An 82,910-nucleotide genomic window follows, 5' to 3' on the forward strand; every position below is an offset into this window, starting at 1 on the left:
ATCGGACGATTTACATCGGCGGCGATTCTACCGTCTGCAATTACTATCCACTGGATAGCAGCGTGCAGGCGGGATGGGGTCAGCTATTGCCGCAATTCGTAAACACCAGTACATTCCAGATTCGTAACATGGCATCAGGGGGGCAAATTGCAAGGGGCTTCCATCAGGACGGTCAGCTAGAGGCTATCGTCAAATACATTAAGCCGGGGGATTATTTCATTCTCCAGTTGGGCATTAATGACACCAACCCGAAGCATAACGAAAGCGAAGCGGAGTTTAAGGACTGGATGCGGGATATGATCCGGCAGGTCAAGGCCAAGGGGGCAATCGTAATCCTTTCAACACCGCAGGGGCGAGCCACTGATTTTAACGCGAATAATGTACACACCGCTGAAAATAGATGGTATAGAGGCTCTATTTTAACGCTGGCTCAAGAGGAACAAACGCCTTTGGTCGATCTGAACGTGCTTAGCTCAGCTTATTTTACCTCCATTGGCCCGCAAGCCACACTTGCCCTGTATATGAACGGTGACACGCTGCATCCGAATGTTGCGGGAGCAAAGGAACTGGCACGTCTAGTAGCAAAGGATTTAAAAAGGCAGGGTCTAAGCGGATTCTAGCCTTCGCCAACTGAAGACTGTGGGTGCTATAATGATAGAAAAACTGCACGAGAGCCGGAATGGTTTTGTTGTCTGGTGTCAGCATTGTATTGAGACGTGAAGACCACAGTTTACGCTAGGGGAAGGAGATCCAACGATAACATGCAGCCTTTTACAGCTCGTGTATTAAAAATAATCCAGCTCATCCCTGAGGGAAAAATCATGACCTACGGACAAATTGCAGGGGAAGCAGGGAGTCCGAGAGGGGCGCGTCAGGTGGTGCGTATTTTGCATACGCTTAGCAGCAAGCATCGCTTGCCCTGGCACAGGGTTGTAAATCGATTGGGGGAAATCGCGCTACAGGACGATGAAGGAGCTTCTTTACAAAGGCTGCTTTTGGAAGCGGAAGGTATACAGTTTATGGAGAACGGACGAATTTCACTGGAAAAATACCTGCATGATTCTCAAGCAATGATAGAAGACGAATAGATAGAAACAACCTAAAAATGCCGATCACGTACGCATGTAAGCGACGTTGATCGGCATTTTTAGGTTAGAAGTGAGATACATCTCTATTAAAATCATACCTAGCTGATCAAATGTTGCTGATTCCGTTGGGCAAGGTGGAAAGAAATACTGTTTATAAGCGGTATATCGTTATTTTTCCGGGCTTCCCGGATCAGTTGCTTCTTTTGCTGTTCGGATTCACGTAAAAAGCGGGTCATCCACAAATCAGACGGTTCGTTCGTAGTTGTCATGCGAGATTCTTTTATCATCTATTAACCCTCCCAGTGAGCGGCTGTTATTCTTTCTCTAGTATATGCTCCTAACCTTAATAGATACTGTTAGTTTCCTTAAAATTAGCTGAAATTTAGGTAAAGTTCAGGTAAAAACAGATTCGTTTTATATCTGATTTGCAAGAGAACAGCTTGTATTGACAGTGTTGAAATAAAGGTTACAAAAATGTATTGGTTTAACACCTTGTACCAACATTAACCTGAAAGTACAATTAGGTGGCGGATAGACTGTGGAAATTTATGTCGAAATCTATGGAAATAATTCGAAAGATTTCACCGAAAGGGGAGAGATTCATCTTATGAAGCAAAAAGTGGCTGCCACGCTGCTCGTTTTGACGATGTCGTCAGGCTTGATTTCCACCGTTCAGGCTGATAGTGCAGCAGGGAGTTCAACAGGAAATACGTCAGCAAGTATATCAGGAACTTCGTCTGCTGCGGTTATATCGAAGACCGCCTCTGTAACGGGTCAGGCTTTACCTCCATTAACGCTCAAGCAGGCAACGGAATGGGCACAGACGAATAGCTACAACACGCGTACCGCCGAGCGGGACGTGGAGCGTCGAAGAATTGAGTTTAAGAATGCAGAGAAGGACCTGGGAAATGCATTCGTCGATTTTATAGATGGTGAATATGTTGGTGATGACTCATCTTGGAGAAATTATAACTCTTCGACGTTATCCTATCTAGCCAGCAAAAAGCAGGCGCAGTTCGCCAAGGATCAGATTTATTTTAATGTGATGAAAAGCTACCAAAGCGTATTCGTAGCAGAGAATCAGGTGAAAAATGATCTGGAAGCGCTTGAAATTGCTCATGCGGAGGAAAAGATTGCACTCGCCAAATTTGCGCGCGGCAAGCTGTCTGAGTATGCGAAAAACGAGAGTACACAGGCCAGAAGCCAGGCGGAGCAGACGGTCGAGCAGGGAAAAATTGCGCTGCAAAAATCGCGTGACGCTCTGAATTTTCTGATGGGCCAGCCTAACGGAACAGCCTATGAAATGGTGGATCGACCAGTGTACAAGGAACCGAAGAAGCTGGATATCGAAATACATATACAACAGCTGATGGATATGAATCCGAACTTGTGGAAGCTGGAGGATAGCATCAAGACTTCGGAACTCAATGTGAGATATTTCGATTTTAACAGCGGTGCAGGTGCTTACGATCTAGCCAAAATGGACGTGGATACAGCCAAGGAGGAGCTGGACAAGGGACAAAAGGATTTTGCCGAATCGCTCCGCAATTTATATGCCACGGTCAAGGAAAACCAAAAAAAATACGTTCAGCTGGAAGAAAGTCTGCGCACGGCAAAAGAGGGGCTGGAGCTGTCCCGCAAAAAGTGGGCCAGAGGCTTAATTATCGAGCTGGAGCTGAAAAATAGCCAGTTGAAGGTGGACCAGATTGAACGGCAAATGGAAGAGCTGGCGATTGAGCTGAGTCAGAATGAATACACGTTGAGCAAGCCATGGAGCACATAGGGAGGAAACGAAGTTGGCAGAAACGGTTTTAAACGATGCCTTATTAAAGTTACGAAGAAAACGGAGAAAAAAGTGGATCTGGACCATGGTTGTGCTGCTGGTTATAGGCGGGGGCGGAACAGCAGTGTATTTGAAGCTGCCCAAAGAGCAGGCTGTACCATTGGTTCAGGACGAGACGCTTAAAGTGGAACGCGGGGATGTGAGCGAGAAGCTGGATACGTCTGGTACCGTGCAGGCTTCCAAGGAAGTAAAACTGAATTTCACAAGTGCAGGCGAAAATAAGCTGGCGGCGGTAAACGTGAAGGCCGGAGACAAGGTGAAAAAAGGACAAGTCCTGGCTCTTCTGGACAGTTCTGAAATTAAGATGCAAATCCAGAGCGCATCCGATAATTTGGAAATATCCAAATCCAAGCTGGCTGAATTGGAGAAGGGGCCGAAGGCGGAGGATATTGAAATTCAGAAGACGAACGTGCTTCGGGCTAAAATGGCTGTCGATACAGCGCAGGAATCATTTGAGCTGGAAGAAGCGGAAAGTCAGAAGAAGGCTTCCAAAAAGCAGTTGGAGCAGGCGCGAAAGGCATATGAAGATCAAAAGTTTTTACATGATGCCGGAGCAGTGTCCAACAGTGAAATGGAGCAGGCAGAGCAAGCACTGGATAAGGCGCAGACAGATTATGACGGTCTGGATTTACAATTCCGCAAAATCATGTCGCAAAAGCGTCATGCTATCGCAGAGGCTGAAATCGGCTATCGATCGGCTAGGGCTGAGCTTCGCAAAACGGAGGTTCCAGCCGATGCCTCCAATATCCAATCCGCACGGATTGAGGTTAGAAGACTGGCCACTGAGCTGGAGCAGAAGAAAAATGACCTGAACAAGCTTCAGGTCACGGCACCATGGGATGGAGTCATTTTAAAGGTGAACGGGGATGTCGGAACCAGTCCGACGGCTCCTTTTATCGTCATGAACAACTCGGACTCCAACAATCTCAAAATTGTTGCGAAAATTAGTCAGAACGATATTGTAAAGGTGAAAAAAGGACTTTCAGCGGTGTTATCCACCAATGCTTACCCGGGTGAGTCGTTCCCGGGCAAGGTGCAATTCGTCTCACCGGAAGCATCCACAGATGAAGGCATGACGACCTATCTGATGGAGCTGTCCGTTCATGATCCGAAAGGCAAGCTGAAAACCGGTATGATTATGAATGTGTCTGTTATTTTGGGAGTACACAAAAATGTGCTGTTTGTGCCAGCGATTGCGCTGAGATCCGAAGGCGGACAAGACGGCGTCTATCTTGCTTCCAATCCGGCAAATCCAGGGGCACGCACGTTCAAGCCCGTAGAGCTCGGATTTTACACGCCAGATCGGGTTGAACTCAAGTCAGGTGTGAAGGAGGGCGATACGATTGTTATGCCTGCTCCTGAAGCACCGCCAGACCCTTCCAATATGGGTGGCATGCAAGGAGGCTTTTAAACGGGGATGAGACATGTCATTCAAATTGAGGATATGAAAAAGGTGTACCAGGTTGGGGATCAGGAAATTCATGCCCTGCGTGATGTGCAACTCAACATTGCTGATGGTGATTTTGTGGCAATCATGGGCCCGTCTGGATCAGGCAAGTCCACGATGATGAATGTCATCGGCTGTCTGGATCTTCCTACCTCGGGACAATTTTATTTGGACGGTTATTCCATACTGGATGCTCGTGAGGATGAGCTGGCTATTATCCGTAATCAGAAAATCGGATTTGTATTTCAAAAATTTCATTTGCTTCCGCGGGCCACAGCTTTGGAGAACGTAGAGCTGCCGATGATTTATGCAGGCGTACCAGCCAAGGAGCGGCGCTTGCGTGCCATTGAGGCGCTGACCAGTGTGGGGCTGGGCGATCGGATGAACAACAAGCCGAATGAGCTGTCAGGCGGTCAGCAGCAACGGGTATCCATAGCACGCGCACTTGTGAACAATCCGGTCATTCTCTTGGCGGATGAGCCGACAGGCGCACTGGACTCCAAAACGAGCGTTGAAATTATGGAGATTTTCCAACGCCTGAACGATCAGGGTAAAACGGTTGTACTCGTTACGCATGATCAGGAAATTGCGGAATACGCCAAGCGTCTGATTCATTTTCGCGATGGACGGATTGAAAAGGATCAGCCTGTTGGGAACCGAAGAATGGCGGCAGAGGAAGTGAAGGCATGAAATTTCGGGAAATTATCCGGGTATCGCTCAACAGTTTGCGAACCAATATGCTGCGATCCTTGCTGACCATGCTGGGTATTATTATTGGGGTGGCTGCTGTAATCGCGATTGTTGCCATTGGTAAAGGCTCTACAGCCACGATTACGTCGCAGATTAACAGTATGGGGAATAATTTGCTCATGATTTATCCTTATGCCCCATATGATGGGTCCAGCTCCATGTCGTTCAGTCAGACGAAAGGAATATCTCTGGAGGATATCGCTGCGCTAGAGCAGCAAAAAGCTGTAGCCGAGGTAGCTCCAAGTGCCATGACCAATGCTGATATTACGTGGAGCCGCAATAAGGTCAGCGGGCAGATTGAGGGGACTTCGCTGGCTTTCATCCATGTGAGAAAGCTGTCGCTCGCTCAGGGCAGGTCTTTTACCCACTATGAAGTGGAAAAGAGACTGAATGTCGTGGTGCTAGGGAGCGATGCAGCCCGTAATATTTTTGGTCCGGATGCCTCCAAGGCGGTGGGGGAAACGATCATGATCAAGCAGCTTCCTTTTAAGGTGGTCGGGGTACTGACGAATTCCAATTCCAATATGGGTAACAGCGGGCAGCAGGTATATGTGCCGATTACAACAGGGATGGAACGGCTGGGGAATATGAGCATTCAGCAGGTGAATGCTTCTGCAACAACGGAGGAGAAGATTGACCAGGCGAGTGCTGAAATCCGACAGGTGCTGCGTGCCCGGCATGAGCTGAAGCCATCAGAGGGCGATGATTTCCAAATCACGACCCAGACGGAGATTCTAAAAACGGTCTCAGGTGTAGACAAGGTTATGAATATGTTGTTGCTCGGCGTTGCTGCGATTGCGCTCGGTGTTGGGGGCATTGGCATCATGAATATTATGCTGGTGTCCGTCACGGAAAGGACGAGGGAGATCGGGATTCGCAAGGCGATTGGTGCGCAGCGCAGTGATATTATGCTGCAATTTCTGGCCGAGGCTGTTTTTCTTAGTCTGATGGGCGGACTGGTTGGCGTTATGGCGGGTCTTGGGGGCGCGAAGCTGCTGGAGAAATTTGTCCATATGCCGATAGTGTATACGATGGAACCGGTGCTGTACTCTTTTCTGTGCTGCATGGGGGTTGGTGTACTGTTTGGAGTGTACCCGGCGCGGAAGGCGTCCAAGCTGCGTCCGATCGATGCTTTAAGATACGAATAAAGGAGCGGATACTTCGTCTTACTCGAAAGAGCAGGGTGTGAAGTATCCGCTTTTTTGGTGTGGTATAAGTGCTTTAAACGATAAAAAACCATCAATAACCGCTTTAATTTTATATATGTGATGTTTTATATGCTTTTAAAGGTTGATTTATAATTATATATGACGTATTATATTTAATATCAGATAGCAAGGAAAAAAAAGGAGGGGCGTTCATCATCGACCTTACGGCAAGACAAGTGGAAATTTTAAACATCGTACAAAAGCATGCCCCGATTACCGGTGATCAGATTGCGGAAATGCTCAATCTCAGCAAGGCGACCATTCGGACCGACCTATCCAAGCTGGGCATTCTGAATTATATAGATGCGAAGCCCAAGGTTGGTTATTTTGTCGGAAAACGGGGCACGCCGAACCGGGAGGAGAAATTCCGGCTCATGCAAATGAAGGTCGGCGATCTTCACGGGGTTCCAGTCATCGTACGTGAAACAACAACGATTCAGGAAGCTGTGGTTGCTCTTTTTCTGGAGAACGTGAGTAACCTGATCGTTACCGATGAAGAGGGGAATCTGGCAGGAGTAGCTTCCCGCAAGGATCTGCTCAAGGTTACGCTAGGCAATCCGAATGCGGCGACCATCCCTGTTAGTCTCGTCATGACTCGTCAGGCAAATGTCGTCACCGTTTCCCCGGAAGACACTGTATTGGAGGCAGCGCGCAAAATCATTGCCCGTCAAATCGACAGTCTGCCTGTCGTCGTCCCTTCCAACTCCGACAAACCAGGGGAACACTGGAAAGTCGTGGGACGCATTACGAAAACGAATATTATCAAAATGTTGCTCGATATGGTAGCAGAGGATTAATGGGAGGAATCGAATGGTTCAGGCGCGTAGTCATTTTATAGCGATCTGTTCAGACTCGATTGGCGAGACGGCGGAAGCCGTCGTTCAGGCGACCATGCGCCAATTTGAGCTACCGGACACAGAGATCAAGAGATTTATGAATGTAAGAGATGAAGACGAACTGAGCCGGGTGATGGAAGAGGTGGCCGAGCGTAAAGGCTTTGTAGCCTATACGCTGGTACAGCCGGAGTTGAGAGAAGCAATGAAAGAGGAGGCTGTCCGGCTGAATGTGCGGGCTGTCGATATCATGGGCCCGATGATGCAGGCGTTTGCTGACACGTTCCATGATGATCCCAAGGAAAAACCCGGTTTGCTGCATCGGATGGACGATAATTATTTCCGTCGTGTGGAAGCGATGGATTTTGCGGTTCAATATGATGATGGCAAAGATGTGAGCGCCATTCTCAAAGCAGATATTGTACTGCTAGGCGTATCTCGTATTTCCAAAACTCCTTTGTCGATGTTTCTGGCGCATAAAGGTTATAAAACGGTCAACATTCCCATTGTACCGGAGCTGACACCGCCTGCACAGTTGCAGGATGTACAGCATGGTCGGGTGTTTGGGTTAACGATCCAGCCGGAGCTGCTGCTAAAAATACGTAGTGAGCGACTCAAGGTGATGGGGCTGCCTAACAATGTGCAATATGCTACATCGACGCGGGTGGAGGAAGAGATTGCGTATGCGCAATCTTTGTTTACGAAATTAGGCTGCCCGATCATTGATGTCACCGATAAAGCGATTGAAGAAACAGCGGGTTTGATTATCAGGATGTTATAGAAGCATAGCTGCTCAATAGATAATAGTTGCTGTAGGATACAGGAGTGCTATAGATAAATAGATAAAAAAGGCAGCAAAGCTGCCCTATAGATAATGATTGGCAGTAGGATATAGGAGATTAATAGATAAATAAAAAGGCAGCAAAGATGCCCTATAAATAATGATTTGCCATAGGATAACAATTATATATAGGAGAGGTGGAGGGAAGGTATGGAAAGTCAACTGGCATTGGAATTCGTTCGGGTTACAGAGGCGGCAGCGCTGCAATCAGCGCAATGGACAGGACGTGGAGATAAGAACAGCGCGGACGAGGCGGCTACGGTAGCCATCCGCACTCATTTTAACGCGGTATCTATGGACGGTACGGTCGTCATTGGCGAAGGAGAAATGGATGAGGCTCCCATGCTGTATATCGGGGAAAGAGTAGGCAATCGCAGAGGGCCGGCCATAGACATCGCCGTCGACCCGCTGGAGGGAACCGAAACGGTGGCGAACGGATTGAACAACGCCCTATCGGTCATTGCTGCTGCCCCCCGCGGAGGTCTGCTCCATGCTCCAGATATGTATATGCAAAAAATGGCCGTAGGCCCGGCACTGGCTGGAAAGCTATCGCTGGATGATCCGATTCCGGCTACCCTGTCAAAGGCCGCACGGATACTGGGTAAATCCTTGTCCGAACTTACCGTGTCCATTCTGGATCGTACACGTCACGCCGGAATTATCAAGCTTCTGCGGGAGAGCGGCGTTCGGATCAAGCTGCTTGGGCATGGAGACGTAATGGGTGCAATTGAAACATGCCTCGATAGCGGTGTTGATCTGCATATCGGCTCCGGTGGAGCGCCTGAAGGTGTGTTGGCTGCGGCGGCGCTGAAATGCATGGGTGGAGAGATTCAAGGTCGCCTGTTGCCTCATGGTGAAGAAGAGATCGAACGGTGCAAACGTATGGGCATTGCTGATCCGGGGGCTTTATTGTCCATGGACGATATGGTCGGACGCCAAGGCGTGATGTTTGTGGCTACTGGTGTGACACCTGGCGAGTGGTTGCAGGGGGTTCGTTCTCTCCCTGGTCATAGAGCGGAAACCCATTCGGTCGTGATGCACTCGGAAACAAAAACGATTCGCTTCGTGCGCAGTATTCACCACACAACAGACGCTTCCGGTACGCTCGCTGCAGCCGCATCCTCTTAAGTCTACACAGCTACATCAAAGACCAAGTCATAATAAGCTTGAAAACAGCAAGTCTCTTACCACATAGAGACTTGCTATTTGGTATTTCAGGTTCGTTTGTCGATTGCAGAAGGGCCAGAACCAAAGATATAAATTCCTGAAAATTGACACTTGTGAAGGAAGATAAAAACGTTTCTATAAAGGTTTGAAAAGAAAATTCTTAGCTTTAGGGGAGAAAAATTCAATCTGAACTAAAATTTTTAGACAGAGAGTCGAAAAAAAATCTGCGAAAATTAGTTCTATAGAACTACAAAATGGCATGATCTATTAAAAAATTAAAGAGTTATTAATTTTGGTTGATGTGAGCTTGATGAAATTTGATTCCATAAAATAGGAGGCCGAAGGCTGTTGCGGAAAAAGGCGGAATTTGTCGGATGATATCAGGCTGAATTTGTTACATTTATGTTAATGGCATGTAAAGGTAAAATTGTTGTAGCACAAAGCTTTCTAGCTTTATTGCAAATCATAATCATTTTGATTTTACAAAATTCCTGAAAATCTGAAAACTCGTTTTGAATCTAATTAACAGATCATGATCAGAAGGCAATTAATGCATAAAGTGAAATTGTTGCTTTTAAAGACTGGGAATAAATAGAATAATATGGATTTTGTTTTATTTTTATGAGCTCTATCAATTTAGATCTTTTGTCCCATGTCAAGCGGTTTTAAAGTTTGTATATTTAAAAATAGTTAGAAAGTGTTGGAAGAAAAAAAGAGATATAAGGATTTAATGTAAAAATCTGAACTGTGTAGAGGATGGAGGAATTCATATGACGACTCGGTCACAAGCTTGGTTTGCGAAAACCGCGGTTCATCCGGCTGAGAAGCTCCAGCTATTTTGCTTCCCTTATGCCGGTGGCGGTGCTTCCATATTCAGTTCCTGGAAGTCTAGACTTGCGCCTGACATTACTGTGTTGCCTGTACAGCTTCCAGGACGTGAAAGCCGTTCCACAGAAGCCCCAATGGATACCATTCAGGACATCGTGTACTCGCTGCTTCCTGCTATGGCTCCATACGTACATAAGCCGTTTGCTTTCTTTGGACACAGTATGGGAGCATTGATTGCTTTTGAAACAGCACGGCAATTGTATAGCAAAACCGGAAAACTGCCTGTCCATATCATCGTATCCGGTAAATCCGCACCACATCGTCCGTATTCAAAAAAACAACTCCATGATTTAGCAGATCAACCTTTCACCGAAGAGCTTCGTTTGATGCAGGGAACACCCGAAGAAGTACTGCAAAATGCAGATTTAATGCAAATTATTATGCCCCGTCTGCGCGCGGATTTTAAGGTGTGCGAAACGTATGTTTATCAGCAGGGAGGACCCTTGGCCTGTCCGATGACCATTTTGGGCGGCATGAAGGATCATGAGGTGAGCACTGATTCACTTCATGCCTGGCAGCAGCACACCACATCGCCCATAGATGTGCGAATGTTCGAAGGCAATCACTTTTTCATTCATGAACAAGAGCAAGAAGTTATAAGCATAGTCGTGAATATTTTGTCCGCATCTTCAGCCCTGAACCACGTTACCGCAGCTCATACATCTTACAGCACCAATACCCTACAACCACGATTCAGACAGAGTTAAAAGTCCCACACATCATGATACACCACGATACACAACATGATTAACATCTCGGCAACCACTCACAATCAACCTACCACCATGATGCAATGCCCAGCATAATTCAAGAATGATTTCATTCCATGTAAATACTCATACATCCAGAGCCAGAGTTTATCTCACCATGTCCATTGCAACTTCAGGATTTTGCAAAATCCTCACTAAAAAAGTTCGCACTGCGAAAGTGTGAGCAACGAAAAAGAGGGATGTCCTTGTTTCGATCAAATTCTGCTTTTCGAAGACTCGCGCGTTATGTAAGACCGTACAATCTATGGGTTTTCATAACGGTGATCGCCTCCTTATGTTTGGCAGCCATAGACATTATTTTGGGTAAGGCCATCGAGCAAATGGTAGAGGGGACCTTCTCCTCCACCCAGAACATGATCTATCTAGTTGTTGGTATGACGCTAATTGGAATGCCCTGTAAGTTTGTGATGAGGTACGCTTCGGCGCGATTTAGCGTTAGCGCACTACGCGATTTGAGAGGCGACCTCGTACATAAGTTTTGCGATTTACCAGTTTCCAAAGTGGAGAGGAAGTTCACTGGAGATTTGGTATCCCGGCTTACGAATAATACGGCGATGTTACAGAATTTTTTTATCGAGCAGTTTGCCAATCTGTTTTATTTACCGCTTGTGTTTACGGCATCACTAACGTTGCTTTTAATGACAAGCTGGAAGCTGATCTTGGCCAGTCTTGCGCTTATGCCTGTAGGAATGATCATAACAACACTGATGAGCAGGCGGATTGAAAAATATTCCGAGCAGCTTCAGGAGAAAATGGCTCATTTGAACGCGGTCGGACAGGATGCAATTGGAGGAATTCCTATCGTCAAGGCATTCAATATGCAGGCTGTGCTATTGAAGAAGTATATGGTGATTATGGAGGAGGTCGTCAGGCGCGGCCTGGGGTTGGAAAAGCGCTATGCTTCTATTACTCCGGTAGGTGTGATGATGCTGGCAACACCGATTATTTTGGTCATTGCGTACGGAGGATACCTGATTCAACAAGGAGAGCTGAATGTTGGAGGCATTGTCCTATTTTTATATCTGATTTCGTTCATATTGCAGCCTGTTTCCATGCTGCCGACGATCATCACGCAAATGAAGGAAGCGGGGGGAGCGGCGAAGCATTTGTTTGAGGTATTGGATTGGCCGGATGAACGTCAAGGTGGTGAAATCACCTCACTCAGTGATGACCGAGAAGATGAGGGCCTACGTTTTGAGGACGATGCAGAAAGGAAGGCCAACCAAGCTAGTCAAGCAAGTAAAAGCGAGCCAGACGGAGCAGAAGGCGACGATGACGCTGCTGTGGTCAGGCTTGACCATTTGACCTTTGGATACGACGAAGGGAATACGGTACTCAAGGATATCAGCTTCCAGGTAGGACAAGGAGAAACGGTAGCGATTGTCGGCGGTAGCGGTGGCGGCAAAAGCACGATTTTTAAGCTGCTTTGCGGATTTAATGAACTGGGAGAGCATGCTGGAACCGTTCAACTATTTGGAAAGAATTTGACAGATTGGAATTTAACAAGCCTGCGCAGCCATATTTCGATAGTATCTCAGGAGCCGTCGCTTTTTCCAGCCACGATTGCAGAAAATATCGGATATGGACGTCTGGAGGCGACCCGTGAAGAAATTGTCGAGGCGGCGAAAGCGGCGCATGCGCATGATTTTATTGTTCAGCTTCCCGAGGGCTATGAAACCCTTTTGAGCGAGCGGGGAGGAGGATTGTCCGGTGGACAAAAGCAGCGTATTTCCATAGCAAGAGCATTGTTGAAAAATGCTCCGCTGCTTCTACTGGATGAGCCAACTTCAGCGCTTGATAGCCAGTCGGAGGCTCAGGTGCAGATCGCGATGAGTGCAGCAATGCATAATCGGACGGTACTGGTGATTGCTCATCGACTGTCAACCGTGCGTCAGGCGAACCGGATTATTGTACTTGATCAGGGGAGCATTGTGGAATCGGGCACGCATGAGGAATTACTGGGTCGCGACGGTGAATATCGAAAGCTGTATTTGCAAAATTTCGAAGAAGAACCGCATACGATGGAAAACGGCAATTCGATGCCAGAGGAAAGGAGTGAGAAACGTGACCTTCAAGCAGGGGTTTTATGAGTTTAAGCAGTTGCTGTCCCTGATGAAGCCGTACCGAAAATGGTATTTTATCGGGTTGGTTGGCAACAGTCTGACCAATGCGAGCATCACGATTTTACTTTCCTTTGTGGTGCATTATTTGCTGAATTTTGCGGTTGATGGGGAAGTGCAGGGGCTTTACCAGGCAATTTATTTGGTCAGCGGTACATTTTTGGCACTAAGTCTTATTTCTCCGCTGTGCAGCTACATGTATAAGCGGTGTGTGAGGCTGGCGATTGCCAATGTACGGGTGAGACTATTCGGGCATATCGTCAACTTATCATATGAAAAGGTCGAAAAACGCCATTCGGGTGATCTTGTATCCCGCATGACAAACGATGTAAAGACGTTGGAGCAGGCTTACACCGTTCATATTCGCTCGATTATACTGGAAGTTTCGCTTTTCTTTGGTTCGCTGGTCATTATGCTGGCGCTGGATTGGCGATTTGGGGTTATGGCGGTTTTACTTGGGCTGGCTTCAGCTTGGGTAAATTCTCATTTCGCGAAGAAGATGCGACAGACGAGTGAAGAGTTACAGGGACGGATGAGCGGATTCACAGAACGATTGAGTGATCTGCTTTCCGGTTTGCAGACGGTGAAGCTGTTTGGATTGCGGACAAAGGTAGGCGGACTTTGTAACGATGCAAGCGAGGACATAAACCGCATCAGCATCCAGCAGGGACGTCATATGGGCTTGCAGGATATGTATAATTTTGTCATTGAATTCATTACGCTGGGTGGTGTGCTTGTTGCCGGACTGATTCTGGTTTCACAGAAGCAGATGGAGCTGGGAGTACTGGGACAGATTGTGCAACTGCAAGGCGGCATTTCCGCGGTGTTTTTGCAGTTGGGGGCGGCTGTATCGCTGTTGCAAAACTCCTTGGCGGGCTTGGCGCGTATCCGCGAAATTCTGGATGAGTCGAAGGAAGAGGAGCATTTTCCAGCGTTGAAACAGAAGGGACCGCAGGCTGGGCTGATCGGTCCGGAGGCGGCAGCTTTATCAGCTCGTGAACCTAAGGGATCTCATAGTGATGTCGAAACTGTGAGCTCAGGCCATGCCATTGAACAAGTTTCGGCTGCGCTGGAGCTGCACGACATCACCTTTGGTTATCAACCGGACCGTCCAACGCTGCAAAGGCTGAATCTGATCGTGCCGGAAGGGCAGGTCACCGCGCTCGTCGGCCCAAGTGGTGGTGGCAAAAGCACAGTCATGAAGCTATTGCTAGGCTTTTATCCACCGGATGAGGGTGTGCTGCGGGTCCGGGGTCGCTCGGCAGGAGAGCTTCGGTTAGATGAGGTCAGGGATTTGATGGCCTATGTACCACAGGAGGCTACGTTGTTCCACGGTACAGTGGCGGATAATATCCGCTTTGGCTCACCGGATGCCACGGATGAGGAAGTAGAGGCTGCGGCCAAAACAGCCTATGCGAGTGATTTCATAGCCGAGCTGCCAGAGGGTTACGACACGATTGTCGGTGAACGCGGAGCCAACTTGTCCGGTGGTCAAAGACAGCGGCTCGCTATTGCTCGCGCTTTGCTCAAAAATGCACCGATTTTGCTGCTGGATGAAGCGACCTCGGCGCTGGATTCAGAATCGGAATATGAAGTCCAGCAGGGCTTAAATGAGCTGATGAAGGATCGTACAACATTAGTCATTGCCCATCGATTGTCTACGATTGAGCGAGCGGATACGATCTGTGTTCTTGCCGATGGCGAGCTGAAAGAACAGGGTACCCATGACCAGCTCCTTGCCAAGGACGGTCATTATGCGAAGCTGTATGAGCTTCAGTTTCGAAAGCATCCCGAGGAACAAACCGCATAAATATGCGAGGTTTCTTTTTAACAATATCTATTTTGCGAGGAGAGATATATATGACTCAGCACGATATTCAATTGTTTGCATTAAGCCAACCACAGCAACGTATTTGGTATACGGAGCTTTTGTATCCCAATCGCAACACGTCCACGCTTATTACAACTGTTAAAATCAAGGGAACTGTTCGTATAGATGCATTGCAACAGGCGATGAATCAGGTGATTGCACAAAACGATTCTTTTCGTATTAAAATCACTGCTGAGGATGGTATTCCGTATCAATATGTAGAGCCATTTGTTGCACAAAGCATAGAAACGCTCCAGGTTACCCCGGAGGAAGCCGAACTATTAGTAAACCGTCTTAATTCACAGCCCTTTTTATTGCTGGATTCTCAGCTGTACCAATTGGTTATTTTACAGCTGGGGGCAGAAGAAACCTGGTACAATTTCACAATGCACCATATTATTTCAGATGGTGTATCCATGAATCAGGCCATTAATGAAATTACCACGCATTACATGGATATTGTCCATGGTACAGGTCAAGCTACATCGACCAAAGCGAATCCATACCTGGATTTCATTCAGGTGGAGCAAAGCTATGAGCAATCTGACCGTTACCAGAAGGACAAGACATATTGGACGGAAAAGTTTGCCGATTTGCCAGAGACGACAGGTTTAAAACCATACAATCCGCTAACGCTGAGCACAGTTGCACGCCGGGAGAGCTATAAACTGGAGCCTGAACTGTATCGTGGTGTCACGGTTTTTTGCGAGGAGCATAAAATCAGTATTTTTACGTTCTTCCTGGCCGCCCTGTATATTTATTTACATAAAGTGACGGGGGAACAGGATTTAACAGTAGGTACCCTGTACGCTAACCGTACGTCGAAGAAGGAGAAGGATACGATTGGCATGTTCGTCAGCACCGTGGCTACGCGTCTGCTGGTTGAGCCGGAATCCGAGCTGCTGACCTTCCTGCAAGGTGTGGGCAAGGAGCAGTCGTCCATTTTGCGGCATCAGCGTTACCCGTACAACAAAATTATTCAGGATTTGCGTGAACAGCAAAGCAGTCTGGATATTCAGCGCCTCTTTGGCGTTTCAATTCAGTATCGTACGCTGAGCTTCTCTCGCTTTGATGAAGCCGTTCAGCAGGTGGATACCGATTTCTGTGGAGATACGGTGAATGACTTTGATATTCATATGGTAGAAATGCTGGATGACGATCAGCTTATACTGCATCTGGATTATCGTACCGATCTGTTCAGCGAACAGGAGATTGCCCGAATTATCCGACAATTCTTGAGTGTGGCTGAGCATATGGTGAAAGGTCCGCAGAAGCGTATACAGGAGTTGTCACTGATTAGTGACGAGGAGCGGACGCAAATTGTGGATGTATTCAATGCTACAGCAGTGCCATATCCACATGATGCAGGGATTCATGAACTGTTCGAGCAACAGGCAGAGCGTATGCCGGATCAGACTGCGGTTGTGTTTGGAAACCGTCGTCTGACCTATGGGCATCTGAATGAACAGGCCAACAGACTGGCTCACACGCTGCGCGGTTACGGTGTTACTGTTGAACGGACGGTTGGCATCGTCGCTGAGCGTTCCACAGATATGATCGTCGGCATGTTGGCAATCCTCAAGGCGGGCGGCGCATATGTGCCGATTGACCCGGATTATCCGGCAGAGCGTGTACGCTACCTGCTGGAGGATTCAGGTGCGAAGCTGCTGCTGGTGCAGCATGCGGAGCAGCAGCCAGAAGACTACAGTGGGATTGTGCTGGATCTGAGCGATGCTACTGTATACGGGGCAGAGGATGACAAAGGCTTAAATACTGTACAATCGGAGCAAAACGAGGCTAATCATGCGGATTATACCCATTATACAAATCTGAAAAATGAGATTTCACAAGCGGGTAAATTCGGGGATCGACTCGCCTATTTGATGTACACTTCGGGAACTACTGGGCAACCCAAAGGGGTTATGGTAGAGCACCGTAACGTCGTACGTCTGGTGAAAAATACAAACTATGCGCAACTGGATGCTGACACACGCATTTTGCAGACCGGGGCTGTTGTCTTTGACGCGTCCACCTTCGAAATTTGGGGTGCGCTATTGAACGGTGGACAGCTGGTGCTGGTGAGTCAGGATGTCATTTTGGATGCGCCGAAGCTCAAGGAAGCTGTTCGCAGCCATGGCATTACCACGATGTGGTTGACAGCGCCGCTCTTTAATCAGCTGTCCCAGCAGGACCTGGAACTGTTTGAGGGGGTACGGGAGCTGCTGGTCGGCGGTGATGTGCTGTCCGTCCCGCATATTAACCGGGTGCTGGAGGCCCATCCTTCCCTGCGGATCATAAATGGTTACGGCCCGACGGAAAATACAACCTTCTCCACGACGCATGCCATTACCAGCGTGCAGTCAGAATCTGTACCGATTGGTCGTCCGATTCACAACTCCACAGCCTATGTCGTAGACCGTTCGATGCAGCTTCAGCCCGTTGGGGCATGGGGAGAGCTGATCGTCGGCGGTGACGGGGTGGCACGTGGATACCGGAATCGCCCGGACCTGACGGCAGAAAAGTTCATCGACAGCCCGTACCGCAGCGGAGAACGCTGCTATCGCACAGGCGACCTGGTGCGCTGGAATGCGAACGGGACGCTGGAATACAAGGGACGGATCGACGCCCAGGTGAAAATCCGGGGCTATCGGATCGAGCTGGGCGAGGTGGAAGCGCAGCTGTTAAAGCTGGAGTCGGTGCGAGAAGCGGTGGTGATTGCACGTGAGGATGAGCAGGGGCAAAAGCAGCTCTGCGCTTATGTGGTGACCCATGAGGATGTAACGGCAAGTGAGTTGCGCAGCGCTTTGAGCCAGGAACTGCCGGGCTACATGGTGCCGTCGTATTTTGTGCAGCTGGAGCAATTGCCACTGACGCCCAACGGCAAGGTGGATCGCCGGGCGTTGCCACAGCCGGAGGGAAGTGTGGATTCTGGCGAGGATTATGTAGCAGCGCGAACCGATGTGGAGCGGACGTTGGTATCGGTATGGCAATCTGTACTAGGCATCGAGCATATCGGTGTACTGGATAACTTTTTCCATCTGGGAGGCGACTCGATCAAGGCCATTCAGGTGTCTTCAAGATTACTGCAAAACGGCTATAAACTGGAAATGAGGGAACTGTTCCAATATCCGACCATTGCTGAGCTGAATGGACGGGTGCAGCAGGTGAGCCGCGTCTCAGACCAAGGGGAAGTCACGGGTGCGGTAGCGTTGACGCCGATTCAGCATTGGTTTATTGAGCAGCAGCCAGCCAAGCCAGAACACTATAATCAGGCGTTGATGCTGCACCGTGAGGATCGTATGGACGAAACGGCGCTTCGTCAGGCACTGCAACGCATGGTTGAGCATCATGATGCTCTGCGTATCGTATTCCGCCAGAATGCAGATGGCGAGTACGAAGCATGGAACCGTGGCGTACAAGAAGGTGAGCTCTTCAGCCTCGAAGTGGTTGATTTTACGAACGAACCTGATTTTGCACATGAGCTGGAAGCAAAAGCCAGCGAAATTCAAGCCAGCATCCGCCTGGATGAAGGCCCTCTGGTAAAGCTGGGTCTGTTCCGTTGCCCTGATGGAGATCATTTGCTAGTGGCGATCCACCATTTTGTGGTGGATGGTGTGTCTTGGCGTATTTTGCTAGAGGATTTGGCAACTGGATATGAGCAGGCTTTACAGGGCGAGTCTGTCCGCTTGCCGAATAAGACGGATTCCTTCCGCCTGTGGGCTGATCAGCTGTCAGCTTATGCGAACAGCACAGCATTGCAGAAGGAACGTGCGTACTGGCAAGAGCTGGAGCAAGCTGGGGCTACTCAAGCAGCTTTGCCCAGGGATTACACTCGCAAATCCGAGGCCAAGCCTCATCTCCGCGATGACCGCACACTCACGGTAGCGTGGACAGTCGAAGAAACAGAGCAATTTTTGAAGCAGGCACATCGTGCCTATAATACGGAAGCGAATGATCTATTGCTGACGGCTCTGGGAACCGCGGTTCACGAGTGGGCAGGCATCAGTCAGGTGCTTGTGAATCTGGAGGGTCACGGACGGGAAGCTATATTGCCAGACGTGGATATTACACGTACGGTCGGTTGGTTTACCAGCCAATTCCCAGTTATTCTGGATATGGGCGAGGATCGGAATGTGGGACGACGTGTCAAGGATGTCAAGGAAGGGCTGCGCCGTTTGCCGCATAAAGGAATTGGATACGGTATTTTGAGATATCTTTCTGCTACTGAAAAAGGGGAATCAGCTTTTGTCGTTGAGCCGGAAATTAGCTTTAACTATCTCGGACAATTCGATCAGGATTTGAAAAATAATGCATTCCGTATGTCTCCTTATTCCCTTGGGGCTTCCATTAGTGACACGTTGACCAAGCGGTATTCTCTTGATATCAACGGCATGATCACGGATGGTGCGCTGGAGCTGACGATCAGCTACAGCAGCAAAACGTTCATGAAAAAATCAATCAAAAGGCTAGCTGATTTGCTTCAGGAAAGCTTGCGCCAGGTATTAGCTCATTGCGTGGACAAAGAGCTGCCAGAGCTGACACCAAGCGATCTGTCCTTCCAAGGACTAACGGCTGGAGAACTGGAGCACATTGTAGAGCAAACCGCTGCTGCGGGAGAGCTGGAAAATGTTTATTCGCTAACGCCGATGCAAAAGGGAATCCTGTTCCACGGCTTGATGGAGCCGCAATCCGGGGCGTATTTTGAGCAGGCAACATTTGATCTGCAGGGCAGCTTTCAAGTGGATGCTTTTTCCGAAAGCCTGAATCTGCTGGTGAATCGCCATCAAATTTTCAGAACGAATTTTTATAGCGGCTGGAATGAGCAGCCTTTACAGGTGGTGTATCGTCATAAAGCTGCCGGATTCCGTTTTGAAGACGTGCGTTCGATGGAGCAAGGAGAACTGGACGCGTACATTGCTGATTTTGCTGAGCGAGACAAAGCGGAAGGGTTTCATTTCAGCTCAGGCGAGCTGATGAGAGTTTCTATATTACGTACGGGCGAGGAGTCGTACCGTTTTGTGTGGAGCTTCCACCATATTTTGATGGACGGCTGGTGCTTGTTCCTGGTTGTCGGGGAAGCCTTCAAAACGTATTTTGCATTGCTCGAAAACCGAAAGCCAGAGCTTGCCCCGGTAACGCCATATAGCGAATATATTGAATGGCTGGAACGGCAGGACAACGCGGAAGCAGAACGGTTCTGGAGTGACTATTTTGCCGGCTTTGAACAACAGACGGTGTTGCCGCAAGCGAAGCAGCTGGACGGTCGCGCCAAGGGATATGAGGCTGATAAGCTTTCGTTTACACTGAGCCGTGAAGTGACGGAGCGGATGAACAAGCTGGTCAAGCAGCAGCAGGTGACGGTCAATACGCTGCTGCAAGCGGCATGGGGTGTTGTGCTGCAACGATATAACAATAGTCGGGATGTTGTATTTGGTAGTGTTGTATCCGGTAGATCAGCGGATATTCCGGGCATCGATAAAATGATCGGTTTGTTCATTAATACGGTTCCTGTACGGATTCACAGCGGGAAAGATGTTACGTTCGCTGGGCTGATGAAGCAGACACAGGAGCAGGCGCTTGCTTCCCGTGCCTATGAAACCTATCCGTTGTATGAAATTCAGGCCCTGACAGAGCAGAAGCAGGATTTGGTAAACCATATTATGGTGTTTGAAAACTATCCGGTGGAACAGAGCATGGAGCAAATGGGTAGCCATGACACGAACGGCTTTACCATTGCGAATGCTTCCGTGTCGGAGCAAACGAACTATGATTTCAACATTACCATTGTGCCGGGTGATGAAATCGGTGTTCATTTGGAATACAACGCTCTGGTGTTTGAACGCGCAGCTATGGAGCAAATCCGCGAGCATTTGCTGCATATCGTAGAGGAAGCGATTAACAGACCGAATGCGCTGGTAGATGAGCTTCAGCTGGTGACTGCTGAGGAAAAAGCGAAGATCATCGACGGTTTTGGTTCAGTTGGCGTGTATGCGTGGAGTGATGCGAAGGAAGTCGAATGGTTGTTCCACGCCTATGTGGAGGAACAGGCGCAGCTTGTGCCGGATCACGTGGCGGTTGTGTACGAGGAGAATCAGCTTACGTACCGCGAGCTGAACGAGCGTGCGAACCAGCTGGCTCGTAGACTGCGGAATGAAGGCATTGGACGCGAGTCGATTGTCGGCATCTTGAGCGAACGCTCGGTAGACATGCTGGTCGGCGTACTGGCAGTGTGGAAGGCTGGAGGCGCATATGTGCCGCTGGATGCAGACTATCCGTCAGAACGTATTCGTTTCATGCTGGAGGACAGCGGTGCGACGGTACTGTTGACCCAAACAGGCTTGCAGGAGCGTGCCCAGGTATGGCTGGATGAAAACAAAGCAACATCCGAACCAGCAACAGAACTGCGTCTGCAAACTGTACTGGCGTTGGACGATGAGTCGCTGTACACCGGGGAATCCACAGATGTCGAGCATATCAACGAGCCGCAGGACCTGGCGTATGTGATCTACACCTCCGGTACAACGGGACGTCCGAAGGGAGTCATGATCGAGCATCGCAGCCTGGTGAATACGGCTGCTGCGTATCGCCGGGATTACCGTCTGAACCAGTTCCCGGTACGGCTGCTGCAACTGGCGAGCTTCTCCTTCGACGTATTCGTCGGGGATATCGCACGGGCGCTCTATAACGGCGGAACGATGGTCATCTGCCCGAAAGATGACCGGATTGATCCAAGCCGTCTGTATAGCTGGATTCGCAATTATCAGGTTACGGTGTTCGAATCGACACCGGCCCTGATCGTACCGTTCATGCAGCATGTGCATGAACAGGGACTGGACATGAGCAGTCTGGAACTGCTGATCACGAGCTCGGATAGCTGCAGCGTGACGGATTACCGGGTGCTGCAAGAACGATTTGGCGCAGATACTCGGATTATTAACAGCTACGGCGTAACGGAAGCAGCGATTGACTCCAGCTTCTATGACGAAGAGCTATCGAAGCTGCCGAGCAGCGGCAGTGTGCCGATTGGTCAGGCGTGGCTGAATGCCCGTTTTTATATCGTGGACAGCCAGCTGAATCCGGTACCTATCGGCGTACTGGGCGAGCTATGCATTGGCGGAGCCGGGGTAGCACGTGGGTACCTGAACCGTGCCGACCTGACGGCCGAGAAATTCGTGGCGAATCCGTACGTGCCGGGTGAACGATTGTATCGCACCGGAGACCTGGCGCGGTGGATGCCGGACGGGAATGTGGACTTTATCGGCCGGATGGACTATCAGGTCAAAATCCGGGGCTACCGGATCGAGTTGGGCGAGATCGAAACGGCGATTCAACGGGTGCAGGGTGTGCGTCAAGCAGTAGTGATCGACCGGACAGACGAGCGTGGGCACAAGTATTTGTGCGGTTATATCACAGGAGAAACGGTGCGGATCGAGGAGGTACAGGCCCAGCTGGAAGCAGGGCTACCGGCGCACATGGTGCCAGCACGCTTGATGCGTCTGGAGACGATACCGCTGACGAGCAACGGCAAAATCGACCGCAAGGCCTTACCAGAGCCGGAAGGCAGCATCCATACAGGTGCAGCCTATGTAGCACCGCGTACAACGGTAGAGCAGGTATTGGCTTCGGTATGGGCCGGGGTGCTGGGCGTGGAAACGGTAGGCACGCAGGATAACTTCTTCGAGCTGGGCGGCGATTCGATCAAGGCCTTGCAGGTATCGTCCCGATTGCTGCAAGCAGGCTATCGACTGGACATGAAAGACCTGTTCAGTAATCCGACGGTAGCGTCCCTTAGTCCTTTGCTTCGCACAGATGGCAAAATCGCCAGTCAGGAAGAGGTAGTCGGTGAGGTAGAGTTGACACCAATTCAACGGTGGTTCTTTGAGCAGCAGCCGGTTGACCTGCACCACAGCAACCAGGCGATGATGCTGTATCGAGCTGGGCGCTTTGATGTAGATGCGCTGCGCCATACAATGGAACGCATGGTCCAGCATCATGACGCATTGCGTACTGTATTCCGCGAGACAGAGCATGGTTACGTAGCTTGGAACTGCAGTGTGGAGGAAGGCGAGCTATATACACTGGAAATTGTAGATTTCAGTGGGATTGAAGACGAATCCACAGCTGTGGAAGCCAAGGCGAATGAAATTCAAGCCGGCATTCATTTGAGCGAGGGACCGCTTGTGAAGCTTGGTTTGTTCCAATGCGCAGAGGGCGATCATTTATTAATCGTCATTCACCATTTGGTCGTAGACGGTGTATCGTGGCGCATTTTGCTGGAGGATTTGGCAGCCGCTTATGAGCAGGCTGTTGCAGGTAAAACGGGCAAAGCTATTCGATTGCCGCTTAAAACAGATTCATTCCAGACATGGGCCGAGCATCAGTTGGCCTATGCGAACAGTGCGACGATGGAGCGGGAGCTTGCTTACTGGCAGCATATTGAACAAGCAGAAGCAAGTCTGGCGAAGCCGTTGCCAAAGGATTATGACAACGATCATGCCTTGCTTGGAGACAGTGAGGTTGTCACCGTCCGCTGGACGAAGCAGGAAACCGATTTGTTGCTCAAGCAAGCTCACCGCGCGTATAGCACGGAAATGAATGACCTGTTGCTGGCTGCACTCGGCAAAGCCGTATATGACTGGTCCGGTTCTGAACGAGTGTTGGTCAACCTGGAGGGTCATGGACGGGAATCCATTTTATCTGATGTGGATATTACGCGCACGGTTGGCTGGTTTACGAGCCAATTCCCGGTTGTACTGGATGGAAGCCTGGGACAAGGCGGAAATATCGCCCGTTTGATCAAACGGGTGAAGGAAGGGCTGCACCATATTCCTCAAAAAGGCATTGGCTATGGTATTTTGCGATACCTGTCAAATACTGAGGCTTTCGCGCGAGCAGGCGTACAGCTTCAGTTGACCCCAGAAATCAACTTTAACTATCTGGGCCAGTTTGATCAGGATTATAAAGGCAACGATCTGGAGCCTTCCTCCTATTCTATGGGTGTGCCTGTCAGCACAAACGCGGCTATGGATTTTGCGCTGGATATCAATGGAGTGATCGAGGACGGCGAGCTGATCTTTACTATTCGCTACGGCACAACGCAATTCCGTCATGAGACGATTGCCCGGCTTGGAGAGCTGCTGGCTTCGGGCTTGCGTGAGGTGATCAGCCATTGCGTCGCCCAGGAGAGAACGGTATTGACACCAAGCGATGTCCTGCTAAATAACGTAACGTTGGACGAGCTGGAGCAGCTGGTGGAAGATACGCGAGATCTAGGTGAGCTGGAAAATGTGTATGCCTTAACGCCAATGCAAAAGGGTATGCTCTTCTACAGCATGATGGACGAGGATTCGGCGGCTTATTTTGAGCAGGCCACCTTTGAGTTGAACGGACGTTTTGATGTGGTCACTTTCGGCAAAAGCCTGGATCTGCTTGTACAACGTCATGAGGCCCTACGGACGAACTTTATCAATTCTTGGAAGGATGAGCCTGTACAGGTCGTCTTCGGCAACCGCAGCGGAGCATTGTACTACGAAGACTTGCGCGGACTAGACAAAGAAGAACGTGAAGCTCGGGTTGAGGCTTTTGTCCTTGCAGATAAAGCCAAAGGATTCCGTCTGGCAGAGGATGCACTCAATCGTATCTCCATTTTGCAAACGGGAGATGAAACATACCACTTTGTTTGGAGCTTCCATCACATTTTGATGGATGGCTGGTGCTTGTCCTTTATGATACAGGAGGTATTTGGCAGCTATCAGGCACTTCGTGCGGGTCAGGAGCCGGTGCTTGAGCAGGTCACGCCATTCAGTCGTTTTATTGAATGGCTGGAGCGTCAGGATCGTGAAGCGGCCCTGCAATACTGGAGCGGGTATCTGGCAGACTATGAGCAGCAAATTATGCTTCCGCAGCAAAAAACACAGCCTAAATCCGCACAAGTCGGGGAATATGTCGCCGGAGAACTGGAATGCGAATTCCAGCCGGAACTGGTCGCTCAGATCGAACGGGTGGCGAAGCAAAATCAGGTGACGATCAACACACTGATTCAGACGGTATGGGGCGTGCTGTTGCAGAAATATAACAACAGTCCGGATGTTGTATTCGGTAGTGTTGTATCCGGTCGTCCAGCCGATATTATGGGTGTGGAGCGCATGATTGGGTTGTTCATAAACACGATTCCAGTGCGCATTCTGTCTGAAAAGGGTGAGGCCTTTGTCGAACTGATGAAACGAACACAGCGGCAGGCGCTGGCCTCTAATAGCTACGACGCATTCCCGTTGTATGAAATTCAGGCGCTAACCGAACAGAAGCAGGATTTGATCAACCATATAATGATATTTGAAAATTATCCGGTGGAGCAGCAGGTAGAGCAGCTGGGAAGCGATGGACACGATAAATTTACGATTTCGAACGTAGTGACTACAGAGGAAACCAACTACGATCTGAACGTAGCCGTTATGCCGGGAGAAGGTATAAAGATTCGTTTTATGTATAACGCGCTCTGCTTTGATCAAATAGGCATTGAGCGTCTGCATGGACATTTTGTCCGTCTGCTGGAGCAAATTTCACTCCATCCGAACGTTCGCGTTGAAGAGCTGGAATTGGTCACAGCGGTGGAAAAACAACAGATTACAGAAGCATTTAATGACACCACTGCGGTATATCCGCGCAATCAGACGATCCATCAGCTGTTTGAGGAGCAGGTGGAGCGTACGCCGGATCAAGTGGCATTGGTGTTTGGAAATCAGAGTCTGACTTATCGGGAGCTGAATGAACGGGCCAACTCATTGGCACGAATGCTTCAAGCGCAGGGAGTAGGACCCGACAAGCTGGTCGGCCTGATGGTACAGCGCTCAGTGGAAATGATCGCAGGTCTCCTTGCTGTTCTAAAAGCAGGCGGTGCTTATGTGCCGATTGATCCCGAATTTCCGTCATCTCGTATTGAATACATGCTGGGAGACAGTAAGGCCGCAGTGCTTCTGACCAGTCGTGATCTGGTGGAAGAGCACCATTGCAACGCCAATACAATGTTTCTTGAGGATACAGAATTGTATCAGGGAGAGCGCGGCAACCTGGAGACGATCGTCCGCCCAGAGCATTTGGCTTACGTCATCTATACCTCTGGATCGACTGGAAATCCGAAAGGAGTTATGCTCCAGCATGGCTCGGTACTCAACTTTATTACAGGGATGCGCGAAATAATCGACTTTGAAGCGGGCAAAACCATTTTGTCACTCACGACAATTTCATTCGATATTTTCGTATTGGAAACCATCCTGCCACTGTTGGGTGGAATGACTGTTGTGCTTGGCGACAGCCAGCATCAGGTTGATCCTCAGGCGCTGGGTGAGTTGATCGTTCATCATCATATTGATATGTTGCAAATGACACCATCTCGGGTGCAAATGCTGCTGGGTCATGAAACAGGTTCCCGTGCGCTGCGAAGCGTGAAGGAAATTATGGTCGGGGGTGAAGCACTTCCGCCCAAGCTGCTGGCAGCACTGCAAGAAATGAACGGTCTCCGCATTTATAACATGTACGGACCTACAGAAACGACGGTTTGGTCGACGGTACAAGAACTGACCCATGCCAATCAAATTAATATCGGACATCCTATCGCTAATACGGAAATGTATATCCTGAATGCGAATGATGGATTGCAGCCAATCGGTGTACCAGGCGAGTTATGTATTGCAGGAGAAGGCTTGGCACGTGGGTATTGGAATCGCGAAGAACTGACGGCCGAGAAATTTGTGAACAATCCGTTTGCAGGCGGGAAAGCAGGCTATGAGCGGATGTATCGCACGGGCGACTTGGCGAGATGGATGCCAGACGGCAACATCGAATATTTGGGCCGGATCGACCATCAGGTGAAAATCCGGGGGTACCGGATTGAGCTGGGCGAGGTCGAATCGCAATTGCTGAAGGTGGAGTCGGTACGAGAAGCCATAGTCATGGCTCGTGCGGACGAAACAGGCCAATACCAACTGGTGGCATACTATATTGCGGAGCAAGAACTCGGAGTCGGTGAACTGAGAAATGAACTGAGAAGCGAACTGGGACGGGAGCTGCCAAGTTATATGGTGCCTTCATACTTCGTTCAGTTGGAGCAGATGCCACTGACACCGAACGGTAAAATCGACCGCAAGGCACTGCCAGCACCTGAAGGCAGCCTGCAAAGCGGAGCGGATTATGTAGAGCCGCGCACCGCACCGGAACGGGTACTTGTAGCAGTCTGGCAGTCCGTCCTGGGCGTGCAAACCGTCGGTATTTTGGACAATTTCTTTGATCTGGGCGGCGATTCGATCAAGGCGATTCAAATCGTATCCCGTGCGTTCCAGGCAGGCTATAAGCTGAACATGAAGGACTTGTTCAAATATCCAAGCGTGAAGGAGCTGGCTCCGCATCTGCGTTTAGCGGGCAAGAGAACGGCCGAGCAAGGCGAAGTCACAGGGAAAGTGGTGCTGACGCCGATTCAATACTGGTTTGCGGAACAGGAGCAGGTGGACGCACATCACTTTAATCAGGCGGTTATGCTGCACCGGAAGCAGGGCTTTGACGAATCCGCTCTGCGTCAGGCGCTCATCAAGCTGGCGGAGCACCACGATGCACTACGGATGGTGTTCAGCAAGACAGAGCAAGGCTATGAAGCATGGAACCGCGGATTGCAGGAAGGCGAGCTGTACCATCTGAACGTGCTGGACTTTAGGGACTTGACGGATGAAGCCGTGCTCAGCGCAGCGATTGAGGCGAAAGCCAGTGAAATTCAAAGCAGTATTCATCTGCATAAAGGGCCGCTGTTTAAAGCTGGTTTGTTCCACTGTGCAGATGGGGATCATCTGCTAATGGCGATTCACCATTTGGTGGTGGACGGGGTATCGTGGCGCATTTTGTTTGAGGATTTGGCTACAGCCTATGAACAAGCCGTCCATCAAGAAGTGCTTCAGCTGCCAGACAAAACGGATTCCTTCCGTTCCTGGTCTGAGCGACTTTCCACCTATGCGGATAGCGCGGTAATGGAAAGTGAACGCGCCTACTGGGAGCAACTGAACGCATCTGCTTTGGTGGATCAAGTACGGTTGCCTGAGGATCAAGCGCAGGCTGGTCAATTTACGTTGGCTGATACGGATACAGTGGTCATCAAGCTTACGGAAGAAGAGACAGAACGACTATTGAAGCAGGCACACCGCGCATATAACACGGAAGTGAACGATCTGCTTCTGGCTGCATTGGGCATGATGCTGTACACATGGACGGGTCATGAACGCAGCCTGATCAATTTGGAGGGGCACGGACGTGAGGACATTTTGCCGGATACGGACATTTCACGTACTGTAGGCTGGTTTACGAGTCAATATTCGGTATTGCTGGACATCGGTCGTGATCATGATTTGTCGGGACGCATCAAACAGGTCAAAGAGAGCCTGCGTCAGATTCCGAATAAAGGAATTGGCTATGGTATTTGGAGACATCTGAGTGAAGCTGGCCAGGCAGCTGGTCATAAAGAAGACGCTTTGCATACGGGTCAAACAGATGGAGGCTACGCCGAGCCGCAAGTGAGCTTTAACTATCTCGGACAATTTGATCAGGATTTGCAAAACAGCGATATTCGGATGTCTCCTTACCCGATTGGTTTGGCTGTTAGTGACCGGACGAAGATGAAATACGCGCTCGATGTGGGCGGGATCGTCACGAACGGCATACTGGAGCTGGATATTCGGTATAACGGCAAGGCCTTCCGCAAGGACACCATCCAAATGCTGGCTGGCCTGCTGAAAGCCAACTTGCTTGAAATGATCGAGCATTGTGTCATACGGGAGCGGTCAGAATTGACTCCAAGCGATGTACTGTTAAAGGGTCTGACGCTGGAGCAATTAGACACGATTGTTGAGCAGACACAGACGGTTGGGGAATTGGAGAATGTGTATCCGTTAACGCCGATGCAGAAGGGTATGCTGTTCCATAGTCTGATGAATGCAGAATCAGGAGTGTATTTTGAACAGGCTACCTTTGATCTTGAGGGCCATTTTGAGCCGACCGTATTCGAGGAAAGCCTGAAGCTGCTGGTTAGCCGACATGCTATATTCCGGACGAATTTCTACAGCGGCTGGCATGGTCAACCGTTACAGGTCGTCTATCGTTATAAAAATCCGGGCTTCCGCTATGAGGATGTCAGAGGTCGTGAAGACGCTGTAGCTCAATTTGTGGCCCTGGATAAAGAGCAAAACTTTGATTTAGGCAAGGACGCGCTTATGCGCGTAACCGTCTTCCGCACGGGGGATAGCTCATACCGTTTTGTATGGAGCTTCCATCATATGGTGATGGACGGCTGGTGCCTGTCACTGGTGACGGACGAAGTGTTTGGTGCATATTTTGCCCTGCTGGAGCACAAACAGCCAGAGCTCGCACCTATCAAGCCGTATAGTGAGTATATTGAATGGCTAGAACGGCAGGATACGCAGGAAGCGACCCGCTACTGGAGCGACTATTTGGCTGGCTTCGAGCAGCAGACCTTGCTGCCTGGCGAGCACGCACAGGCTTCCCTAATGGCACGGGTTGAAGATAAAGAAGGAAGCGGTACGGCTTCAAATTCCGGTTATGTTTCGGAAAAACTGTCATTTGTACTGGGTAAAGAACGGAGCGCGGCGTTAAACCGCATTGCCAAGCAGCAGCAGGTAACGATTAATACATTGCTGCAAAGCGTTTGGGGCGTTATTTTACAAAAATACAATAATAATCAGGATGTCGTGTTTGGTAGTGTTGTATCCGGACGTCCGGCAGAAATTCCGGGTGTGGAGGACATGATCGGTCTGTTCATCAATACGATTCCGGTTCGCATTAGCAGTGAGCAGAATGCTACGTTTGCTGAAATATTGCAACGGACACAGGAGCAGGCTTTGGCCTCCAGTGCGTATGACACCTTCCCGTTGTATGACATGCAGGCGCTGACTGAACAAAAGCAAGACCTGATTAATCATATTATGATCTTTGAAAACTATCCGATCGGGCAGCAAATGAAGCAGGTGGGCAGTTCCAGCGAGACAGGCGCACAGACTGGCTTCTCTATTGCCAATGTGGCACTTGCAGAGCAAACCAACTACGATTTTAACCTGATTGTCGTGCCTGACGAGGATATCTCCATCCTGTTTGAATACAATGCTCTTGTGTATAACCGGTTTGCTATGGAGCGTATCCAAGGCCATATCGACCATGTCATCGGGCAAATTGTAGACAATCCGCATATCCGTGTGAATGAGCTGGAATTGGTAACACCGGAAGAACAAGCGCAGATTGTTCAGGTTTGGGGAGCTACGGCGGCAGCTTATCCGCAGGATCAGACGTTAAGTGCGCTGTTCGAGGAACAGGCGGCACGAACACCGGATCAGGTGGCGGTGCTGTTTGGAGCAGAGACGTTGACCTACGGTGAACTGAACGAGCGGGCGAACCGTCTTGCACGCACCCTGCGTGCAGAAGGCGTTGAACCGGATCAGCCGGTGGGCATTCTGGTACACCGCTCGCTGGAAATGATCGTGGGCATCTATGCGATCCTCAAGGCAGGCGGCGCATATGTACCAATTGACCCGGAATATCCGGCGGACCGCATTCGCTTTATGCTGGAGGACTCGGGAGCGAAGCTGGTGCTGACGCAATCGCATTTGGAAGAACAAGCGACCCTGAGCTTCGACGGCAAGGTGCTGGTGCTGGATCGTCCGGTGCTGAATGGCAAGGATATGTACCACGAAGATGGCACGAATCTGGAGCCACTGGCCGGGCCGCGTCATGTAGCCTATGTCATCTACACCTCCGGCTCCACTGGAAAACCGAAGGGCGTCATGGTTGAGCACCATTCCGTGCTGAACCGGATTTTGTGGATGCATGACCGTTACGGCTTGAGTGCAGAGGATACGATCCTGCAAAAGACTGCCTTCACATTCGACGTGTCGGTGTGGGAGCTGTTCTGGTGGTCGATGGTTGGCTCGAAGGTGAGTCTGTTGTCGGTTGGCGGGGAAAAGAATCCGGAGGACATCGTCGAAACGATTGCCCGCGATAGCGTAAGCACGATGCACTTTGTGCCTGCGATGCTGCATGCATTCCTGGAGTATGTGGAGCAGCAGCCACAGGAAGTGATACAAGCGAAGCTGGGAACGCTGCGTCATGTATTTGCCAGTGGGGAAGCGTTGCCGCCGCAGCATGTAGCGCGGTTCCAACGGCTCGTGTCAGGTATCGCTGGAGCGAAGCTGATCAACCTGTATGGCCCAACCGAAGCGACGGTGGACGTATCGTATTTCGATTGCGAGCCGACGGAGGAATATGCCGTTATTCCAATCGGAAAACCGATTCAGAACATCCGTCTGTACATCGTGAAGGAAGGCACGGAGCAATTGCAGCCGATTGGGGTTGCAGGGGAGCTGTGCATCGGCGGTGTAGGTGTAGCGCGAGGCTATCTGAACCGTCCAGAGCTGACGGCAGAGAAATTCGTTGCCGATCCGTTTGCGGATGGCGAAGCAGGCTATGAGCGGATGTACCGCACGGGCGATTTGGCGAGATGGATGCCGGACGGCAACATCGAATATTTGGGTCGGATTGACCATCAGGTGAAAATCCGGGGGTACCGGATCGAGCTGGGCGAGGTCGAATCGCAGCTGCTGAAGGTGGAGTCGGTACGCGAAGCCGTAGTCATGGCTCGTGCGGACGAAACAGGCCAAAAACAAATGGTGGCGTACTATGTCGCCGGACAAGAGCTCGGAGCCAGCGAGCTGAGAAGTGAGCTGGGCCGGGAGCTGCCAAGCTATATGGTGCCATCGTACTTTGTACAGCTGGAGCAGATGCCGCTGAGTCCGAATGGCAAAATCGACCGCAAGGCACTGCCAGCACCGGAAGGCAGCCTGCAAAGCGGGGCGGATTATGAAGAGCCGCGCACCGCACCGGAACGGGCACTCGTGGCAGTTTGGCAGTCAGTACTGGGCGTGCAAACCGTCGGTATTCTGGACAATTTCTTTGATCTGGGCGGCGATTCAATCAAGGCAATTCAAATCGCATCCCGTGCGTTCCAGGCAGGCTACAAGCTGGACATGAAGTATTTGTTCCAGTATCCAACAGTCGCAACACTGGCACCGCATATGCAAGAGGTGAGCCGTATTGCAGATCAAGGAGAAGTGAGCGGGGAAACCGCTTTGCTTCCGATCCAGCACTGGTTCTTTGCACAGGAGCGCGAGCGTCCGCAGCACTTTAATCAGGCGGTCATGCTCTATAGCGCCGAGGGCTTTGATGAGACGGCGGTTCGCCGGGCGATGGATCATATCGTGAAGCATCATGATGCATTGCGTACGGTTTTCCGTCAGGTTTCATCCGGTTACACGGCTTGGACACGCGGTGTAGATGAAGGCGCATTGTATACGCTGGAAACGGTGGATTACCGTGAACAGGCAACCTATGCGGAAGCGCTGGAAGCGAAGGCAACTGAAATTCAAAGCAGCATTTATCTGTCCGAAGGACCTCTCGTGCAACTGGGATTGTTCCGCACAGCAGAGGGCGATCATTTGCTCATAGCCATTCACCATTTGGTGATGGACGGGGTGTCGTGGCGGATTCTGTTTGAAGATTTCTCTACAGGCTACGAGCAAGCGTTAAAAGGTGAGTCTGTACGTTTGCCATATAAAACGGATTCCTTCCAAACATGGGCACGGGAGTTGTCGTCTTACGCCAACCGTCCTGAGGCTGCATCGGATGAAGTCTACTGGCAGCAGCTGGAGCAGGCCAAAGTTGATGCTGCGCCGCTGCCTAAGGATTTTGCCTATGAGGGCTCCTTGAATGCAGACAGCGAAGTGCTGACGGTGGAGTGGACCGAAGCTGAAACCCAGCAGCTGTTGAAGCAGGCACATCGCGCCTACAACACGGAGGTCAATGATTTGCTGCTGACCGCGTTAGGATTGGCGATGCATAACTGGACAGGTGCAGGACATGTGCTGGTGAATCTGGAGGGACATGGTCGGGAAGCGATCCTGCCAGAGGTGGATATTACACGTACGGTAGGCTGGTTTACGAGCTTGTATCCGGTGCTGCTGGACACGGGTGCAAATCTGACGCTGGCAGAGCGGATTAAAGACACGAAGGAAGGCCTGCGCCGGATTCCGCATAAAGGGCTGACGTATGGAACGTGGCGCTACTTGTCCCATGCGTCCGCATCGGATGAAGCACGTGCAATTGCAGCAGAACCGGAAATCAGCTTTAACTATTTGGGTCACTTCGATCAGGATCTGGAAAACAGCGGAATCACGTTGTCGTCCTACGGTGCAGGGGAGACGGATGATACACATTCACCGTTACTGTACACGCTGGATTTGAACGCGATGATCTCGGAAGGCATGCTGCGATTGACGATCGCTTACAGCCGTAAGCAGTATCGCAAAGAAACGCTGGAACGTGTGGCGGGACTGCTGCAATCCGCTTTGCAAGAGGTGATTACGCATTGCGTCGCTCAGGAACAGCCGGAGTTGACTCCGAGTGATGTGTCCTTCAAAGGTCTGACGACTGGAGAGCTGGAACAAATTGCGGAGCAGGCTGCACGTACAGGTGAGCTGGAAAATGTATACGCACTGACGCCGATGCAGAAGGGTATGCTCTTTTACAATCTTATGGATTCGCAATCGGGAGCTTATTTTGAGCAGGCATCCTTTGATCTGCAAGGACATTTTAATATCGCTGCTTTTGCGGCAAGCCTGGATGTATTGGTGCAGCGGCATACGGCACTGCGCACGAACTTCTACAGTGGCTGGAAGGATGAACCGCTTCAGGTTGTGTACCGCAATAAGCGCAGTGAACTATATGTAGAGGACCTGCGCGATGTGGAGGAAGAGAAGCAAAACGAGTACATCCTCGAATATACGCGTAAAGACAAGCAGAGGGGCTTTGATCTGGCGCAAGATGCCTTGATGCGTGTCGCTGTTTTGCGCACAGGTGAGGATTCGTACCGTTTTGTATGGAGTTTCCATCATATCGTGATGGACGGCTGGTGCCTGTCGCTGGTGACAAACGAAGTATTTGCGAGCTATTTTGCGATACTGGCCCATAAGCAGCCTGAGCTGGCACCAATAACGCCGTACAGTCAATATATTGAATGGCTGGAGCAGCAGGATCGTCAGGCCGCATCAGGTTACTGGAGCAAGGTTCTGGAAGGGTATGAGGAACAGTCCCGATTGCCACAGGCTAAAATCCAGGGTAAAACGGGATATCAGGCGGAGCGTCTGGATTTTGACTTGGGCGCAGATCTAACGGCAAGCATTCAGCGAATAGCCAATCGTTATCAGGTAACCATCAATACGTTGATGCAGACCGTTTGGGGCATTTTGCTGCAAAAATATAATGGCACAGATGATGTGGTATTTGGCAGCGTGGTATCTGGACGTCCGGCAGAAATTCCAAATGTGGAGCACATCATTGGTTTGTTTATCAATACGATTCCTGTACGCATCAGCAGTCATGTGGATAGCTTATTCTCAGACGTGATGAAGCAAACACAGGAGCAATCGATTGCTTCCCATGCCTATGATACGTACCCGTTGTATGAAATTCAGGGGTTGTCGGAGCTTAAGCAGGATTTGATTAATCATATTCTTATTTTTGAGAACTATCCGGTAGAGGAACAAATTGAGCAATTAGGTAACGGTGATGGGTCCAGCTTCAGCATCACAGGCGTTGAGTCTGTCGAGCAGACCAACTATGACTTTAACCTGGTGGTGCTGCCGGGGAACACTATTCATATGAGCTTTGGCTATAATGCACTGGCATTTGAACGTGAAAGTGTAGAACAAATTCGAGGTCATCTGGTGCAGCTGCTGGAGCAAGTGACGGAGAAGCCGGACATTCGGGTGCAAGAGCTGGATATGTTAAGTGAGCAGGAGCGAGAGCAAATTCTGGGCGTATGGGGAGATACTGCCGCCGAGTATCCAAGCGAGCAGACAATCCATGGCTTGTTCGAGACACAAACAGCGCAGACACCGGAGCAGGCAGCGTTGTTCTTCGAAGGAGAGCAGTTGACCTATCGCGAGCTGAATGAACGTGCGAATCGTCTGGCTCGTACCTTGCGCAGTCAAGGCGTGACGAAGGATCGTCTAGTAGGTCTGATGACCGAGCGTTCGGTAGACATGATTGTGGGCATCTTCGGGATTTTGAAAGCCGGGGGCGCATATGTGCCAATTGATCCAACGTATCCAGAGGAGCGTATCCGCTACATGCTGGACGACTCAGGGGCAGAGCTGTTGTTGACGCAAAGCCATCTGGTGAACAAAGTAACCTTTGACGGCAACGTGCTGGTGCTGGATGGGGCACAGGGTATGTATCACGAGGATGGTTCCAATCTGGAGCCGTTGTCCGGTCCAAACGATTTGGCGTATGTGATTTATACGTCGGGTACGACGGGGCAGCCGAAGGGCGTTATGCTGGAGCATCACGGGCTGTGCAATCTGAAAACGTATTTTGATCAGACACTTCGGATCAGCACGTCGGATCATGCGTTGTTGTTCGCCAGCTATTCGTTTGACGCGGCTTGCTGGGAAATCTTCCAGGCGCTGTTCTGTGGAGCCACGTTGTACGTGCCAACGTCAGAGACGATTTTGAACTATGAGAGATTCGAGCAATATATGGCGGATCATCAAATCACCGTGGCAGCCTTACCGCCGACCTATGCGGTGTATCTGGAGCCGGAACGGATGCCAAACCTGCGTATTCTGTTCACTGCTGGTTCAGCATCATCAACAGAGCTGATATACAAGTGGAAGGACCAGGTGGCGTACTACAACGGCTACGGTCCGACAGAAAACTCGGTAGCGACGTCGGTTTGGTCGGTATCCGAAGACGAGAGAGCAGGCCAACTGATTTCCATCGGACGTCCTATTCCGAATCATCGGGTATACATGGTGGATGTGCATGGACATTTGGCTCCGGTAGGCGTAGCGGGTGAGCTGTGTGTATCTGGTCCGGGTCTGGCCCGTGGTTATCTGGATCGTCCAGAGCTGACGGCTGAGAAATTTGTACCGAATCCATTTGCGGCTGGCGAAGCAGGCTATGAACGGATGTATCGCACGGGTGACTTGGCGAGATGGATGCCGGATGGCAACATCGAATATTTGGGCCGGATCGACCATCAGGTAAAAATCCGGGGCTACCGGATCGAGCTGGGCGAGGTCGAGGCACAAATTTTGAAAGTGGAAGATGTGCAAGAGGTCATCGTACTGGCCCAGGCGGACGAGCAGGGGCAAAATCAACTGGTGGCGTACTATGTTGCCGAACGGGACGTGAACGCAGGAGAGCTTCGCAGCTTACTGGGCGAGGAGCTGCCAAATTACATGGTGCCTTCGTATTTCATCCAGTTGGAACAGATGCCATTGACACCGAACGGTAAGATCGACCGCAAGGCACTGCCGGCACCGGAAGGCAGCCTGCAAAGCGGAGCGGATTATGTAGAGCCGCGTACAGCACTGGAGCAGACTTTGGTTTCCATTTGGCAGGCTGTGTTAGGGGCGAAGAGAGTCGGGATTTTGGATAATTTCTTTGATCTGGGTGGAGATTCGATCAAGGCGATCCAGGTATCCTCCCGTTTGCTGCAAGCTGGCTACAAGCTGGAAATGAAGGATTTGTTCCAATATCCTTCCGTATCGCTGCTGAGTGGTCATGTCCACAAGGTCAGCCGTACAGCCGATCAGCGTGCGGTTTCGGGAGGGGTCAAGCTGACCCCGATTCAGCAATGGTTCTTTGGACAATTCTTAGCAGAGCCGCATTATTTCAACCAGTCGGTGATGCTGTATAGAGAGCAAGGCTTCGATGAAGCCGCATTGCATCAAACGGTGACCAAGGTGACCGAGCATCATGATGCGCTGCGCATGGTCTTCCGTCAGACCGAACAGGGCTATGAAGCGTGGAATCGTGGCTTGAACGAAGGCAAGCTGTATAGTCTGGACGTTGTTGATTTGACGGGCGTCGAAGACGCTGCGGACGTGGTGAAGGCCATTGAAGAGAAAGCGAATGCTATTCAAAGTTCCATTCGTCTGGACGAGGGACCACTGGTCAAGCTGGGGCTGTTCCATTGCACGGACGGAGATCATTTACTGATTGCGATCCACCATGTGGTCGTAGATGGCATTTCATGGCGGATTGTGTTTGAGGATTTTGCCACCGGATATGAGCAGGCGGTTCGGGGAGAAGCGATTCGTCTGCCATATAAAACGGACTCTTTCTCCGTTTGGGCAGAGCGCTTGTCTCAATATGCGAATAGTCCGGCCATCGAAAACGAACGCGAATATTGGCAGCATCTCGCCCAAATGGAATTCGCATCGTTGCCTAAGGATCAAGAGAGCGCGGAAGGACAGCATTCTCTGATAAGAGACAGTGAGACTGTGACCGTGGCTTGGAGCGAGCAGGAAACACGACTACTGCTTCAGGAAGCACACCGTGCGTATAACACAGAGGTCAATGATCTGCTGTTAACCGCACTGGGTACAGCGTTATACAACTGGAGCGGTCAGGAGCGTGTGCTGGTCAACCTGGAAGGACATGGCCGGGAAGCCATTATTCCAGATATCGACATCACACGTACAGTGGGCTGGTTTACGAGCCAATATCCGCTGCTGCTCGATGTTGACGGTAAGGCAGAAGTTGGTCAGCGAATCAAACGGGTGAAGGAAGATCTGCGTCATGTGCCACATAAGGGCATTGGCTACGGTATTTTGAAATATATGTCTCAGCATGCTGCCAATCCTTCCTTGACCTTGCAGCCTGAAATTAGCTTTAACTATTTGGGACAATTTGATCAGGATTTGGAAAATGGTGATATCACGCTGTCTTCACATACAGGTGGAGAGCCGATGAGTGACAATACCGCTCTGGAGCATCCACTGAATGTGAACGGGATGATTACAGCAGGCGTGCTCACGTTGGAAATTCGCTATGACAGCAAGGTATATCATCAACAAAACGTGGAAAAATTTGCACAATTGCTGCAGGAGAGCTTGCAGGAAGTGATCGTTCATTGTGCCTCCAAAGAGCGGAGTGAGCTAACACCAAGCGATGTATTGTTCAAGGGCTTGACGTTGGAGAAGTTGGAACAATTGACGGAGCAAATGGCTGCTGTGGGTGAGCTGGAAAATGTTTATGCTCTCTCGCCTATGCAGAAGGGGATGCTTTTCCATAGCTTGATGGAGCCGGAATCAGGCGCATACTTCCAGCAAGCGTCGTTTGATCAAAAAGGCAGCTTTGATGTTGCTGTTTTCCGGAAGAGTCTTGATCTACTGACACAGCGTCATGAGGCGCTGCGGACGAATTTCCATATGTTTGAGACAGGGCACAATCAGGAGCCGTTGCAGATCGTGTTCCGTCACAAAGATAGCGACCTTTCCTTCAAGGATTTACGCGGAATGCAGGAAGCGGAGCAAAAGGCATATATTCAGGCGTTCAAGCTGGAGGATCAGGCTCGGGGCTTTAATCTCGGTACCGATGCGCTCATGCGCGTACAGGTGTTGCAGACAAATGAAGAAACGTATCATTTGGTGTGGAGCTTCCATCACATTGTCATGGACGGCTGGTGCTTGTCGCTGGTTACAGGTGAAGTGTTCGGTACGTACTTTGCGCTGCTGGAGCAGAAGCAGCCGGAGCTTGCTGCGATCACACCGTATGGCCAATATATCGAATGGCTGGAGCGTCAGGATGAACGTGAGGCAAAAGATTATTGGAGCAGCTATTTGGCAGGCTTTGAACAGCAGACTTTGTTACCTGGCTCGGATGCTTCATTAAAAGATCAAGCCGTGGACAGCAGGGAAAATGCTCCATCCACTACAGCTAGTGAAACCAGCGAATATATTTCTGAAAAAATAACGGTGGAGCTGGATCAAACGTGGAGCGAAGCCATGTACCGAATTGCGAAGCAGCAGCAGGTGACGATTAATACGCTGATGCAAAGCGTGTGGGGCCTTATTTTGCAGAAATATAACAACAATGAGGATGTTATTTTCGGTAGTGTCGTATCTGGACGTCCGACTGATATTGCTGGTGTAGAGAATATGATCGGTTTGTTCATTAATACGATACCGGTTCGGATTCAAAGTGAACGGAATGCCACTTTTGTGGAGGTTATGCGGAAAACGCAGGAGCAGGCACTGGCCTCGGGAGTATACGACAGTTTCCCTCTGTATGAGATTCAGGCACTGACTGAGCAGAAGCAAAATCTGATTAACCACATTATGGTATTTGAGAATTACCCGGTAGAGCAGCAGGTGGAGCAGCTTGGCGAAGTTCGTCCGTCCGCTTTTGAAATTACGAATGTAGAGGTTGTCGAGCAAACGAATTATGATCTGGACTTGATTGTGATGCCTGATGAAGTCTTCAGCATCATGTTCAGATATAACGCCAATGTGTACGATCGAGCTACGATAGAGCGTATGCAAGGACATGTATTGCATGTAATTGAGCAAATCGTGAACAATCCGCATATCCGTGTGAATGAGCTGGAATTGGTGACAGCGGAAGAACAAGCGCAGATTGTTCAGGTTTGGGGAGCTACGGCGGCAGCTTATCCGCAGGATCAGACGTTAAGTGCGCTGTTCGAGGAACAGGCGGCACGAACACCGGATCAGGTGGCAGTGCTGTTTGGAGCAGAGACGTTGACCTACGGTGAACTGAACGAGCGGGCCAATCGTCTTGCACGTACCCTGCGTGCGGAAGGCGTTGAACCGGATCAGCCAGTGGGCATTCTGGTACACCGCTCGCTGGAAATGATCGTGGGCATCTATGCGATCCTCAAGGCAGGCGGAGCCTACGTGCCGATTGACCCGGAATATCCGACGGACCGCATCCGCTTCATGCTGGAGGACTCGGGAGCGAAGCTGGTGCTGACGCAATCGCATTTGGAAGAACAAGCGTCGCTGAGCTTCGACGGCAAGGTGCTGGTGCTGGATCGTCCGGTGCTGGATGGCAAGGACATGTACCACGAAGACGGCTCGAATCTGGAGCCACTGGCTGGTCCGCGTCATGTAGCCTACGTTATCTACACTTCCGGCTCGACTGGAAAACCGAAGGGAGTTATGGTCGAACACCATTCCGTGCTGAACCGGATTTTGTGGATGCATGACCGTTACGGCTTGAGTGCAGAGGATACGATCCTGCAAAAGACTGCCTTCACATTCGACGTGTCGGTGTGGGAGCTGTTCTGGTGGTCGATGGTGGGCTCGAAGGTGAGTCTGTTGTCGGTTGGCGGGGAAAAGAATCCGGAGGACATCGTCGAAACGATTGCCCGCGATGGCGTAAGCACGATGCACTTTGTGCCTGCGATGCTGCATGCATTCCTGGAGTATGTGGAGCAGCAGCCGTTGGAAGTGGTGAAAGCGAAGCTGGGAACGCTGCGCCATGTATTTGCCAGTGGGGAAGCGTTGCCTCCGCAGCATGTAGCGCGGTTCCAACGGCTCGTGTCAGATATCGCTGGAGCGAAGCTGATCAACCTGTATGGCCCAACCGAAGCGACGGTGGACGTATCGTACTTTGATTGCGAGCCGACGGAGGAATATGCCGTTATTCCAATCGGAAAACCGATTCAGAACATCCGTCTGTACATCGTGAAGGAAGGCACGGAGCAATTGCAGCCGATTGGGGTTGCAGGGGAGCTGTGCATCGGCGGTGTAGGTGTAGCACGTGGCTATCTGAACCGTCCGGAGCTGACGGCAGAGAAATTCGTTGCCGATTCGTTTGCCGGTGGCGAAGCAGGATATGAGCGGATGTACCGCACGGGCGATTTGGCGAGATGGATGCCGGACGGCAACATCGAATATTTGGGCCGGATCGACCATCAGGTGAAAATCCGGGGGTACCGGATCGAGCTGGGCGAGGTCGAATCGCAGCTGCTGAAGGTGGAGTCGGTACGAGAAGCGGTCGTCATGGCTCGTGCAGATGAAACAGGCCAAAAACAAATGGTGGCGTACTACGTCGCCGGACAAGAGCTCGGAGCTAGCGAGCTGAGAAGTGAGCTGGGGCGGGAGCTGCCAAGCTATATGGTGCCATCGTACTTTGTACAGCTGGAGCACATGCCGCTGAGTCCGAATGGCAAAATCGACCGCAAGGCACTGCCAGCACCGGAAGGCAGCCTGCAAAGCGGAGCGGATTATGTCGCACCGCGGACGTGGGTGGAAGTGAAGCTGGCGCAAATTTGGCAGGATGTGCTGGGCCTGGCGCAGGTTGGCGTGAAGGAAAACTTCTTCGAGATTGGCGGACATTCACTGCGTGCGACGACACTGGCCTCGAAGATTCACAAGGAGCTGAACAAGCCGCTTCCATTGCGCAGTATTTTTGAAGCACCAACGATTGAACAACTGGCAGCGGTTCTGGAAAGTCTGGATCAAGTGGCGTATGCATCCATTCCGGTAACGGAAGCCCGTGGCTTCTACCCGTTATCCTCGGCGCAAAAACGACTGTATGTGCTGCATCAGTTCGACCCGAATGATGTGAACTACAACATGCCATCGGTGCTGCAAGTGAGCGGTCCGCTGGATGTGAAACGAGTAGAAGACGTGTTCCGTCAACTGATCGCTCGCCATGCGACCTTGCGTACCCGCTTTGAACTGGTGGACAGTGAGCCGATGCAATGGATTGAGGACATTGTGCCGTTCGAAGTGGAATATGCAAAGGTTCAGGCAGTGGATACGACTACTACGGATACAGACACGATGGTCAGCAAGGAAGCGCAAGAGCGGGTGCGGCGCTTTGTACGTCCGTTCGATCTGCAAGCTGCGCCGCTGCTGCGGGTAGGCTTGGTGGACCTGGGCGTACAAGGAGTGGAGCAAGAATCGCAGCATTTGCTCATGCTCGACATGCATCATATCGTTTCGGACGGTGTGTCTATGGAGGTACTGACCGATGAATTTGTCCGCTTGTATGACGGTGAAGAGCTGTCGCCATTGCGGATTCAGTACAAGGATTATGCGGTATGGCAGCAAAGCGAAGCCCATCAGGAGTGGATGCAGCGTCAGGAAGCGTACTGGCTCAACACCTTCCGAGGCGAACTGCCTGTGCTGGATCTGGCAACCGACTTTGCCCGCCCGGCGATGCAGAGTACAGCAGGGAATACGATCGAATTCGGACTGGAGCGTGAAGTTAGCGAACGCTTGAAAGAACTGGCGGCGCAAACAGGCTCCACGCTGTATATGGTGCTGCTGGCGGCGTACACCGCGCTCTTGCATAAATACACGGGCCAAGAGGATATCGTGGTTGGAACGCCGATTGCCGGAAGACCGCATGCGGAACTGGAGAGCCTGGTAGGTGTATTCATCAACACGTTGGCGATCCGTAATTATCCGTCTGGCGACAAATCATTCCTTGATTATCTGCAAGAGGTCAAGGAGCATGCGCTCAGTGCTTATGAGCATCAAGACTATCCTTTTGAAGAGCTGGTTGAGAAGCTGAATTTAACGCGGGATACAAGTCGAAATGCGCTGTTTGACACGATGTTTGAGTTGAAAACATTGGAGCAGCAGGAGTTGCAGCTGGAAGGTCTTACTCTAAATTCGTATCCGATGGAAAATAATACTGCCAAATTTGATCTGACCCTGGATGCAGTGGAGCAGCCGGAAGGTATTCTGTGCAGTCTGGAATACAGCACGGCGCTGTACAAGCCTGAAACCATCGCGCGATTGGCCAAGCATTTTACCGAACTCGTTCGTGCTATTACACTTGATCCGCAGCAGCCACTGGCAGCTTTGGATATGGTAACCGTTGAGGAAAAAGCACAAATCATCTACGGCTTTGGAGATGTGGGGGTATCAGATGTTACTGCTGTTAAAGCAGGAGCCCTGTTCCATGCCTTTGTGGAAGAACAGGCGCAGCTTATACCGGATCACGTGGCGGTTGTGTACGAGGATCAACAACTTACGTACCGTAAACTGAACGAGCGTGCGAACCAATTGGCTCGTAGATTGCGGAATGAAGGCATTGGACGCGAGTCGATTGTCGGCATCTTGAGCGAACGCTCGGTAGACATGCTGGTCGGCGTACTGGCAGTGTGGAAGGCTGGAGGCGCATATGTTCCGCTGGATGCAGACTATCCGTCAGAACGTATTCGTTTCATGCTGGAGGACAGCGGTGCTACGGTGCTGTTGACCCAAACAGGCTTGCAGGAGCGTGCCCAGGTATGGCTGGAGGAAAGCCGAGGGGTCTTGGCCGGAGGGAAGTCTGAGGGCCAACTGGAAACGGCGGTTAGTGCTGAAACGGTGGAATTAGATACCCTCCATGGAGACCTGAGTTTAACATTAGACTCGCCATCTGACAGTGAAGCAACATCCGAACCAGCAACAGGACTGCGTTTGCAGACTGTACTGGCGTTGGACAATGAGTCGCTGTACACCGGGGATATTGCGGATGTCGAACCTGTCAATGAGCCGCAGGATCTGGCGTATGTGATCTATACCTCCGGTACAACAGGACGTCCGAAAGGGGTCATGATTGAGCATCACAGCTTGGTGAATACGGCTGCGGCGTATCGCCGGGGTTACCGTCTGAACCAGTTCCCGGTACGGTTGTTGCAATTGGCGAGCTTCTCCTTCGACGTATTCGTCGGGGATATCGCACGGGCGCTCTATAACGGTGGAACGATGGTCATTTGTCCGAAAGACGATCGGATTGATCTCAGCCGTCTGTATGGCTGGATTCACGATTATCAGATTACGGTGTTTGAATCGACCCCAGCCCTGATCGTACCGTTCATGCAGCATGTGCATGAACAGGGACTGGACATGAGCAGTCTGGAACTGCTCATCACCAGCTCGGATAGCTGCAACGTGGCGGATTACCGAGTGCTGCAAGAGCGGTTTGGTGCAGATACTCGGATTATTAACAGCTATGGTGTAACGGAAGCGGCGATTGACTCCAGCTTCTACGACGAAGAGCTGTCGAAGCTGCCAAGCAGCGGCAGTGTGCCGATTGGCAAAGCGTGGCTGAACGCACGTTTTTATATCGTGGACAGCCAACTGAATCCGGTGCCTATCGGTGTGCTGGGTGAGCTGTGTATTGGCGGAGCCGGGGTAGCACGCGGGTATCTGAACCGTGCCGACCTGACGGCTGAGAAATTCGTGGCAAATCCGTACGTGCCGGGTGAACGATTGTACCGCACAGGCGATTTGGCGCGGTGGATGCCGGACGGAAATGTGGACTTTATCGGGCGGATGGACTATCAAGTCAAAATCCGGGGCTATCGGATTGAACTGGGCGAGGTGGAAGCGCAGCTGCTGACCGTGGATGGGATTCAGAAAGCCATGGTCACTGCCTGGGAAAACGAAGACGGAAACAAGGACCTGTGTGCGTATCTCGTAGCCTCAGAGGCGCTGAGTTTGCCGGATCTGCGCAAAGCGCTGCAGCCAAAGCTGCCGGGCTATATGATCCCGACGTATGTCGTACAACTGGATCGTTTCCCGCTGACACCAAACGGAAAAATCGACCGCAAAGCGTTGCCTGCGCCAGAAGCGCGCTTGGGAGGCACGGAGTACGTTGCGCCGCGGACATTGCTGGAAGAGCAGCTAGTACGTATCTGGCAAGGTGTACTGAATCATTCGCAGATAGGCATTAAGGATAACTTCTTTGAAGTGGGAGGACATTCTCTGCGCGCCACAACACTGGTGGCGAAAATTCATCAGGAGCTGCATCACAAGCTGGCGCTGCGAGATATTTTCCAATATCCGACGATTGAGCAATTGGTACAGGTGATGGGTGAACATCAGACACAGCAAACGTATGTATCCATACCTGTTGTGGAGGAGCGCGCATATTATCCAGTTTCCTCGGCGCAAAAACGGATGTATGTTTTGAGTCACCTGGAAGGTGGAGAGGTTAGCTACAACATGCCGGAAGCTTTGATTATTGAAGGTTTCCTGGATAAAATGCGACTGGAGCAAGCCTTCCGCCAGCTGATTGCCCGTCATGAAACCCTGCGAACCAGATTCGATATGGTGGATGGCGAGGTTGTTCAACGTATTGATCCAAATGTCGAATTCAATGTGGAGTATGTGCAGGCAAGCGAAGAAGAGACACAGCAGTACGCACTGGACTTTGTACGTGCATTTGATCTCGCGCAAGCACCGTTGCTGCGGGTTCAGTTGGTGGAAAACGGACCGCAACGTCACGTTATGCTCTATGACATGCACCATATTATTTCGGATGGCGTTACTGAGGGAATTATCGTGCAGGAGCTCTCTCAATTGTATGCAGGCAAGGAGCTGCCGCCACTTCGCATCCAGTACAAGGACTATGCCGTTTGGCAGCATGCAGATATGCAAAGTGAACGTCTTCGTGAGCAAGAAGGCTATTGGCTGAAAACCATGGCTGGTGAAATTCCGGCGCTGGATATGCCAACAGATTTTGCAAGACCAGCCGTACAGCGTCTGGAAGGAGCTCGATTGGATTTTGCGATCAGCATGGAGGACAGCGAGCAGTTGAAACAGCTGGCCGCTCAAACCGGATCAACCTTGTACATGGTGTTGCTTGCAGCGTATAGCACGCTTTTGCATAAATATTCGGGGCAGGAGGACATTATCGTCGGAACGCCGATTGCCGGAAGACCACATGCGGAGTTGGGTGGCCTGATAGGCGTATTTCTCAACACGTTGGCGATCCGCAATTATCCGTCTGGCGATAAAGCATTCCTTGATTACCTGCAGGAGGTCAAAGAGCATGCGCTCAGTGCTTATGAGCATCAAGACTATCCTTTTGAAGAGCTGGTTGAAAAGCTGAATTTGATACGGGATACGAGCCGAAATGCACTGTTTGACACGATGTTTGAGTTGAAAACATTTGAGCAGCAGGAGTTGCAGCTGGAAGGTCTGGCCTTAAAGCCGTATCCGACGGAAAATAATACTGCCAAATTTGATTTGACTCTGGATGCAGTGGAGCAGCCGGAAGGTATTCTGTGCAGTCTGGAATACAGCACGGCGCTGTACAAGCCTGAAACCATCGCGCGATTGGCCAAGCATTTTACCGAACTCGTTCGTGCCATTACACTTCATCCACAGCAGCCACTGGCAACTTTGGATATGGTAACCGTCGAGGAGAAAGCACAAATCATCTACGGTTTTGGAGATGTGGGGGTATCAGATGTTACTGCTGTTGAAGCAGGAGCCCTGTTCCATACCTTTGTGGAAGAACAGGCGCAGCTTGTATCGGATCACGTGGCGGTTGTGTACGAGGAGCAACAACTTACGTACCGCAAACTGAACGAGCGTGCGAACCAATTGGCTCGCAGACTGCGAAATGAAGGCATTGGACGTGAGTCGATTGTCGGCATCTTGAGCGAACGCTCGGTAGACATGCTGGTCGGCGTACTGGCAGTGTGGAAGGCTGGAGGCGCATATGTGCCGCTGGATGCAGACTATCCGTCAGAACGTATTCGTTTCATGCTGGAGGACAGCGGTGCTACGGTGCTGTTGACTCAAACAGGCTTGCAGGAGCGTGCCCAGGTATGGCTGGATGAAAACAAAGCAACATCCGAACCAGCAACAGGACTGCGTCTGCAAACTGTACTGGCGTTGGACGATGAGTCGCTGTACACCGGGGATACCGCGGATATCGAGCATATCAACGAGCCGCAGGACCTGGCGTATGTGATCTACACCTCCGGTACAACGGGACGTCCGAAGGGAGTCATGATCGAGCATCGCAGCTTGGTGAATACGGCTGCGGCGTATCGCCGGGATTACCGTCTGAACCAGTTCCCGGTACGGCTGCTGCAGCTGGCGAGCTTCTCCTTCGACGTATTCGTCGGGGATATCGCACGGGCGCTCTATAACGGCGGAACGATGGTCATCTGCCCGAAAGATGACCGGATTGATCCAAGCCGTCTGTATAGCTGGATTCGCAATTATCAGGTTACGGTGTTCGAATCGACACCGGCCCTGATCGTACCGTTCATGCAGCATGTGCATGAACAGGGACTGGACATGAGCAGTCTGGAACTGCTGATCACGAGCTCAGATAGCTGCAGCGTGACGGATTATCGGGTGCTGCAAGAACGGTTTGGTGCAGACATTCGCATCATTAACAGCTACGGCGTAACGGAAGCGGCGATTGACTCCAGCTTCTATGACGAAGAGCTATCGAAGCTGCCGAGCAGCGGCAGTGTGCCGATTGGTCAGGCGTGGCTGAATGCACGTTTTTATATCGTGGACAGCCAGCTGAATCCGGTACCTGTCGGCGTACTGGGCGAGCTATGCATTGGCGGAGCCGGGGTAGCACGGGGATACCTGAACCGTGCCGACCTGACGGCTGAGAAATTCGTGGCGAATCCGTACGTGCCGGGTGAACGATTGTATCGCACCGGAGACCTGGCGCGGTGGATGCCGGACGGGAATGTGGACTTTATCGGCCGGATGGACTATCAAGTCAAAATCCGGGGCTACCGGATCGAGCTGGGCGAGATCGAAACCGTGATCCAGCGGGTGCCGGGTGTGCGTCAAGCGGTCGTGATCGACCGGACAGACGAGCGTGGACACAAGTATTTGTGCGGCTATATCACGGGAGAAGCGGAGCTGCGGATCGAGGAGGTACAGGCCGAGCTGGAAGCAGGGCTGCCAGCGCACATGGTGCCAGCACGCTTGATGCGTCTGGAGACAATTCCGCTGACGAGCAACGGCAAAATCGACCGCAAGGCCTTGCCAGAGCCGGAAGGCAGCATCCATACAGGTGCAGCCTATGTAGCACCGCGTACAACGGTAGAGCAGGTATTGGCTTCGGTATGGGCCGGGGTGCTCGGCGTGGAAACGGTAGGCACGCAGGATAACTTCTTCGAGCTGGGCGGCGATTCGATCAAGGCCTTGCAAGTATCGTCCCGATTGCTGCAAGCAGGCTACCGACTGAACATGAAGGATCTGTTCAGTAATCCAACGGTGTCTGCATTGGCGCTGAAAGTCCAATCTGTGACAAGATTGGCAGATCAGAGCGAAGTGGTGGGCGCTGTGAAGCTGACACCAGTTCAACAATGGTTCTTTGAGCAAAACCTGACGGATGCTCATCATCATAACCAGTCCATCATGCTGCATAGCAAGGATGGTTTTGATGAAAAGGCACTGCGTACAGCGATGGATCAAATTGTTAGCCATCACGACGCGCTGCGTACCATTTTCCGTCCTACCGATCACGGATACGAAGCATGGAACCGTGCGATTGGTGAGGGTAAGCTGTACACGCTGGAACAGACGGACTTCAGCAATGAGACTGAGGTGTCTGCGGCCATCGAGGCCAAAGCGAATGAAATTCAAGCTGGAATTGATTTGAGTGAAGGACCGCTGGTGAAGCTGGGGCTGTTCCATTGCCCAGATGGAGATCATTTGCTGATTGCGATTCATCACTTAGTGGTGGACACCGTATCCTGGCGCATTTTGTTCGAGGATATTACGACAGCCTATGAGCAGGCATTGAACGGACAAGCGACTCGTCTTCCGTACAAAACGGATTCGTTCTGCACCTGGGCTGATGGACAATCTCAATATGCGAACGGTCCGGAAATTGCAGCGGAACTCGCATTCTGGCAAGAAATTGAACAGGGAATGTATGAGCCGCTTCCAAAAGACCAGCCACAGTCCTATTCCTTAAATAGGGACAGCGAGATCGTTACTGCCACGTGGACAGCTCAGGAAACGGAGCAGCTGTTAAAACAGGCGCATCGTGCCTACAACACGGATATGAATGATTTGCTGCTTACAGCATTGGGAATGACGATTCATCGCTGGGCTGGCATTGGACGAGTGCTCGTCAACCTGGAAGGTCATGGACGGGAGTCCATTTTGCCAGAGCTGGATATTACTCGCACCGTTGGCTGGTTCACGACTCAATTCCCGGTTGTGCTGGATATGAGCGTGGGGCAAGACCTTTCACAGTGCATCAAAAATGTGAAAGAAGGGCTGCGTCGCATTCCGCAAAAGGGCATTGGCTACGGAATTTTGAGATACCTGTCCGCAGCACGTGAGCAAGAGCGTTTTGTAACCGAACCTGAAATCAGCTTTAACTATTTGGGACAATTTGATCAAGATATGCAAAATCAATCCATTGACGTATCTCCTTACTCCAGCGGTGAAGAGCTTAGCGCACATGCAGCCAGATCGTATACGCTAGACATTAATGGAATGATTTCCGAAGGCGAACTGCAATTGACGATCAGCTACAGCAATCAGGAATATCGCCGTGAAACGATGGAGCAGCTAGCCGAGGAGTTCAGAACCAGCTTGCGGGAAATCATTGCGCATTGCGCAGGCCGCAAACAGCAGGAGCTGACTCCAAGCGATGTAATGCTTAAAAATGTAACCATGGCTGAGCTGGATCAATTGGTAGAGCGGACTCGTGACATTGGCGAACTGGAAAATGTATATGCGTTAACGCCGATGCAAAAAGGTATGTTGTTCCATAGTCTGATGGATGCAGAGTCAGGTGCTTATTTTGAACAAACGACATTTGATTTGCGCGGACGCTTCCAAGCGAATATTTTCCAAGATAGCTTGAATCATTTGGCGCAGCGGCATGAGATTTTTAGAGCTAATTTCTACAGTGGTTGGCAGGATGAGCCTGTGCAGGTCATTTTCCGCCGCAAGGATATTGGTTTCAAATATGAAGATCTGCGTCATTTGGATGAGCAGGAGCGTGACGCGTATGTGAAGGAATTTATTCGTAAAGACAAGGCAGCCGGATTCGATTTGTCCCGTGATGCATTGATGCGCGTGGCGATTTTACGAACAGGTGATGAGGATTATTATTTTGTGTGGAGCTCTCATCACATCTTGATGGATGGCTGGTGTGTGGCGTTGGTAACGGATGAGGTGTTTGAGGCTTATTTTGCAGCCGTTGAGCATAGAGAACCGAAGCTTGCCCCAGTTACTCCATACAGTCAGTATATTGAGTGGCTTGAAGCACAGGATGTAGAGGCTGCATCTTCATACTGGAATGATTATTTGCTCGACTATGATCAGCAAACTTCGATTCCGACCGGAAAAGTAGGAGTAAAGGCGGACGGTGCACAATTTGAGCATGTGCTGTGCGATCTGGGCAAGGATTTGACAGGCCGCATTGAAATGGTTGCCAAGCAGCACCACGTGACCACGAATACATTATTGCAAACGGCATGGGGCTTGCTGCTTCAAAAGTACAACGGTAGTGATGACGCTGTTTTTGGCGGCGTAGTGTCTGGTCGTCCGGCTGATATTTCGGGTATCGAAAATATGGTGGGCTTGTTCATTAACACCATTCCAGTACGTATCCGCAGTGGAGCTGAGGAAACATTTGCCGACATGATCAGAGCGAATCAGAAGCAGGCGCTGGCTTCTCAAGCTTATGAAACGTATCCGCTATATGAAATTCAAGCCTTAAGCGAGCAAAAGCAAGACTTGATCAACCACATTATCGTGTTCGAAAACTATCCGGTGGAGGAGCAGGTCGAGCAACTTGGCGAAGGTGCAGAATCGGATTTTGAAATTAGCAATGCAGGCATGATTGAACAAACCAACTATGATTTCAATCTGCTCGTCATTCCGCAGGAAGCGATGAAAATCCGATTTGAATACAATGCAAAGCTCTATGATCGTGAAGCCGTTGAACGGACTCAGGGCCATCTGATGCAGCTGCTGGAGCAGGTGGTAGCGAATCCAGACATTCGGGTACATGAGCTGGATATGTTAAGCGAGCAGGAGCGAGAGCAAATTCTGGGTGTATGGGGAGATACAGCCGCCGAGTATCCAAGCGAGCAGACGATCCATGGCTTGTTCGAGACACAAACAGCGCAGACACCGGAGCAGGCAGCGTTGTTCTTCGAAGGAGAGCAGTTGACCTATCGCGAGCTGAATGAACGTGCGAATCGTCTGGCTCGTACCTTGCGCAGTCAAGGCGTGACGAAGGATCGTCTAGTAGGTCTGATGACCGAGCGTTCGGTAGACATGATTGTGGGCATCTTCGGGATTTTGAAAGCCGGGGGTGCATATGTACCAATCGATCCGACGTATCCAGAGGAGCGTATCCGCTACATGCTGGACGACTCAGAGGCAGAGCTGTTGTTGACGCAAAGCCATCTGGTGGACAAAGTAGCTTTTGACGGCAACATGCTGGTGCTGGATGGGGCACAGGGTGTGTATCACGAGGATGGTTCCAATCTGGAGCCGTTGTCCGGTCCAAACGATCTGGCGTATGTGATTTATACGTCGGGTACGACGGGTCAACCGAAGGGCGTTATGTTGGAGCATCACGGGCTGTGCAATCTGAAAACGTATTTTGATCAGACACTTCGGATCAGCACGTCGGATCATGCGTTGTTGTTCGCCAGCTATTCGTTTGATGCGGCTTGCTGGGAAATCTTCCAGGCGCTGTTCTGCGGAGCCACGTTGTACGTGCCAACGTCAGAGACGATTTTGGACTATGAGAGATTCGAGCATTATATGACAGAACATCAGATTACGGTGGCGACGTTACCACCGACCTATGCTGTATATCTGGAACCGGAGCATATGCCGAACCTGCGTACTCTGTTCACTGCCGGATCAGCATCGTCGACAGAGCTGGTGCACAAGTGGAAGGATCAGGTTGCGTACTACAACGGTTACGGTCCGACAGAAAACTCGGTAGCGACGTCGGTTTGGTCGGTATCCGAAGACGAGAGAGCAGGCCAACTGATTTCCATCGGACGTCCTATTCCGAATCATCGGGTATACATGGTGGATGTGCATGGACATTTGGCTCCAATAGGTGTAGCGGGTGAGCTGTGTGTATCTGGTCCGGGTCTGGCCCGTGGCTATCTGGATCGTCCAGAAATGACAGCAGAGAAATTCGTACCGAACCCATTTGCGGCTGGCGAAGCAGGTTATGAACGGATGTACCGTACAGGTGACTTGGCAAGATGGATGCCGGATGGCAACATCGAATATTTGGGCCGGATCGACCATCAGGTGAAAATCCGGGGCTACCGGATTGAACTGGGCGAGGTTGAGGCCCAAATGCTGAAAGTGGAAGATGTGCAAGAGGTTATTGTGCTGGCCCAGGCGGACGAGCAGGGGCAAAATCAACTGGTGGCGTACTATGTTGCTGAACGGGAAGTGAACGCAGGAGAGCTGCGCAGCTTACTGGGCGCGGAGCTGCCAAACTACATGGTGCCTTCGTATTTGGTACAGCTGGAGCACATGCCACTGACATCGAACGGCAAAATCGACCGCAAGGCACTGCCGGCACCGGAAGACAGCCAGCAAAGCGGAGCCGACTATGTCGCACCTCGGACGTGGGTGGAAGTGAAGCTGGCGCAAATTTGGCAGGATGTGCTGGGCTTGGCGCAGGTCGGCGTGAAGGAAAACTTCTTCGAGATTGGCGGACATTCGCTGCGGGCGACAACCCTGGCCTCGAAGATTCACAAGGAGCTGAACAAGCCGCTTCCATTGCGCAGTATTTTTGAAGCGCCAACGATTGAACAACTGGCAGCGGTTCTGGAAAGTCTGGATCAAGTGGCGTATGCGTCCATTCCGGTGACCGAAGCCCGTGATTTCTACCCGTTGTCCTCGGCGCAAAAACGACTGTATGTGCTGCATCAGTTCGACCCGAATGATGTGAACTACAACATGCCGTCGGTGCTGCAAGTGAGCGGTCCGCTGGATGTACAACGAGTAGAAGACGTATTCCGTCAATTAATCGCTCGCCATGCGACCTTGCGTACCCGCTTTGAACTGGTGGACAGTGAGCCGATGCAATGGATTGAGGACATCGTGCCGTTCGAGGTGGAATATACGAAGGTACAGGCAGTGGATACGACTACTACGGATACGGACACGATGGTCAGCAAGGAAGCGCAAGAGCAGGTGCGGCGCTTTGTACGTCCGTTCGATCTGCAAGACGCCCCGCTGCTGCGGGTAGGCTTGGTGGACCTGGGCGTACAAGGAGTGGAGCAAGAACCGCAGCATTTGCTCATGCTCGACATGCATCATATCGTTTCGGATGGTGTGTCCATGGGCGTACTGACCGATGAATTTGTCCGCTTGTATGAGGGTGAAGAGCTATCGCCATTGCGGATTCAGTACAAGGATTATGCGGTATGGCAGCAAAGCGAAGCCCATCAGGAGTGGATGCAGCGTCAGGAAGCGTACTGGCTCGACACCTTCCGGGGTGAGTTGCCAGTGCTGGATTTACCTACAGACTTTGCCCGTCCGGCGGTACGAAGTACGGCAGGGGATACGGTCGTGTTCGGACTAGAGCATGAAGTTAGCGAACGCCTGAAAGAACTGGCGGCGCAAACAGGCTCTACGCTGTATATGGTGCTGCTGGCGGCATACACTGCGCTCTTGCATCAATACAGCGGCCAAGAGGATATTGTGGTCGGCACGCCGATTGCAGGACGACCACATGCGGATCTGGAGCCGATCCTCGGGATGTTCGTCGGAACGTTGGCATTACGGAACTATCCGACGGCGGAACAAACCTTCCGCAGCTACGTGGAAGAAGTGAAAGTTCATGCTCTGCAAGCCTACGAACATCAGGACTATCCATTTGAGGAACTGGTGGAAAAGCTGAATGTGAAGCGGGATATGAGCCGCAATCCGTTGTTCGATACGATGTTTACGTTGCAAACCACTGAGGAAGGCGAACTGCAGCTGGCAGACCTTAGCTTCCGTCCATACGGCTTGGAACAAACGCCAGCCAAGTTTGATTTGACGCTGGAAGCCAGAGAGGAAGAAGCAGGCATTCAGTTCGGATTGCAGTATGCAACCGCGTTGTATCAACGGGAAACCGTAGAACGGATGACACGTCACTTCATTCGTTTGGCCGAAGCCGTGGCAGCGAACCCGGATGCGAAGCTGGGTGATATGGAGCTGATAACGGCGGAAGAAACTGAGCGGATTCTGAAGGTGTTCAACGATCCGAACGCGCATAGCGTGCGTGGAGGAGCACAGGGTCGTGCGCTCAGCGAACGGTTTGAAGAGCAAGCGAAGCACAGCCCTGAGCGGGTAGCAGTCGTGTCTGGGAACACGACGCTGACCTACGCTGAGCTGAACGAGCAAGCGAACCGATTGGCCCGTGTGTTACGGGCGAAAGGGGTCGAAGCAGATCAACCGGTAGGCGTATTGCTGGAACGTTCTGCGGATATCCTGGTGTGCATTATGGGGGTACTTAAGGCCGGAGGCGCGTATGTGCCGATGGATAGCATGTATCCGCAGGAACGCATCGACTACATGCTCCAAGACAGCGGGGCAACGGTCGTGATTACAAGCAGAGTCGCGTATCTCTCGCTCAGTCTGCCATCCACAGTACAGGCTGTAGTCCTTGATGACGAGGACGTTCAGGCTCAGCTGAACGTACAGGATGCGAGCAACCTGATCCCTGTCGTCGGCCCGCACAACCTGGCCTATATGATTTACACGTCAGGTACAACCGGTCAGCCGAAAGGGGTCATGATCGAGCAGGGCAGCGTCAGCAATCTGGTAGATGCTTTATCTGAGCGGGTATACAGCCGCTATGAACAGCCGCTTCACGTCGCATGGCTGTCGGCGTTTGTATTTGACGCTTCGGTGAAGCAAATCTTTGCCAGCTTGTTGCTAGGCCACACCTTGCATGTCGTATCCCGTGACGTAAGCCTGAACGGGGAGCAATTGGTCGCCTACTACCGCACGCACCGGATCGACCTGTCGGATGGTACACCTGCGCATCTGCATATTTTGAACGAGAACGTCAACGTGACGGAAGCGCCGGGAGTGAAGCACTATCTGATCGGCGGTGAAGCGTTATCTGTGCAGTTGGTCAACGGGTTCCTGCACAAGTGGTCCGGGTACCGCCCGGTGATTACCAACGTGTACGGTCCGACCGAAACGACGGTAGATGCGACCGCTTATACGCTTGAAGATGTGGAAGCCCTGAACGTACTGCTGGAAAAAGGTGAACACACCGTATCCATCGGAACGCCGATAGCGAACCAGTCCGTATACATCCTGAACACCCAGCAACAGCTGGTACCGATTGGTATCGTAGGCGAGCTCTACATCGGGGGTGCAGGTGTAGGACGAGGATACCTGAACCTGCCGCAACTGACGGCAGAGAAGTTCCTCCCGAATCCGTTCGCCCTGTCGGAAGCCGGAGAAGCTCCAGATGCCTACATCCACCGGATGTACCGGACGGGCGACCTGGCCCGATGGCTGCCGGATGGAAGCATCGAGTATTTAGGCCGGATCGACCACCAGGTGAAAATCCGGGGGTACCGGATTGAACTGGGCGAGGTGGAAGCACAGCTGCTGACCGTGGACGGCATTCAGAAAGCCGTGGTCACTGCATGGGAAAACGAAGACGGACACAAGGATCTGTGTGCCTACATTGTAGCCACAGCACCGCTGAGTCTACCGGAGCTGCGAAACGCGCTGCAGCCGAAGCTGCCGGATTACATGATCCCGACGTATGTTGTACAACTGGATCGTTTCCAGCTGACCCCAAGCGGAAAAATTGACCGCAAGGCGTTGCCTGCACCGGAAACGCGCCTCGAAGGTGGCATGGAGTACGTTGCGCCGCGGACGCCGCTGGAAGCCAAGCTTGCTCAAATCTGGCAGGATGTATTGAAGCTGTCCAGCGTAGGAGTCACCGACTCATTCTTCGACATGGGTGGACACTCCCTGCGGGCAACGACGCTGGTGGCCAAAATCCATCAGGAACTGAACAGCCGGATTACACTGCGTGAGGTGTTCCAACACATTACAATTGAGCAGCAAGCCCAGCTCATAGCTACGCACGGAACAGACACCTATACGGTGATCCCTGCGGCGGCGAAACAGGCCTACTACCCGGTTTCCTCGGCTCAAAAACGTCTGTACATTTTGAGCCATCTGGAAGGTGGGGATGTCAGCTACAACATGCCGGGTGTGTTAACGGTGGAAGGTCCGCTCCAGGCAGATCGACTGGAGGCTGCGTTCTGTCAGTTAATTGAGCGTCATGAAACGTTGCGGACTTCCTTTGAAATGGTGGAAGGTGAGGTCGTTCAGCGGGTTTACGATCAGGTTGAATTTGCTGTAGAACGTCTGCAGGCCAGTGAAGCCGAAGCCCAAGCGTATATCGAGTCATTTGTACGCAGCTTTGATCTACGGCAGGCACCGCTGCTGCGTGTCCGTTTCATTCAAACGGGACCAGAGCGCCACCTTTTGATGTACGACATGCACCATATTATTTCGGATGGTGTATCGTCTGACAATATCGTGCAGGAGCTGGTACAGCTGTACGAGGGGCAGGAATTGGAGCCGTTGCAAATTCAGTACAAGGACTTTGCCGTGTGGCAGCAGCAGGAAATGCAGCGTGAGTCATACCAACGCCGGGAACACTTCTGGCTGGAGCATTTAGCCGGAGAATTACCAGTACTGGATCTGCCGATTGCTTATCCAAGACCTGCTGTTCGCAGCTTCGAGGGCGCACTGTATGAATTTACAGTTGACCCGAATGTATCCGAGCAGCTGCACCGAATTGTGGCTCAGACCGGAAGTACGCTGTACATGGTACTTTTGAGTGCCTACACCGTTCTGTTGTCCAAATACAGTGGTCAGGACGATTTGATCATCGGTACTCCAGTAGCAGGCCGCCTGCTGCCTGAGCTGGAGCCACTTATCGGAATGTTCGTCAATACGCTAGCCATCCGGCATCAGCCGAAGGGCAACCAAACATTCCACAGCTACTTGCTGGAAGCCAGAGATCGTACGCTGCAAGCCTTCGAGCATCAGGATTATCCACTTGAAGAGTTGGTGGAAAAGCTGGATGTAGTGCGGGATGCAAGCCGTAATCCGTTGTTTGACACTATGTTTGTACTGCAAAATACGGAGTCGCGGGAAGCGAAGCTTGAGACCCTGTCCTTCAATCCGTATGTTCAGGAGCATAACATCTCCAAATTCGATCTGACCTTGTCCATGAGTGATGAAGACGGGGTGATCAAGGGTTCCTTCGAATATTGCACGAAGCTGTTTGGGGCAGACGCTATTGAACGATTAACGGGAGATTTGATAGCGATCCTGTCACAGGTAGGGGCAAACCCGGATTTGCTGTTAAGCGATATTCAGGTGACCTCCACCGACGAGAAGCCGGAAGGCTTTTCACCGGATTCCATCGACTTTGTTTTCTAAAATGCAATGATTTCACTTTGCGTGTGCAGAGGGCGGCGGCTTGTCCGACTGCCCTTGCCTGCAAAGTATTATTTTTCCAACACAACGCTCATCTACGTAACAACGCACCATTCCAACCGGGGTACAGACCCCATGAAGCAGGAGGGATGTCATTGAAAGCCTTATTTGAGAAGGAAAAAAATTACTGGAGTCATAAGCTGGAATCTGAGGATCATATCATCTGCCTTCCATACACCAACAACGTGTCCAAGGATGCAACTTCAACGAATTTAAATTCCCATACGTATACGCTCACATTTCCATCTGAAATTTCCGGGCGAATATTGTCTATAACAGGTGGCGCTCCATGGGCAGTGTTTATGGTGCTGCTTGCTGGAGTAGAAAGCCTGTTACATAAATACACAGGTGAGGAACGTGTGCTGCTGGGCATTCCGGTAGCCAAGTCTGGCAACGGTGCTATAAAGCCGATCAATCATCTGCTTATACTGAAAAACACGCTGGATTCCACAACGACCTTCAAAGCCTTGCTGTCTCAAATCAAAACCTCTGTCAGCGAAGCGATTGAGCACCAAAATATACCTTTTTGGAACTATACCGAGGGGCTTGAAATTCCACGTAACGAGGATGAACAGCCTATTATTCACACCACGGTGTCCCTGCGAAATATCCATATTTCCGATTTTTCGAATCATGTACAGTCTGAGCTTGATTTTCAATTTCAATGGGAAAACGCAGCGGTTTCCCTGAATCTGAATTACAGTAGCCACCGTTATAATGAGGCGACGATTGAACGCTTTGTTGAGCAGTTGTTGCGGTTGTACAGCGTTGTTCTGCATCAGCCAGAGCTGGCAATTTCCACAGCACAAGTGCTGTCAGAGCAAGAAATGGAGCAACTGGTTTATACCTTCAACGATACAGCTGTGGATTATCCGCGGCATGCGTCCATTCATGAGTTGTTTGAGAAACAGGCGAAGCAGGCACCGCAGCAGGTGGCGGTAGTGTTCGGAAAAGACAGCCTGACCTATGGAGAATTGAATGAAAAAGCCAACCGTCTGGCTCGTACATTACGTAAGCAGGAAATCTGCACCGAGCAGACTGTCGGTATTGTGGCTGAACGCTCGATCGAGATGATCGTCGGTATGCTCGCGATTCTCAAAGCAGGCGGGGCCTATGTGCCGATTGACACTGATTACCCGGATGAACGCGTGCGCTATTTGCTGGAGGATTCCGGTGCAAACCTACTGCTAGTGCAGCGAATGGAGCATCGGCCCGCTGATTTCCAGGGAATTGTGCTTGACCTGAGCGATTCCGCAATCTATGGAACGAATGATGCTGATCGTTTCGATCCGGTTTTGCCGAACGATAACGAGACGTATGCTGACATAGCTGGCATCGGATATGTAGATTGCTTAAACCCGCTCTATTCCATTTCCGCTAGTCCTGAGCTTGCTTCTACTACATCCACACAACCAGAAGCCATGCAACCAGAAGCTACGCAATCAGAACAAGCAGAACAGGTACGTCAGACCTACGCAGCAGAAGAACAAGCGAAGGCAACTGCTGCTGATCGCTTGGCATACATCATGTACACCTCAGGGACGACAGGCCAGCCGAAAGGGGTTATGGTAGAGCACCGTAACGTCGTACGTCTGGTGAAAAATACAAACTATGCGCAACTGGATGCTGAGACGCGCATTTTGCAGACCGGGGCCGTTGTCTTTGACGCGTCCACCTTCGAAATTTGGGGTGCGCTATTGAATGGTGGACAGCTGGTGCTGGTGAGTCAGGATGTCATTTTGGACGCGCCGAAGCTCAAGGAAGCTGTTCGCAGCCATGGCATTACCACGATGTGGCTGACAGCGCCGCTCTTTAACCAGCTGTCCCAGCAGGACCTGGAACTGTTTGAGGGGGTACGGGAGCTACTGGTCGGCGGTGATGTGCTGTCCGTCCCGCATATTAACCGGGTGCTGGAGGCTCATCCTTCCCTGCGGATCATAAATGGTTACGGCCCGACGGAAAATACAACCTTCTCCACGACGCATGCGATTACTGGCGTGCAATCAGAATCGGTGCCGATCGGCAGCCCGATCCATAACTCGACGGCGTATGTCGTAGACCGTTCGATGCAGCTTCAGCCTGTCGGGGCATGGGGAGAGCTGATCGTCGGCGGTGACGGGGTGGCACGTGGATACCGGAATCGCCCGGACCTGACGGCAGAAAAGTTCATCGACAGCCCGTACCGCAGCGGAGAACGCTGCTATCGCACAGGCGACCTGGTGCGCTGGAATGCGAACGGGACGCTGGAATACAAGGGACGGATCGACGCCCAGGTGAAAATCCGGGGCTATCGGATCGAGCTGGGCGAGGTGGAAGCGCAGCTGTTACAGCTGGAGTCGGTGCGAGAAGCGGTGGTGATTGCACGTGAGGATGAGCAGGGGCAAAAGCAACTCTGCGCTTATGTGGTGACCCATGAGGATGTAACGGCAAGTGAGCTGCGTAGCGCTTTGAGCCAGGAGCTGCCGGGCTACATGGTGCCGTCGTATTTTGTGCAGCTGGAGCAATTGCCACTGACACCCAACGGCAAGGTGGATCGCCGGGCGTTGCCACAGCCGGAGGGAAGTGTAAGCTCAGGCGCAAAATATGTACCTCCTCAAAATCAATTACAAGTACAACTGGTGAGTATCTGGAAAGATGTGCTGGAGCTTGACCGCATCGGGATTAAGGATAACTTTTTTGAAGCAGGAGGGCACTCCCTGCGGGCGACACATGTTATATCACTTATTCATAAGGAATTGCATAAAAATGTGCAGCTAAAGGACCTGTTTCAGCACCCGACGATTGAACAGCTTGCGCAGGTGATTGAAGCGCTGGAGCAAACCGCCTATGAATCCATACCTGTTACGGAGAATAAGCCATTTTATGCGGTATCCTCGGCACAAAAACGGATGTATATCCTCAATCAGCTTGATGGAGCGGGAATTAGCTATAACATCCCTGGTGCTCTGGCACTGACAGGTTCACTTGATCATAAGGCACTGGATAATGCGTTCCGCCAGCTTATTGACCGCCATGAAACATTGCGTACAAGCTTTGAGACCATGAACGGTGAACCTGTCCAGCGAGTACATGACGAGGTTCCTTTTCGTATGGAGTTGATTCATGCCCACGGAGCTGACCCTAAGGAGACGGATGAGCTGGTACGCGACTTTGTCCAGCCGTTCGATCTTGGACAGGCTCCGCTATTCCGAGTCGGTTTGATTGAAACAGATCCAGAGCATTATATTTTACTGCTGGATATGCATCACATCATTTCGGACGGTACCTCTATAAATGTGCTGATTCAGGACTTCATCCGTTTATATGCAGGTGACACGCTGCCACCGCTGCGCATTCAGTATAAGGACTACGCCGCCTGGCAACAGGAGCAGCAGCAAAGTGAACGTTACCAGCAGCAGGAAAGCTACTGGCTGAATACCTTCGCGGGAGAGCTACCCGTGCTGGATATACCGACCGATTATCCGCGCCCGGCGGTGAGAAGCTTTGAAGGAGATGTGCTGGAATTTACGCTCGATCAACGACAGAGCGAAGGTTTAAAAAGCATTGCGGTGCAGACGGAATCAACATTGTATATGGTGCTATTGGCTGCTTATACGTCTTTGCTTAGCCACTACAGCGGGCAGGAGGATATTATCGTCGGTTCGCCGATTGCGGGGCGGCCCCATGCTGATCTTGGTAGCCTGATCGGGATGTTTGTGAATACACTGGCAATCCGCAATTATCCGGAAGGTGGTAAGACATTCCGCGATTATGTATTGGAGGTCAAGGAAAACGCGCTGAAGGCATTTGAACATCAGGATTATCCGTTTGAAGTGCTGGTGGACAAGCTGGGCGTGGATCGAGATTTAAGCCGTAATCCGTTATTTGATACCATGTTTGCTCTGCAAAACTTGGAGCAAAAGGAGCAGCAGCTGGAAGGCTTGCAATTGACACTCTATCCGAGTGAACAAAATACCGCGAAATTTGATTTGAGTCTGTTCGCGATGGAGGATGGGGAGCAAATTGCCTGCGGTCTTCAATACGGAACCCGGCTGTACAAACGGGAAACCATCGAACGACTGGCTGTACATTTGCAGCAGCTTATCCATGCGGTGATAGAACAGCCGGATATCGCTCTTTCGGCTATTGAAATGGTTTCGTCCCAAGAAAAAGAGCAGATTGTAATGCAATTCAACGATACAGTAGCAGACTATCCGTATCCACGTGATCAAGTGCTGCATGTGCTGTTCGAGGAACAGGCCGCACAATCACCGGATCGGCTGGCCGTCACCTTTGCGGACACACAGCTCACCTACCGCGAACTGAAAGAACGCTCCGACCGTCTGGCACGTATACTCGCTTCCCATGGTATACGGCGCGGCTCCGAGCCAGAGATACAGCGAGTAGGGATTATGGCGGAGCGCTCCATTGAAATGATCGTGGGTATGCTGGCGATTTTGAAGGCCGGGGGGGCTTACGTTCCCATTGATCCCGAATATCCTGAGGAGCGTATTCGTTATTTATTGGAGGATTCCAGTGCTAGGCTGTTACTTTCACAGCGACGTGAGCAGGTTCCTTTTGAACCAGGCATTCCGATCATAGATTTGAGTGATGAACAACGATGGAGTAGCGAATCTGAACTTTACGCTCATGTGGATGAATCAGCTGCGATTTCAACGGGGGGATCTTCCTCGGATCTTGCGTATGTGATCTACACCTCGGGTACGACAGGCAAGCCGAAGGGCGTGATGATCGATCACCGCAATGTCGTGCGTTTGGTGAAAAACAAAAGCTATGCCTCGCTTGACGAAAATACGCGTATGCTGCAAATGGGTGCAGTTGTGTTCGATGCCTCCACGTTTGAAATCTGGGGAACGCTGCTGAACGGAGGTCAACTGTATGTGGTAAGTCATGACACTATTTTGGACGCCGCCAAGCTCAAACAGGCGATTGACAAGTATCGTATTAACACCATGTTCATGACCACGGCTTTATTCAATCAGCATTCACAGCAAGCTATTGGAGTGTTTTCCTCCCTGAAGGAATTGCTTGTGGGTGGTGATGTGTTGTCCATACCACACGTCAATCGTGTGCTGAAGGAGCACCCGCAGCTTCGTTTGGCCAATATTTATGGGCCGACGGAGAACACCACCTTTTCCACCATCTATGACATTACAGAACCGCAAACCCAAGCTATTCCCATTGGGCGTCCGATTGATCATTCAACCACATATGTGGTCAATCGTTCGTTGAAGCTGCAGCCGATTGGAGCCTGGGGGGAGCTGATCGTCGGTGGTGATGGTGTGGGACGTGGATATCTGAATCGGCCGGAGCTCACGGCGGAAAAGTTTATAGAAAGTCCGTTCCGGCCCGGGGAGCACTGCTATCGAACAGGCGATTTAGTGCGTTGGCGTGCAGATGGCGTGCTGGAGTACAAGGGAAGAATGGATGAGCAGGTCAAAATTCGCGGCTACCGCATTGAGCTGGGTGAAATAGAAACCCGTTTGTCCACGATTGCAGGAGTGAAGGAATCGATTGTTACCGTACGGCAGGACGATAACGGGCAAAAACAGCTGTGTGCCTATTTTGTAACAGACAGCGACTTGAGCGCCAGCGACTTACGTAACGTTTTGTCGCAGGATCTGCCTGGCTATATGGTGCCTTCCTACTTTGTGCAGCTTTCCAGACTGCCTTTGACGCTGAATGGTAAAGTAGACCGCAGGGCTCTGCCTGCACCGGAGCATAAAGTTGATACAGGCATGGATTATGTGGCACCCGAGACGGATGTTCAGCAAGCACTGGCTACCGCCTGGGGGGCAATTCTTGGAATTCAGCGAGTGGGCATACAGGATAACTTTTTCCATCTGGGTGGCGACTCCATCAAGGCCATTCAAGTATCGTCCCGATTGTTTCAGGCTGGATACAAGCTGGAAATGAAGGACTTGTTCAAATACCCGACGATTGCGGGACTAAGCAAATTCATTCAGCCTGTTAACCGAATAGCAGAGCAGGGAGAGGTTACAGGTTCTGTTTTGCTTACACCGATTCAGCGCTGGTTTTTTGAACAGCCCACAGCAGAGCCGCACTATTTTAACCAATCTGTCATGCTTTATCGACAAGAAGGCTACGATGAACAGGCACTTCGGCAGGCGCTCAACCAGATTACATCGCACCATGATGCATTGCGTATGGTTTTTCGTTCGTCGGAGAACGGGTATACGGCATGGAATCGTGGTATAGAGGAAGGCGAACCATACCATCTGGAAATCTTTGATTATAGGGACAGCGAAGTAAACGAGGGCGATTTGGCGAAGATGGTTGAAGCCAATTGCAATGAAATTCAATCCGGCATTTCCCTAAGCGAAGGGCCGCTCATGAGGCTGGGGCTGTTCCGTTGCCCGGATGGAGATCATCTGCTGGTCGTGATTCACCATTTGGCGGTGGACGGGGTATCCTGGCGCATTTTATTCGAGGATTTGGCGACTGCTTATGATCAAGCCTCCAAGGGAGAACAGGTAATTCAGTTGCCTCATAAAACGGATTCGTTCCAAACGTGGGCCCAGCAGCTGTACGCTTATGCCAATAGCCCAGCCATGGAACGTGAGCGCTCGTACTGGGAGGAGCTTGCACAAGCCGAGCTGGCTCCCTTGCCGCAGGATTACGGGTATCATGAGCACGAAAAGCCGTTGATTGGTGTCAGTGAGTCGGTTACCGCTGTATGGACAAGTGCGGAGACAGAGCAGCTGCTCAAGCAGGCCAATCGTGCCTACCACACCGAGGTTAACGATCTGTTGCTGACAGCGGTAGGGATGGCATTGCAAGCGTGGAGCGGATATGAGCGTTTCCTGATCCATCTGGAGGGGCATGGACGCGAAGCTATTTTACCTGAGGTAGACATTACCCGAACAATAGGGTGGTTTACAAGCCAATATCCTGTTTTGCTTAATATGCCGGAAGAAATTGCTCTTTCGCAACGGATTAAGCATGTGAAGGAAGGACTGCGCGGCATCCCGCAAAAAGGGATCGGCTACGGTGTACTGAAATATTTAGCCGACCGCCAGACACAGGCACCGGAGGCATCTTCAGCCCTATTTACGACAGATCCCGAAATCAGCTTTAACTATTTGGGACAATTTGATCAGGATATGAAGGGAAATGATCTGGAGTCATCCCCTTATAGTGGGGGCATGCCGCTGAGCCCGACCATGGCTCGGACGTATACGCTGGATTTTGGCGGCATCATTTCGGGAGGTCAGCTGGGTCTGACGATTAGCTATAGCCGTACCAGCTATCGACCAGAGACGATAGAGCGGTTGGCGAAATTACTGGAATCGAGTCTACGTGAAATTTTGACGCATTGCATCCATAAAGAACACCCGGAGCTGACCCCAAGTGATATTTCCTATAAAGGAATGAGTGTGGAGGGCTTGGACAGCCTGTTATCTGAAATGGGTGCTGCGGGTAAGGTCGACAATGTATATGCACTGACCCCGATGCAAAAAGGGATGCTGTTTCACAGCCAGCTGGATAGTCAAGCAGCCGCGAATGACGCGTATTTTGAGCAGGTTTCTTATGATATGCGAGGTCGGATGGACATTCAGGCTTTTGCAGAAAGCCTGAATATTCTGGTTCGGCGACATGAGGCGCTGCGTACACATTTTTATTTTGGTCGGGATACGGAACCGTTGCAGGTAGTGTATCGAAGTCGGGATTGCGGCTTTCAATATGAAGATTTACACAAGCTGGATGCGGATACAAGGGATACCTGGGTGAAAAACTTCGAGTTGGAAGATAAAACACGGGGCTTTGATCTGCGTCGGGATGTCCTGCTGCGTGTAGCGATTTTACGTACCGGAGAAGACAGCTATCATTTTGTATGGAGCTTCCATCATATCGTCATGGACGGCTGGTGTCTGTCCCTTATAAATAAAGAAGTGTTTGAAAGCTATGCAGCACTTCAGGAGGGCAGAGTGCCAGAGCTGGCACCGGCAGTGCCGTACAGCAGCTTTATTGAATGGCTGGAAGCACAGGATGGCAAGGCGGCAGCCGACTACTGGAGCAGCTATTTATCTGGGTATGAGCAGCAAACAGCACTACCAGCTGTAAAATCCGGTCGCAAGAGTGAAGGCTACACGGCCAGCGATTGGGCGACGGATTTGGAGCGTGAGCTGACCCTCCGGGTGGAGGAGACGGCTAAGCGGTATCAGGTGACCATGAATACGTTATTACAAACCGCATGGGGGATTGTGCTGCAAAAATATAACAACCACAGTGATGTCGTATTTGGCAGTGTTGTCTCAGGTCGTCCATCGGATATTATCGGGGTCGAGGATATTATCGGCTTGTTCATTAATACCATTCCCGTTCGCATTCGCTGCGAGGCAGGGGAATCTTTTGCAGAAGTTATGAAGAAAATGCAGGAGCAGGCGCTGGCTTCTCATGCGTATGATACGTATCCACTGTTTGAAATTCAGGCATTGACCGACCAGAAGCAGGATTTAATTAACCATATTATGGTGTTTGAAAATTATCCGGTGGAGGAGCAGGTCGAGGAGCTGGGAAGTGACGGGCAGGATGCATTCCCGATTTCCAACGTGGTGGCTGCAGAGCAGACCAACTACGATCTGAACCTCGTCGTTATGCCGGGAGAATGCATAAAGATTCGTTTTATGTATAACGCGTTAAGCTTTGATCAAACAGACATTGAGCGTCTGCATGGACATTTTGTGAATCTGCTGGAGCAAATTTTGCTTAACCCGAATGTTTGTGTAGAAGAGCTGGAACTGGTTACAGCGGCGGAAAAACAACAGATTACAGGAGAGTTTAATGACACTGCCTCTGCATATCCACGGAATCAGACGATCCAAAAACTGTTTGAGGAGCAGGCTGAGCGCACGCCGGATCATATTGCCGTAGCTTTGGGTCATCAATCATTGACCTATCGGGAGCTTAATGAGACAGCCAACCGATTAGCGCATACGCTGCGGGATGCAGGGGTGAAGCCCGATGAACCGGTTGGCATTCTGACGGAGCGCTCGCTGGATATGATTACTGGAACACTCGCTATTTTGAAGGCTGGAGGCGCGTATGTGCCGGTAGACCCTCAATATCCGGAGGACCGTATCCGTTATATGCTGGAGGACTCGGGAGCCAAGCTGCTGCTGGCTCAGCAGGATTTACTGGATCGTTGCTATTTTGACGGACAGATTGTCAATCTGGATGATGATACGTCCTACAGTACGGATCATTCCAATCTGGGGATGGATGGAGCTGGTCATCATGCTGCTTATGTCATTTATACCTCAGGTTCGACAGGCAAGCCTAAGGGCGTCGTTGTTGAGCATCAAAGTGTCGTGCGCCTGGTCCGCAATACGGATTATGTGCCATTTGATGAATCGACCCGCATGCTGCAGACTTGCGCGTTTGTATTCGATGTATCTACGTTTGAAATTTGGGGTGCGCTGCTGAACGGCGGTCAGCTTGTTCTCGTGCATAAGGATGATCTTTTGGACGCGGCCAAGCTTAAAGAGACGATACGGGATCATCGCGTCACCATGATGTGGCTGACTACACCGTTATTTAATCAGCTTTCGCAGCAGGACAGTAAGCTTTTCGGCGATGTGAAGTATTTGCTGGTTGGTGGTGATGTTTTGTCTGCGCCCCATATTAACCGGGTCCTGCGTGATAATCCGGACATGAACATCATTAACGGCTATGGGCCAACGGAAAATACAACCTTTTCGACGACGTACCACATTACGGAAGAACAGCTGGATTCTGTGCCGATCGGACGTCCCATCCGCAATTCGACGGCGTATGTTGTGGATTCGTCATTTAACCTGCAGCCGGTCGGAGCCTGGGGCGAGCTGGTTGTCGGCGGAGACGGAGTTGCACGCGGTTATCTGAACCGTCCTGAGCTGACGGCTGAGAGATTTCTTGCTAACCCGTGGGTGGACGGAGATCGCCTGTACTGTACGGGAGACCTTGTTCGCTGGCGTGAAGACGGCATGCTGGAATACGCTGGACGGATTGATCAACAGGTTAAAATTCGCGGTTACCGGATTGAGCTAGGCGAGGTGGAGGCGCGGCTGGCAAGTGTACCGTCCGTGCGGGATAGCGTTGTTATCGCTTTGCGGGATGGAGCAGGCCAGCAGCAATTATGTGCTTATTTTACTGCCGATGAACAGCTGACCATCCGTGAGATTCGAGCTGTGATGTCGGCCAGTCTGCCGAGCTATATGATTCCATCCGCATTTGTACAGCTGGATCGGTTTCCGCTGACGACAAACGGCAAAATCGACCGCAAAGCTTTACCTGTACCGGACAAAGCGCTGCACACGGGTATAGAATATGTCGCACCGCGAACCGATGTGGAGCAGTTGCTGGCAGCCATTTGGCAGGAAGTGCTCGAAATCCCGCAAGTGGGTATCCACGATGACTTTTTCACGCTGGGGGGACATTCCTTGAAAGTGCTGGAGCTTGTACGCAAAATTCACCTTGCCACAGACATCGAGCTTCCAATCCGCAGTGTTCTGGAGTTCCCGACCATAGAAGAGCAGGCGCTCGCATTATTGAAATCGGATTTGCAATCCAAGGCAGATAGTCCAATCATTCGGTTGAATGAACACGGTCCTGTCTCCATCTTCTGCTTTCCGCCTATGCTTGGATACGGGCTGTCGTTCGCGGAGCTTGCGAAACAACTGGATCAGGACGCAGTTGTGTATGGATTGGAGTTTGTAGATGATGCTGCGGATGAGCAGGAAATGTTGGCACGGTATGTTGATTTGATCATCAGCACACAAGCGCAAGGTCCGTATGTGCTGCTTGGTTATTCCATAGGCGGTAATCTGGCGCATAAGGTTGCCGACACACTGGAGCGTCAAGGTCATGCTGTATCTGACATTTTGATGCTCGATTCGGTCAAAAGGACGGAAGCCCTATCCTTCACAGTCGAAGAAACAGAGCACGAAATTCATGCCATGCTGGAACAGGTTCCCGAATCCTACCGTGAGCTGTTGAATGAAACGTACCAGCGTAAAATGATCGCTTACGCGGTGTATGGTAACCAGCTCCTGAATACAGAGACGGTTCGGGCGAATATTCACGGCTTTGTTGCTGTCGGATCGGAAACAGTTAGGGGAACCGGAGACAATCGACTTTTATGGAAAGACGCTACACAAGGAAGCTATGAAGAGCATAGCTTGATTGGGAATCATTATGAACTGCTTGAACCCGGATTTATCGAGGAAAATGTAAAAAGTATCCGTGCTGCAATACAAAACATAACCCGGAACATGGACAAAGACATGGCACAAGATTTGGCACATCATAATTCTTGAGAATCTACGGTCGTTGATTTGACTGGAGTTCACTAATTTTTAATCTGTAACCCATGAATCCTGATCGAACATGTAAGAAGTCTACTGCTTACGCGATTCGATCAGGATTCGCTCTATCATCTGCACTCCCCCTATGGGAAGTGCGATGATTCCATAGCGCCATGCTGATGGCTCCGAATCCGAGTAAAAAAATCTGCTCCGCTATGCAATCACCGCACCGTTCAATCAAGAAGCCAACTTCATACGTAAGGATGGTACTTCACATGAAGAATAAAGGCATTTGTTGCCTATCCGCATTCATAGCATCGTTGTTTCTCTGGAATCTGCTCATTGCTCCGGCAGGGGCAGCAGGCAGCATAACGCCAAATTCATTGGAAAAAGCAGTGGATCACATCATGAACACAAAATTGGAAAAATTGCATATTCCGGGGACTGCCGTCGTCGTGACCCAAGAAGACCAAATACTTTTTAGTAAAGGGTATGGATATGCAGACCTGGAGCGGAAAATGGCATTCGACCCGGGGAAGACCATTGTTCGTGTCGGCTCTCTAACCAAATCATTTAGTGCAAGCGCAACGATGCAACTGGTCGAGCAAAACAAGCTTGATTTGAATGAAGACGTGAACAGCTATCTCCACAGCTATAAAGCTTCGCAATACCAAAATCAGTCTTTTAATCTGCATCAGCTTTTGACACATACCTCGGGATTGGACGAAGCGCTGTACGGCATTAACAGCTCGACCAAGGCAGGCTCTTTGCCTACAGAGCAGTATCTCAGCACTTATTTTCAAAATCAGCCGCCCATTCGCGAGCCCGGAATTCAGTTTGATTACAGTAATGTCGCCTACGGTCTGGTCGGTAATATAGTGGAGCAAGTAAGCGGTCAGGGACTGAATGATTACCTCCGTACACATCTGTTCCAGCCGATGAATATGCCTGGCGCGACACTGGATTTGCCGCTAAATAATCCGGCACTGGCTCAATCGTATCGGTGGAAACATGGAGCTTATTTGAAACAGCCTTTTTCGTATATTAATCTGCCGGGAGCAGGAGCGTTGAGCATCACACCCAACGAATTTTCACATTATCTGATTACTCATTTAAACGAAGGCAAGTATGAAGGAAAAGCGGTACTCCAGCCCCAATCGGTAAAAGCCATGCATACACAGCAATTTGCAGCAGATCCACGTCTGGATGGTGTGGGCTACGGATTTTTCCGTGGCCAACTGGAGACGGGTGTACCCATACTGTGGGCTACCGGGGAAATTGATGATTTTATTTCCGAAATGGTACTGATTCCGTCTCAAAAGATTGGTATTTTTGTGACCATCAATACGGCTGACACGGACACTCTGCTTCATGGAGAAGTCATAAATGCGATAGCCCAAATGCTGCCCGCAGAGCCGCAGGCCGATTCTCAGTCACTGGCTCCTTCTGCTACCCAAGTGAAGCTTCCGCCAGAGATCGAGGGCGTATATCAGGTGAATGTGAACCCCGTTCATGGGTGGGGGAAATGGATTCGGATGCTGGGAAGCATTAAATACACCGTTCAGATTCAAGATGATCATACGTTAATTGTTAACGGTGTGTACCCGAATGAAAATGAAGCAACGAACAAAGTTTTTCAAGCAGCAGGCGATGGGCTGTTTGTGGAAAAGGGGGGCCAGCTTAAAATTTTGCTGTATCCGCAAAACGGTACATGGATGATGGTCGCCCCGGATAGCAAGACCATGAAGCAGACGACACTTTGGCACCGTACCTGGACGCTGCTTGTCAACTACGCTGCTGCCTCCTTGTTTTTTATCACAACCCTGCTGATTTGGGTCGTAAGGTATGCAATAAGATCTATCCGCAAAGATAAAACCCACATTTCTTCAACCCTTGCATTCATCACGTTACTGAATACGATTTTTCTCGGCGTACAGTTTATTTATGGAAATAGTCAGATTGTATATGGCTATCCGGCCTGGTATATCTGGGGGATTTGTACGCTCCCACTGATTTCAGCGCTCATTGCTGTATGGGTATTGATCGTGAATGGTGCAAAGCTGATTACGAGGGAAAGGAGAGGTAGAGCCACAGGCAAAATCCTGTTTGCGGTGCTCACATTGCTGCATACCGTATATCTTTTTTATTGGAATTTTCTCCCTGTTCATTATTCATAAACATTCAAAGCATTTTGCATGAATCCAAGAGCCATTTTCCATATAGAGATGGAAACTAATTTACAAAACTTTGCATGTCCGAACATAAATGAATGCTAAAATTTATACTTGGTTCCCCATCAACCGGGGACGCAAACTAACAAACAGGAGGAATAAGAATTGGGAATCATTCGTCTTTTTGCATCCCGCAGCTTCAAATACGCAACTGCTATGGTGTTCACTTTGTCGTTGTACGCTGGTGCTGTGAGCAGCATACAACCGGCATCGGCAGAAGGTCCGGCTGATCCGGCCCCTTTTATCGCCGCCAAGGTGGTTAATGAAAACGCTGGCAAAAAAGTGTTGTTCGATAATACACACGGACAGACAGCCGGTGCGGCAGACTGGGTGATTGATGGCGGATTTTCAGACTTTGGCCAAGCCCTTGCAAGCAACGGCTATGATGTGCATGAGCTTCGCAAATCTACGCCCATTACTTACAATGATCTGAAGGATTATGATGTATTTGTGACGGCAGAGCCGAATATTCCTTTCAAACAAAGCGAACAGGCTGCGATGGAGCAGTATGCCAAAGCAGGCAACAGTATTTTCTTCATTGGAGATCATTATAATGCGGACCGCAACAAGAACCGTTGGGACGGATCAGAGAGTATTAACGGCTACCGTCGCGGAGCATGGGAAGATCCTGCCAAGGGAATGAGCGCGGAAGAAAGAAGCTCGGCAGCGATGCAGGGCGTAGTCAGCTCGGATTGGCTGGGGAGCCAGTTTGGTGTGCGTTTTCGCTACAATGCATTAGGCGATATTACCGCCAATCAGATTGTCGAGCCTGCGCAGGCGTTCGGCATTACAGCGGGCGTAAGCAATGTAGCCATGCATGCGGGATCAACACTGGCGATTATCGACCCGGCGAAAGCCAAAGGGATCGTATATCTCCCTAAAACCAATCAGGCTTGGGGTAACGCGGTAGATCAGGGCGTCTATAACGGAGGCGGCATACCGGAAGGACCCTATGCAGCCGTATCCAAAGTAGGACTCGGTAAAGCTGCCTTTCTGGGGGACTCATCTCCTGTTGAAGATGCGACGCCAAAATATCTGCGCGAAGAGACAGGAACCAAGAAGACGACGTATCACGGCTTTAAGGAGCAGGATGATGCCGTGTTGCTGGTTAATATCGTCGATTGGCTATCCAAGAAGGAGAACTACACCAGTCTGACGGATTTGAAAAGCTTGCAGCTTGATCAGCCGACAGCACTGCTGCCTTTTGAGGAGCCGCAGGCTTCGACGGAGCCACAAGCCGAGCCTTGGTCCGCTCCCGCAGCAGGCTACAAGTGGTGGGATCAGCAGACGTATAAGCCCGGAGCCTATGGTAGCTCTACGGCCAGTACGCAGCCTGTTTACAGCATCGTTCGTCAGGATCAGCTGCCGAATGCAGAGCCTTTTCAAATTCGAATTACTGCGGACCAACTGGCTCCGAATACCACGATTAGTGGATTCAGTGCAGGCATTTATGTAGCGGGCGGCAATCAGGTAGCCCAGATTCAAAACCAGGATGGCACCTGGCCGACCTCGTACGGCTATAGCGGAGCATTCAGCTTGGAGTCCGACAGCAAGGGACATGCCTACAAAGACCTCACCGTACGGATTAAGCCGGGAACCAGTGGTTCGGCCAGTCTTAGGCTGAGACAAAACGGCAGCAACCTGTTAACCCAATCGGTCGTGCTGGCAGATGTTCCGGCCCAGCCGTTGCCTGAGGAAGGGAATACCGTTCCGGCTCGTATCCGTGTTGCAGAAGCACGGAGCCTCCCGGCTGGCAAAGTGGTTACACTGGCAGGTACGGTGACGACCGAGCCGGGTGCATATGGCGGTCAAGCCTTTTATATGCAGGATGAAAGCGGCGGTATTTATGTATATCAAAACCAAAGCGGTTTTCACCAAGGCGATCAGGTGAAGATTACGGCAACCCTGGCGCTGTATAACGGCGAGCTGGAGCTGACCGATCCGGTGGCTATTGAAAAAACAGGAGAAGGACAGCTTCCGGAAGCTCTACAGATCACCGAACTAAGCGATGCAAACCAAGGGCAGTTGGTCGAGCTTCCACAAGCCATCATTCGTAATGTAGCAGACGCGACTCCCGTCGGTTCGTTAGAATTTGATGCGGTGTCCGGCGAGGTAAGCCACCATGTGCGTGTGGATGCACGTACAGGCGTAACACGGACCTCTTTTCCATATCAAGAAGGACAGCAAGTGAAGATCAAGGGAATTTCAGCGATTTTCAAAGGGAATTACCAGTTAAAACCGCGTGGTCTTGATGATTTTACAGCTCAGGCAGGGGCGGCATTGCAAGAAGTGAAGCTTTCGCTGGATCAAACAACCCTTAATGTTGGGGATACAGCAGTAACACATCTCAGTGGTACGCTCACAGATGGCAGCAAAGCGGATTTAAGTCATGCTTCCGTTCAGTATGCCAGCAGTCATGAGTCTGTTACCCTCGATACGTATGGACAAATTAAGGCAGAAAAAGAGGGGAGCGCCGAAATTACGGCTAGCGTAACCCTGGACGGTAAAACCATCGTATCCAATCCAGTAACCGTTACAGTCCAGAAAGCTGTTGCAGGCGAAGTGCCTGGCAAACCTGTACTGTCCCATGATAACGGGCAGAATACCGGATTGAAGGACGGCGATTATAATATCACCATGAATCTATGGTGGGGTACGAACGGTGATGAACTCAAGCTGTATGAAAACGGCGAGCTGATCGGGACTCAACCGTTGAAATCCGCCTCCCCCGGGGCACAGAAAGCAGTCATCCCGGTAACGGGCAAGGCAAATGGCACTTATACGTACACCGCCGAGCTGATCAACGCTTCCGGTAAAACGGTTAGTGATCCGTTAACCGTCGAAGTGACCGATGCTTCGCCCGGAATTCCGGTGCTGTCTCACAACAACTGGGATGGTGACGGCAATTACACTGTTGCTATGAGCATGTGGTGGGGCACGAATGCGATCCAATACAATTTATATGAAAATGGCGAGCTGATCGACACGCAAGAGCTGCCAAACCAAACGCCGCAGGCTCAAAGCGCAGTCACAGATATCCAAGGCCGCAAATCGGGCACTTATGAGTATCGGGCCGAGCTCGTCAATGCCTCAGGAGAAACTTTTGGCAAAACGATAATCGTTGAAGTGAAGGACCGTTAAATCGTAAGAGCATCTATGGACTTTACAGAGTCAATAGATGCTCTTTTTTTTATTCAGGCTGTTGCTCCTATGTCTGACCATCGCTTCTCCTAGTGTATATCGGTATTATTACAATAAAGCCCCCGGAAACGGGGACCTGCCCATTTAAGATTGGGTTGGTTGAGTCGAGAGATTGTCTATATCGGTGGAGCCAAAGAAGAATAAAACAATCAGAATTGTAATGATAACAAACTCTGCAAAATGCTCTCCATCAAACTCACTTGGCGCAAGCTCACTCACCACAAATAACCCCTTTCGTAATCGGCATATTACTTTTGCATTTTCTTTTGAAAGGCTTGTATCACTTGATCCAGCGTCATATTCCCGTTATCATTTAAAAATTTCACCATGTTATCAACGTTGGAAGGGTCTGCTGCTAATGTTTTGTATTTTCCCGTTAATCCCACAAGCAGCGTTGCTTGTCTGTATAAAGTAACGGAATCGACATGTAGCTTTCCTGTTAATAACAGGGCTGCTACGATGATCTCCACATTTTTTCCATGCAGGGCGGAGAAGATAGCCGAGTTACTATTTAACCCATTTTTCTTTTGTCCGTTGGGGTTAGGGGATGATTTGGATTTTTGATTGCGATTTTGGTTTCCATTCTTTCCTAAGGAAGTCATTGAATCTTCCTCCCGCCATATGTTGTCCTTGCCATTGCGGGACAAGGACAACGGAACTGCACGTGCTCATTCAAAATGCCGTTATATTCATATGATATGCGAATCAGAAAGCGTTGGTTACTGTAAGAATAACCCTGTCTGGGTGAACCCGACTCCTATCACCCTGTAATTTCTTTTCGCATGTTGGCTCAATATAGAGTAAACTACAATAAAGAAAGCCAAATGCGTTGGTAATCGAATGATGCAAAATGCTGAAATAGGAGTTGTAGATAAAATATGTCGAATGAAGAAGTTTTGTTGACTAAAGAGGGTTTGACCAAGCTGGAGGATGAGCTTAAGGAACTAAAGACCGTAAAACGCAAGGAACTCGCCGAACGGCTTAAGCTGGCTATCAGCTACGGCGATTTGAAAGAAAATAGTGAGTATCACTCAGCGAAGGACGACCAAGCGTTTATGGAAACCCGGATTATCATATTGGAGAAGATGCTGACCAAAGCTCGGGTCGTGGATGAGAGCAGTTTGGATCTTAGAACCGTTAGTATCGGATCGACAGTCATTCTGAATGACATCGAATTTTCTGAGAAGATGGAGTACAAAATTGTAAGTCCTGCTGAGGCGGACGTGCTGGATAATAAAATTTCCTACGAAAGCCCTCTAGGAAAGGAACTTTTGGGTAAAGAAGTAGGCAGTATCGTTCATGTGAATGCACCCATGGCTGTCATCAAATACGAACTGCTCGAAATTAAGCTGACGTAATCCGTTCCCGATTCCCTTTTATGAGGGGGCCGGGATTTTTACTTTTTAATGAGCATAATTTTAGGGCTAAAGCCGCCCCCACCGGAGCGCAGAGTACGCTCCACATGCGAGACAGGGGTTACATAGTATCTGCTATAACACTGTAAGCTAGTCCGTCATTAGAAAACCAGCGTTCTCCAATGCGGCACAGGCTTCATTAATTTTAGCTTCATCAGGGGCATGCAAGGTATGAAGGTGAATACCTCCGGTCAGCTGGGACAGATAAATCGCTTGGGTGGAGCTGATTTTGCGAATAAAATCGTCCACTTCCTTGCGGGTTCCGACCCGAATGGGAGCAGTCAGATCACCGTATACGGGATGCTCCACAATAACATCCTGTACACTTACGCCATAGTCGACGATCATCTTTAGTTCCTCTTCTGTCTGTTCAGGTCGGTGCTTGCACACGATAATACGTGAGGCCGGGGGAGCGGCCTGGCCCGCAGGCTCCATATAAATATATCCTTGGCTCGTCGCAAGAATAGGCTCTTGGCTAGCTTTTAACAGGGAAATATCCTGTACGATTACTTGTCTGGAGACGGAAGCCCTGCGTGCCAGCTCGCTCCCGGTCAGCGGGGACTCGCTCTTAAGCCACAGCAGTAGCTGTTCGCGGCGTTCCGTGCCCATCCGTTTTAAAGGTTCAGTCAACGGGATAAGCTCCTTTCTTGTCTGCTTGTCAGGTCTGTTAAAATATCCACCAACACATCCAGATCCCCGGCGGTTGTCGTTTTTCCGAAGGAAATACGGATAAATTGCAATGCTTCACGACTGGATGCCCCAAGCGCTTGCAAGGCAGGAGAAGGCTCATGATGTCCGGCGGAACAGGCGCTTCCGGTGGATATACAGACACCGCTACGGTTACATTCCAGCATAACATATTGTCCCTCATAACCGTGAAAAAAACATCCCAGTATATGACTGAGTCTCTCAATCTTATTGTTTTCCTGTGCGGCCAAACGCAATGGAATTGATCTTTCCTGAATTTTGGTGAAAAAATACTGTCTTAACCTAGCGTATCGTTCCTGATGTAGCTCCATTTGTTTTGTCATCATTTCCGCTGCCGCAACAAACGCCGCAATGCCAGGAACGTTGACCGTTCCGGGGCGAAACCCGTTTTCATGCAGTGTATCAGGATACACTGGGCGCCACGGCGTTCCCGGCCTGAGAAATACCGCCCCCACACCCTTGGGACCATACACTTTATGGCTTGATATAGAGATAGCGTCCACCCCCAAGGCTGCTACATCAATGGGAATGTTCCCAAAGGTTTGTACTGCGTCGCTGTGCAGCACAATCCCTCGTTCCCGTAGCAGGGGAGACAAGTTGGTAAGATCCTGAATAAGCCCGGTTTCCGAGTTGGCGTGCTGTACGGATACAAGCCCGGTGTCTTCTCTGAGATAAGGTAAGAGATTATCACGGGTGATTCGACCTTCCTTGTCCGGCTGTACAATGGTCAGCTCATAGCCCTGCCGCTCCAGCAAAGCAGCCAGATTGTACATCGAATGGTGCTCCAGGGCGCTCATGATCCAGTGCTTTTTATGCTGTGGCAGTCCGTTCAGGATGGACTGTACAGCCAGCATGTTAGACTCCGTTCCCCCTGTTGTAAAATAAACTCCTTCCTTTTGACCTCCAATCATGTCTGCGATCCGTTGTCTGCTAAAATCCAGTGCATAAGCTGCATGACCGCCTGCATCATGGAGGCTGCTGGCATTTCCGAACATTTCCTTATTTAATGTGTTATACATATTCAAAGCTTCGTCACACATCGGTGTAGAAGCGGCGTAGTCCAGATAAATCATGGCTAATCTCCCCCTGCTAAAAATAATTCCATCCAAAAAGCCTTGAGATTATTGTAGGCATGTGTAAATATAAGTGTCAAGACACTTGTAAACATATATGTACACACAGCGCTTGTCTGTTCGTGGGAAGACGGGGCAGACAGCGCAGAGATAATGGAGGGATTCAAATGTCTATGCTTGACGTTTTACATGGAAATCGTGGACTCATGCCAGAGTACTACAAGACACTGACGGTTGCTGATATGGAGCAGCGTGTCGCCCAATTGAAGCAAAAATGGGGACAAAAGCTGCTTATTCCAGGCCATCACTATCAGAAGGATGAGGTTATTCAGTTTGCAGATATAACAGGGGATTCCCTTCAGCTTGCCCAAATGGCGGCACAAAATCAGGAAGCAGAATTTATTGTGTTTTGTGGAGTACATTTTATGGCAGAAACAGCGGATATGCTGACTACGGATCGGCAAACGGTCGTACTGCCGGATATGCGAGCAGGCTGCTCGATGGCAGATATGGCGAATATGGAGCAGACAGAACGGGCGTGGAAGCATTTGCAGGAGATGGTGGGCGATACGATCATCCCACTGACCTATGTGAATTCCACGGCAGAAATTAAAGCTTTTGTGGGGAGACATGGCGGGGCTACGGTGACCTCTTCGAATGCCAAGCAAGTGCTGGACTGGGCGCTGAAGCAGAAGGAACGCATTTTGTTTTTGCCGGATCAGCACTTGGGCCGCAACACAGCTTATGATCTTGGCATTCCGCTGAATGAAATGGCGGTGTGGAATCCAATGACCGATCAACTGGAGTCGGACCGTGACCCGGCAGCCGTAAAAATTATTTTATGGAAAGGGCATTGCTCTGTTCATGAAAAATTTACGGTCGAGAATATCCATCGTATCCGTGAGCGCGACGAGAGCATCCGGGTCATTGTTCATCCCGAATGCTCTTATGAGGTTGTTCAGCTTGCAGATTGCGCAGGCTCCACGAAATTCATCATCGACACGATCCATGCGGCAGAGCCGGGGACAAAATGGGCCGTTGGCACGGAAATGAATCTCGTGCAGCGTATCCGGCAGCAGTACCCCGAACAGCAGATTGAATCGCTCAATCCCGATATGTGTCCCTGCCTGACGATGAACCGGATTGATCTTCCACATCTGCTGTGGGCGATGGAGCAGATTGACCGTGGAGAGCCTGTGGGTGTGATTCGTGTCAACGATCAGGTTAGACAGGATGCTGTGCTGGCACTGAATCGTATGCTTGCTATCCGTTAAGGGTTTTTCCAGCCTGTATCTCTATTTAAAGATTAGTCGCTTGCCTGGTTTCGTGCTATAATCGTAGCAACGAATCGAAGGAGGTGAATCCCTTGTTTGAGCTTCAGGACCTGCTCCCCTACTTATTTACGATCGGCTTGCTGTGTACGGTAACCTACGCATATCTCGCTCATTTGCACGGCAATGTGCCCGAGTGCTGGATAGAAGGCGGGGCCGTGCGGTCGCATGCTTCTCCGCTGATGCCGATAACTGCCCGCGGGCAGGACATGCCTGTCCGGCTGGCACGTCATATCCGGCGGAAGGAAGCGCCGGATGAAGACGCGTCAGATTGTTCTCCCTCGTTGAACGATGGCACAGCCAATCAACGAGGAGGAACATATGAAACGATTCAAGGGATTCACCTTTTGGGGTAAAAAAGAACGGATATTCGGAATTATGGTAGCGCTGGCGGTGGTTATGCTGCTTTCCGGCTGCGGCGCGAATGCTGCGGAGATTAATGCACAGACACCCGGATTTTTTAATCATTATGTGGTGTTCCCACTATCCTGGCTTATTCAGCAACTAGCGCAATGGTTTGGCGGAAGCTTTGGACTGGCGATCATGTCATTGACGTTAATCGTCCGTCTGGCGTTACTACCGCTTATGATGCGCCAAACACGTGCTCAACAGGGGATGAAGCGCAAAATGAGCGCTATGCAGCCCGACTTAGACCGAATTAAGAAGAAGTACGAAAATAAGAAGGATGCTGCCAGCCAGCAGAGTATGCAGCAGGAGATGATGTCACTTTACAAAGAGCATCAATTTAATCCGCTGAATATCGGCTGTCTGCCTATTCTCATTCAGCTACCCATATTGAGCGGTATGTACACAGCCATCCGGCTTACCCCGGAATTGGCGTCTCATTCGTTCCTATGGTTCCGACTCGGGCAGCCGGACTGGATTTTGGCAATCTTCGTCGCAGTCGTTTACTTGGCACAGGCCAAGCTATCCCAGCTTCAAATGACGGCTGACCAGCGCAAGCAGTTTGCGATCATGGGATATCTTTCGCCCATTATGATGGCTGTTTTTTCTTTTAATGCGCCTGCTGCCATGCCGTTATACTGGACGGTAAGTGGTACCTTTTTGCTGCTCCAGTCGCTATGGTTCCGTAGACGCTATCCAACGGAGGAAGCAGAGGATAAGGTTAAGCTTGGAGAAGTTACGCCAACCTAAAAAGAAGATGATGTTTGTTTAATATGGAAATTGCGTTTATATTTTGTAGTATGTAATTTGTAATAACAGGATGCCATTCGAGCCGTTATAAGGCTTGAGTAGCATCCTTTTTTCTATGCTTATTGTGGACAATTCGCTTGTGTTATTTTAGTCATTATGAAATCCTTATTGGATAAGTTAATTCTTAAAGTTGGGAGAGGCTATATGAAAACTTCAACCACGTCCATTGAATGGTATGAAAATCAAATCAGGGAGGACGGCTGCTATTGCACGAGAAGTATGTTCCTGAGTTAAGAAAAGACAATAAGCCAGCAGGATTTATCGAGTATGCGCCGGGTGAACAGGCATGGAGAGCTGTTCATGCGGACGGATATGAAGGCTTGACCATCCTGCGAACTCATCAATGCCCCTATTTGGAGGTTGCCACGCAAAACATAATTGAAGCGGCAGAGAAGGTAGGCGTACAGCCCAAAATCATGCATATACAAGATCGTTCACAGTTGATGGAATTATCTCCGACACCTTACGGTGTGTTCCATGTGATCTGTAACGGAGAGTTGATTTCATATCACAGGCTGACTGCGCGTTCTTTTGCCAAAAATCTGAGCATGCTTTACGCTAAAAGCTAATTCTTTTAGTGAAATTATAAAAGAAATGTGGGTAAAGTAAAGACACAAAACGAACCTCATGGAGGACCAACAAGACATGAAACAAACATCAACAAAGCTCCCTATATCCTTGGCCCTGCTCACATGTATAGTATGTGCGCTTGGTTTCGGTTTAATCGCATTATGGGTTAGCGACCATCAAGTACGGCATTTTGACCAGAAAATCATTACGAATATTCAACAGTTGGAGTCGCCTGCCATGACCCGTCTAATGAAATTTTTCACCATGATCGGCAGCGGAATTCCGGTTGTGATTATTATTTTAATCGCCATGTTTGTGCTGCACAGAGTATTGGGACACCGCAGAGAACTGCTATTTTTGGCGATTGCTGTGCTGGGATCGGCGCTGCTGAATGCGGTTTTAAAATGGCTATTTCAGCGTGCGAGACCCGAAATTAACCGTATTATTGAAGCGAATGGGTACAGCTTTCCGAGCGGACATTCCATGACCGCTTTTAGTATGTATGCGGCGTTGACGTTTTTAGTGTGGGGACATGTTCCTTCCAGGCTAGGCCGTATCCTTCTGATTGTGCTCAGTAGCCTGCTGATTATAGCGATCGGGACAAGCCGTATTTATTTGGGCGTGCATTATCCGAGCGACGTTGTAGGTGGCTATTTTATGAGTGGCTGCTGGATGGCGGCCTGTATTTGGTTTTATCAGCGTATATTAGCCAGTTCATTGACCCAGTGAAACAAAACATAGTCTACATTAATTAACATCAGCATTTTGCATCATTCGATTCCCAACGCTTAAAAGTACTATATATTGCTGATTTGAAATCGCTCTTGGGATTTATGCAAAATGCTCAACATGAATAAATTTCTCCTTAACATCAAAAAATTGAATTACAAAGTTATATTAAATGAAAAATAAATGTCTTTTCGATTACTTATTAGTTTTTCTATAGAAATTAGGTGGTTTTGCGGTGAAAAAATCGGTACTGGTCATTGATGATGAAGAGAAAATATCCAGGTTACTCCAATTGGAATTATCCCACGAAGGATATGCAGTTGAAATCGCTCAAACGGGCAAAGAAGGATTAGAAAAGGCTTTGCAACACACATGGAATATCATCATTTTGGATGTGATGCTGCCGGAAATCAACGGGGTCGAGGTGCTAAAGCAGATTCGAAAAGTGGACAAGCATACGCCCGTAATTATGGTCACTGCACGTAACGCAACTACGGATAAGGTTTCTGGTCTGGATGAAGGTGCAAATGATTACATTACGAAGCCTTTTGAAATCGAGGAGTTATTAGCACGGATGCGGGCCAGTATGAGACATCAATTGGAGCCCAAAGCTACCTCTTCACAAGAAGAGGACAAGCCGCCGTATCTTCAGGTCGATAGCCTGATGCTGGAACCCAAGACACGTTCTGTGGTGCGGGAAGGAAGGAGAATCGAACTGACGCCCAAAGAATTTGATCTGCTTCACTACCTCATGGAGCACAAAAATCAAGTATTGCAGCGAGATCAAATGATTCAGGACGTATGGGGGTTTGATTTTGTCGGCGATACGAATGTAGTCGATGTGTATATCCGATATGTTCGTAAAAAAATCGACCATGGCTACAAAAAAAAGCTGATTAAAACCGTGCGTGGCGTAGGGTATTGCATCAGGGAGGAAGACCATTGAAGCTGCGGACCAAAATTACTCTGCTCAGCTCGGTTCTGGTGATGACCATTCTCCTGTTTGTGGACGTCACCGTTCATCTGTTATTTGTCAAAATCGCCACTCGCAATGAAAGAGAAGTGCTGCAAAATAAGTGGACTGAAATCATTGCCGAAACCGGTTCCGCGATGATTCTAAAAAATGCATGGGGACCCGAGTTGAAAGATGAGCTTTCAGGAGACACAATCCTGAGGGTTTTTGACCAGCAATCCCGTCTTCTGTATGAAGTAAGTCGTCAGTCCCGCTTTAAGCTGGGCGATATTCGTTTTGACCCTTCTCAAAGCTCACAGCTGACAGATGTACAGGGTCATAAAATTTTAGTAATTCATCTCCCAGTGCTTTCACCGGAAGGCAATCAGGAGGGAGCGCTGGAGATCGTAGAAAAATGGGATGCGCTTGAAAATAATCTCAATATTTTAGATACGATTTTGGTCACCTCAACTACAGGCGCTATGCTGCTTAGTCTGGTAGGCAGCACGATTTTAGCGAATGCGATATTGCTTCCGATTTCGAGCAGTATACAGACAATGCAGGAAATTGAAAGAAGCCTTAAGTTCAAAAAAATCCCTGCTCGCACTCACAATCAAGATGAATTGTCTCAAATGACCGCGACCTTTAATCGAATGATGGACAGATTGGAAGAGAGCTTTCAAAGCCAGCAACAATTCGTCTCAGATGCATCGCATGAGCTCAATACCACATTAATGATCATTGAGGGCTATGCTAACATGCTGCGGCGGTGGGGCACGCGTGACGAGGACATCTATAAGGAATCCATTGAATCCATCTATGAAGAAACTCAGCGCATGCGAACGATGACACAGCAATTACTGACTTTGGCTTCCTCACAGCAAAAAGAACCCGAGCCGTATGAACGGATAGAGCTGATCGGTTGCTGTCAACAGGTAATAGCGCATTTCAAGCCTGTACATGATCGTCAAATAACTATTTTTACAGATGAAAAAGAAATCTGGATTGATGCCAACCTTGCAAAAATCAACCAGCTACTAGTTATCTTGCTTGATAATGCTTTAAAGTATAGCTCGGCTCCAATCGAAATATTGCTGTCTACAGATGAAAAGGATGTGCACATCCGGGTCAAGGATTATGGAATCGGGATACCAGTGGGCGAGGTCAAGCGAGTCTTTGAGTCGTCGTGT

The 82,910-nt window shown here is 50.3% G+C and carries 29 protein-coding genes; 24 read left to right on the forward strand and 5 right to left on the reverse strand.

Annotated features, from left to right (window positions below; genetic code table 11):
- Both QD47_RS29805 and QD47_RS29810 read left to right on the forward strand, forming a co-directional pair.
- A partial coding sequence (locus QD47_RS29805; protein ID WP_044649515.1) for a rhamnogalacturonan acetylesterase occupies positions 1-620 on the forward strand: 620 nt, incomplete at its 5' end.
- 141 nt (positions 621-761) lie between these two features.
- Complete coding sequence (locus tag QD47_RS29810) at positions 762-1,088, forward strand: MGMT family protein (RefSeq protein ID WP_044649516.1); 327 nt, start codon at positions 762-764, stop codon at positions 1,086-1,088.
- A gap of 98 nt (positions 1,089-1,186) precedes the next feature.
- On the opposite strand, the gene QD47_RS29815 is transcribed toward QD47_RS29810, so the two are convergent.
- Positions 1,187-1,375: a hypothetical protein gene (locus QD47_RS29815; protein ID WP_014281398.1), complete on the reverse strand. Its 189-nt coding sequence runs from the start codon at positions 1,373-1,375 to the stop codon at positions 1,187-1,189.
- A gap of 320 nt (positions 1,376-1,695) precedes the next feature.
- Between QD47_RS29815 and QD47_RS29820 the strand changes: the two genes are divergently transcribed.
- The 14 genes from QD47_RS29820 (at position 1,696) to QD47_RS29885 (ending at position 73,667) form a co-directional block, all read left to right on the forward strand.
- Positions 1,696-2,871: a TolC family protein gene (locus QD47_RS29820; RefSeq protein ID WP_044649538.1), complete on the forward strand. Its 1,176-nt coding sequence runs from the start codon at positions 1,696-1,698 to the stop codon at positions 2,869-2,871.
- A gap of 13 nt (positions 2,872-2,884) precedes the next feature.
- Positions 2,885-4,342, forward strand: a complete 1,458-nt coding sequence (locus QD47_RS29825) for an efflux RND transporter periplasmic adaptor subunit (RefSeq protein WP_044649517.1) — start codon at positions 2,885-2,887, stop codon at positions 4,340-4,342.
- A gap of 6 nt (positions 4,343-4,348) precedes the next feature.
- The gene (locus QD47_RS29830; protein WP_044649518.1) at positions 4,349-5,068 is read left to right on the forward strand and encodes an ABC transporter ATP-binding protein; all 720 of its coding nucleotides are present in this window, start codon (positions 4,349-4,351) and stop codon (positions 5,066-5,068) included.
- On the forward strand, positions 5,065-6,276 hold the full coding sequence (locus QD47_RS29835; RefSeq protein ID WP_044649519.1) for an ABC transporter permease: 1,212 nt from the start codon (positions 5,065-5,067) through the stop codon (positions 6,274-6,276). Before QD47_RS29830 ends, QD47_RS29835 begins: the two co-directional genes overlap by 4 nt.
- A gap of 236 nt (positions 6,277-6,512) precedes the next feature.
- Positions 6,513-7,133: a helix-turn-helix transcriptional regulator gene (locus QD47_RS29840; protein ID WP_014281403.1), complete on the forward strand. Its 621-nt coding sequence runs from the start codon at positions 6,513-6,515 to the stop codon at positions 7,131-7,133.
- A gap of 13 nt (positions 7,134-7,146) precedes the next feature.
- Positions 7,147-7,950 carry a pyruvate, water dikinase regulatory protein gene (locus QD47_RS29845; RefSeq protein ID WP_044649520.1) on the forward strand — a complete coding sequence of 268 codons (804 nt, stop codon included), beginning with the start codon at positions 7,147-7,149 and terminating at the stop codon, positions 7,948-7,950.
- Positions 7,951-8,160: 210 nt separating this feature from the next.
- Entirely contained in the window at positions 8,161-9,138 is a 978-nt protein-coding gene (gene glpX / locus QD47_RS29850) for a class II fructose-bisphosphatase (protein WP_044649521.1), read from the forward strand.
- A gap of 809 nt (positions 9,139-9,947) precedes the next feature.
- The gene (locus QD47_RS29855) at positions 9,948-10,772 is read left to right on the forward strand and encodes a thioesterase II family protein (protein WP_044649522.1); all 825 of its coding nucleotides are present in this window, start codon (positions 9,948-9,950) and stop codon (positions 10,770-10,772) included.
- Between the two features lie 248 nt (positions 10,773-11,020).
- Positions 11,021-12,925, forward strand: coding sequence for an ABC transporter ATP-binding protein (locus QD47_RS29860; protein WP_044649523.1), 1,905 nt, complete (start codon positions 11,021-11,023; stop codon positions 12,923-12,925).
- On the forward strand, positions 12,900-14,765 hold the full coding sequence (locus QD47_RS29865; protein WP_044649524.1) for an ABC transporter ATP-binding protein: 1,866 nt from the start codon (positions 12,900-12,902) through the stop codon (positions 14,763-14,765). Before QD47_RS29860 ends, QD47_RS29865 begins: the two co-directional genes overlap by 26 nt.
- A 50-nt stretch (positions 14,766-14,815) precedes the next feature.
- Positions 14,816-56,932: a non-ribosomal peptide synthase/polyketide synthase gene (locus QD47_RS29870; protein WP_082067359.1), complete on the forward strand. Its 42,117-nt coding sequence runs from the start codon at positions 14,816-14,818 to the stop codon at positions 56,930-56,932.
- Positions 56,933-57,084: 152 nt separating this feature from the next.
- Positions 57,085-68,307, forward strand: coding sequence for a non-ribosomal peptide synthetase (locus QD47_RS29875; protein ID WP_044649525.1), 11,223 nt, complete (start codon positions 57,085-57,087; stop codon positions 68,305-68,307).
- A 263-nt stretch (positions 68,308-68,570) separates the two neighbouring features.
- Complete coding sequence (locus QD47_RS29880) at positions 68,571-70,472, forward strand: serine hydrolase domain-containing protein (protein ID WP_044649526.1); 1,902 nt, start codon at positions 68,571-68,573, stop codon at positions 70,470-70,472.
- 159 nt (positions 70,473-70,631) lie between these two features.
- Positions 70,632-73,667 carry a chitinase N-terminal domain-containing protein gene (locus tag QD47_RS29885; protein ID WP_044649527.1) on the forward strand — a complete coding sequence of 1,012 codons (3,036 nt, stop codon included), beginning with the start codon at positions 70,632-70,634 and terminating at the stop codon, positions 73,665-73,667.
- 144 nt (positions 73,668-73,811) lie between these two features.
- Here the strand turns inward: QD47_RS29885 and QD47_RS33845 are convergent, their stop codons facing one another.
- Positions 73,812-73,946, reverse strand: coding sequence for a hypothetical protein (locus tag QD47_RS33845; RefSeq protein ID WP_268794287.1), 135 nt, complete (start codon positions 73,944-73,946; stop codon positions 73,812-73,814).
- Positions 73,947-73,975: 29 nt separating this feature from the next.
- Positions 73,976-74,329, reverse strand: a complete 354-nt coding sequence (locus tag QD47_RS29890; RefSeq protein ID WP_044649528.1) for a hypothetical protein — start codon at positions 74,327-74,329, stop codon at positions 73,976-73,978.
- A 276-nt stretch (positions 74,330-74,605) separates the two neighbouring features.
- Between QD47_RS29890 and greA the strand changes: the two genes are divergently transcribed.
- Positions 74,606-75,085 carry a transcription elongation factor GreA gene (gene greA / locus QD47_RS29895; protein WP_044649529.1) on the forward strand — a complete coding sequence of 160 codons (480 nt, stop codon included), beginning with the start codon at positions 74,606-74,608 and terminating at the stop codon, positions 75,083-75,085.
- A gap of 147 nt (positions 75,086-75,232) precedes the next feature.
- Here the strand turns inward: greA and QD47_RS29900 are convergent, their stop codons facing one another.
- Together QD47_RS29900 and QD47_RS29905 are read right to left on the reverse strand one after the other, a co-directional pair.
- A complete protein-coding gene (locus QD47_RS29900) occupies positions 75,233-75,772 on the reverse strand; it encodes a transcription repressor NadR (RefSeq protein WP_044649530.1) in 540 nt (179 codons plus the stop codon).
- Positions 75,769-76,923, reverse strand: a complete 1,155-nt coding sequence (locus QD47_RS29905) for an IscS subfamily cysteine desulfurase (RefSeq protein WP_044649531.1) — start codon at positions 76,921-76,923, stop codon at positions 75,769-75,771. Before QD47_RS29905 ends, QD47_RS29900 begins: the two co-directional genes overlap by 4 nt.
- Before the next feature lie 167 nt (positions 76,924-77,090).
- Between QD47_RS29905 and nadA the strand changes: the two genes are divergently transcribed.
- The 7 genes from nadA to QD47_RS29940 all read left to right on the forward strand — a co-directional run.
- Positions 77,091-78,197: a quinolinate synthase NadA gene (gene nadA / locus QD47_RS29910; RefSeq protein WP_044649532.1), complete on the forward strand. Its 1,107-nt coding sequence runs from the start codon at positions 77,091-77,093 to the stop codon at positions 78,195-78,197.
- A gap of 83 nt (positions 78,198-78,280) precedes the next feature.
- Positions 78,281-78,610: a hypothetical protein gene (locus QD47_RS29915; RefSeq protein ID WP_235332410.1), complete on the forward strand. Its 330-nt coding sequence runs from the start codon at positions 78,281-78,283 to the stop codon at positions 78,608-78,610.
- Positions 78,576-79,409: a membrane protein insertase YidC gene (gene yidC, locus QD47_RS29920; RefSeq protein WP_044649534.1), complete on the forward strand. Its 834-nt coding sequence runs from the start codon at positions 78,576-78,578 to the stop codon at positions 79,407-79,409. The genes QD47_RS29915 and yidC overlap by 35 nt, the downstream gene beginning before the upstream one ends.
- Positions 79,410-79,675: 266 nt before the next feature.
- A complete protein-coding gene (locus QD47_RS29925) occupies positions 79,676-80,038 on the forward strand; it encodes a thioredoxin domain-containing protein (protein WP_052647044.1) in 363 nt (120 codons plus the stop codon).
- A 76-nt stretch (positions 80,039-80,114) separates the two neighbouring features.
- On the forward strand, positions 80,115-80,768 hold the full coding sequence (locus tag QD47_RS29930) for a phosphatase PAP2 family protein (RefSeq protein ID WP_044649535.1): 654 nt from the start codon (positions 80,115-80,117) through the stop codon (positions 80,766-80,768).
- A 235-nt stretch (positions 80,769-81,003) separates the two neighbouring features.
- Entirely contained in the window at positions 81,004-81,714 is a 711-nt protein-coding gene (locus QD47_RS29935; protein ID WP_044649536.1) for a response regulator transcription factor, read from the forward strand.
- Positions 81,711-82,910, forward strand: a 1,200-nt coding sequence (locus tag QD47_RS29940; RefSeq protein ID WP_044649537.1) for a sensor histidine kinase, incomplete at its 3' end; no start/stop codon positions are given. The genes QD47_RS29935 and QD47_RS29940, both read left to right, overlap by 4 nt.

Origin of the sequence: Paenibacillus terrae (genome assembly GCF_000943545.1) — a bacterium.
Lineage (GTDB): Bacteria > Bacillota > Bacilli > Paenibacillales > Paenibacillaceae > Paenibacillus > Paenibacillus terrae_A.

Coding starts and splice junctions, on each gene's coding strand:
- greA (WP_044649529.1), top strand. CDS start 74,606: ATGTCGAATGAAGAAGTTTTGTTGACTAAAGAGGGTTTGACCAAGCTG.
- QD47_RS29820 (WP_044649538.1), top strand. CDS start 1,696: ATGAAGCAAAAAGTGGCTGCCACGCTGCTCGTTTTGACGATGTCGTCA.
- QD47_RS29830 (WP_044649518.1), top strand. CDS start 4,349: ATGAGACATGTCATTCAAATTGAGGATATGAAAAAGGTGTACCAGGTT.
- QD47_RS29930 (WP_044649535.1), top strand. CDS start 80,115: ATGAAACAAACATCAACAAAGCTCCCTATATCCTTGGCCCTGCTCACA.
- glpX (WP_044649521.1), top strand. CDS start 8,161: ATGGAAAGTCAACTGGCATTGGAATTCGTTCGGGTTACAGAGGCGGCA.
- yidC (WP_044649534.1), top strand. CDS start 78,576: ATGAAACGATTCAAGGGATTCACCTTTTGGGGTAAAAAAGAACGGATA.
- QD47_RS29905 (WP_044649531.1), bottom strand. CDS start 76,923: ATGATTTATCTGGACTACGCCGCTTCTACACCGATGTGTGACGAAGCT.
- QD47_RS29855 (WP_044649522.1), top strand. CDS start 9,948: ATGACGACTCGGTCACAAGCTTGGTTTGCGAAAACCGCGGTTCATCCG.
- QD47_RS29810 (WP_044649516.1), top strand. CDS start 762: ATGCAGCCTTTTACAGCTCGTGTATTAAAAATAATCCAGCTCATCCCT.
- QD47_RS29845 (WP_044649520.1), top strand. CDS start 7,147: ATGGTTCAGGCGCGTAGTCATTTTATAGCGATCTGTTCAGACTCGATT.
- QD47_RS29815 (WP_014281398.1), bottom strand. CDS start 1,375: ATGATAAAAGAATCTCGCATGACAACTACGAACGAACCGTCTGATTTG.
- QD47_RS29870 (WP_082067359.1), top strand. CDS start 14,816: ATGACTCAGCACGATATTCAATTGTTTGCATTAAGCCAACCACAGCAA.
- QD47_RS29835 (WP_044649519.1), top strand. CDS start 5,065: ATGAAATTTCGGGAAATTATCCGGGTATCGCTCAACAGTTTGCGAACC.
- QD47_RS29880 (WP_044649526.1), top strand. CDS start 68,571: ATGAAGAATAAAGGCATTTGTTGCCTATCCGCATTCATAGCATCGTTG.
- nadA (WP_044649532.1), top strand. CDS start 77,091: ATGTCTATGCTTGACGTTTTACATGGAAATCGTGGACTCATGCCAGAG.
- QD47_RS29890 (WP_044649528.1), bottom strand. CDS start 74,329: ATGACTTCCTTAGGAAAGAATGGAAACCAAAATCGCAATCAAAAATCC.